The organism is Cellulomonas fimi, from assembly GCF_028527925.1.
Lineage (GTDB): Bacteria > Actinomycetota > Actinomycetes > Actinomycetales > Cellulomonadaceae > Cellulomonas > Cellulomonas fimi_C.
The window spans coordinates 1-115,343 of the sequence record NZ_JAPESW010000002.1 but is presented as its reverse complement, the minus strand read 5'-3'; the positions used below and the strand labels follow the sequence as shown (position 1 = coordinate 115,343).

Annotated in this window: 94 protein-coding genes (1 of these 94 running past the window's edge); 41 read left to right on the top strand and 53 right to left on the bottom strand. The window is 74.9% G+C overall.

Going from position 1 to position 115,343, the window contains the following annotated elements:
- The 3 genes from OMK64_RS01430 to OMK64_RS01420 form a co-directional block, all read left to right on the top strand.
- Positions 1-906 carry the 3' portion of an ABC transporter substrate-binding protein gene (locus OMK64_RS01430; protein WP_272726177.1) on the top strand. It extends 147 nt beyond the left edge of the window, so 906 of the gene's 1,053 nt are visible here — the last part of the coding sequence; its start codon lies off the left edge, out of view; its stop codon occupies positions 904-906.
- 109 nt (positions 907-1,015) lie between these two features.
- Positions 1,016-1,756 carry an ABC transporter permease gene (locus OMK64_RS01425; RefSeq protein WP_272726176.1) on the top strand — a complete coding sequence of 247 codons (741 nt, stop codon included), beginning with the start codon at positions 1,016-1,018 and terminating at the stop codon, positions 1,754-1,756.
- The gene (locus tag OMK64_RS01420; protein ID WP_272726175.1) at positions 1,753-2,349 is read left to right on the top strand and encodes an ABC transporter ATP-binding protein; all 597 of its coding nucleotides are present in this window, start codon (positions 1,753-1,755) and stop codon (positions 2,347-2,349) included. Before OMK64_RS01425 ends, OMK64_RS01420 begins: the two co-directional genes overlap by 4 nt.
- A gap of 10 nt (positions 2,350-2,359) precedes the next feature.
- Here the strand turns inward: OMK64_RS01420 and OMK64_RS01415 are convergent, their stop codons facing one another.
- Both OMK64_RS01415 and OMK64_RS01410 read right to left on the bottom strand, forming a co-directional pair.
- Positions 2,360-2,770: a hypothetical protein gene (locus OMK64_RS01415; protein ID WP_272726174.1), complete on the bottom strand. Its 411-nt coding sequence runs from the start codon at positions 2,768-2,770 to the stop codon at positions 2,360-2,362.
- Positions 2,771-5,536 carry a GDSL-type esterase/lipase family protein gene (locus tag OMK64_RS01410; RefSeq protein ID WP_272726173.1) on the bottom strand — a complete coding sequence of 922 codons (2,766 nt, stop codon included), beginning with the start codon at positions 5,534-5,536 and terminating at the stop codon, positions 2,771-2,773.
- Positions 5,537-5,743: 207 nt separating this feature from the next.
- Between OMK64_RS01410 and OMK64_RS20975 the strand changes: the two genes are divergently transcribed.
- On the top strand, positions 5,744-6,643 hold the full coding sequence (locus OMK64_RS20975) for an HNH endonuclease (RefSeq protein WP_272726172.1): 900 nt from the start codon (positions 5,744-5,746) through the stop codon (positions 6,641-6,643).
- 18 nt (positions 6,644-6,661) lie between these two features.
- On the opposite strand, the gene OMK64_RS01400 is transcribed toward OMK64_RS20975, so the two are convergent.
- The 8 genes from OMK64_RS01400 to OMK64_RS01365 all read right to left on the bottom strand — a co-directional run bounded on the left by OMK64_RS01400 (position 6,662) and on the right by OMK64_RS01365 (position 14,450).
- Positions 6,662-7,066 carry a hypothetical protein gene (locus OMK64_RS01400; protein ID WP_272726171.1) on the bottom strand — a complete coding sequence of 135 codons (405 nt, stop codon included), beginning with the start codon at positions 7,064-7,066 and terminating at the stop codon, positions 6,662-6,664.
- A 146-nt stretch (positions 7,067-7,212) separates the two neighbouring features.
- On the bottom strand, positions 7,213-8,406 hold the full coding sequence (locus OMK64_RS01395) for an acetyl-CoA C-acetyltransferase (protein WP_272726170.1): 1,194 nt from the start codon (positions 8,404-8,406) through the stop codon (positions 7,213-7,215).
- Positions 8,403-9,065, bottom strand: a complete 663-nt coding sequence (locus OMK64_RS01390) for a CoA transferase subunit B (RefSeq protein ID WP_272726169.1) — start codon at positions 9,063-9,065, stop codon at positions 8,403-8,405. Before OMK64_RS01390 ends, OMK64_RS01395 begins: the two co-directional genes overlap by 4 nt.
- Positions 9,062-9,841: a CoA transferase subunit A gene (locus OMK64_RS01385; protein WP_272726168.1), complete on the bottom strand. Its 780-nt coding sequence runs from the start codon at positions 9,839-9,841 to the stop codon at positions 9,062-9,064. The genes OMK64_RS01390 and OMK64_RS01385 overlap by 4 nt, the downstream gene beginning before the upstream one ends.
- 33 nt (positions 9,842-9,874) lie before the next feature.
- On the bottom strand, positions 9,875-11,446 hold the full coding sequence (locus OMK64_RS01380; RefSeq protein ID WP_272726167.1) for a dihydrolipoamide acetyltransferase family protein: 1,572 nt from the start codon (positions 11,444-11,446) through the stop codon (positions 9,875-9,877).
- Positions 11,443-12,537 (bottom strand): alpha-ketoacid dehydrogenase subunit beta, encoded by a 1,095-nt coding sequence (locus OMK64_RS01375; protein WP_272726166.1) that lies wholly within the window; start codon positions 12,535-12,537, stop codon positions 11,443-11,445. Before OMK64_RS01375 ends, OMK64_RS01380 begins: the two co-directional genes overlap by 4 nt.
- Entirely contained in the window at positions 12,534-13,724 is a 1,191-nt protein-coding gene (gene pdhA, locus OMK64_RS01370; protein ID WP_272726165.1) for a pyruvate dehydrogenase (acetyl-transferring) E1 component subunit alpha, read from the bottom strand. Before pdhA ends, OMK64_RS01375 begins: the two co-directional genes overlap by 4 nt.
- Positions 13,725-13,850: 126 nt before the next feature.
- Complete coding sequence (locus tag OMK64_RS01365) at positions 13,851-14,450, bottom strand: SACE_7040 family transcriptional regulator (RefSeq protein WP_272726164.1); 600 nt, start codon at positions 14,448-14,450, stop codon at positions 13,851-13,853.
- Between the two features lie 214 nt (positions 14,451-14,664).
- Here OMK64_RS01365 and OMK64_RS01360 point away from each other — a divergent pair, with 214 nt between their 5' ends.
- The 6 genes from OMK64_RS01360 (at position 14,665) to OMK64_RS01335 (ending at position 21,471) form a co-directional block, all read left to right on the top strand.
- A complete protein-coding gene (locus OMK64_RS01360) occupies positions 14,665-16,272 on the top strand; it encodes a carboxyl transferase domain-containing protein (RefSeq protein WP_272726163.1) in 1,608 nt (535 codons plus the stop codon).
- Between the two features lie 145 nt (positions 16,273-16,417).
- A complete protein-coding gene (locus OMK64_RS01355) occupies positions 16,418-18,739 on the top strand; it encodes an ATP-binding protein (protein ID WP_272726289.1) in 2,322 nt (773 codons plus the stop codon).
- On the top strand, positions 18,736-19,920 hold the full coding sequence (locus tag OMK64_RS01350) for an acyl-CoA dehydrogenase family protein (RefSeq protein WP_272726162.1): 1,185 nt from the start codon (positions 18,736-18,738) through the stop codon (positions 19,918-19,920). The genes OMK64_RS01355 and OMK64_RS01350 overlap by 4 nt, the downstream gene beginning before the upstream one ends.
- On the top strand, positions 19,917-20,390 hold the full coding sequence (locus tag OMK64_RS01345) for a MaoC family dehydratase (RefSeq protein WP_272726161.1): 474 nt from the start codon (positions 19,917-19,919) through the stop codon (positions 20,388-20,390). Before OMK64_RS01350 ends, OMK64_RS01345 begins: the two co-directional genes overlap by 4 nt.
- Entirely contained in the window at positions 20,387-21,223 is an 837-nt protein-coding gene (locus OMK64_RS01340; RefSeq protein ID WP_272726160.1) for an HpcH/HpaI aldolase/citrate lyase family protein, read from the top strand. The genes OMK64_RS01345 and OMK64_RS01340 overlap by 4 nt, the downstream gene beginning before the upstream one ends.
- Before the next feature lie 95 nt (positions 21,224-21,318).
- Entirely contained in the window at positions 21,319-21,471 is a 153-nt protein-coding gene (locus tag OMK64_RS01335; protein ID WP_272726159.1) for a hypothetical protein, read from the top strand.
- A 214-nt stretch (positions 21,472-21,685) separates the two neighbouring features.
- Here OMK64_RS01335 and OMK64_RS01330 read toward each other — a convergent pair whose 3' ends face one another.
- The 4 genes from OMK64_RS01330 to OMK64_RS01315 all read right to left on the bottom strand — a co-directional run bounded on the left by OMK64_RS01330 (position 21,686) and on the right by OMK64_RS01315 (position 26,333).
- Positions 21,686-22,570 carry an endo alpha-1,4 polygalactosaminidase gene (locus OMK64_RS01330; protein WP_374694052.1) on the bottom strand — a complete coding sequence of 295 codons (885 nt, stop codon included), beginning with the start codon at positions 22,568-22,570 and terminating at the stop codon, positions 21,686-21,688.
- 154 nt (positions 22,571-22,724) lie between these two features.
- Entirely contained in the window at positions 22,725-23,855 is a 1,131-nt protein-coding gene (locus OMK64_RS01325) for a bifunctional 2-methylcitrate synthase/citrate synthase (RefSeq protein WP_272726157.1), read from the bottom strand.
- A 52-nt stretch (positions 23,856-23,907) separates the two neighbouring features.
- Positions 23,908-24,801, bottom strand: coding sequence for a methylisocitrate lyase (prpB, locus tag OMK64_RS01320; protein WP_272726156.1), 894 nt, complete (start codon positions 24,799-24,801; stop codon positions 23,908-23,910).
- Positions 24,801-26,333 (bottom strand): MmgE/PrpD family protein, encoded by a 1,533-nt coding sequence (locus OMK64_RS01315; RefSeq protein WP_272726155.1) that lies wholly within the window; start codon positions 26,331-26,333, stop codon positions 24,801-24,803. Before OMK64_RS01315 ends, prpB begins: the two co-directional genes overlap by 1 nt.
- Before the next feature lie 196 nt (positions 26,334-26,529).
- On the opposite strand from OMK64_RS01315, the gene OMK64_RS01310 reads away from it, so the two are divergent.
- From OMK64_RS01310 to gltD, 4 genes are all read left to right on the top strand, one after another.
- Positions 26,530-27,843 carry an SWIM zinc finger family protein gene (locus OMK64_RS01310; RefSeq protein ID WP_272726154.1) on the top strand — a complete coding sequence of 438 codons (1,314 nt, stop codon included), beginning with the start codon at positions 26,530-26,532 and terminating at the stop codon, positions 27,841-27,843.
- Positions 27,840-31,166, top strand: a complete 3,327-nt coding sequence (locus OMK64_RS01305) for a DUF7824 domain-containing protein (RefSeq protein WP_272726153.1) — start codon at positions 27,840-27,842, stop codon at positions 31,164-31,166. The genes OMK64_RS01310 and OMK64_RS01305 overlap by 4 nt, the downstream gene beginning before the upstream one ends.
- A 164-nt stretch (positions 31,167-31,330) precedes the next feature.
- The gene (locus OMK64_RS01300) at positions 31,331-32,650 is read left to right on the top strand and encodes an alkaline phosphatase (protein WP_272726152.1); all 1,320 of its coding nucleotides are present in this window, start codon (positions 31,331-31,333) and stop codon (positions 32,648-32,650) included.
- Positions 32,651-32,791: 141 nt separating this feature from the next.
- On the top strand, positions 32,792-34,264 hold the full coding sequence (gene gltD / locus OMK64_RS01295; protein ID WP_272726151.1) for a glutamate synthase subunit beta: 1,473 nt from the start codon (positions 32,792-32,794) through the stop codon (positions 34,262-34,264).
- A 40-nt stretch (positions 34,265-34,304) separates the two neighbouring features.
- Here the strand turns inward: gltD and OMK64_RS01290 are convergent, their stop codons facing one another.
- The gene (locus tag OMK64_RS01290) at positions 34,305-35,180 is read right to left on the bottom strand and encodes an alpha/beta fold hydrolase (RefSeq protein ID WP_272726150.1); all 876 of its coding nucleotides are present in this window, start codon (positions 35,178-35,180) and stop codon (positions 34,305-34,307) included.
- Between the two features lie 217 nt (positions 35,181-35,397).
- On the opposite strand from OMK64_RS01290, the gene OMK64_RS01285 reads away from it, so the two are divergent.
- On the top strand, positions 35,398-36,756 hold the full coding sequence (locus OMK64_RS01285; protein WP_272726149.1) for an FAD-binding oxidoreductase: 1,359 nt from the start codon (positions 35,398-35,400) through the stop codon (positions 36,754-36,756).
- 12 nt (positions 36,757-36,768) lie between these two features.
- On the opposite strand, the gene OMK64_RS01280 is transcribed toward OMK64_RS01285, so the two are convergent.
- Positions 36,769-37,800 (bottom strand): hypothetical protein, encoded by a 1,032-nt coding sequence (locus tag OMK64_RS01280; RefSeq protein ID WP_272726148.1) that lies wholly within the window; start codon positions 37,798-37,800, stop codon positions 36,769-36,771.
- Positions 37,801-38,026: 226 nt separating this feature from the next.
- Here OMK64_RS01280 and OMK64_RS20810 point away from each other — a divergent pair, with 226 nt between their 5' ends.
- Positions 38,027-39,079: a matrixin family metalloprotease gene (locus OMK64_RS20810; protein WP_272726147.1), complete on the top strand. Its 1,053-nt coding sequence runs from the start codon at positions 38,027-38,029 to the stop codon at positions 39,077-39,079.
- 100 nt (positions 39,080-39,179) lie between these two features.
- Here the strand turns inward: OMK64_RS20810 and OMK64_RS01270 are convergent, their stop codons facing one another.
- A complete protein-coding gene (locus OMK64_RS01270; protein WP_272726146.1) occupies positions 39,180-40,103 on the bottom strand; it encodes a hypothetical protein in 924 nt (307 codons plus the stop codon).
- Positions 40,104-40,116: 13 nt separating this feature from the next.
- The gene (locus OMK64_RS01265) at positions 40,117-40,869 is read right to left on the bottom strand and encodes a DUF6345 domain-containing protein (protein WP_272726145.1); all 753 of its coding nucleotides are present in this window, start codon (positions 40,867-40,869) and stop codon (positions 40,117-40,119) included.
- A 3-nt stretch (positions 40,870-40,872) separates the two neighbouring features.
- Here OMK64_RS01265 and OMK64_RS21175 point away from each other — a divergent pair, with 3 nt between their 5' ends.
- The 3 genes from OMK64_RS21175 (at position 40,873) to OMK64_RS01255 (ending at position 43,494) form a co-directional block, all read left to right on the top strand.
- A complete protein-coding gene (locus OMK64_RS21175; protein ID WP_374694051.1) occupies positions 40,873-41,184 on the top strand; it encodes a putative leader peptide in 312 nt (103 codons plus the stop codon).
- A gap of 184 nt (positions 41,185-41,368) precedes the next feature.
- Entirely contained in the window at positions 41,369-42,805 is a 1,437-nt protein-coding gene (locus tag OMK64_RS01260) for a dicarboxylate/amino acid:cation symporter (protein WP_272726144.1), read from the top strand.
- Positions 42,806-43,005: 200 nt separating this feature from the next.
- The gene (locus tag OMK64_RS01255; protein WP_272726143.1) at positions 43,006-43,494 is read left to right on the top strand and encodes a GNAT family N-acetyltransferase; all 489 of its coding nucleotides are present in this window, start codon (positions 43,006-43,008) and stop codon (positions 43,492-43,494) included.
- A gap of 16 nt (positions 43,495-43,510) precedes the next feature.
- On the opposite strand, the gene recD is transcribed toward OMK64_RS01255, so the two are convergent.
- From recD to recC, 3 genes are all read right to left on the bottom strand, one after another.
- Positions 43,511-45,331 carry an exodeoxyribonuclease V subunit alpha gene (gene recD / locus OMK64_RS01250; RefSeq protein WP_272726142.1) on the bottom strand — a complete coding sequence of 607 codons (1,821 nt, stop codon included), beginning with the start codon at positions 45,329-45,331 and terminating at the stop codon, positions 43,511-43,513.
- 128 nt (positions 45,332-45,459) lie between these two features.
- A complete protein-coding gene (locus tag OMK64_RS01245) occupies positions 45,460-48,936 on the bottom strand; it encodes a UvrD-helicase domain-containing protein (RefSeq protein ID WP_272726141.1) in 3,477 nt (1,158 codons plus the stop codon).
- Positions 48,933-52,325 (bottom strand): exodeoxyribonuclease V subunit gamma, encoded by a 3,393-nt coding sequence (recC, locus tag OMK64_RS01240; protein WP_272726140.1) that lies wholly within the window; start codon positions 52,323-52,325, stop codon positions 48,933-48,935. Before recC ends, OMK64_RS01245 begins: the two co-directional genes overlap by 4 nt.
- Before the next feature lie 249 nt (positions 52,326-52,574).
- Here recC and OMK64_RS01235 point away from each other — a divergent pair, with 249 nt between their 5' ends.
- A complete protein-coding gene (locus OMK64_RS01235; RefSeq protein ID WP_272726139.1) occupies positions 52,575-53,441 on the top strand; it encodes a restriction endonuclease in 867 nt (288 codons plus the stop codon).
- Between the two features lie 22 nt (positions 53,442-53,463).
- Here OMK64_RS01235 and OMK64_RS01230 read toward each other — a convergent pair whose 3' ends face one another.
- From OMK64_RS01230 to OMK64_RS01200, 7 genes are read right to left on the bottom strand one after another with little or no spacing between them, the layout of a single operon-like run.
- Positions 53,464-54,804, bottom strand: a complete 1,341-nt coding sequence (locus tag OMK64_RS01230; RefSeq protein WP_272726138.1) for a patatin-like phospholipase family protein — start codon at positions 54,802-54,804, stop codon at positions 53,464-53,466.
- The gene (locus tag OMK64_RS01225) at positions 54,801-55,241 is read right to left on the bottom strand and encodes a hypothetical protein (RefSeq protein ID WP_272726137.1); all 441 of its coding nucleotides are present in this window, start codon (positions 55,239-55,241) and stop codon (positions 54,801-54,803) included. Before OMK64_RS01225 ends, OMK64_RS01230 begins: the two co-directional genes overlap by 4 nt.
- Positions 55,238-55,714: an anthrone oxygenase family protein gene (locus OMK64_RS01220; RefSeq protein ID WP_272726136.1), complete on the bottom strand. Its 477-nt coding sequence runs from the start codon at positions 55,712-55,714 to the stop codon at positions 55,238-55,240. The genes OMK64_RS01225 and OMK64_RS01220 overlap by 4 nt, the downstream gene beginning before the upstream one ends.
- A complete protein-coding gene (locus OMK64_RS01215) occupies positions 55,711-56,694 on the bottom strand; it encodes an acetoacetate decarboxylase family protein (protein WP_272726135.1) in 984 nt (327 codons plus the stop codon). The genes OMK64_RS01220 and OMK64_RS01215 overlap by 4 nt, the downstream gene beginning before the upstream one ends.
- Entirely contained in the window at positions 56,691-57,752 is a 1,062-nt protein-coding gene (locus OMK64_RS01210) for an alpha/beta fold hydrolase (protein ID WP_272726134.1), read from the bottom strand. Before OMK64_RS01210 ends, OMK64_RS01215 begins: the two co-directional genes overlap by 4 nt.
- Entirely contained in the window at positions 57,749-59,584 is a 1,836-nt protein-coding gene (locus OMK64_RS01205; RefSeq protein ID WP_272726133.1) for a hypothetical protein, read from the bottom strand. Before OMK64_RS01205 ends, OMK64_RS01210 begins: the two co-directional genes overlap by 4 nt.
- Positions 59,581-62,040 carry a GMC oxidoreductase gene (locus tag OMK64_RS01200; protein ID WP_272726132.1) on the bottom strand — a complete coding sequence of 820 codons (2,460 nt, stop codon included), beginning with the start codon at positions 62,038-62,040 and terminating at the stop codon, positions 59,581-59,583. Before OMK64_RS01200 ends, OMK64_RS01205 begins: the two co-directional genes overlap by 4 nt.
- A 98-nt stretch (positions 62,041-62,138) precedes the next feature.
- On the opposite strand from OMK64_RS01200, the gene rlmC reads away from it, so the two are divergent.
- Positions 62,139-63,278 carry a 23S rRNA (uracil(747)-C(5))-methyltransferase RlmC gene (gene rlmC, locus OMK64_RS01195; protein WP_272726131.1) on the top strand — a complete coding sequence of 380 codons (1,140 nt, stop codon included), beginning with the start codon at positions 62,139-62,141 and terminating at the stop codon, positions 63,276-63,278.
- A gap of 18 nt (positions 63,279-63,296) precedes the next feature.
- Here rlmC and OMK64_RS01190 read toward each other — a convergent pair whose 3' ends face one another.
- Positions 63,297-63,950, bottom strand: coding sequence for a DNA alkylation repair protein (locus tag OMK64_RS01190; RefSeq protein WP_272726130.1), 654 nt, complete (start codon positions 63,948-63,950; stop codon positions 63,297-63,299).
- Positions 63,951-64,016: 66 nt separating this feature from the next.
- Here OMK64_RS01190 and OMK64_RS01185 point away from each other — a divergent pair, with 66 nt between their 5' ends.
- Positions 64,017-64,340: a DUF1905 domain-containing protein gene (locus tag OMK64_RS01185; RefSeq protein ID WP_272726129.1), complete on the top strand. Its 324-nt coding sequence runs from the start codon at positions 64,017-64,019 to the stop codon at positions 64,338-64,340.
- Between the two features lie 12 nt (positions 64,341-64,352).
- Here the strand turns inward: OMK64_RS01185 and OMK64_RS01180 are convergent, their stop codons facing one another.
- Together OMK64_RS01180 and OMK64_RS01175 are read right to left on the bottom strand one after the other, a co-directional pair.
- Entirely contained in the window at positions 64,353-64,826 is a 474-nt protein-coding gene (locus OMK64_RS01180; RefSeq protein ID WP_272726128.1) for an Hcp family type VI secretion system effector, read from the bottom strand.
- Between the two features lie 109 nt (positions 64,827-64,935).
- Positions 64,936-67,149: an esterase-like activity of phytase family protein gene (locus OMK64_RS01175; RefSeq protein ID WP_272726127.1), complete on the bottom strand. Its 2,214-nt coding sequence runs from the start codon at positions 67,147-67,149 to the stop codon at positions 64,936-64,938.
- A gap of 99 nt (positions 67,150-67,248) precedes the next feature.
- Between OMK64_RS01175 and OMK64_RS01170 the strand changes: the two genes are divergently transcribed.
- The 3 genes from OMK64_RS01170 (at position 67,249) to OMK64_RS01160 (ending at position 70,499) form a co-directional block, all read left to right on the top strand.
- Entirely contained in the window at positions 67,249-68,328 is a 1,080-nt protein-coding gene (locus OMK64_RS01170; protein ID WP_272726126.1) for a winged helix DNA-binding domain-containing protein, read from the top strand.
- Between the two features lie 98 nt (positions 68,329-68,426).
- The gene (locus OMK64_RS01165) at positions 68,427-68,942 is read left to right on the top strand and encodes a mycothiol transferase (RefSeq protein ID WP_272726125.1); all 516 of its coding nucleotides are present in this window, start codon (positions 68,427-68,429) and stop codon (positions 68,940-68,942) included.
- A 114-nt stretch (positions 68,943-69,056) separates the two neighbouring features.
- Positions 69,057-70,499 (top strand): hypothetical protein, encoded by a 1,443-nt coding sequence (locus tag OMK64_RS01160; RefSeq protein WP_272726124.1) that lies wholly within the window; start codon positions 69,057-69,059, stop codon positions 70,497-70,499.
- 39 nt (positions 70,500-70,538) lie between these two features.
- Here OMK64_RS01160 and OMK64_RS01155 read toward each other — a convergent pair whose 3' ends face one another.
- A complete protein-coding gene (locus OMK64_RS01155) occupies positions 70,539-74,027 on the bottom strand; it encodes a WD40 repeat domain-containing protein (RefSeq protein WP_272726123.1) in 3,489 nt (1,162 codons plus the stop codon).
- Positions 74,012-76,087: a CHAT domain-containing protein gene (locus tag OMK64_RS01150; RefSeq protein WP_272726122.1), complete on the bottom strand. Its 2,076-nt coding sequence runs from the start codon at positions 76,085-76,087 to the stop codon at positions 74,012-74,014. The genes OMK64_RS01155 and OMK64_RS01150 overlap by 16 nt, the downstream gene beginning before the upstream one ends.
- 161 nt (positions 76,088-76,248) lie before the next feature.
- Between OMK64_RS01150 and OMK64_RS01145 the strand changes: the two genes are divergently transcribed.
- Positions 76,249-76,524 (top strand): acylphosphatase, encoded by a 276-nt coding sequence (locus OMK64_RS01145; RefSeq protein ID WP_272726121.1) that lies wholly within the window; start codon positions 76,249-76,251, stop codon positions 76,522-76,524.
- 72 nt (positions 76,525-76,596) lie between these two features.
- Here OMK64_RS01145 and OMK64_RS01140 read toward each other — a convergent pair whose 3' ends face one another.
- The 5 genes from OMK64_RS01140 to OMK64_RS01120 form a co-directional block, all read right to left on the bottom strand.
- The gene (locus OMK64_RS01140; RefSeq protein WP_272726120.1) at positions 76,597-77,319 is read right to left on the bottom strand and encodes a 5'-methylthioadenosine/adenosylhomocysteine nucleosidase; all 723 of its coding nucleotides are present in this window, start codon (positions 77,317-77,319) and stop codon (positions 76,597-76,599) included.
- The gene (locus tag OMK64_RS01135; protein ID WP_272726288.1) at positions 77,316-77,768 is read right to left on the bottom strand and encodes an S-ribosylhomocysteine lyase; all 453 of its coding nucleotides are present in this window, start codon (positions 77,766-77,768) and stop codon (positions 77,316-77,318) included. The genes OMK64_RS01140 and OMK64_RS01135 overlap by 4 nt, the downstream gene beginning before the upstream one ends.
- Positions 77,769-77,895: 127 nt before the next feature.
- Positions 77,896-78,813, bottom strand: a complete 918-nt coding sequence (locus OMK64_RS01130) for an ABC transporter permease (protein WP_272726119.1) — start codon at positions 78,811-78,813, stop codon at positions 77,896-77,898.
- Positions 78,800-79,795: an ABC transporter ATP-binding protein gene (locus OMK64_RS01125; RefSeq protein WP_374694050.1), complete on the bottom strand. Its 996-nt coding sequence runs from the start codon at positions 79,793-79,795 to the stop codon at positions 78,800-78,802. Before OMK64_RS01125 ends, OMK64_RS01130 begins: the two co-directional genes overlap by 14 nt.
- Positions 79,792-80,970 (bottom strand): LolA family protein, encoded by a 1,179-nt coding sequence (locus OMK64_RS01120; RefSeq protein ID WP_272726118.1) that lies wholly within the window; start codon positions 80,968-80,970, stop codon positions 79,792-79,794. The genes OMK64_RS01125 and OMK64_RS01120 overlap by 4 nt, the downstream gene beginning before the upstream one ends.
- Before the next feature lie 179 nt (positions 80,971-81,149).
- On the opposite strand from OMK64_RS01120, the gene OMK64_RS01115 reads away from it, so the two are divergent.
- The gene (locus OMK64_RS01115) at positions 81,150-81,803 is read left to right on the top strand and encodes a response regulator transcription factor (protein WP_272726117.1); all 654 of its coding nucleotides are present in this window, start codon (positions 81,150-81,152) and stop codon (positions 81,801-81,803) included.
- Positions 81,804-81,807: 4 nt separating this feature from the next.
- Positions 81,808-83,157 carry a sensor histidine kinase gene (locus tag OMK64_RS01110; protein ID WP_272726116.1) on the top strand — a complete coding sequence of 450 codons (1,350 nt, stop codon included), beginning with the start codon at positions 81,808-81,810 and terminating at the stop codon, positions 83,155-83,157.
- A gap of 90 nt (positions 83,158-83,247) precedes the next feature.
- On the opposite strand, the gene OMK64_RS01105 is transcribed toward OMK64_RS01110, so the two are convergent.
- The gene (locus OMK64_RS01105) at positions 83,248-85,911 is read right to left on the bottom strand and encodes a sodium-translocating pyrophosphatase (RefSeq protein ID WP_272726115.1); all 2,664 of its coding nucleotides are present in this window, start codon (positions 85,909-85,911) and stop codon (positions 83,248-83,250) included.
- A gap of 158 nt (positions 85,912-86,069) precedes the next feature.
- Positions 86,070-86,918 carry a pentapeptide repeat-containing protein gene (locus OMK64_RS01100; RefSeq protein WP_272726114.1) on the bottom strand — a complete coding sequence of 283 codons (849 nt, stop codon included), beginning with the start codon at positions 86,916-86,918 and terminating at the stop codon, positions 86,070-86,072.
- A gap of 158 nt (positions 86,919-87,076) precedes the next feature.
- Between OMK64_RS01100 and OMK64_RS01095 the strand changes: the two genes are divergently transcribed.
- The 5 genes from OMK64_RS01095 (at position 87,077) to OMK64_RS01075 (ending at position 90,417) form a co-directional block, all read left to right on the top strand.
- On the top strand, positions 87,077-87,502 hold the full coding sequence (locus OMK64_RS01095; protein WP_272726113.1) for a ChaB family protein: 426 nt from the start codon (positions 87,077-87,079) through the stop codon (positions 87,500-87,502).
- 114 nt (positions 87,503-87,616) lie between these two features.
- The gene (locus tag OMK64_RS01090) at positions 87,617-88,870 is read left to right on the top strand and encodes a sensor histidine kinase (protein WP_272726112.1); all 1,254 of its coding nucleotides are present in this window, start codon (positions 87,617-87,619) and stop codon (positions 88,868-88,870) included.
- Complete coding sequence (locus OMK64_RS01085) at positions 88,867-89,535, top strand: response regulator (RefSeq protein WP_272726111.1); 669 nt, start codon at positions 88,867-88,869, stop codon at positions 89,533-89,535. The genes OMK64_RS01090 and OMK64_RS01085 overlap by 4 nt, the downstream gene beginning before the upstream one ends.
- A 28-nt stretch (positions 89,536-89,563) precedes the next feature.
- Positions 89,564-89,983, top strand: coding sequence for a helix-turn-helix domain-containing protein (locus tag OMK64_RS01080; RefSeq protein ID WP_272726110.1), 420 nt, complete (start codon positions 89,564-89,566; stop codon positions 89,981-89,983).
- Between the two features lie 23 nt (positions 89,984-90,006).
- A complete protein-coding gene (locus OMK64_RS01075) occupies positions 90,007-90,417 on the top strand; it encodes a VOC family protein (RefSeq protein WP_272726109.1) in 411 nt (136 codons plus the stop codon).
- Between the two features lie 87 nt (positions 90,418-90,504).
- On the opposite strand, the gene OMK64_RS01070 is transcribed toward OMK64_RS01075, so the two are convergent.
- Positions 90,505-90,732, bottom strand: coding sequence for a hypothetical protein (locus tag OMK64_RS01070; protein WP_272726108.1), 228 nt, complete (start codon positions 90,730-90,732; stop codon positions 90,505-90,507).
- A 76-nt stretch (positions 90,733-90,808) separates the two neighbouring features.
- Positions 90,809-91,768: a DNA-3-methyladenine glycosylase family protein gene (locus tag OMK64_RS01065; protein WP_306469199.1), complete on the bottom strand. Its 960-nt coding sequence runs from the start codon at positions 91,766-91,768 to the stop codon at positions 90,809-90,811.
- Between the two features lie 52 nt (positions 91,769-91,820).
- Here OMK64_RS01065 and OMK64_RS01060 point away from each other — a divergent pair, with 52 nt between their 5' ends.
- The gene (locus tag OMK64_RS01060) at positions 91,821-92,708 is read left to right on the top strand and encodes a DUF72 domain-containing protein (RefSeq protein ID WP_272726107.1); all 888 of its coding nucleotides are present in this window, start codon (positions 91,821-91,823) and stop codon (positions 92,706-92,708) included.
- The gene (locus OMK64_RS01055) at positions 92,705-93,025 is read left to right on the top strand and encodes an STAS domain-containing protein (protein ID WP_272726106.1); all 321 of its coding nucleotides are present in this window, start codon (positions 92,705-92,707) and stop codon (positions 93,023-93,025) included. The genes OMK64_RS01060 and OMK64_RS01055 overlap by 4 nt, the downstream gene beginning before the upstream one ends.
- Here the strand turns inward: OMK64_RS01055 and OMK64_RS01050 are convergent.
- Entirely contained in the window at positions 92,976-93,614 is a 639-nt protein-coding gene (locus tag OMK64_RS01050) for a hypothetical protein (protein WP_272726105.1), read from the bottom strand. The genes OMK64_RS01055 and OMK64_RS01050 overlap by 50 nt on opposite strands.
- A gap of 34 nt (positions 93,615-93,648) precedes the next feature.
- Positions 93,649-94,020, bottom strand: a complete 372-nt coding sequence (gene hslR / locus OMK64_RS01045; protein ID WP_272726104.1) for an Hsp15 family ribosome-associated heat shock protein — start codon at positions 94,018-94,020, stop codon at positions 93,649-93,651.
- A gap of 174 nt (positions 94,021-94,194) precedes the next feature.
- Between hslR and OMK64_RS01040 the strand changes: the two genes are divergently transcribed.
- Positions 94,195-95,337 carry a GDSL-type esterase/lipase family protein gene (locus tag OMK64_RS01040; protein ID WP_272726103.1) on the top strand — a complete coding sequence of 381 codons (1,143 nt, stop codon included), beginning with the start codon at positions 94,195-94,197 and terminating at the stop codon, positions 95,335-95,337.
- 132 nt (positions 95,338-95,469) lie between these two features.
- Here OMK64_RS01040 and OMK64_RS01035 read toward each other — a convergent pair whose 3' ends face one another.
- The 7 genes from OMK64_RS01035 to OMK64_RS01005 form a co-directional block, all read right to left on the bottom strand.
- Positions 95,470-95,781, bottom strand: coding sequence for a DUF2249 domain-containing protein (locus tag OMK64_RS01035; RefSeq protein WP_272726102.1), 312 nt, complete (start codon positions 95,779-95,781; stop codon positions 95,470-95,472).
- A gap of 126 nt (positions 95,782-95,907) precedes the next feature.
- Positions 95,908-96,663 carry a respiratory nitrate reductase subunit gamma gene (narI, locus tag OMK64_RS01030; RefSeq protein WP_272726101.1) on the bottom strand — a complete coding sequence of 252 codons (756 nt, stop codon included), beginning with the start codon at positions 96,661-96,663 and terminating at the stop codon, positions 95,908-95,910.
- Positions 96,660-97,334, bottom strand: a complete 675-nt coding sequence (gene narJ, locus OMK64_RS01025; RefSeq protein WP_272726100.1) for a nitrate reductase molybdenum cofactor assembly chaperone — start codon at positions 97,332-97,334, stop codon at positions 96,660-96,662. The genes narI and narJ overlap by 4 nt, the downstream gene beginning before the upstream one ends.
- Positions 97,331-99,013 carry a nitrate reductase subunit beta gene (narH, locus tag OMK64_RS01020; RefSeq protein WP_272726099.1) on the bottom strand — a complete coding sequence of 561 codons (1,683 nt, stop codon included), beginning with the start codon at positions 99,011-99,013 and terminating at the stop codon, positions 97,331-97,333. The genes narJ and narH overlap by 4 nt, the downstream gene beginning before the upstream one ends.
- Entirely contained in the window at positions 99,013-102,780 is a 3,768-nt protein-coding gene (locus OMK64_RS01015) for a nitrate reductase subunit alpha (protein WP_374694049.1), read from the bottom strand. The genes narH and OMK64_RS01015 overlap by 1 nt, the downstream gene beginning before the upstream one ends.
- Positions 102,781-102,811: 31 nt before the next feature.
- A complete protein-coding gene (locus tag OMK64_RS01010; RefSeq protein WP_272726098.1) occupies positions 102,812-104,122 on the bottom strand; it encodes an MFS transporter in 1,311 nt (436 codons plus the stop codon).
- A 228-nt stretch (positions 104,123-104,350) separates the two neighbouring features.
- On the bottom strand, positions 104,351-105,067 hold the full coding sequence (locus tag OMK64_RS01005) for a helix-turn-helix transcriptional regulator (RefSeq protein WP_272726097.1): 717 nt from the start codon (positions 105,065-105,067) through the stop codon (positions 104,351-104,353).
- Between the two features lie 86 nt (positions 105,068-105,153).
- On the opposite strand from OMK64_RS01005, the gene OMK64_RS01000 reads away from it, so the two are divergent.
- Genes OMK64_RS01000 through OMK64_RS00990 form a run of 3 tightly spaced genes read left to right on the top strand, consistent with a single transcriptional unit; the run spans position 105,154 to position 110,442 of the window.
- Positions 105,154-106,467 carry a DUF8744 domain-containing protein gene (locus OMK64_RS01000; RefSeq protein WP_272726096.1) on the top strand — a complete coding sequence of 438 codons (1,314 nt, stop codon included), beginning with the start codon at positions 105,154-105,156 and terminating at the stop codon, positions 106,465-106,467.
- Positions 106,464-109,151 carry a multicopper oxidase domain-containing protein gene (locus tag OMK64_RS00995; protein WP_272726095.1) on the top strand — a complete coding sequence of 896 codons (2,688 nt, stop codon included), beginning with the start codon at positions 106,464-106,466 and terminating at the stop codon, positions 109,149-109,151. Before OMK64_RS01000 ends, OMK64_RS00995 begins: the two co-directional genes overlap by 4 nt.
- A gap of 31 nt (positions 109,152-109,182) precedes the next feature.
- Positions 109,183-110,442 carry an amidohydrolase gene (locus OMK64_RS00990; protein ID WP_272726094.1) on the top strand — a complete coding sequence of 420 codons (1,260 nt, stop codon included), beginning with the start codon at positions 109,183-109,185 and terminating at the stop codon, positions 110,440-110,442.
- Positions 110,443-110,607: 165 nt separating this feature from the next.
- Here OMK64_RS00990 and pgi read toward each other — a convergent pair whose 3' ends face one another.
- Positions 110,608-112,278, bottom strand: a complete 1,671-nt coding sequence (gene pgi / locus OMK64_RS00985) for a glucose-6-phosphate isomerase (RefSeq protein WP_272726093.1) — start codon at positions 112,276-112,278, stop codon at positions 110,608-110,610.
- 130 nt (positions 112,279-112,408) lie between these two features.
- Between pgi and OMK64_RS00980 the strand changes: the two genes are divergently transcribed.
- A complete protein-coding gene (locus OMK64_RS00980; RefSeq protein ID WP_272726092.1) occupies positions 112,409-112,732 on the top strand; it encodes a hypothetical protein in 324 nt (107 codons plus the stop codon).
- Between the two features lie 12 nt (positions 112,733-112,744).
- Here the strand turns inward: OMK64_RS00980 and OMK64_RS00975 are convergent, their stop codons facing one another.
- Positions 112,745-113,797: an LLM class flavin-dependent oxidoreductase gene (locus tag OMK64_RS00975; RefSeq protein ID WP_272726091.1), complete on the bottom strand. Its 1,053-nt coding sequence runs from the start codon at positions 113,795-113,797 to the stop codon at positions 112,745-112,747.
- A gap of 225 nt (positions 113,798-114,022) precedes the next feature.
- Here OMK64_RS00975 and OMK64_RS00970 point away from each other — a divergent pair, with 225 nt between their 5' ends.
- Positions 114,023-115,210, top strand: a complete 1,188-nt coding sequence (locus OMK64_RS00970) for an ROK family transcriptional regulator (RefSeq protein WP_272726284.1) — start codon at positions 114,023-114,025, stop codon at positions 115,208-115,210.
- Positions 115,211-115,343: the final 133 nt, after the last annotated feature.

Below are 115,343 nucleotides of genomic sequence, written 5' to 3'. Positions count from 1 at the left end.
ACGACCGTCCGCATCGCGTCGCTCCGTGGCCCGACCACGATGGGGCTGGTCGCGCTCATGGACGACGCCGCGCACGGCCGCGCGCGCCACGACTACCAGGTGACCGTGCACGGCACCGCCGACGAGGTGCTGCCGCTGCTCCTCCAGGGCCAGGTCGACGTGGCCCTCCTCCCCGCCAACCTCGCCGCCGTCCTGCGCGCGCGGACCGTCGGGACGCCCGCCGCCGTGCAGGTCGCCGCGATCAACACGCTCGGCGTGCTGCACGTCGTCGAGGTCGGCGACACCGTCACGACGCTCGCCGACCTGCGCGGCCGCACCGTCTACAGCACGGGCAAGGGCGCGACGCCGCAGTGGGTGCTCGAGCACCTGCTCGCCGTCCACGGGCTCGACCCCGCCGCCGACCTCACCGTGCAGTACCTCAGCGAGCCGACCGAGGTCGCCGCACGCCTCGCCGCCGAGCCCGGCGCCGTGGCCGTCCTGCCCGAGCCGTACGTCACCGTCGTCACGTCGCAGGTCCCCGGTGCGCGGGCCGCGCTCGACCTCACCGACGTGTGGGCCGACGTCGAGCCGGCGTCACCGCTCGTGACCGGCGTCGTCGTCGTGCGCGCGCAGTTCGCCCAGGAGCACGCGGCTGCGTTCGACGAGCTCCTCGCCGACTACGCGGACTCCACCGCGTTCACCAACGAGCACCCCGACGAGGCGGGGGAGCTCGTCGCCGCGGCCGGGATCGTGCCCGACGCGGCCGTCGCGACCGCCGCCATCCCCGGGTCGCACGTCACCTACGTCGACGGCCCCGCCATGCGGACCGCGCTCGCCGGGTACTACGGCGTGCTGCGCGACGCGGACCCGGCCGCCGTGGGAGGGGCACTGCCCGATGACGACTTCTACTACGGCGCGGACGACTGACCGCTCCGCTCGACGCACGGCCGGCTCCCACGCCGGCCGGTCCGTCGCCGCGCGCCGCTCGCCGGCCCGTCCCGGCGCTCGCCGGGGGTGGCGTCGTGCGGCCGGGCCGGTGCTCGTCGGCGTGTTCTGGCTCGCCGTCTGGCAGCTCGCGGCCCTCGCGGTCGGGCAGCGGCTGCTGCTGCCCGCACCCGCCGAGGTCGGCGGCCGGTTCGCCGAGCTCGTGGTCGAGCCCTCGTTCTGGTCGACCGTCGCCCGCTCGCTCGTGCGGATCGCCGCGGGGTTCGTCGTCGGGACGCTGCTCGGGACCCTGCTCGCGGTCGCCGCGGGCTGCTGGCGGACCGTCCGGACGCTCGTGTCGCCCGTCGTCGGCGCCGTGCGGGCCGCCCCCGTCGTCAGCTTCATCGTCCTCGTGCTGGTCTGGGTCGACACCGGCCGCCTGGCGGTCGTCGTCAGCGCCCTCATGGTCCTGCCCGTCACCTACGCGGCCGTGCTCGAGGGGATCGGGCAGCGGGACCGCGCGATGCTGGAGGTCGCCGCCGTCTTCCGGGTGCCGCGCATCCGGCGCCTGCGCGCGGTCGACGTCCCCGCCGTCCTGCCGTTCTTCGCCGCCGCGTGCCGCGTCGGCGTCGGCCTCGCGTGGAAGAGCGGCGTCGCCGCCGAGGTCATCGGGCTGCCCGCCGGGACCGTCGGCGCACGCCTCTACGACGCGAAGCTGCTCCTGGTCACGGCCGACGTCGTCGTCTGGACGGCTGTCGTCGTCGCGCTGAGCCTCGCCGCCGAACGCCTCGTCGGCGCGGCCCTGCGGCGGCTGCCGTCCTCGCACCCCGACCACCCGGAGGTGGCACCGTGATCGCCGTCCGCGACCTGCACGTCGAGCTCGGAGGGCGCACCGTGCTCGACGACCTCGACCTCGACCTGCCCGACGACGGCGTCGTCGCCGTCATGGGCCCGAACGGCAGCGGCAAGACGACCCTCGGGCGCGCGCTGCTCGGCCTGGTCCCGCCGACCGCCGGCACGGTCGAGGGGGCCGACGAACGGTGCGCCGCGGTCTTCCAGGAGGACCGGCTCTGCGAGCACCTCGACGCGGTCGCGAACGTGCGCCTCGTGCTGCGGCGGGACGTGCCCGCGTGCCGGGTCGCCGCCGAGCTGCGTGCGCTCGGGCTGCCGGCCGACGCGCTCCACCGGCCCGTGCGCGAGCTCTCGGGCGGGCAGCGCCGACGGGTGGCGATCGCCCGCGCGCTGCTGGCCGAGGCCACGCTCGTCGTCCTGGACGAGCCGTTCACCGGCATCGACGCCGACGGACGCGCGACCGTGCTCGCCTGGGTCGCCGCGGCGTGCCGGGGGCGCAGCGTGCTGCTCATCACGCACGACGTCGCCGACGCCGTGCGGCTCGGCGCGCGCATCGTCGACCTGACGCCCGTGCTCGAGGGAGCCGCGCTGTAGCGGCGGGCGCTCAGCTGGCGTCGAGGGACAGCCGGACGCCGTCGCCCTCCTCGCCGACGTACAGCGACCACGTCACGCCGTCGACGACCTTCGTCCACGTCACCGAGCCGTCCGTCGCGCTCGGGTCCGTCCAGCCGGAGTCCTCGGCACTCGCCGTCAGGGCCGCGACGACGTCCGCCGTCGTCGTGCCGTCCGCGGGCACGAGCGTCTTCGCCGCCTTCGCGACCACCCGCTGACCGAGCGACGACCCGCCGTCGCGCGTCACGACGTCCTCGACCGTCGTGCCCGGGACCGCGAGGGTCCACACGGGCTCCGCCTGGAGCCGCGCGAGGGTCCCGTCGCCCGACGAGCACGCCACGAGCGCCGCGAGCGCGAGGACGGCGACGACCGTCGCGGTGACGCGGCGCCACGTGGCGTGCACTCAGTCCTCCTGACGACGTGTCCGTCGGGCCGCCGGGGCCGCCCCGAGGACGGCCAGGGCACCGACGACCACGGCCAGCATGGCCCAGCGCAGGACCTCGCCCGCGTCGGAACCCGTCGTGGCGAGCGGAGACGACCCGGACGGCACAGCCGCGAGCACCTCCGACGCGAACTCCGGGCGGCCCGACGGGGTCGGCGTCGCGACGGTCCCACCCGTCGGCCGGTCCGTCGGGGACGCGGTCGGCCCCCCCGGGCCCGACACCACCCGGACGCCGAAGCCCACGCCCTCGACGCCCGCGCCCACGCCGGACAGGACGACCGACCCGACCGACGTCCCGACGGCCGCGCCCCCGGACGTGCCGTCGCCCGACGCGGGCACAGGGGCACCGGGCCGGGCCGAGACGGCCCCCGCCGCGGTCAGCGTGTACGTGCCGGGCAGCAGCCCGGTGACCGACCACGAGCCGTCGGCGGCGCCGGTCGCACTCGCCGTGACGGGGGCACCACCGGCGTCGGTGCCCGTGAGCGTCACCGCGACGCCGGCTGCCGGTCCGTCGCCCGTCTCGCGCAGCCCGTCGGCGTCGGCGTCCTCGAACACCGCGCCGGAGACCGTCGACGACGCGACCACGCCCGGGTCGTCGGCCTCGAACACGACGACCTCCGGGTCGGTCTCGAGCGCGAACGCCGAGGGGTCGCACGCGTCACCGACGCCGTCGCCGTCGTGGTCCTCCTGGCCCGGGTCCGCCACGGTCGGGCAGACGTCGACGTCCGCCGGCGTCTCGTCGCCGTCGTCCGTGATCGCGAGCGGCGTCGTCGCGATGCTCGCGCGGCCCGCGGCGTCCGTGACGCGCACCGCGAGGTACGCGTCGACGAGCGTGCTGAACGTGTGGTCGAGCGTCGGGGTCGACGTCGTCACGTCGTACGTGCCGTCGCCGTCGAGGTCCCACTCGAACGAGACGAGGTCGCCCGTCGTCGCGTACGAGCCGCGCGCGTCGAGCCGAAGCGTGTCGCCGACCCGCGCCACGTACGGGCCCTGGACCCACGCGTACGGCTTGTCCATCGCGGTCGAGACGGTGTCGAGGAGCGTCTCGGCCACGTCGAGCGACGTCGTCGTCGACCCGCCCGTCCCGGCGGCGACGGCCTCGACGCTCGGTGCGAACGCACCGGTGCCGACGTCGATCGGGTAGACCTCGACCGGGTCGACCGCGAGCGCGTCCGCGATCACCGTCGCGGACGTGAGGCCGCTCATCGGCTCCGGGTCGTGCGCCGGCGCGTCGCTGATCGGGATCAGGACCTTCTTGACTCCGGGCCGCCACGGCAGGTCGATCGCGGCCTGCATCCCGGACAGGGCCGTCTCCGGCCAGTCGCCGCCGCCGTTCGCCTCCATGCCCGCCAGGGCGGTGCGGATGGCGTCGGGGTCCGACGTGAACGGCAGGTCGACGCGTGCGGCGTAGTCGCCGTCCCACTCGGTGTAGACGGGGTCGTCCCGGAAGGTGACGAGCGCGAACCGGTACGAGCCGGAGCTCGCCGCGAGGTGGTCGACCATGCGCGTCGCGGTGTCCTTCACCGCCTGCAGGACCCAGTCCATCGACCCCGTCGTGTCGATCGCGAACACGAGGTCGATGCTCCCGGCCGTCGACGAGGGGACCCGGCCCGCCACGGACGACGACCGCAGCAGCGTCGACTCCTCGTAGTGGCCCGTCGTCGTCGGGTGGTACCACTCGGCCATCGTCACGGAGTCGAACTCGTGGATCCACCGGTCGTCGTTGCGGTTCGTCGCCGACGGGTCGGGCTCGTGGCCCGCGAAGTGCTGCTTGACCGTGTCGACGTACGACACGAACGGCCTGCCCGCCGCCGTGTTGGCCCGCGCGACGGCGGCCCGCTGCGCGGCGTCGCCCTCGTCGCCCAGCGCGCGCACCTCGTGCCCGATGTCGTAGGTGTCACCGGACACGAACGGCAGGCGGTCGCGCAGGCTGCGCAGGACGAACGAGTCCGTGTCCGACAGGTACGGGTACGACAGCAGCACGACCTTGGCGTCCGGGCGCATCCGGTCCCGCAACCGGCCCAGCAGGTCGGTCAGGTCGTCCTCGAGCTGGTCGATCCCGGCGCGCGCGTCCGTCACCTTCTCGCGGCAGTCGCCCGGGTCGCGGAAGCCGACCGCGAAGCACTGCTTGACGATGTCCGCGAAGCCCAGGTCGTTGCCGCCCATCGTGAAGACCACGACGTCGGTGTCCCGGCCGACCGCCTCGATCTGCGCGCGCAGGTAGCGCTGGCAGTCCACCGCGAACGTGCCCCGCACCGTGTCCCAGATCGCGACCGAGTACTCGAAGTACTCCTCGTCGACGTACTTCGTCGAGCAGACCTTCGCCGCCTTGGCCGCCGCGAGGCCCTCCTCCTGGGTCCGCCCGACCGTCCCGCCCGGCACGTAGGCCAGGTGCGAGTCCATCTTCCGGTCGGACAGGACGTTCTGGGACACCGCGCCCGAGCACGCGCGCGTCACGAACGTGACGTGGTTGCCCTGGTCCGCGAGCCACTCGGTGTACTCCGCGGCCCAGCTGTCGTGCGACCGGTAGCAGTCCGCCGGCCCGTAGTACGCGCCCGCGCCGTTGCCCGCCGAGTAGGAGTCGCCGATCTGCACGACCTTGATCGCCTCACCGGTCGGTGCCGCCTGCGCGGGAGCGAGTCCGACGGCGACGAGGAGCGAGGCCGCGACGGCGGCCAGGGTCGCCGCAGCCGTGGCGCGGTGGAGGAGGTGGCGTCGCGGACGCATGAGGGGCCTTTCGCAGCGGAGTGGAGCAGCCGCGACGCTAACGCCCGATCTGTCCGGTTTCGGCGGAGACGGGCGATCGTCACCCGTCCGCCGGGCGACATCACCCGCGCGCTTCGACGTAGGCACGCAAAAGGCGCCCGAAGGCGGGGCGCTCGTCGACCGAACGGTGACTTGCGCGCAGCCGGCGCAAGCAGGTGAGCTGAGGCCGTGGACACCGCCGTCGAAGCCGCGATCCGTCGCGAGGTCATCCGGTGGGTCCAGGCGAAGGCCGAGTCGAACGGCGGTTTCGTGCATCGAGACGAACTACTTCGTTTCACGCTCGACGGTCAGGCGCTACCCATCATCGATTACTCACGTGGCATCCGTAATCCAGCTCACTTCGGCTCCACGCTCGCCATCGTGTCGTCGGTCGACGGCCCGTACGACGACATCGAGAGCGAGAAGGACGGCCTTCTCCACTACGCCTACCGAAGTGGTGACCCTTTCAGCGGCGACAACGCGAAACTGCGAAACGCGATCACGACGGGGATGCCGCTGATCCTGTTCCGGAAGGAGGTCCCGAACTACTACACCCCTGTTGCGCCCGTCTATGTCGTCGACGAGTACCCCGAGGACCGGGTGTTCGTCATCGCGCTCGACGAGGCGTTCCGGTACATGGGTGATCTCACGCACCTGACAGTCGATCAGCGTGCGTACGGGCTGCGCCTCGCCCGCCAGCGCCTGCACCAGCCTGCATTCCGGACGCGAGTCCTCCTCGCGTACGAGACGCGTTGCGCGATGTGCAGGCTCGCGCACGGCTCACTTCTCGACGCGGCACACATCGTTCCGGACGGTGAGGAGCTCGGGCGACCAACCACGACGAACGGGCTCGCGCTCTGCAAGATCCATCACGCGGCGTACGACCAGAACATGCTCGGCGTGAGCCCCGACTACGTCGTCCACCTCGACGGGAAGCTCCTGGACGAGGTCGACGGGCCGATGCTGCGGCACGGGCTGCAGGCGATGCACGGCGAGCGGATCACGTTGCCGCGGCGTGCGGCGGACGCTCCGTCCCGGGACCTGTTGGCGTGGCGTTGGGAGAGGTTCGCCGTCAACAGGTCGAGCTGAGGCCCTCTGGGCCCGGCGTCAGACGCGAGGGTCCGGGCGGTTCGGGTCGGTGCGGGCGCCGTCGTCCGTGCGGACGTCCGGGTCGATGCGGTCGGCCTTGCCGAGGCGCTCGTCGAGCTCGGCGCGCGCCTCGGAGGCCTCGGTCGCGCGGGCGCGGGCCTCGTTCTGCATGGCGGCGGCGTCGGCGGCGCGCGCGTCGGCCTCGGCCTGGGCGAGGCGGGCCTGGGCGTCGACGCGGGCGGCCTCGGCCTGCCGGCGCTGGACCTCGACCTCGTGCGCCGCGGCCTCCTCGCGGATCTTCTGCGCGCGGGCGCGGTCCGCCTCGATCCTGCGGGCGCCGCGGCGTCGGCTCACGACGACCGCGACGACGACCAGGAGCAGCACGACGACGATCGCGACGATGATCCAGCCGGTGGTGTCCATGGCGGTACCTCCTCGAGCGACGACCCGTCCTGGCATTGGACTGCCGTCCGGGTCGGGTCGCAACCGGGCGACGCCGACGCGCGGTGACCGGCTGGACGGCCGCTGGGGGGTGCCGCCGTCCAGCCGGAGCCCGCGCGCGCCGGCGGTCAGTCGCGGTCGCGGGAGAGCAGGAGCGCCTCGCCCTGCCCGCCACCGCCGCACAGGGCCACCGCGGCGCGGCCGCGACCCCGGCGGGCGAGCTCGAGCGCGGCGTGGCCCGCGAGGCGGGCTCCGGACGCGCCGATGGGGTGACCGAGCGCGATGGCGCCGCCGTGCAGGTTGGTGCGTTCGAGCGGGTAGTCGAGGTCGGCGAGCGACTGGGCGACGACCGAGCCGAACGCCTCGTTGATCTCGATGAGGTCGAGGTGCCCGACGTCCCACCCGGCGCGCTTCACGGCCGCCTCGATCGCGCGCGCCGGCTGCGAGTGCAGCGACGTGTCGGGCCCGGCGACCTGGCCCCACGCGCCGACCGTGCACAGGACGGGCCAGCCGCGGGACTCGGCGACGTCGCGCGCGGCCACGACGACCGCGGCGGCGCCGTCCGTCAGGGGCGACGCGTTGCCGGCGGTGATGGTGCCGCCGGGCGCGAACGCCGGGCGCAGGGCGGCAAGCGACTCGATCGTCGTGGTCGGGCGGATGCCCTCGTCGGCGTCGACCGTGACGGGGTCGCCGCGGCGCTGCGGGACGGGCACGGGCACGATCTCCTCCGCGAAGACCCCGGACGCGACCGCGGCGGCGGCGCGCAGGTGGCTCGCGAGCGCGACCTCGTCCTGCGCGAACCGCGTGATGCCGAGTGCGGCGTTGCCACGCTCGGTCGACGCGCCCATGGACTCGCCGTCGAAGGCGTCGGTCAGCCCGTCCCGGGCGAGCGAGTCGACGGCCGTGATGTCGCCGTAGGTCCAGCCGCGCCGGGAGCCGGGCAGCAGGTGCGGCGCGAGGCTCATCGACTCCTGGCCGCCCGCGACGACGACGTCGGCCTCGTCGCAGCGGATGAGGCGGGCGGCGTCGATGATCGCGGTGAGGCCCGAGAGGCACACCTTGTTGACGGTCGTCGCGGGGACCGTCCACGGCAGGCCGGCGAGGTGGGCGGCCTGGCGGGCGGGGTTCTGGCCGGAGCCGGCGAGGACGACCTGGCCCATGAGGACCGCGTCGACGTCCGTCGGTGCCGCGCCGGCGCGGTCGAGGGCCGCACGGATGGCGGCCGCGCCCAGGGTGGCCGCGGTCAGGGTCGACTGGGCGCCGTTCAGGCGCGTCATCGGTGTGCGGGCGAACGAGACGAGCACCGCGTCGCGACCGGTCATGTCAGCACCATCTCCCGCACGTCGTCGCTGATCAGCAGGGGGACCGCGGAGGTCGCGGCGACGACGTCGGACACGCTGACGCCGGGAGCGCACTCGCGGAGCACGAGGCCGTCCGGGGTCACGTCGAGGACGGCGAGGTCGGTGATGACCCGGTCGACGACGCCCACCCCGGTCAGGGGCAGGGTGCACGACGGCAGGATCTTCGCGGAGCCGTCGCGCGCGACGTGCTCCATGAGGACGACGATCCGGCGGGCGCCGTGCACGAGGTCCATCGCGCCGCCCATGCCCTTGACCATCTTCCCGGGGATCATCCAATTGGCGATGTCGCCCCTGGCCGACACCTGCATCGCGCCGAGGACCGCGACGTCGACCTTGCCGCCGCGGATCATGCCGAACGACGTCGCCGAGTCGAAGAACGAGGCTCCCGGCGAGAGTGTGATGGTCTCCTTGCCCGCGTTGATGAGGTCGGGGTCGACCTCGTCGTCCGTCGGGTAGGGGCCGACGCCGAGCACGCCGTTCTCGGACTGGAGCACGACCTCCACACCGGGCGGCAGGTGGTTCGGGACGAGCGTCGGCAGGCCGATGCCGAGGTTGACGTAGGCGCCGTCGGGCAGCTCGCGCGCGGCGCGTGCCGCCATCTGCTCACGCGACAGGGTCATGACGCACTTCCCGTCCGCAGGGTCCGGCGTTCGATGCGCTTGTCCGCGGCCTCGGCCTGGGTGAGCGGGACGACGCGGTCGACGAAGACGCCCGGCAGGTGGACCGCGTCGGGGTCGAGCTCGCCGACGGGCACCAGGCGCTCGACCTCCGCGATCGCGACGCGACCCGCGGCCGCGCACAGCGGGTTGAAGTTCCGGGCGGACCGGTGGAAGACGAGGTTGCCCGCGTGGTCGCCGACCGCGGCGCGGACCAGCGCGAAGTCCGCGGTGATCGCCTCCTCGCGCACGAACTCGTGCTCCTCGCCGCGGACCGTGAAACGCTCGACGGGCTTCGGCGGCGACGCGACGGCCACGCCGCCGTCGGCGTCGTACCGCCAGGGCAACCCGCCCTCGGCGACCTGCGTGCCCACGCCGGTGCGCGTGTAGAAGGCGGCGATGCCGCTGCCGCCCGCGCGCAGCCGCTCGGCGAGCGTGCCCTGCGGGGTGAGCTCGACCTCGAGCTCACCCGCGAGGTACTGCCGCGCGAACTCCTTGTTCTCGCCGACGTAGGACGCGACGACCCGACGCAGCCGGTGCTGCTGCAGGAGCAGGCCGAGTCCCCAGTCGTCGACGCCGCAGTTGTTGCTCACGACCTCGAGGTCCTGCGTGCCGGCGTCGAGCAGCGCGCGGATCAGCACGCTCGGGATGCCGCACAGACCGAACCCGCCGACGGCCAGCGTCGCGCCGTCGGGGATGTCGGCCACCGCGTCGGCGGCCGAGCGGACGACCTTGTCCATCGTGCCCCTTCCTTCTCCAGGTCCCTGCTGCGGTCAGACCATCGCGAGCACGGAGGCGGGCCGGGCGAGGACGCGGCCCACGTCGGCCAGGAAGCGCGACGCCTGCTCGCCGTCGACCACGCGGTGGTCGAACGAGACCGTGAGCGTCAGCACGTCGCGCAGCGCGACCGCGCCCTCGTGCTCCCACGGCTGCCGGCGGACCGCCCCGACGGCGACGATCGCCGACTGACCCGGCACGAGGATCGGCGTGCCGCCGTCGACGCCGAAGACACCGACGTTCGTGATGGTGAGCGTGCCGCCGGACAGGTCCGCGGGTGTCGTCGTGCCCGCGCGGGCCGACTCGGTGAGCTCGCGCAGCGCGTCGGCGAGCTGCGGCAGGCGCAGCGTGTCGGCGTCGTGCACGACCGGGACGAGCAGACCGCGCGGGGTCGCGGCCGCGATGCCGAGGCCGACGTGCGCGTGCCGGACGATCTCGCCCGCGGGCTCGTCCCAGCGCGCGTTGAGGTCCGGGTGGTCCCGGACGGCGAGCGTCACGGCCTTCGCGACGAGCGCGAGCAGCGTGATGCGATGGCGGTCCATCGCCCGGTCCGCGCGCAGGTCGGCGAGCAGCGCGGTCGTCGGCGTGACGTCGACCGTGAGGAACACCGACGCGTGCGGGGCGGTGAACGCGCTCGTGACCATCGCGGCCGCCGTCTGCCTGCGCACGCCCGTCACGGGGACGCGGACGTCGTCGTGCGACGCGGTCGTGGTCGCGCTCCGGGGCGCGGGTGTCGCCGGGGCCACCGTCGGCCTCGTCGTGGGCCGTGCGGTCGCCGAGGTCGTCGCGGCGGAGGTCGATGCTGTCGACGCCGCGGGTGTCGCGCGCGGAGGCGTGGTGCCGGTCGGCACCAGCGCGTGGAGCACGTCGTCGCGCGTGATCTGCCCCGACGGGCCGGTGCCCTGGACGCGCTCGAGGTGCACGCCGAGGTCGTGCGCGAGCTTGCGGACGGGCGGCGTGGGACGCGGGGGAGCGGCGACGGTGCCACCGGGCTCGTCGGCGCGGTCGGACTCGGCGGGGCGCGCGTGCGTCCGGCCGTGGCCATGGGCGTTCGCCGACGCGTGCGCCGCGAGCCAGGCCGCCGAGCGCGGCCGGCGGTGCGGCCGGGCCGACGCCTCGACGAGCGGGCCGTACCCGACGAGCACGGACGTCCGCTCGGAGACGGCGGGTGCTGCCGGCGCGGCGGGCTGATCGGCGTCGTCCGGTGCCACCTCGGCGGCGGCCTCGGGCACCGTGGCGTCCGGCGCCGGAGCCGGGTGGGGAGCCGCGTCGCCGGGTGACGCCGTCGGCGACCGGCCCGCGGTCGGGGCCGCGTCCGGGACGGTGATCGTCAGGAGCGGGCCGCCGACGGGGACGGTCGTGCCTGGCTCGACGAGCAGCGCCTCGACGACGCCCGCCCACGGCGAGGGCAGCTGCACGAGCGCCTTCGCGGTCTCCACCTCGGCGACGACCTGGTTGAGCGTGACGGTGTCGCCGACCGCGACGAGCCACTCGACCAGGTCGGACTCCGTCAGGCCCTCGCCGAGGTCGGGGAGGGTGACGGTGCGGACCGTCCCGTCGGCGCTCATGACGCGCTCCCGACGGTCGCGGCACCGCGGGCGTGCTCGGCGTCGCCGCCGCCCGCGTCGCCCGGTGGGTCGGCGGTCGTGTGCACGGTGGGCGTGAAGCCGCTCAGCGAGTGCGGCCGGCCCAGGACGCGGTCGACCGCGTCGAGGATCCGGTCGAGGTCGGGCAGGAAGTGCTCCTCGACCTTGGCGGGCGGGTAGGGGACGTCGAACCCGGTGACGCGCGCGACGGGTGCGTCGAGCACGTCCCAGCAGCGCTCGGTCACGGACGCGGCGATCTCCGCGCCGAGCCCGCCGCTGCGCTGCGCCTCGTGCGCGACGACCAGCCGCCGGGTGCGGCGCACGGACGCCTCCAGGGTCTCGAGGTCGAGCGGCGAGAGCGTCCGCAGGTCGACGACCTCGACGGAGACCCCCTCGTCGCGGGCCGCGAGCGCCGCGTCACGCGCCGTGAGGACGAGCGGGCCGTACGCGGCGACGGTGACGACGTCGCCGGGCAGGACGACCCGCGCGCGGTCGAGCGGCAGCGCGTCGTCGAGGGACTCGTCGACGTCGCCCTTGACCCAGTACCGCCGCTTGGGTTCGAGCAGCACGACGGGGTCGTCGCACGCGATCGCCTGCCGGACCATCGCGTACGCGTCCTGCGGGCCGCCGGGGGAGACGACGCGCAGCCCGGGGGTGTGCGCGAAGTACGCCTCGGGCGACTCGGAGTGGTGCTCGACGGCGCCGATGCCGCCGCCGTACGGGATGCGCACGGTGATCGGCATGCGCACCGCGCCGCCGGTCCGGTAGTGCAGGCGCGCGACCTGCGTGACGATCTGGTCGAACGCCGGGTACATGAACCCGTCGAACTGGATCTCGACGACCGGCCGGTACCCGCGGTACGCGAGCCCGACGGCGACGCCCAGGATCCCGGACTCGGCGAGCGGGGTGTCGCGCACGCGGTCGGCGCCGAAGTCGCGCTGGAGGCCGTCGGTCACGCGGAAGACGCCACCGAGGCGCCCGACGTCCTCGCCCAGCACGACGACGCGGTCGTCGTCGGCGAGCGCCCGGCGGAGCCCGGCGTTGAGCGCCCCGGCCAGCGTGACGGTGCTCATCGGACAGCCTCGTCGTCGAACATCGCGAGGTAGGCGGCGTGCTCGTCGCGCTGGCGCCGCAGCGCCGCGGTCGGCTCGACGAGCACGTGGTCGAACAGGCTCAGCGGGGGCGGCGCCTCGAGGCCCAGGCACCCCTCGCGCATGCGGTGCGCGAACTCCTCGGCCTTCTCCTTGACGTCGTGCGTGCGCTCCTCGGAGAGCGCGCCGCGCGCACCCAGCAGGCGCTCGACCCGCAGGATCGGGTCGCGCGCCGCCCACCGGGCATGGGTGGCCGTGTCGACGTAGCGCGTCGGGTCGTCGGACGTGGTGTGGGGGCCCTGGCGGTAGGTGACCGCCTCGACGAACGTCGGGCCCTCGCCACGCCGGGCGCGGTCGAGCGCGGCGCGCGTGACGGCGAGGACGGCGAGCACGTCGTTGCCGTCGACGCGCACGCTCGGGATGCCGTAGCCGGGGGCGCGGTCGGCGAGCGGGCGGCGGGCCACGAGGTCCACGGGCTCGGAGATCGCGAACTGGTTGTTCTGGCAGAAGAAGACGACCGGGGCGGCGGCGCTCGCGGCGAAGACCATCGCCTCGTGCAGGTCGCCCTTGCTGGTCGCGCCGTCGCCGAAGTACGTGACCGCCGCCGCGTCGGAGCCGTCCAACCGGCAGCCCAGCGCGTAGCCCGTCGCGTGCACCGCCTGCGAGGCGACGACGATCTGCGGCGTCGCCATGTGCAGCGCCCACGGGTCCCAGCCGGTCAGCGCCGTGCCGCGCCAGACCCGCACGAGGTCCGTCGGGTCGGCGCCGCGGCAGTACGCGACGCCGTTCTCCCGGTAGGAGCTGAAGACGAAGTCGTCGGGGCGCATCGCGCGGGCGGAGCCGACCTGCGCGGCCTCCTGACCGACGAGCGGTGGCCACAGCCCGAGCTGCCCCTGCCGCTGGAGGGCCGTCGCCTCCACGTCGAACCGCCGCACGACGACCATGTCCTCGTACAGCGCGACGAGCGCGTCGTCGTCGACGTCGACGACCCACGGGTCGTGGACCGGGTCCTCGACCCGGTCGCCCGCGGTCGTCACGAGCCGGACGAGGCCGTCGTCGGCGTCGTCGCCGTCGTTCGCCCGTCCGCGTGCGGCGCCGCTCGAGGACCCCGTCGTCCGCTGCTCCGCACCTTCCCGGGCATGCCCGGCTGACACATCTGAACGCAACATGTTCCGCTCCGTCGTCGGCGGAGCCGTGCTCTTGTGAAGCGGTGGCCCCATTGCCTGATGTCCCGCCAGGCTAGATCCGCAAGGGACCTTTCGCCTATCACCCGCGGTCGGTGCGCGCGCCGCCGGTCAGCCGGACGGGTGGCCGTCGGGGTGGCCGAGGGCGGCGAGCGCCATGCCCTCCAGGAGGGTCCGGGTGCGGGCCGACGACAGGCCGCGCGCGCTGTGCGGGGTGGAGTTGAGCAGGCCGAACGTCGCCTGCGCGCGCAGCCGCAGCTCGGGGCGGTCGACGGTCGGGGACAGGCGCGCGAGCACGTCGACCCACGCCTCGACGTAGCGGCGCTGTACCACCCGGACGGCCTCCTGGTCGGGTGCGGCGAGCGCGGCCAGGTCGCGGTCCTGCACGCGGATGACGTCCGGCTCGGTGAGCGCGAAGTCGGCGTGGAAGCGGACCAGCGCGCGCAGCGCGTCGGCGGGGTCGGGGGTCCGCGCGACGACCTCGCGGCCGCCGTCGAGCAGGCGCTCGCTCGTGCCGGCGAGCAGCGCGAGGAGCACCGCCTGCTTGCTGGGGAAGTGCCGGTAGACGGCCGGCCCGCGGACGCCGACGGCGGCGCCGAGGTCGTCGAGCGAGACGCCGTCGAACCCGTGCCGCGCGAACAGCCGCGCCGCGGCGGCGAGGATCGCGTCCCGCCGCTCGGCCTTGGCGCGTCCCCGCGCGGTCGTCGGCACCCCCTCCACCTCGGCCCCCGGCCTCGTCGAGGCCGCGAGCTCGTCATTCGCTGCCCGGTTCGCCGGTTCGAGCTGACGAGCTCGGCGCGGACTGACGAACTCGGTGGGGGTGGTCGGTCGGGCGGTCTGGCATCTGGCCCTCCCAGTCGTGGACAAGTCGCTGGTCGAACAGTAGCGTCATTTCAGTTAGCGATCGTTAACTCAAGGAGCGTCGATGGAGACCCTCCGGACGGCGGCCGACCCGAGCGCCCCCGACCACGCGGCCAACGCCGCCGCGCAGCGTGCGCTCGTCGCCGACCTGCGCGACCGGCTCGCCACCGCGGCGCTCGGCGGACCGCCGGCCGCCCGGGAGCGGCACGTCGCGCGCGGCAAGCTCCTCACGCGCGAGCGCATCGACGTGCTGCTCGACGAGGGCAGCCCGTTCCTCGAGGTCGCGCCGCTCGCGGCGCACGGGGTCTACGACGACGACGCGCCCGCCGCCGGCGTCGTCGCGGGGATCGGGCTCGTCGCGGGCCGGCACGTCATGGTCGTCGCCAACGACGCCACGGTGAAGGGCGGCACCTACTACCCGCTCACCGTGAAGAAGCACCTGCGCGCGCAGGAGATCGCCCGCGAGAACCGGCTGCCGTGCGTGTACCTCGTCGACTCCGGGGGCGCGTTCCTGCCGATGCAGGACGAGGTGTTCCCCGACCGCGACCACTTCGGGCGGATCTTCTTCCACCAGGCGCGCATGTCCGCCGAGGGGATCCCGCAGGTCGCGTGCGTGCTCGGCTCGTGCACCGCCGGCGGCGCGTACGTCCCGGCGATGTCCGACGAGACCGTCATCGTGCGCGGGCAGGGGACGATCTTCCTCGGCGGGCCGCCGCTGGTCCGGGCCGCGACGGGCGAGGTCGTCACGGCCGAGGAGCTCGGCGGCGGCGAGCTGCACGCCCGCACCTCGGGCGTGACCGACCACCTCGCCGAGGACGACGCGCACGCCCTCGCGATCGTCCGCGACATCGTCGCGACCTTGCCGCGCCCGACGGCGACCGCGTGGGACGTGACCGAGCCGCGCCCGCCGGCCGTCGACCCGGACGACCTCTACGGCGTGGTCCCCACCGACCTGCAGACGCCCTACGACGTGCGCGAGGTGATCGCCCGCCTCGTCGACGGCTCCGAGCTGCACGAGTTCAAGCGCGAGTACGGCCAGACGCTCGTGACCGGGTTCGCGCGGCTGCACGGGCACCCCGTCGGGATCATCGCGAACAACGGTGTGCTGTTCAGCGAGTCCGCGCTCAAGGGCGCGCACTTCGTCGAGCTGTGCGACCAGCGCGGCGTCCCCCTCGTGTTCCTGCAGAACATCTCCGGGTTCATGGTCGGGCGCGACTACGAGGCCGGCGGGATCGCCAAGCACGGCGCGAAGATGGTCACGGCCGTCGCCACGACGCGCGTCCCCAAGCTCACCGTCGTGATCGGCGGGTCGTTCGGCGCAGGGAACTACTCGATGTGCGGGCGCGCGTACTCCCCGCGGTTCCTGTGGATGTGGCCCGGTGCGCGCATCTCCGTCATGGGCGGGGCGCAGGCCGCGTCGGTGCTCGCGACCGTCCGGCGCGACCAGGTGGAGGCCCGCGGCGACACGTGGGACGCCGCCGACGAGGAGGCGTTCCGCGCGACGCTGCGGACGCAGTACGAGACCCAGGGCAACCCCTACTGGTCGACCGCGCGGCTCTGGGACGACGGCGTGATCGACCCCCTCGACACCCGCCGCGTGCTCGGCATGGCGCTCGACGTGTGCGCGACCGTGCCGCTCGACGCACCCCGGCCCGCGCTGTACCGGATGTGACGCCGTGACCGCGACCGACCCCGCCGCGACGACGCCCGTCGAGGCACCGCCCCGGCCCGGTGCTGCGACCACCGACGCCCTGCCCGGCACCGACCCCGACGGACGCCGCACCGCCACGTCGTCCGACGCGTCGGCCGCGCCCGTTATCGGCACGCCGACGGTCCCGCTGTTCTGGTCCGTGCTCGTCGCCAATCGCGGCGAGATCGCGTGCCGCGTCATCGCGACGCTGCGCCGCCTCGGCATCCGGTCGGTCGCCGTGTACTCCGACGCCGATCGCGACGCGCGGCACGTCACGCTCGCGGACGCCGCGGTCCGGCTCGGCCCCGCGGAGCCGCGCGCGAGCTACCTGGACGTCGACGCCGTGGTCCGGGCCGCACGCGTCGCGGGCGCCGACGCCGTGCACCCGGGGTACGGGTTCCTGTCCGAGAACGCCGACCTGGCGCGCGCGTGCGCGGACGCCGGGATCGTGTTCGTCGGGCCCGGCGTGCGGGCGCTCGACGTCATGGGCGACAAGGTCCGCGCCAAGGACCACGTGGTCGCAGCGGGCGTCCCGGTGATCCCGGGCGTCGCGCTCGCGGGGATGACGGACGACGAGGCGCTCGCGGCGGCCGGGCGGCTGGGCTTCCCGGTGCTCGTGAAGCCGTCCGCGGGTGGTGGTGGGAAGGGCATGACCGTCGTCCGGCGCGCGGACGACATGGCCGACGCGCTGGTCGCGGCCCGACGCGTCGCCGCCGCCGCGTTCGGCGACGACACCCTGCTCGTCGAGCGCCTCGTGACGACACCGCGCCACATCGAGGTGCAGGTGCTCGCCGACGCCCACGGGCACGTCGTCCACCTCGGCGAACGCGAGTGCTCGCTCCAGCGGCGCCACCAGAAGGTCGTCGAGGAGGCGCCGTCGCCGCTGCTCGACGCGGCCACGCGCGCCCGGATCGGTGCGGCCGCCTGCGACGTGGTCCGCAGCGTCGACTACGTCGGGGCCGGGACCGTCGAGTTCCTCGTCTCGGACGAGGCGCCCACGGAGTTCTTCTTCATGGAGATGAACACGCGCCTGCAGGTCGAGCACCCCGTCACCGAGCTCGTCACCGGGCTCGACCTCGTCGAGCAGCAGCTGCGCGTCGCCGCGGGCGAGCCGCTCGGGTTCGCGCAGGACGACGTGCGGCTCACCGGGCACGCCGTCGAGGCGCGCGTGTACGCCGAGGACCCGGCGCGCGACTTCCTGCCGACGACCGGCACGGTCCTGGTCCTGCACGAGCCGGCCGGCGAGGGCGTGCGGGTCGACAGCGCGCTGCGTCCCGGGCTGGAGATCGGCACGACGTACGACCCGATGCTCGCGAAGGTCGTCGCGCACGGCGCCGACCGGGCCGAGGCGCTGCGCCGGCTCGACGCGGCCCTCGCGGGGACGGTCGTGCTGGGCGTGCGCACGAACGTCGCCTTCCTGCGCCGTGTGCTCGCCGACCCCGACGTGGCCGCCGGGCGGCTCGACACCGGACTCCTCGGCCGCCTCCTGCCCGGCCCTGGCGACGACGGGCCTGACCGGTTCGCGGACGGCGGCCGACCCGACCTGACGGCCTGCGTCGCCGCGGTCCTGTGGCGCCACGCGGTCGTGCGTCAGGGGGCGGGCGCGCGCGAGCCCGTCGACGCGGCGGGTGCCGGGCGCACGGCCGGCGGCGGAGCCGCGCGCGCGGCCGGTCCCTGGCGGTCGGACGGCTGGCGGCTCGCGGGTGCCCCGGCGCAGGCCTTCGGCGTGCTGACCGACTGCCACGTGGTCGAGGTGACGGTGTCCTCTGCGACAACGCCCCGAGAGGGCGACATCGATGCCTCGCCGGCGAGCGGAGGTGTCTCCTTCGTCGCGGACGTCACCGTGGACCTCGGCTCGGGCGCGGGACCGGTCGTCGACGCAGGCCCCGGCGACGCCTCGGGCGCGGGCGCGCATGCCGGCGCGGGCACGGATGCCGGCGCCGGCACGGACGCGGGCGCGCGTGCGGGCATCGGTGCAGGGTCCGGCGCCGACGCGGCGAGCGGTCGCACGACGCACGCGCGGGTGCGGTTCGTGCAGACGGGTCCCGACGCGGCCGACGTCGAGATCGCGGGTGTGGTGCACCCCGTCCGGGTCGCCGTCGACGGGGACGTCACGTGGGTCGCCGTCGACGGCACCACGCACGACCTGCGCGTCCGCTCGCGCGCCGAGCAGCTCGCCGACGCGCGCACGGCCGGCCCGCGCGGCGACGGTCCGACCGCCCCCGAGGTCCGCGCCCCCATGCCCGGCGTCGTCGTCGCCGTCGACGTCGCGACCGGTGACGAGGTCGTCGCCGGTCAGCCCCTGCTCACGATCGAGGCGATGAAGATGGAGCACCGCCTCGCCGCCCCCCGCGACGGCGTCGTCACCCTCACGGTCCGACCGGCCGACCGGGTGCAGCTCGACCACGTGGTCGCGACCGTCACCCCCCACGAAGGGACCGCACCATGAGCCACGACCTCACGCCCGAGCAGCGCAAGCTCCGCGACGAGGTGCGCGACTTCGCCGACCACGTCGTCGCGCCCGCCGCCTACGAGTACGACACGAAGCGCGAGCTGCCGTACGCGATCCTCGCGCAGATGGGGGAGATGGGGCTGTTCGGCCTGCCCTTCCCGACGGAGTACGGCGGTCAGGGGCGCGACATGTTCGACCTGTGCCTGGCCGTCGAGGAGCTCGCGCGGGTCGACCAGTCGATCGGCGTGACGCTCGAGGCGGGCGTCGGGCTCGGGGCCATGCCCGTCTACCGGTTCGGCACGGAGGCGCAGAAGGAGGAGTGGCTGCCGACGCTCGCATCGGGTCGCGGCCTCGCGGCGTTCGGGCTGACCGAGGCCGACGCCGGCTCGGACGCGGCCGGAACGCGCACGACGGCCCGGCTGGAGGACGGCGAGTGGGTCATCGACGGCAGCAAGCAGTTCATCACCAACTCCGGCTCGAGGATCACGCGGCTGCTCACGATCACCGCCGTGACGGGCGAGCGCACGCGCGACGACGGCACGACGGCGAAGGAGCTGTCGGCGATCCTCGTCCCCGCGGGCACGCCGGGTCTCACGGTGCTGCCCGCCTACGACAAGGTCGGCTGGCACACGTCCGACACCCACCCGCTGCGGTTCGAGAACCTGCGCGTGCCCGAGTCGAACCTGCTCGGGCGGCGCGGCCGCGGGTTCGCGCAGTTCATCGAGGTGCTCGACGAGGGGCGCGTCGCGATCGCGGCGCTCTGCACCGGTGCGGCGCAGGGGTGCCTCGAGGAGGCGATGCGGTACGCCCGGAGCCGCAACGTGTTCGGCCACCCCATCGGCGAGAACCAGCACATCGCGTTCAAGCTCGCCCGCATGGAGGCGCGCGTGCACGCCGCGCGGCTCGCCTGGTACGAGGCCGCGCGGCTGCTCGTCGCAGGCCAGCCGTTCAAGCTCGAGGCGAGCCTCGCGAAGCTGCTCGGCAGCGAGGCGGCGATGGACAACGCGCGCGACGCGACGCAGATCTTCGGCGGGTACGGCGTGCTCAACGAGAACCCCGTCGCGCGGCACTACCGCGACGCGAAGATCCTGGAGATCGGCGAGGGCACGACGGAGGTGCAGCTCATGGTCATCGCGCGCGAGCTCGGGTTCGCGGGGTCGGCTGTGAGCACGCGGTGACCGACGTCGTGCAGCGCGGCCTGTACTACGACGAGCTCGAGCCCGGGACCCGGTACCTGCACCGCCCCGGGCGGACTCTCACCGAGGCGGACAACGTGCTGTTCAGCACGCTCACGATGAACACGCAGGCGCTGCACCTCGACGCCGCCTGGTCCGCCGACCAGCCGTTCGGGCAGCGGCTCGTGAACTCGATGATGACGCTCGCCGTGCTCGTGGGTGCGTCCGTCACGCAGCTCACGCAGGGGACGATCGTCGCGAACCTCGGGTTCACCGAGGTCCGCTTCCCGCACCCGCTGTTCCACGGCGACACGCTCTACTCCGAGACCCTCGTCGTCGCGAAGCGGCCGTCGTCGTCGCGGCCCGGCCAGGGCGTCGTGACGCTCGCGCACACCGGCCGCAACCAGGACGGCGCCGTCGTCGCCGAGGCCACCCGGACCGTCCTGTTCTGGACGACGGACGCGGCACCGTGAACCTCGACCCCGGGCACGGCGGGACGAGCGGCTTCGCCCTCGGACCCGCGATCCTGTTCTGCCCCGCCGACCGCCCCGACCGGTACGCCAAGGCCGCCGAGCGCGCCGACGCCGTGATCCTCGACCTCGAGGACGCCGTCCTGCCGGGCGCCAAGGCCGCGGCCCGCGACGCCCTGCGCGCCACACCGCTCGACCCCGACCGCACGATCGTCCGCGTCAACGCAGCCGGGACCGCCGACCTGGTCGAGGACCTGCACGCGCTCGCCGGCACGCGCTACCGGACCGTCATGCTCGCCAAGACGGCCGACCGGGCCGACGTGCGCGAGCTCGCGGCGTACGACGTCGTCGCGCTCGTCGAGACCGCCCAGGGCGTCGTCGACGCGGGCGCCATCGCGGCCGAGGCGAACGTCGTCGCGCTCATGTGGGGCGCCGAGGACCTCGTCGCGTCGCTCGGCGGCACGTCGAGCCGCCGCCCCGACGGGGCGTACCGCGACGTCGCGCGGCACGCCCGCTCGACCGTCCTGCTCGCCGCGGGCGCGCACGGCAAGGCCGCGATCGACGCGGTGCACGTCGACCTCGACGACCTCGACGGTCTCGCCGCGGAGGCCGCCGACGCCGCCGCGAGCGGCTTCACGGCCACGGCGTGCCTGCACCCGCGCCAGGTCGACGTCGTGCGCGCCGCCTACCGCCCGACCGACGAGCACGTCGCGTGGGCGCGTGCGGTGCTCGCCGCCGCGGAGGGTGAGCGAGGGGCCTTCCGCTGGGAGGGCCGCATGGTCGACGCCCCGGTCCTCCGCCACGCCGAGGACGTCCTGCGCCGCGCTTCCCGCTGACGACCGACCGGGGTGCAGGGTGCCAGGCCCAGGCCTACCGTCGAAGGACCCGTGGAGCAGCGGCGGGGGTCGACCGGGGCACCGGGGAGGAACCCATGAGCACGACCGACGAGCAGGGCGACGCCGGGCGCGACGACGAGACGCAGGAGCTGGCGCAGAGCGGCGGCGTGGGCGTCGGCGCGGGCGAGCCGAACACGTTCGAGCCCGAGGAGGATCCGGACGCCCCGGCGGCTGAGCCGCCCGACTGACCACCGGCGCGTGGCGGTCGACGACGCCCGACACCGGAGACGTCGAGACCGACATGGCTGCCGTCCGGGCTTCGTGAACGGCAGCCATGTCGGTGTCGACCGACGTCCTGGGCGTCAGCGGACGGCGACGCCACCCGGACGAGCGGGGTGCTGATCGAGGGTGCGCCCGTCGCGGCAGCGCCGACCGTCCCCCTCGCTGCGTGACGTCGTGCGGTCAGCAGGTCCTCAGGAGGTAGCCGGCGTCCTCGGGGGTGCTCAGCCCGACGTCGCGCAGCACGGTGGAGACCGGCTGCCGGGGGTCGGCGCACGCGGCCGCGAACGCGTCGACGTCGTACTCGATGTCGAGGACGGCCGGGCCGTACACGTCGGTGTAGGCCGCGCACTCGTCGTACCGACGGCACTCCTCGGCGACCGCGAAGTCGAAGCCGGCCTCGTCGCGGCCGCGCGCGCCGAGCTCGGGCGCGTTCTTCTGGCCCACCGCGAGCCCCGCTGCGTGACCGACGGCCACCAGACGGGCCGCGAGGTCGAGCGCCCCCTCCTGCGTCAGCCGGCCGTCCGACCGGGTCCACGAGTCCAGGTTGTCCAGCTCCACCGCGTCGAAGCCCCGCTGCGCGCACGCGGTGACCTGCGCGCCGACCACCTCCGCGATCGCCGCGCGCTTGGCCGCCGTCGACGTGTCCAGGAGCAGCTCGTCCGGCCAGCCCGGGTCCACGGCGGGCTCACCCGACCCGTCCCGCAGCACGAGGTCGGGGTGCTGCCCGAGCCAGGTGTCGCGCGCGTCGGGCTGGGTCTGGAAGCCGTTGACGTAGCAGCCCGACCACAGCCCTGGCGCGGGGACGTCCGTCACGTCCCGGACGACCCCACCGATCCCGGCGGGAGGCGCGTAGCCGCCGCCGAGCTGGTAGTCGACGACCACGCCCGCGGGCGGTCCCGGACGGGGAGCCGTCGCCGGCGGTGCCGCGTCGCTCGGCACCGGTGCGGCGGAGACCTGCGGGACCGCGGCGGGCGACCGGGTCGTACCCGAGGGGTCGAGCGCGGGGCCGCGGCTCGGGGGCTCACCCGTGCACCCCGACGCCAGCGCCAGCGCGACCGCCACCATGGCGACCGTCGCGCGTCCGCAGCCTCGTCTCACCGTCGGCGCCCGCCCTCTCCTGCACCGGTCGTGCGGGGGACGCCTGCGACGTCCCCCGCTCGCCGGTGCACTCTACGGGCGCGCGCCACCGGGGCGGGCGGCGGGTCGTCGACGACCCGGGCTACGCGGGCCCGGTCGCGTCGCGCGCGGGCACGACGCGGCGGGCCGGGCCGTCGTACCTGCTGAGCGGGCGGATGAGCGAGTTCGACTCGAGCTGCTCCATGACGTGCGCGGTCCACCCGACGACGCGCGCGGCGGCGAACAGCGGCGTGAACGTCGGGGTGTCGAAGCCCATGAGGTGGTAGGCCGGGCCGGTCGGGTAGTCGAGGTTCGGCAGGATGCCGGTGCGTGCCGTCATGGCGTCCTCGAGCGCGATGTAGAGGTCGAGCAGGTCGTGTCGGTCGTAGTGGTCGACGAGCTGCTCGAGCCAGCGCCGCATGGTGGGGACGCGCGAGTCGCCGTGCTTGTAGACGCGGTGCCCGAACCCCATGACCTTCCGCTTGGCGGCCATCTCCTCGTCGAGCCACGACGCGGCCCGGGACGCCGTGCCGATCTCCGCGAACGTCGCCATGACGGCCTCGTTCGCGCCCCCGTGCAGCGGGCCCTTGAGCGCGCCGACGGCGCCCGTGACGGCGGAGTGCAGGTCGGAGAGCGTCGAGGCGATGACGCGCGCGGTGAACGTCGAGGCGTTGAAGGAGTGCTCGGCGTACAGGATGAGCGACACCTCGAACGCCTTGACGACGACGGGGTCGGGCACCTCGCCGAACGTCATCCAGAAGATGTTCTGGGCGAACGGCAGGTCGTCGCGGGCTGCGATCGGCTCCTGGCCACGGCGGCGTCGCTGGTCGATCGCGACGACCGCGGGCAGCTGCGCGAGCAGCTGCACGGACTTGGCGAGGTTCGCCTCGCGCGACGGGTCCTCGGCGCGCGGGTGGTGCGCGCCGAGGACGCTCACCGCGGTGCGGACGACGTCCATCGGGTGGCACGTCGTGGGCAGCGCGAGCACGGCGTCGACGACGGGGTCGGGCAGCGTGCGCTGCGACCGGCCGCGGCCCTGGAACGCGGCGAGCTCGTCGGGGTTCGGGAGCTCGCCGTGCCAGAGCAGGTACGCGACCTCCTCGAAGAGGCAGCGCTCGGCGAGCTGGTCGACGGGGTAGCCGCGGTAGAGCAGGGAGTTGCTGTCGGGGTCGACCGACGAGATCGCGGTCGTGTCGACGACCACGCCGGCGAGCCCCTTGTGGATCTCGGTCATGCACTGCCTCCATCGCCGTTGACGGAAACGCGGACGCCCGGGTGCGTGGGCGTCACAGCCTGAAGTTGAACACGCCCTCGTCGAACCGGTTGTACGCGGGGTAGTCGAGCAGGTCGTACAGCTCGGCGCGGGTCTGCATGCGGTCGAGCAGCCCTTCCTGGGTGCCGGTCGCGAGGATCTCGTCGAGCCCGGCGACCGCGGCGCCCATCGCGAGGCGCAGCAGCGTCACGGGGTAGATGACGATGTTCATGCCGAGGTCGTCGAGCTCCTGCACGGTCAGCAGCCGTCCCTTGCCGAACTCGGTCATGTTGGCGAGCAGCGGGACGTCGAGCGCGTCACGGAACGCGGCGAACTCGTCGGGGCTCGTGAGCGCCTCGGGGAAGACGGCGTCGGCGCCTGCGTCGACGAGCGCGTGCGCGCGGTCGATGGCGGCGTCCAGCCCGGCGACGGCGCGCGCGTCGGTGCGGGCGATCAGGAGGAAGTTCGGGTCGCGGCGGCCGTCGACCGCCGCGCGGATGCGGCGCAGCGCGGTCTCGTCGTCGACGACGTCCTTGCCGTCGAGGTGCCCGCACCGCTTGGGGTTGACCTGGTCCTCGATGTGGCAGCCGGCGAGCCCCGCGTCCTCGAGGCCCTGGACCGTGCGCGCGACGTTCATGGGCTCGCCGAAGCCCGTGTCGGCGTCGACGATCGACGGCAGGTTGCTCTGCCGCGCGATCTGACCGGCGCGCAGCGTGACCTCGCTCGCCGTCGTCAGGCCGATGTCGGGCAGCCCCAGGTCCGCCGAGATCACGGCTCCGGACACGTAGACCCCGTCGAACCCCTTGGACTCGATGAGCCGGGCCGACAGCGGGTTGAACGCGCCCGGCAGGCGCAGCAGCCGCCCCGACCCGAGGGCCTCGCGCAGGGCGACGCGCTTCTCCGCAGCCGTCGTCGTCGCGTACAGCATCAGAAGAGTCCTTCCGGGGAGCGGACGGCGTCGAGGACCGCGGACGGTGCGACGAGCGTCAGGCCCGCGAGCTCGTCGGGACCGAGGGACGGCAGGCGCTGCGCGACGTCGAGGAACCGCTCGACCTCGGCCTCGCCGAGCACGTCCGTCGCGAGCGTGCGGAACTTCTCGACGTACTGCGGTCGTGCGAAGGGGCGGGCACCGAGCGGGTGCGCGTCGGCGACGGCGATCTCCTCGACGACGACCTCGCCGCTCGTCGTCGTGATCTCGAGCCGCCCGCCGAACGCCTTCTCGGCCGGGTCGGTCGAGTGGTACCGCGCAGTCCACGCCGGGTCCTCGGTCGTGGTGATCTTCCGCCACAGCTCGACGGTGTCGGGCCGGGCCGCGCGCGAGGGCGCGTACGAGTCGACGTGGTGCCAGCGCCCGTCCTGGAGCGCGACCGCGACGATGTAGGGGATCGAGTGGTCGAGCGTCTCGCGCGACGCCGTCGGGTCGTACTTCTGCGGGTCGTTCGCGCCCGAGCCGATGACGTGGTGGGTGTGGTGCGACGTGTGGATGACGATCGACGCGACGTTCGCCGGGTCCGCCAGGTCGGGGCGCTCGCGGTGCAGGCGCCGGGCCAGGTCGATGAGCGCCTGCGACTGGTACTCCGCCGAGTGCTCCTTCGTGTACGTGTCGAGGATCGCCGTCTTCGGCTCGCCCGGGCCCGGCAGCGGCACGTCGTACGACGCGTCGGGCCCGTCGAGCATCCACGCGACGACCCCGTCCTCGCCCTCGTAGATCGGGCTCGGCGCGCCCTCGCCGCGCATCGCCCGGTCGACGGCCTCGATCGCGACCTTCCCGGCGAAGGCCGGGGCGTACGCCTTCCACGACGAGATCTCGCCCTTGCGGGACTGCCGCGTGGCGGTCGTCGTGTGCAGCGCCTGCCCGACGGCCTGGAACGTGACCTCCGGCGTGAGCCCGAGCAGCGTGCCGAGTCCTGCGGCGACCGCTGGCCCGAGGTGCGCGACGTGGTCGATCTTGTGCGCGTGCAGGCTGATCGCCCGGACCAGATCGACCTGGATCTCGTACCCGGTGGCGATCGCGCGCACGAGGTCCGCACCCGACCGGCCGACGTGCTGCGCGACCGCGACCAGCGGCGGGATGTTGTCCGCCGGGTGCGAGTAGTCGGCCGCGAGGAACGTGTCGTGGAAGTCCAGCTCGCGCACCGCGACCCCGTTCGCCCACGCGGCCCACTCGGGCGAGACGCGCACGTCGGGCGCGAGGCCCGAGACGGTCGAGCCGTGCCGGGCCGACGACGACGCGTGCGGGTGCGCGACGGCCTGCGCCCGGGCGGCGACGACGGGGGAGCGGGTCAGCGACGCGGCGGTCACGGCCGCGTTGTCGATCACGCGGTTGACGACCATGTCGACGACGTCGTCCGGCACGGGGACCGGGTCGGCGGCGACCTCCGCGATCGCCCACGCGAGCTGGTCGGTGCGCGCCAGACGGTCGGCGCTCGGGTGCACGCGCAGGTGGTGTGTGCGGGGCAACGTGCCTCCGTCCCTCGTCCGACGCGCCGCGACCCGTCGGCCACGACGACGCCGACCGCTGCGGTGCGGTCGGCCACGACGAGGCTATCCGTCGACGCGCCTCGCGGCCCGCCGCCGGTCGGGTGCCGCCCGTCGTCCGGGTGACGCCGCCTCCGGTCGGCCACCGGTGTCGGACGCGCGACCTAGACTCCGCGCCGTGCCCACCCGAGCGTTCGCGACCGCCTCCCACCTGGGCGAGGACGGGCTCACGCTCGGGCTCGCACCCGCGCTCACGCCCGCGGGCGTCGTCGACGACCCGAGCTTCTTCCACGGGTTCGCGGCGCACCCGCAGGTGCTCGCGCGCGGGCTGCTCACGCTCGCCGACGTCACCGCGACCCGCTACTTCCAGTACACGCCGTCGACGCTGCGCGACCCGGTGCTGACGGCGCACGGCGACCGCCTGCGCGCCGAGTGCTTCTCCGCGTGCAACAGCGTCTACGCGCGCCTGGACCTGCTGCCCGACGGGTTCGACTCGGGCGAGGTCGGGCACGGGACGACGAACGTCGACGTCGGGCTCGAGACGCGCACCGCGCTGTCGCGCGTCGGCCGCGACCGACTGCTGCACCTCGACGTCGGTCGCGACGGGCTCACCGTGTCGAGCCCCGAGGCGACCGCCGTCGAACGTCCCGTCGAGATGCCCGGGCGGTGGGTGCGCGCGTTCGGCAACGTGGCCGAGCTGCACCACGGAGTGCCGCACGCGTTCGCCGTCGGCGCGGTGCCCGCGCGGGCGTTCGTCGCGGCCCTCCCCGCGGCGACCAGCGCGGCACGCACGGGCTGGCTCGTCGCCGACCGGGCCGGCGTGCGGGTGTCCGCGCGGCCCGTGCGCGGCGGCGTGCTCGTGTCGGGGCTGCACCGGCTGAGCGCGGTCAAGCGGCTCCTGCCGCACGTCACGGGCATGACCGTGCACGGCCACGCCGAGCCGGGTCCGGTCGTCGTGGCGTTCGACGTGCCCGGTGCGCGCCTCGTGCTCGGGCTGACCGACGAGGCGTGGCGCGGGCACTCGGGCGAGGGGTCGCTGCTCAGCGCGCTCGCGGGGGAGACGGTCGCCGAGGACGCGGACCTCGTGAGCGCGCTGCTCGCGTTCGAGCCGGTGATCGAGGTCCCGCGGCTGGCCCGCGAGGCGGGGCTCGCCGAGCCGCGCGTCCGCGCCGCGCTCGTCGTGCTGGCCGCCGACGGCCGCGTCGGGTGGGACACCCACGACGAGGCCTGGTTCCACCGCGAGCTCCCGCACGACCCCGACCGCGTCGAGAAGGACAACCCGCGGCTCGTCGCGGCGCGGCGCCTGGTCGCGGACGGCGGGGTCGCCGTCTCGGGTGACGGGTGGACCGTGCGCAGCCGCAGGGGCGGTCCCGAGCACCGGGTCACGGCCGGTGACCGGTGCACCTGCCCGTGGTTCCTCACGCACGGCACGGGCCGCGGCCCGTGCGCGCACGTGCTCGCCGTCCAGATCGCCTCGGAGGCCTCCGCATGACGCTCACCGCCCGCCAGGTCGCCGCGATCGAGGTGTTCCGCTCGCTGGGGTGGGCGTCCGCATCCGTCGAGGACGTCGAGTCGCTGCCGCTCGGCACGCCCGAGCAGCAGCGGGTGGCGCGCGACGGGCTCGCGTCGGGGGAGTGGGGCGAGATCGGCCGGCTCGGCACGAACACCTGGGGCTGGATCCCGTGGACGGACGTCGACGAGGGGATGCTGCGGCTGTTCGCGGTCCGCGTCGGCGTCGACGCGCGCCGCGCCGCTCGTCTCCTGGTGTCCGCGCCCGGTGGCGACGAGCTGGTGACGAGGCTGGTGTCCGCGCGCGGTGACGACTACGCGGCGCGGTTCGTCGCGGCGGCCGATCGCGGTGGCCGTGCGTGGGAGCACAGCACGAGCGCGCTCGGCGGGGTCACCGTCCGTCTGGTCGACCGGAACGACCTGCCCGTCCCGCACAGCGTCGAGTACCTCAAGGACTGGGCCGTCCATGCGTCGCTCGCGCTCACCGGCGTCGGCGAGATGGTCGGCCAGGGGAGCGTGCCGTGCGACGCCGCGCTCCTCGAGCGGCGGTTCGCCGAGCACGTGCGCGCGGCGGTGGCCGTCGGGGTGCCGGCGACGGGCCCGTTCGGCGGGGTCCCGGCCGCGGCGGTCGCACGGGGGTGGCTCGACCGCGACGAGGCGGTCGACCTCGTCGTGACCGCGCTCGACGCCGCGCAACGCCCCGGTGACCGCAAGGCGTGGACGCGCGTGCTCGTCGGTCCGCTCGCGCTGACCGATGTCGAGCTCGCCGACCGCGCCGACGTGCTCGTCGGCGTGCTCGCGCGCGGTGACGGGCCGGTGGTCGAGGCGTTCGCGCCCCGACTGATCGCCAGTGTGGACGACGACGCCCTGGCCGACGTCCTCACGGTGACGCTGCCCGTGCGCACGAAGAAGGTGGTGCACGCGCTGCTCACGGCCGCCGCGGCGCGCCCGCGTCCCGCCGACCACGTCGTCGAGGCCGTCGCGCCCCTCGTCCGCCCGCACGTCGCGGGCACGGACCGTCCGCTCGCCCGGGCGGCGCAGGCGCTCGTCGACGCGTGGGGGATGACGGCCGAGCCGGTGGCGCCCGACGACGCCCCGCCGGCCGGGCTCTGGCAGCCGACCCCGGTCGTGTGGGAGGTGCCGAGGCTCGTGCTCGGCGACATCTCGTCGGCGGCGCTCACCGACGCGGCGGCCGCGCTGACGGGGCGACCCGACGGCGTCGTGGACGTCGAGGTCGAGCGGTTCCTCGCGCTCGCCAACGCCGTCGCGGCGACCGACCGCGACGGCGCTCGTTCGGCGCTCGGTGGTGTCCGGCCGTCGTGGGTCGGCGGGCTGCGGTGCGTCCCCGCGTGGGTCCGCGGCGAGGACTCGCCCCTGCTGGACCGCCGCGCCGGGTCCGACGGGTGGGGCGGGGTCGTGTGGGACCCGTGCGACGCGCGCGAGGCCTCCGTCATGCGCCGGCTGGGCGACGTGCCGGTGCTGCTGTCGACGCCGACGTGGGTCGACCTGCGCATCGACCCGTCGGACCTGGTCGACCGACTCACCACCTACGCCGACGCCGGAGCGACGGCCGCCGAGGCCGACCTCTTCCTGGCGCTGACGCGGACCGACGGCACGCTCGTCACGGCCGACCTCCTGGCGGCGCTCGGTGCGCTCGTGGTGCCCGTCGTGCTCCAGGACGGGACGTCCGCGCCGTTCACCGCCGGCCCCGCCGCGCACGCCTACCTGACGGACCCCGTGCGGGAGCCGTCCCTCGCGGTCGAGGGCTCGTGGCGGCACTGGACGCCGCAGCCCCTCGAGCTCCCGCCGTCGCTGCGCGACTTCCCGAGCCGCGTCCGGAACCGGCACGCGTACGACCACGTCGGTCCCGAGGTCTTCCCGACCTGGGGAGACGCCGCGGCGACCGGCCTGTCGTCGTCGGAGGCCGCCGACCTGGGCCTGCGGCTGCGGCAGGCCGCCCGGCGTGCGACACCGTTGACGCCGGGCCTGGCCGTGAACCTCGTCGCCGCGCAGCGCGGCTTCCACCCGGCCGCGGCCGCCGACGGTTCCGCGGCCGTGCTCGAGGCGTGGGAACGCGGGCTGCTGCGGCCCGGGGTCGCCGACGTGGACCTGCTCGACTGGACGGAGACGCCGTCGAACCTCGCGGCTCTCGCGCGTGCGTGCGCCGAGCTCGCCACCGAGGGGCTGCTGAGCGTCGTGTGGCCGCTGCTCGACGGCGTCCTCGCGGCCTCGGTGCGGGCGTCACGGCTGCTCGCGGGCACGTCGGAGGTCGCCGAGGCGATGCGCGCGTTCGCACCCGCCGTGCTCGCGGCCGTCACGGCCGGGGACGCCGACGCCGCCGCGCTCGACCTGCCGGGTGTCCGCGCGCTCGCGGCACGTGCGGGGTCGTCCCGGGCGGTGGTCGCCGCGCGCGCGGTCGTGGACCTGCTCCCGGCGTCGCCGGTCGTCGTCGGGCCGCCGGTCCCCGTCGAGCCGGCCGTGGCACCCGGCCGGGCGTTCGACGAGGTGTGGGCCGCGGACGCGGGAACCCGTCCCGCGGTCGTCGACGGCGCGACGCTCACGGTGACCTGGGTGGCGCGGACCGAGGCCAGCCGGATGCTCGCCGTCGACATCGACCTCCCGGGTGATCCCGCCGGGCCGTACCGCGTCGCGAAGACCTGGTTCTACGACCTCGAGCGCGAGGGGCAGTGCGCGGCGGTGTCGGCTGCCGCGGCGGCGTCGGCGTCAGGGTCGGGCACCCACGACGCGTGGCTGCACTGGGACGAGTCCGTGGGGCGACTCGTCGCGATGCCGCACCGCGACTGGCTGGCGGGGCGCGACCGGCCCGTGGAGCGGGCGGGTGCGCCGGTCCCGCCGCTCACCACGTCGTTGGTCGCCGTGGTGCTCGCGTCGATGTGCCACGACGACCCGCCGCGGTACTACGTCCGGGAGATCGTCCGCGAGGGCGTCGTCGGCTCCGCGGCCGTGACTCTCGCTCTGCGGGCGCTCCTGCCGCACGCCGACTTCAGCCCGGCCCGCGTCGTCCGGCTGCTGGAGGACGACCCGACGACGCTCCCGGTCCTGTGGCCGGTCCTCGTCGAGTCCGTGAGGTACGCGGCGTCGGTCGACGGCACGCCGCCCCGGTGGCTGAACCGCGTGCTCGACGTGGCGCTCGTGCACGCCGCGCACCTACGGGAGGCCGCGCGTCGAGGGCTGCTCCCGCCGGAGGCGGCGGCCTGGCCGGGCCTGGCGGACGTCGCCGCACGCCGCACGGGGACGGCGCCGGGCAAGGCCCGCGACCTGCTCGCGCGCCTGCTGCCCGCCTGACGCGACGCCCGGCGCCGGCTCGTCCTCCGTCGTGCGCAACCCACCGCGCTCGCCATCCCGATCCGCAGCGGATGCGCGACGGATAGATCCGTCCCAGCATGGGCGCTTCCGGGTCCGTCGACGGGCCCGGCTCATCCGAGGACGACGAAGTTCGAGGGGGCACCATGCGCACGCACGCACGACGGTGGATGGCGACAGGCGGGGCGGCCGCGATCGCGGCGGGCCTCACGACCGGGGGGCTCGTGACGAGCGGCCTCACGACGGGCGACCAGGACGTCACGGGCGGTGATCGCGGGGGCTCGTCGCGCACGGCCAAGAACGTCGTGCTGATCGTCGGCGACGGGCTCAGCATCGCGGCGCGCGAGGCGATCCGGCTCAGCACCGTCGGCAAGGACGGCGAGACCGCGATGGACTCGCTGCGCTACGCGGGCTGGACCCACACCGACTCGCTCGACCCCGAGGAGGCCGTCACCGACTCGGCCGCCGCGGCCACCGCGTTCGCGACCGGCGTCCGCAGCTACAACGGCGCGGTCAGCGTCGACGTCGACGGCAACCCCGTCCGCACGCTGCTCGAGCACGCGAAGTCCCTGCGGAAGTCGACCGGCGTCGTCACGACCGCGCAGGTCACCGACGCGACGCCCGCCGCGTTCGGCGCGCACGTGCCCGACCGCGGCGACCAGACCGAGATCGCCGGGCAGCTGATCGAGGAGTCGCGGCCCGACGTGATCCTCGGCGGCGGCGAGGACTGGTGGTACCCCGCGGGCGACGAGGGCGCGTACCCCGACGACCCCGCAGACCCGCGGCCCGAGGTCAGCCGCAGCGACCAGGGCAACCTCGTCGAGCGCGCGCAGGCGTCCGGGTACGCGTACGTGACGACGGCCGACGAGCTCGCCGCGACGCGCGCCCCGCGCATCCTCGGGCTGTTCGCCAACGAGGAGATGTTCGAGCAGGCACCCGAGGGACAGGGCGACGAGTACGCGCCCGTCGTGCCGCTCGTCGACATGACCCGCAAGGCGCTCGACGTGCTCTCGCGCGACCGGCAGGGCTTCTTCCTCATGGTCGAGGAGGAGGGCGTCGACGAGATGTCGCACGCGAACAACGCCGCCCTGACGCTCGAGGCCGGCCAGGCGCTCGACGACACCGTCGCGGTCGTGCACGCGTTCGCGAAGCGGCACCCGGGCACGCTCGTCGTGGTCGTCGGCGACCACGAGACCGGCGGGTTGGCCATCGAGAACGTCGACGCGGACGACGAGAGCGGGGACCCCGCGAGCACGTCGCCCGAGGTGCTGCAGAGCCTCGAGGACGGGCCGTTCCCCGTCGCCGGGACGGACCTGCAGTTCACGATCGACTGGACGACCAGCGGGCACACGGGCGGCGCCACGCCGCTCACGGCGGAGGGTCCGAGCGCCGAGCGGCTCGCACGGTCGCAGCCGAACACCGACGTCTTCGTCGTCCTGCGCGACGCGATGGGCGGCCGGCGCTAGGACGAGCGCGCGGTCGCCGTCGCCGTCCGGCCGGCGCGGTCGCCGTCACCGTCCGGCCGGCGGTCGCGCGGAGCGGCCCGGCGACGGGGTCTAGGACCTTGGACCGCCGGGCGGCCCCCGGCCCGGACCTACGGTCCCCGCATGGCCGATCCCCGGGGCTTCCTCACCACGCGCGTGCGCGAGCTGCCGTCCGACCGGCCGGTGGCGGTGCGCATCCTCGACTGGGACGAGGTGCACCGCCACCCCGTCGGGGACGCGGCCCACCTGGAGTCGCTGCACCGGCAGGCGGGGCGGTGCATGGACTGCGGCGTGCCGTTCTGCCACCACGCGTGCCCGCTCGGCAACGTCATGCCCGAGTGGAACGACCTCACGTGGCGCGGCCAGTGGCAGGACGCGAGCGAGCGTCTGCACCTGACGAACAACTTCCCCGAGATCACGGGCCGGCTCTGCCCGGCGCCGTGCGAGTCGGCGTGCGTGCTCGGCATCCACGAGCCGCCCGTCACGATCCGCCACGTCGAGCTGTCGATCGCGGAGGAGGCGTTCGACCGCGGCCTCGTGGTGCCGCAGGTGCCGGGTCGGATGACCGAGTGCACGGTCGCCGTCGTGGGCTCCGGTCCCGCCGGTCTCGCGGCCGCGCAGCAGCTCACGCGCGCCGGCCACCACGTCACCGTCCTGGAGCGCGCGGCCGCGCCCGGAGGCCTGCTGCGGTTCGGCATCCCCGAGTACAAGCTGCCCGCGGCCGTCGTCGAGCGTCGGCTCGACGTGATGCGCGCCGAGGGCACCGTGTTCCGGTGCGGCGTCGACGTGGGCCGCGACGTCACGGGCGACGAGCTGCGCCGCCGGTTCGACGCGGTCCTGGTCGCGACCGGGTCGACCGTCCCGCGTGACCTGCCGGTCCCCGGTCGCGACCTGGCCGGCGTCATGCCCGCGATGGACTTCCTCGTGCCCGCCAACCACGCGGCCGTGGGCTCGCCGCTCGCCGGGGCGCCTGTCGCGACCGGTCTCGACGTGGTCGTCGTCGGCGGCGGCGACACCGGCGCGGACTGCGTCGGCACCGCCCTGCGCCAGGGCGCGCGCTCGGTCGTGCAGCTCGAGATCCTGGCCCAGCCGCCCGACGAGCGTCCCGCCGACAAGCCCTGGCCCACCCACCCGCGGGTGTTCACGGTCTCGACGTCGCACGAGGAGGGCGGCGAGCGCCGGTTCGCGGTGTCCACGCTGGGCCTCGACGGCGACGGCGACGGCCGGGTCGCCGGCGTGCGCGTCGTCGACGTCGAGCAGGTCGACGGCCGGTTCGTGCCCGTCGCCGGCAGCGAGCAGGTGCTGCCCGCGCAGCTCGTCGTCCTCGCGCTCGGGTTCGCGGGGCCGGAGACCGGCGCCCTCGCGGAACAGCTCGGTCTGACCACCGACGCGCGCGGCGCGTTCGTGCGCGCCGACGACTTCTCCACCGCGACGCCCGGCGTCTTCGTCGCGGGCGACTGCGGGCGCGGCCAGTCGCTCGTCGTGTGGGCGATCGCGGAGGGCCGAGCCGCGGCGGCGGCCGTCGACGCGCACCTCACGGGACGCACGACGCTGCCCGCCCCCGTCCGGGCGAGCAGCGTCGCGATGCGGGTCTGACGCGCGACGTGTGCGTCGGGACGGTCGCCGGTCGGTCGCCTCAGGCCGTCGCGAGCACCTCGCGCAGCCGCACCGCGAACGCCTCGGGCTGCCCGGCCCACCCGTGCTCGCCGCCGAGGAACCCGCCGTGGTGGCTCGGGAACAGCGTGAGGTCCTGACCGAGCAGGTCCGCGAGCGCCTCGGTCGCACGGAAGGTCAGCAGGCCGCGGCTCTCCTCACCCGCGGCGACGACGACCCGTGCCGGGCTCGCGGTGATCGCCGCGACGTCCGGGCGGAACGCCGTGACGGGGTCGGAGACGCCGGAGAGCAGCGGGTCGTCGCGCGACCCGTCGTCCTCGGTCGGCAGCCCGAACTGCGCCGGGTCCACGGGGTCCTGCGCGAAGCGGTCGGGGAACGGGCCCTGCCACGACGAGACGAGCATGAACGTCGCCATGCCCGCGCCCCAGCCGCGCTCGGCGTACACCTCGGCGACCCGCCGGCCGGCCGCGCGCGCGTTGTCGGCGTCGGGGAGGAGCTCGACGAGCGGCGGCTCGTGGGCCACGAACGTGCGGACGTCGTGCGGGTGCGCGGCGACGAGCGCGAGGCCCGTGATCGCGCCGCCGCTCGACCCGAACAGGTCGACCGGACCGGCGCCGAGCGCCTCCACCAGCGCGTGCACGTCCTCCGCCTGGACGGCGGGGTCGTTGACCGCGGAGCCGTCGTGGCGGGCGCTGCGGCCGAGCCCGCGCGGGTCGTACGTGACGACGGTCCGCTCGGCCATGAGCCGGGCGAGCGTCGTGAAGCCGCTCGCGTCCATGGGCTGCCCGATCAGCAGCAGCGGCGGCTCGCCGTCCGCGGTGGGCAGCGGGCCGTGCAGGTCGTAGGTGAGGGTCGCGCCCGGGACGTCGAGCGTGCGGGTGTCGGTCGTGGTCGTCATGGTGCGCTCCTGTCGCGGCGTCGTCGTCGCCCGTCCCCGGCTGCGGACGGCTCGAGGTGGAGACCGCGCGCACGTCCGGAACTCATCGGGGCCATCGTGGACCCGCCCGCCAGCCCGCGCGCGGTCCGGACGCGGCCTGGTCGCGTGTCGGTGGTCCGTGGGAGCGTCGCAGGGTGTCGCCGCGGACCGTCCGCCGGCCACGTCGTCTGGAGGTCGCATGTCGAGCACCCTCGCTGACGCACTGTCGGCGCACGTCCAGGGTCCGGTGCTCGTCCCCGGTGCGCCGGGGTACGACGAGGAGGTCGCCGCCTTCAACCTCGCGGTGCCCATCCGTCCCGACGTCGTGGTGGGCGCGGCGGGCGTGGCCGACGTCGTCGCCGCGGTGCGGCTCGCGCGTGAGCACGGCGTGCCGCTGCGGGTGCAGGCCACCGGGCACGGCGCCGAGCGGCCGCTCACCTCGGGCGTGCTCGTCACGACGCGCCGGCTCGACGAGGTCGCCGTCGACCCGGCGTCGCGCACCGCGACGGTGGGCGCGGGGGTGCGGTGGGCCGCCGTCGTGGAGCGGACCGCGGAGCACGGGCTGGTCCCGGTCGTGGGCTCGTCGTCGAACGTCGGGGTCGTCGGCTTCCTGCTCGGCGGCGGGCTCGGCCCGCTCGCACGCAGCCACGGATTCGGCTCCGACCGGCTGGTCGGGGCGACGGTCGTCACGGGGACGGGCGAGGTGGTCGAGGCCGGCGACGGCGAGCACGCCGACCTGCTGTGGGCGCTGCGCGGCGGGAAGGCGGCGCCCGGTGTCGTCGTGGCCGTGCGCCTCGCGCTCGTCGAGGTCCCCGACCTGTACGCGGGGGCGCTCGTGTTCGACACCGAGCACGTCGAGGCCGTGCTGCGCGGCTGGCTCGCCTGGACGGCCACCGCCGACGACCTGACGACGACCAGCGCCGCGGTGGTCCGGATGCCGCCGATCGACGTGGTGCCCGAACCGCTGCGCGGACGCACGGTCCTCTCGCTGCGCTTCGCGCGCCCCGGGCCGGCCGACGACGGCGAGCGTGCCGCGGCCCCGCTGCGGGCGCTGGCCCCCGCGCTGCTCGACGGCCTCGCCCCGCTCGCGGCCCGCGACTCCGACCGCATCCATGGCGACCCGACCACGCCGGCGCCCGTCTGGACGGGTGGCGCCGGTCTCGCGCACGTCCGCGACGGGTTCGCCGACGCGTGGCTCGACGCGGTCGGCCCCCACGCGGACCAGCCGTTCGTCGCGGTCGAGCTGCGCCACGTCGCCGCCCCCGTGCCGGCGACGCGCACGGCGGGCGAGGACGCGGTCGCCGGCCGGGACGCCGCGTTCACGCTCGGGCTCGTGACGGTGGGCCCCGAGGCGGCCGGCGTCGGCCCGGGCGCGGCCGAGCGCGTGCTGTCCGCCGTCAGGCCGTGGCTCGCCGACGAGGCGAACCCCAACATGAGCGGCGGGCTCCCGGGCCGGTGGCGGCCCGACGTCGCGGCACGCCTGGACGCGGTCCGACGCCGGTACGACCCGGACGACGTGCTCGGGTCGCGCGTGCCCGAACCTGTCGACGCCGGCTGACGGGCCGCGCCGTCAGGGTGCGACGTGCCGTCGCGCCCCGTGCTGCCGCGGCTGCGCGGGGCGCTGCGGCGGTGCGAGCGGCGGCGGCACGGGCGTGCCGGGCTCGTCGGGGAGGTGCAGCGGCTCGATCGCGACCGGGTCCCACGTGCGGATCGTCTCCGTGACCCAGAAGACGACGAACAGCACGATCTCCCACCACTCGACGACGAGGACCGCCTCGTCGACCTCCGCGCGCTCGAGTGCCGGCCACAGCACCAGCCCGGCGACCATGAGCGCGGCCACCGTGAGGTAGATGGTGCGGTAGCGCCGGTCCGCGACGGCGTCGGTCGCGGGCCAGCCGTGGCTGAGGACCGCGAGCGCGAGGCCCACGATCAGCACGATCGCCGCCGCGCCGTGCAGCCACGCGAAGGTGGTGCCCGGCTGCACGAGGCGGACGACCAGCAGGCCGACGACCGCGGCCCCGAGGACCGTCATCAGCCAGAACACCCAGCCGCCGTCGCGCGCCGTCCGCGCGGCGTGCACGGTCGCCCGGGTCGTCCGCCACTCGACGAGGACCACCGCCGCCGACACGACCAGGAGGGACGTCAGCACGATCCGTGCGGGCAGCGCGGCCTGCGTGCGTGCCGCGCCGTCGAGCCGCTCGAGCTCGGCCGTGAGGCTGTTGGGCACGAACGCGACGATCAGCGCGAGGAACCCCGCCCAGTTGAGCGTGTAGTCCTCGACCGCCGGGAACCCCCGGTAGGCGACCAGGCAGACGGCGATGCCGGCGAGCATCGCGACGAACACGTCGCGCAGGTCGCCGTCGTAGTAGTCGCTGATCGACCGCTCGATGCGTCCACCGGTCACCCACACGAGGAACGACGCGACGAGCAGCAGGACGGGCAGCGCGACCAGGAGGATGCGCAGCAGGCGGTACGTCGCCCGGGCGACGGGGTCGGTGGTCGCGGTGCCGACGTGGGTGGGGCCCCCCACCCGCGTCCGCGGCGGGGTGACCGCCGCGGTGCCCGCGGCGTCCGTCGTTCCGGTTCCTGCGGGTTCGGGCATGACGCGAGCGTCCTGCGGACGCCGACCGCGGGCAACCGCAGGAGGTAGCGGTGGGTGACGAGCGCGGGCGCGGGCCGCCGGGGCCCGGGGCGCCGGTCCTGCGGCGGACGGGTGGCGTCGTGCTCCGGCGTCTCACGTGCAGCTCCGCGCGGTCGATGCGCAGGATGTGACCGCCGAGGGGTCCCGACCGCTCCCGCGCGACGTGCCGACGTCGCCGAGCGGTCGCGTGCCCCAGTGGGTCCTCGACGAGCGTGCGGCCCGCGCGCGGCAGGCCGGCTCGCGGGCCACGACGCTCGACGGTGCGGCGCCCGTGCTGCCCTCCCAGCCGGCCGCCCCGGCCGTCGAGTCGATCGCCCTCGCCGGGACCGCGCCCGACGGGGTGAGCGCACCGGCTCCCGGACGGGCGGTGCGACCCGAGGCGCGACGGACGCGTCGACGGGCAGGCAGCCCGGTCCCCAGCACGCTCGCGCTCGGGGTCGTCCTCGGGCTCGCGGTGACGACGTTCGGACCCGGCCTGGTCCACGACGCGCAGCGCGTGCTCGCGCCCGTGGTGCACGGCTCCCCGTGGCTCGACGCCGTCGTCGGCGGTCTGGTGCGTGCGCCGGTCGTCCCGCCTACGGGTCTCGAGGAGTCGGGCGAGCCGATCGGTCGGCCGCCGTCGCTCGCGCAGGTCGGCCGCTCGTACGCGTACCTCCAGACGCAGGCCGACGGGCGGACACCCGTCGCGTGGAGCCCGTGCCGTCCCGTCCACTACGTCGTCCGGCCCGACGGCGAGCCGCCCGGCGGTCGCGCGGTGATCGAGGAGGCGGTCGAACGCCTGAGCCGCGCGACCGGGCTCGTGTTCGTCGCGGACGGCGACACGGACGAGCAGCCGTCGGAGGATCGCGCGCCCTACCAGCCGGACCGCTACGGCGACCGGTGGGCGCCCGTCCTCGTCGCCTGGTCGGACGAGTCCGAGGACGCGCGGCTCGTGGGCGGTGTCGCGGGTGTCGCGGGGCCGGTCGCGCTCGAGGTCGCGGGCCGGCCGAGCGTCGCCGTGTCGGGCAGCGTGTCGCTCGACTCCACGCAGCTCGGCGCGATGCTCGAGGAGCCGGACGGGCACGCGATGGTGCGCGCGGTCGCGATGCACGAGCTCGCGCACGTCGTCGGGCTCGGGCACGTCGACGACCCGACCCAGCTCATGGCGCCCAGCACGGACCCGTCGGTCACGGACTTCCAGGCGGGTGACCTCACGGGCCTCGCGCTGCTGGGCAGCGGTCCCTGCGCGCCCTGGCTCTGACGCCTGCGGCAGGCCGTCGCGCGGCCGGGCGCGGTGCCGCGCCGCACGCACGAGCGCCGCGGGCCCTCCCCCCGGGAGCCCGCGGCGCTCGCCCTGTGCGTCAGGCGGAGCGTCGCTCCGCCGCGGTGCGCACCCCCACGGGAAGTCGCAGGTACTGCTTCTCGCTGCCGGCCACCGCGACGACGTGGGCCGAGCGCTCGGCCTCCTCGCCGCCGTCGACCGTCACCGCAGCCACGTACATGGGCGCGAGCACGCTCTGCGCCCGCCGCCGCCCGAGGCTCAGGTAGCCGAACGCGAACAGCTGCGGCTCGAGCCGGACGTCCTCCTCGCGGCCCTCCAGCAGACGGGACAGGCGCGCGGCGACCTCGGACGCGGCGTCCTCGGGACGACGCGAGACGGCCTTGTCGAGCGTCGCGCCGCTGCCGTCGCCGGAGAGCCGGCGCAGCGTGAGCGTGAGCGACGACAGCCGGCCGGAGCCGGTCACCTCCACGCTCCCCGACGCCCGCCCGAGGACGGGCAGGTCACGGACGGCGTGCCGGTACGCGCCGACGGCGCGCGTCAGCACGGGCTCGCTGACCTTCCCCTCGCGGTCGGCACCGGCCGCCTTGAGCTTCCAGAGCCGCTCGAACGTGAGCGTGTCCTCGCGGTCGACGAGCGATGCGAGCCCGAGACGGGCGACCTGGTCGTCCACCAGACCGCGGAGCTTCTCGTCCGGGAGCACCTCGTCGAACAGGTCGTCGAGCGGGTCGACCCCCGCGTGCAGCGTCAGCGCGCCGGAGGCGTGGAACGTCACGGCGCGCCCGCCGTCCTCGCCCCGGTACACGGAGCGGTCGGCCAGCCGCAGGCCGCCCTGCGACGCGTCGAGCGGGATCCCCGCCGCCTCGGCCAGGTCGGCGAACAGCTTCTCGTTGCGCCTCACGAACGCCTCCGGGCCGGGCGACGCCAGCTCGACGACCTCCGTCACGTCCGGCACCTCGCCCACGAGCCCCGTCAGGCGCTCGGTCAGGTCCTTCGTCGTGGTCATGTCCTTCTCCCTCTCAGCCCTCGGCCCAGCGCCACAGCAGGCAGCCCTGCTGGGACGGTGACAGGTCGGGGGACACCGAGCCGTGGCCCCACAGGTGGTCGCGGTTGTGCGGGCTCAGCGACCAGATGACGTTGCCGCCGTTCCACGTCTGCGACGTCGCCGGTCCCACGACGACGGGGTGGTTGTCGACCCACCAGTCGGAGACGCCGTCGATCCACGCCGACGACACGGTGTCGCCGTCGGTGAGGTTGTTCGCGACGTCCTCGCCGCACTCGTCGGTGGTGATGCCGTCCCACATCTCCTCCCACGCCCCGCAGTACAGGTGCAGGCGGTTGAAGATGTTCCACAGCCCCGTGAGGGTGCCGAGCGGCGCGGTGTCACAGGAGTAGGCCATGACCCACTCCGCGTTCCAGTCCTCGCCGAGCTCCCACGTGCCCGAGAACGTGCGCCACTGGTCGCGCGGCACGTCGTACAGCAGCCGGGCCTGGCCGTCCGCCGTGTGGTTGCCGTGCGTCTCGATCCAGAACAGGTCGACGTCGTCGACCCACGTGCGGTCGTCACCGCCGCCGCTCGTGTCCTGGATGTCGTTCTCCCACACGTCCTGCTCGGACCAGTACCAGGCCCGCGTGTGGCCCGCGCTGCGGAGCTCGTCGTCGAACCCGTTGCTGCGGTTGAAGGTGTAGGTGAGGTCCGCGGCGGTGGAGACGCCGTTCGCCCGTGCGTTGCCGAAGTGCCGGATGGCCTCCACCCCGAACGTCGCTGCCATGAGATGCCCCCTGTCGTCGAGCGTGCGTTCGGGTGGCAGGAGCGGTCGCAGCGCGGGGCGATACGGGTGCCGCCGGGTGATCCGGTCGGTAGGCGCTTGCCTGTGACGTCCGCCTCATCGGCAGCTCCCTGGCGGGTACAGGGAACAGTCGTGGCCGGCGGTCGGTTGCGCACTGTGGCCGCAGACGAGCGGTCGTCGCCCCCTCACCTGGAGCTGCCGCGCGTGAGCCTGCACCTGACCGAGCGCCGTGCCGTCGACCTGCGTCGGGTCGCCAGCGCGCTCTGTCGGCGGCCGCACCGCACCGCGGGTCGCTGACCCGCCCCTCGGACCTCGCACGGTCCCTGAAACGGGTTCGGCGCCGCACGCGCGGTCCTGACCCCGGCCGGCCACGTCCCGCCGGTCCCCGCCACGTCGCCCGCCGACCTGGCTCCGTCCCCCCGACGCGTCCCTCACGGACCTCCCTCGCGGCGCGCCTGCGCCCCGGAAAGGCCTCATCCCCGTGTCTGACACCACCACGCAGCGCAAGCGCCGGCTGCGGTTCCCCTCCTTCACCGTCCAGGTCCTGCTCGGCCTCGGGTTCGGCGTGCTCCTCGGCTGGATCGCGCTGCAGATGGGCGAGACGCCCTCCGGCGAGCCCAACTGGCTGACCACGACGCTCGACACGATCGGGTCGTCGTTCGTCACGCTCCTCAAGGCGATCGTCCCGCCGCTCGTGTTCCTCGCGATCGTCACCTCGATCGCGAACCTCGAGCGCGTCACCAACGCCGCGCGCCTCGCCTGGCAGACGCTCCTGTGGTTCGCGATCACCGCCGCGATCTCCGTGGGCGTCGGCATCGGCCTCGGCCTGCTGCTGCAGCCCGGCGCGCGCTCGACCCTCAGCCCCGAGGACGGGTTCGAGGCCGGCGCGAGCGGCTCCTGGCTCGACTTCCTCAAGGGCCTCATCCCCGGCAACTGGCTCGGGATCGGCGCCGGCACGCAGGTCACGACCGGTGCCGACGGCGCCGTCGAGGCCAGCACCTCGGTGTCGTTCAACGTCCTGCAGATCGTCGTCGTCGCGCTCGTCGTCGGCATCGCCGCGCTGCGCACCGGCAAGGCCGCGCAGCCGTTCCTCGCGTTCAACCGGTCCGCGCTCGCCGTCGTGCAGAAGGTGCTGTGGTGGGTCATCCGCCTCGCGCCGCTCGGCACGCTCGGCCTCATCGGCAAGGCCGTCGCGACCTACGGGTGGGACCTGCTCGCACCGCTCGGCACCTACGCGGCCGCGATCTACGTCGGGCTCGCCGTCGTCCTGCTGGTCGTCTACCCGGTGATCCTGCGGACCAACGGCCTCGGCATCGGCGCCTTCTTCCGCGGTGCGTGGCCGGCGATCCAGCTCGCGTTCGTGTCGCGGTCGTCCGTCGGCACGCTGCCCGTGACGCAGCGCGTCGTCGAGCGCAACCTCGGCGTGCCGCGCTCCTACGCCTCGTTCGCGGTGCCGCTCGCCGCCACGACCAAGATGGACGGCTGCGCCTCGATCTACCCGGCGATCTCCGCGATCTTCGTCGCGCAGATCTTCGGCGTGGACCTGTCGGTGACGGACTACGTCCTCATCGCGTTCGTGTCCGTCGTCGGGTCCGCCGCGACCGCCGGCCTCACCGGTGCCGTCGTCATGCTGACCCTCACGCTGTCGACGCTCGGCCTGCCGCTCGCCGGTGTCGGCCTGCTCCTCGCGATCGACCCGATCCTCGACATGGGCCGCACCGCGGTCAACGTCGCGGGTCAGGCGCTCGTGCCGACCGTCGTCGCCAAGCGCGAGGGCATCCTCGACGTCGAGCGGTACACGTCCGCGTCGACGGCGAACCTGCTCGCCGACGACGTCGACGAGGCCACCGAGGCCGACGACGCGGTCCGCGACGCGACCGTCGTGCCGACCCCGCGGGAGCCCGTCACGGCGTCCTGACGTCGGTCCACCACGCGCCCGGCCGCCCCTCCGTCAGCGAGGGGCGACCGGGCGTCGTCGTGCACACGGCCACCGGGGCGGGCGCGCAGCTGTGCGGCGCGTGCAACACGCGCGACACACGGCCGCGCGACGATGTGGCCGCACCGACGACCCGCGCCACCGCGGAGCGACCCGCCCGTCGGTGGACCGTCGCGAGGAGCGTGCCTGTGCCCACCACCGTCCTGAGAATCGACGCCGACGACCCGCTGCGGCCCGACGTGCTCGCGCTGCTCGAGGAGCACCTCGCCGACATGTACGCGACGTCGCCCGCCGAGTCCGTCCACGCGCTCGACCCCGCCGCCCTGACCGACCCGGCGATCACCTTCTGGACGGCGCGCGACGGAGGCGGGGCTCTGCTCGGCACCGTCGCGCTCAAGGCCCTCGGTGGCGGATCGGCGGAGCTCAAGTCCATGCGGACCGCGCCCGCGGCTCGCGGGCAGGGCGTCGGCGCTGCGCTGCTGGACCACGCGCTCGCGCAGGCGACGCTCCGTGGCTACCGCAGCGTCCTGCTCGAGACGGGCACCCAGGACTACTTCGCGGCGGCCCGTCGCCTCTACGCCCGCGCGGACTTCGTCGAGTGCCCGCCCTTCGCCGACTACGTGCTCGACCCGCACAGCGTCTTCCTGCGCCGGGACCTCGGCCTCGCGTAGGGGCACCGGGGACCGGCTAGAGCGCGTGCCGCAGGCCGCTCGCGCGCCGGACCGGGCGCTCGACCGCGGCACGCACCGCGGCCTCCGACCCGATGACGTGCACCGAGTCCCGAGCGCGCGTCACGGCCGTGTACAGCAGCTCGCGCGTGAGCAGGGGTGACGTCGCGGGCGGCAGGAGCACCGTGACGCGCGTGAACTGGCTGCCCTGCCCGCGGTGCACGGTCATCGCGTGCACCGTCTGCACGGCAGGCAGCCGGTGCGGTCTCACGAGGTGCGGCCGCTCGGCGTCGCCGAACGCCACCACGACCGCGTCGTCGGCTCCGTCGACGCCGGGCTCGCGGACGACCACGCCGGTGTCGCCGTTCGACAGGCCGCTCGTCGCGTCGTTCTCCGTCACGAGCAGCGGCCGCCCCGGCGTCCACGGGCCGTCGTCGGGGCGCCCGCCGGTCACACCGTCGACCCAGGCCTCCGCCTGCGCCGCCCAGTGCGCGACGCCCGCCGGCCCCTCGCGGTGCGCGAGCAGCAGGCGGTGCTGACCGAGCGCGCGCAACGCCCCGGTGGCGTCCCCGTCACGTGCGGCCGCGACGAGCGCCCGACCTGCGTCCTCGAGGTCGCGTCGCAGCCCGGCGAGCTCGTGCGGGGACGCGACGTCGCCCGCCGTCTCCGTGAGGTGCACGTGCACGCCGCCGGCGCGCAGCAGCGCGAGCGTGCGGTCCGCGTCACCTTCCCGGATCGCGGCAGCGAGGCCGCCGAGCTCGTGCCCGAACCGGTGCGTGCGGGTGAGCCGCACGACCGCCCGGCCGTGCAGCGCCTCCACGAGGTCGCCGAGGACCGCGCCCGCCTCGACGCTCGCGAGCTGGTCGGGGTCGCCGACGAGCACCAGCCGGGCCTCGGGTCGCAGGGCCTCGACGAGCCGCGCCATGAGGGGCAGCGACACCATCGACGACTCGTCGACCACCACGACGTCGTAGGGGAGGCGTCGCGTCCGGTCGTGCCGGAACCGGGTCGAGGAGCCGGGCCGCCGGCCGAGCAGGCGGTGCAGCGTCGACGCGCCGAGCGTGCCCACGCGATCCCGGTCGGCGTCGGCCAGGCCTGCCACCTCGGCGTTCACCGACTCCTGCAGGCGCGAGGCCGCCTTGCCCGTGGGTGCCGCGAGCGCGACCCGCAGGTCCGGACCGGCCACGGCCTGGAGCGCGGCGACGAGGCGGGCGACCGTCGTCGTCTTCCCCGTCCCCGGGCCGCCGGTGAGGACCGTGAGCAGCGAGCCGGACGCGACGCGGACGGCCTCACGCTGCTGCGCGTCGGCGTCGTCGGGGAACAGTCGCCGCACCACGTCCTCGAGGTGCGACCGGTCGACCGGCAGCGTCGTGCGGACGCGGGCCTCGACCGCGCGGCGGACGGTGAGCTCGTCGCGCCAGTACCGGTCCAGGTACACGCGGTCGTCGACGAGGCGGACCGGCCGGTCGTCCGGGCCCGTCGCGCCGTCCGCGACGAGCGGGCTGCGTCGGACCGCCGCACGCCATCCGTCGGGACCGTCGAGCGTCGGCCACGGGAGGTCTGCCGCGCCGTCCGGGTCGCGGTCGCCCAGGTCCGTCGCGACCGCCGCGGGCGCCGAGGCCAGGTCGACGCACACCGAGCCGGACCGCACCGACGCGACCGCCAGCGCGACCGCGAGGTGCACCCGCTCGTCTTCCTCACCGCCGATCGCACCGAGCCGACGAGCGACGTGCACGTCCGCCGACACGAGGGCGCCCGCCGCGACGAACCGCGCGAGCAGACCGTCGACGCGCCACGGCACGCGGGGGTCCGGGTCGCCGTCCCACACCGGGGCGCTCACGGCAGCACGCGTCTCCGACCCGCTCGCGCTCACCGCAGCACTCGCGCCCGACCCGCTCGCGCTCACGGCAGCACTCGTCCCCGACCCGCCTGCACCCCTCACAGCGCTCGTCTCCGGCTCGCTCGCGCTCACGACGCCACCTCCCCGGGGCCGTGGGCCAGGAGGTCGGAGAGGGCGACGACGAGCGGCGGCGGAGGGCGCCACGACATGACTCCGGTCGGGACGCCGTCGACGACCGGGGTGCTCGCCCCGACCATGCCGCGGACGAACAGGTACAGGCCACCGCCGAGGTGCCGGTCGGGGGAGTAGCCGGGCAGGCGCCACCGCAGGTAGCGGTGCAGTGCGACCGAGTACAGCAGCAGCTGCAGCGGGTAGTGCGAGTCGGTCATCGCGCGGACCAGCGCGTCCGGCCGGTAGTGCCAGGTGGTCAACGGCTCGTCGTGCGGCGCGAGGCGGTTCGTCTTGTAGTCGACGACCAGGTACCGGTGCCCGTCCCCGTCCGGCACGCGCAGGACGGCGTCGATGCTGCCCGTGAGGTAGCCGCGCAGCCGCGTCCCGGCGAGGTCGCCGTCGAGCCGGTCGGCGTACCCGGAGAACGGGTCGTCGGACGGCAGGTGCCGGCGCAGGAGGTCCGCGACGTCATGGAGCGAGCCGGCGGCGCGCACGTCCCCTCGACCGTCACGCCCGTCCGCTCGGGCCTCGCGCCCGTGGGCCGTGGCGTGACTCGCCGCCTCACGGCCGGACTGCGCGCCGGCGGCTGCGCGGGGCTCGGCGATCTCGTCGCCGCCGGCGAGGGGGAGCTCGAACTCGAGCTCGGCGAGCCGGTCCGCCGGGGCCACGTCGGCCAGGGTGCGGCCGCCGGCGAGCGGCCCGAGCGGTGTGTGCAGCGCCGGGAGGAGCGCGTCGGCGAGCACCTCCGGGGCGACACCGAGCGGGGTGGCGAGCCCGGTCGCGCGGCAGGCCTGGACGACCTCCGCGCGCAGGTCGGCCGCGTGCGTGTCGACGTGCTCGAGGACGGCGTGCGTCAGGGTGCCGAACGCCGTCCCGCCGGGAAGGTCCGCCATGGTCGACGGCACGCCGCGCAGCGCAGCGTCGACGTCGATCGTGCCGGCGGCGCCGAGCGTCCCGGCGGCGTCGCGGGCGGCGGCGGTCGGGTCGCCGTCGGGCTCGTCCTGGATCCCGGGGTTCTCGGGCTCGTCGCCGACACCCGCGTGGTGAGCGTGCGCGGTCAGCCCGGAGTAGGACGTGCGCCGCCAGCCGAGGTCGACCTCGCGACCCAGCACCGCGACGCCGAGGTCGGCGGCGGGCGGAAGGGAGGGACGCCATCGCACCGTGTCCGGGGCGCGGTCGACGACCTCGTGCACGAGCGTCCCGCCCGAGGAGTCCGCGAGCGCCGCGAACCGTGCGCTCGCAGCGGCGTCGTTCGGCACGGTGACCCGTGCGGCGGGCGTGCCGTGGTCGTCGCGCGGCGCGAGCAGCAGACGGCTGAGCGCCGATGTCGAGGAGTTGGCGCTCGGCGCCCACCACAGGACCACCTGCGAGTGGGCGCGCGTGAGCGCGACGTACGCGAGCCGCAGGTCCTCGCCGCACTCGTCGGCCTCGTGCCGCGCGAGGGCGTCGGCGTAGCCGGGGCTGCCCGGGCCGCCGACGTGGAGCACGCGCTCGTCGTCCTGGTGGAACCGCAGGATCTCCGGCGAGCGTGGCGACCACCGGTTCCACGCGAACGGCACGAGCACGACGGGGAACTGCAGGCCCTTGCTCGCGTGCACGGTGATGACCTGCACGGCCGCGGAGTCGGTCTCGAGCCGGCGGCTGCGCTCCTCGGCGTAGTCGACGGCGGCCTCGTCGATGCGTGCCCGCAGCCACTCGGTGAGGGCCGACGCGCCGAGCCCGCCGTCGAGCGCGGCCTCGTGCAGGGCCTCGGCGACGTGCCGCAGGTCCGTCAGCCGCCGCTCGCCGTCGGGTCCGCGCAGCAGCCGCTCGCGCAGCCCCGCCGCGGCGGTGGCCTCCAGGAGGGCGGCGACACCGTGCTCGTCGAGCACGTGCGCCCACCCGCGCACGAGGTCGGCGAGCGCGTCGAGGTCGTCGTCGCTCGCGAGCGCGAGTCGCGTGGCGTCCCAGCCGACGAACGGCGTGAGCGCCGCGGCCGCGACGGTGCGGCTGTCCGCCAGCCGGGTCAGCGCGGTCAGGAGGGTGAGCCAGTCGGTCGCCGATGCGCTGCCGAAGACGCTGGCCAGCCCGGAGATGACCGCGGGGACGCCCGCACCGACGATCGCGCCGTGGACCGCGAGCGCCTCGGCGTTGGTGCGCACGAGCACCGCGACGTCGGCGGGCCGGACGGGTCGCGTCGTCCCTCCCGGGGCGTCGGTGAGCCGCGTCTGCTCGAGCGTGCGCACGACCTGGGCGGCGACGTCGCGGTAGACGAGCTCGCGCACCTTGCCGACCGCCGGCTGCTTGCCGGGAGTGGCGCCCACCGCGTCGCGCGTGACCTGCCGCAGCACGACGGGCGGTCCGCCGTCGAGCCGGCGTCCGGTGCGGGCGGCCGTCACGGGGTGCACGACGATGCGCGGGTCGCCGAGCGCGGCACCGCGCAGGATCGGTGCGAGTCCGTCGATGACCGGCCCGTCGGTCCGCCAGTTGCGCCCCAGCGTCTGGGCGTCGCCGGTCTGCGCCGCACGCAGGTAGGTCGCGACGTCGGCCCCGCGGAAGGCGTAGATCGCCTGCTTCGGGTCACCGATGAGGACCAGCGTGCGGCTGCCGTGGAACGCGAGCCGCAGGATGTCCCACTGCACCGGGTCGGTGTCCTGGAACTCGTCGACCATGACCACGCGGTAGCGGCCCCGCACCCGCTCGACGGCGGCCGGGCCGGTCACCGGGTGCGCGAGCGCGTCGCGCAGCAGCACGAGCAGGTCGTCGTAGTCGACGACGCGGCGGGCGCGCTTGCGGCGACCGAGCTCGTCGCGGACGGCACGTGCGAGGCCGTACCGGTGCTGGGCGGCGGAGCCGGCGGCGGCGTCGTCCGGCTGGAGCGTCGCCGCGTGGTCGCTGACCGCGGCCCGGGCCACGGTCCGCGCCGTCGCGACGTCGAGCACGGCGCTCTCGGCGCCCGCGTACTTGCGCAGGTAGAGGTCGTCGACGACCTCCGCCTCGAGGTCGGCGACGTCGGGCAGCAGCGTCGCGTCGTGGTCGACGTCGCCGACGGTGCCGAGCACCGCCAGCATCTGCTGGCAGAAGCCGTGCGTGGTCGTGATGGTCGCGGCGTCGACCTCCGACAGGGCGCGCGCGAGCCGGGACCTCCGCAGCGCGAGCTCGGCGGAGCCGGTCGTCGCGAGGTGCCGCACGACCTCGTCGCCCGACGCGGCCGCCGCGGGGTCGCGCAGCGCGCGCTCGACCTCGACGAGCCGCCCGCGCACGCGGTCGCGGAGCTCGGCGGTCGCGGCACGGCCGAACGTGACGAGCATGAGCTCCGGCAGCCGGGCGACGCCCTCCGCCACGTACCGCGCGGCGAGCGACGCGATCGTCGTCGTCTTGCCGGTCCCCGCGCTCGCCTCGAGCACGACCGTCCCGGTCGGCAGCGGGCCGCAGACGTCGAACAGGCGGCTCATGCGACCACCATCGAGATCGTCTCGTGCGTGAGCATCGGGTCCCAGAGCGTCCGTGACAGCGCGCCGAACCGGGTCGGGTCGTCGGGCCACCGCGTGGCGTCGGCCGTCGACGGCACGCCTGCGATGGCGTCGAGCGTGAAACCCTCGCCCCAGACGAGCGCGTGAGACGTCTCGGCGACCTCGAAGCCGCCGCGTCCGTTGCGGCTGTCGTCCAGCGTGCCGAGCTCCTTGCGCGCGGCGGCGAGCGCGTCCTCGGCCGTCTGGTCGGACCACCGGGCGTGCCCGTACGCGGCGCTGGTCGCGAGCGGCAGCGGCAGGGGTTCGCGCAGCGCGGCGTCGGCCAGGTCGGCGAGGTCGGCGAGGATCGACGCCGCCTCCGCGCGACCGGGCGACCGGAGCTCCGACACCCGCGCCCCGCCACCGGGCCCGCGCCCGACGGTCACCGCCGTCAGGGTGGCCGCGTCGGACCTGTCGTCCGCTGCCGCCGCGAGGAGCAGCACCCAGGCGCGCAGCCGGTGCTTCGGGGCGAGCCGGGAGTAGACGGCGGTCACCAGCGCGTCGTCGTGGAACGGGCCGACGGTCCCCGCGAGCGAGCGACCGCCGGGCAGGGAGAGGCGCACGTCCCGCGTGCGGGCCTCGCCGACGCGCCAGGTGCCGACGGCGTCGAGCAGCGGCCGCACGGACTCTGCGACGCCGGCGAGCGTCGTCCCGCCCAGCGTCCCGGGCGGCACGTGCCCGCGACGTCGTTCGGCCGCGACCGCGTCGTCGAGCGTCGCCCCGTCGAGGGTGGCCTCGAGCAGCCGACGCCCGACGTCCCAGCGCTCGAGCGGGTCGAGCTCGAGCGGCAGCCGGTCGTCGAGCTGCTCGGCCTCCCGCGGGGGCACCGCGCGCAGCCGGCGGCGCACGAACGCGCGGACGGGGTGGGTGAGGATCTCGGCCAGGTCGCCGACGTCGTCGACGGGCTCGGCGGGCGGCAGCGGCTCGGGCACGAACGCGCCGCGAGCGACACGCTCGCCGCGGCCGGCACGTGCGGCGGCGAGATCGAGCGCGTCGAAGCTGAAGGGCGCCGGACGACCGAGCGCGCCCGCGACGAAGTTGCGCTCGTCCACCGTCTGCAGCGGGTGGTGCACGACGAGGTGCGCACGCGCGTCCCGGCCGTCGCCGAGGTCGACGGCGGCGTCGAGGGCGTCGAGCAGCTCGCCGACGGGCACGGCGGGTGGCCGCGGTGCCCCCGTGCGCTCGTCGGCCCCCGAGTGCAGCACGACGAGGTGCTCGGTCGCGCTCGTGACCGCGTCGAGGAACAGGCGCCGGTCCTCGGTGCGCCTGTCGCGCTCGCCGACGAGCGGGTCGCGCGCGAGCAGGTCGTCGCCGTCGCGGCCGCTGCCGCGGGGGAACACGCCGTCGTCGATGCCGAGCAGCACGACGACGCGGTGGGGGACCGCACGCATCGGCTCGAGCGAGCACACGGTCAGCGCGCCGGTGCGGAAGCCGGCACGCGTGGGCCGGCCGCGCAGGTGCGGCTCGAGCAGCGCGACCAGGTCCGGGAGCCGCAGGTCGCGCACGTCGCGGTCGGCCGTGAGCCGGACCTCGCCGAGCACGCGAGCGGCCTCCACCTGCTGCCAGCGGTCCTGCGGTGCCACGTCCGTGAGCAGCCGCAGCGCACGCTCGACCGTGTCGATCCAGGCGCCGGCGGCCCGCGTGCCGTCGAGCTCGTGCAGCACGCCGGTGAGCCGGTCGAGCAGCTCCGCGACACGGCCGACCAGGTCGACGTCGGTGCTGTCGACGTCGTCCACGGGCAGCACCGCGCCGACGTAGCGCTGGTCCTCCTCGGCCATCGCGACGCCGAGGAGCAGGCGGTCGAGCGCGCCCGCCCACGTGCCCTGCGCCACCGTGCCGAGTCGGTAGCGCTCGCGCCGCGTCACGTCCTCGCCCCAGCGCACGCCCGCCTGCAGCGCCCAGGACCGCAGCCGGTCGAGCGCGACGTCGTCGAGCGCGAACCTGCGCCGCACGGGTTCGAGGCCCGCGAGGTCGACCACGGCGGAGGCCGTCACGCGCGAGCCCGCGAGCTCCAGCAGGGTCGCGACGAACGTGAGCAGCGGGTTGGCGCGCGCGGGGGCACGGTCGGCGACGCGGACGCGCAGACCGCGGCCCGGGTGCTCCCCGCCGGAGACCGCCGGTCCGGTGTCGCCGAACGTGGCCGACACGAGCGGGGCGAACGCCTCGACGTCCGGGCACATCACGACGACGTCCCGCGGCTCGAGCGTCGGGTCGTCGGCGAGCAGCCCGAGCACGGCCTCGCGGAGCACCTCGACCTGCCGGTGACGGCCGTGGCACGCGTGCACCTGCACGGTCCGGTCGTCGGGGTCGACCTGCTCGCGCGGTCCCGCAGCCGCGTCGGCGCGGATCCTGGCCTGGAGCGCGCCCAGCACGGTCGCGGGCGGTGCGGGGGCGCCGTGCAACGACACGACGGGCGCGAGCGGCGCCAGCCGGACCTGGAGCTCGACCGCGTCGCCCGCCATCGACGCGAGCAGCGGGTGCGACGCGACGACGGGCAGCGCGCGCCGGTGCGGGTCGGTCGGCGCGACGTCCGCGACCTCGCGCCACAGCGTGAGCGACGGGTGCGGCAGCCACAGGTGCACGTCCCGGTGCCGTGCGAGCGCGGACAGGACCCGCACGTGCGCGTCGGGCAGACGCGTGGCTCCGAGCACCGAGAGCCGTCGGGGGAGGTCGACGATCTCCGGGTCGGCGGTCAGCGCCGCGAGCGCGTCGTCGAGACGCTGCGCGGGCGACGGCGCACCGACGCGCTCCCGCACGAGCCGCCAGAGGTGCGCCTGCCACGCGAGGTCGGCCGGCAGGGGTGCTCCGGTGCCGTCCTCGTCCCGGCCCTGCGCCCAGGCGCGCACGACGTCGGGCCGCTGCGCGTCGTACGAGGCGAGCAGCCCGGCGAGCCGCTGCGCGAGCCGCAGGCGCCGGCCCTGGCGGACGTCGTCGTGCGGGTCCCCGAGGTGGCCGACGGGCGTCACGAGCCGGGGGTCGTCGCGGGCGTCGTCGAGGACGCCGAGCACGTGCCACGCGACACGCTCGGGCGCCCAGGGGTCGTCGTCGGGCGACACCCCGAGCACGCGCGCGAGCACGTCGGACACCGCACGGGCGGGGGAGGAGAAGCGGACGTTCGCGCAGATGCCGTCACCGTCCGGTCCCGCGCCGAGCTGGTGCGACAGGCGCTGCGCGACCCACCGCTCCACGCCGCGCGTCGGGACCAGCACGACGTCGGGCGCGAACGGGTCGGGCGGCGCCTGCGCGAGCACCGACGCGAGCGCGTCGACGAGCACGTCGCTGCGCTCCGCGACGTGCACGCGCAGCGCGCCGGCCGTCCTGGTCCCCTCCACGGCCGTCACGCTAGCGGCCGCGCCCGACACCCGCCGACGCTCCGCCTGACCTGGGGAGACGCCTGCCCGCCGCCGGGCTGTGGGCGGCTCGGCAACCGCAGCCCGTCCCCGCGGACGACTCGGCCGACCGGACCTCGGGCCCTCCGCCGACCGGACCGCGGCCCGCACCCGTCGACCCGTGCGCGACCTCCGCCGGCCCCGCCGGCGGGATGCCGGACTTGTCGGGACCGTTCGCTAGCCTCCTGCCTCGTGAGCGAGTGGGTGCCCGGCCGGCACGTCCTGACCCCGCGCGAGGCGGAGGAGATGGCCGCGCACCACATGCGCCAGCTCGGCCACCCCGATGCGAGCGCCAACCCCGGACGCGGCGCCGACGGCGGCCTCGACGTCACCGCCCGCCACGCGCTCGCCCAGGTCAAGTTCCGCGGCGGTCGTGCGGGACGCCCGGACCTGCAACGGCTCTACGGCGCCCGCGCCGACCGCACCGACCTCGAGCTGTGGTTCTTCACCGGTCCCGGGTACTCGGACGAGGCGGTCGAGTACGCCGACCGGCACGCGATGGTGCTGTTCACGTTCGACCTGGCGGGCGCCCTCACGCCCGCGAACCACGCGGCCTCCGAGGTGCTCGACCGCGCGACCGCGCTGCTCGCGTCCGGCGGGTCGCTCGACCGGCCGCGGCCCGCACCGCGCCCGCACCCCTCCCGCGACGACGCCGACGCACGGCCGCAGCCCGACGACCCGAGCGACCGCTGGTGGGACGGCCCGCAGCACCCGGCGCCCGAGCCCGAGTACGCGGGGTGGCACTGGGTCTCCCCGGGGCGCGCGGTCCGCCGCAACGCCCTGCTCGTCGTCGGGCTGCTCGCCGGCGCGGCGGCCTGGCTGGTCGGGTCGTACCGCGACCGGCTGCACGCGCTCGCGGCCGACGTCGCGGACCTCACGGGTCGGACGGTCGACGTGGGCGAGCTCTTCGTCGGGTGCAGCGCGGTGGCCCTCGGCGCGGTCGTCCTCTACGTCGTGCAGGTCGCGGTGATGTTCCGCCTGGGGAAGCACCCGCTCAAGGTCCCGGTGCGCGCTCGCAGGCGCGGCCGCACCCGCCGCCGGCAGGCCGCGCTCCGCTGACGCGCCCCGGCGCGACGTCGGGTCAGCGACGCAGCGCCCCCGCGCCGCGGGCGAGCAGCCGTCGGACCGCGTCGGCGCGGTGGAAGACCCCCGCCACACCGACGGGTTCCACCGACGTGACCAGCCGCCGCACGCCGCCGGTGCCGAGCTCGAGGGCCGCCGACAGCACGACGGACCCCGACGCCGAGCGCACCGTGAGCGCGACGCGCGACAGGTCGGACCACGCGTCGAACCCGGGGTCGTCGACCAGCGACCGCACGGCCTCGACCTCGAGCACCTCGCCGCCGACCCGCACCGCACCCCGGTAGACGAACGCGTCGCCCGTCTCCTCGACGCGCCCGTCGGCCAGGAACGCCCGCTCGCCCCACGGCGCGTACGTGAGCGCCCCGGCGACCGACGCCCCGGTCACCGGCCCGTCGAGCGGCATGACGACGGTGAGGTCCAGGACGACGTCGGCGCCGTCGACGGACCCGCGCAGGTGCTCGACGTACCGGGCGGACGGCGGCGGCTCGGTCATCCGGGTGCACGACGCGTCCTTCGGCACCCCCGCACCGGACCGCGACGCAAGGTACCGCCGCGCGTCCCGGTAGCCCATCTGCACGAGCGAGTCGGACGAGATGCGGCCGAGGTAGAACTCGGGGTCGAGCGGCAGCGGGTGCTCGGGCTTGACGACGTGCAGCACGAACGACCGGCCGGTCGCGTCGGCGAGCGCGAGGTCGGCGGCCAGCGCCCCGGCGGCGCTCATCTCGATCATGTGGACGTACTGCTCGAGCGGCCCGTCGCCCCAGCGGCCGGTGTTGCCGATGCACCAGACCAGCCACACCTCCTCGGCGCCGCGGCGCAGGGCCTCGGTGACGTTGGCGTCGCGGACCCAGACGGCGTCGGTCCAGACGTGCCCGTCGCGGTGCAGAGGCGTGAGGAACAGCGGCAGGGACATGCCGGCGGCGAGGAGGTCGGCGTCCACGTCCGCGGCGTCGACGGCCACGTTCTGCTTCGTGGCGAAGTCGACGACGTTGAACGAGCCCTGCAACGACGAGGTGCGCACCGCCGCGTCCGAGATCCCGAGCGCCGGGAACACGCGCTGCACGAGCCCGTCGGCGTCCCCGACCGCCGGCAGGTTCCACGGGCCGGTGAGGTACTCGTGCAGGGGGAGCGCGGAGCCGAAGTCGCGCACGTCGACCTCACGCCAGCGGCGGCACATCTCGACGCCGTCGACGCCCGAGCACAGCATCGCGGCGGTGAGGATGCCCCCGGACGTGCCGTCGACGTGGTCGAACGTGATCCCGTCCTCCTGGAGCGCGCGCACGACGCCCGCCTGCCACGCGACGCGCATGCCGCCCCCCGCCGCGACGAGCGACCTCATCGCGCACCGCGCAGCGTCCGCAGGTGGACGACGAGCAGCACGGCCGTGAGCAGGTCGAACGCGGCGACGCCGAGCGCGAGCGGGTCGAACACCCCGCGCGCCACGCCGATCGCGACGGCCACCGACGCGGCGGCCTTCTGCACCGCGGCCCACAGCACGACGTCGGGGTCGTGCCGCGGCCGCGACAGGGTGGTGAGCAGGAGCCCGCCGACGACGACCATGAACATCCCGACGGTCGCGAACAGCTGCTGCGCGGTGGTGTCCTCGGCCGCGCCCAGCAGGGACAGCACGAACGACGGGACGAGCATCTGCACGGCGCCGCTGGCGACCGTGACCCAGCCGATCACGACGAGCAGGAGGACGAGCGGCGTCCGCGCCGCCCCCGCGGCAGCGCGCCGCGAGGTGCCCGGCGGGCGCGGGCCCGCATCGGCCGTCATGTCAGCGCCCCGAGCAGGTCGCCGCGCGCGACGACGTACCAGGTGATCGCGACCCACGTGACCGTCGAGCCGTAGAACCGGATGTCGTTGAGGGTCATCCAGCGGTGCAGCAGGTGCCGCAGCTCGGCGTCGTCGGCGAACTCGCCGCCGCGGATCCGCTTGTTGATCGGGATGATGATGCCCTGCCCGACGAACGTGAGGACGAAGATCCCGACGAGGCAGGCGACGCCGAACCACACCCACCGGGTGCCCCACTCGGTGACGATCATGACGATCGCCGCGACGAACATGAGCGGCACGACGCCCGTGAAGAACACGGTGGCGCGCTTGGTCGGGATGCCGAAGTGCGTGCCGACGTTGTCGCGCGACAGGCCGCGCCAGGTGGGGAACAGGAACCACTTGAGCACCCACATGGTGCCGACGTACATCGTCGCGCCGAACAGGAACCACAGCGCCGAGAGGAAGGTGATCACGTCGCCACCTCCGCGGCGACGCGCCCCTGCACCTCGGGCCGCGACCGGTCGGGCGGCGGGGGCCACGTCTCGCCGCGCCCGAGGCCGTGCACGGACTCGAGCGGCTCGCCGAACCGCCCGTCCGCGAGCGCGGCGTCGACCGAGCCGAGGGAGTCGGACGTGAGGAACCACGCCTCGTAGTGGTCGTCGAGCACCCCGTGGGCGGTCGGCAGCCACGCGGTGAACAGCGGCTTCGACCCGATCTGGAGCGCACGCAGCGGCTGGACGCCCGGTGCGTCGCCCAGCACGATGCGGGCCCGCGCCCCGGGACCGACCGCGACGTCGCCCGTCGCCTCGAAGTAGATCGTCGACTTCATGAGCTGCCCGCGGAACGCGCAGTAGTTCGCGGCGGCGAGCTTGAGCGGCAGCCCGACGGGGGCGGGCCGCTCGATCTCGACGAGCGCGCCGAACTGCCCGTCGAGCGTGTCGTACTGCGCGGAGACCGTGGTGTCGGTGACGACGAAGTCGAGGGACGCCTGGTGCTTGGGCATGCCCCAGATGCCCTTGCCGCCCTTGACGGACACCTCGGTGGAGACGGGCAGGTCGACGACGTACTGGCCGAGCTGCAGCGTCCGCATGAGGGCGAGGGGCAGGAGCGGCGGAGCCGGCCGGGGGCCGTGCGTGACGGCGATCGCGAGCGAGTACTCGATGTACTGCCCGATGTCCGTCGACCGGTAGTTGACGACGGTCGCGACGAGCACGCCACGGCCGAAGCCCAGCGACACGGGGTGCAGCTCGGTCCCGGGCAGGACGGCCCGCGCGGCGGACAGCGAGATCGGGAACGCGGCCATGAGGACGGGCGAGTCCTCGGACGACACCGGCATGGCGTACGGGATGGTGTCGACGCGCGCGGCCTGGCCGGTGAGGCGGCGCTGGCGGCGCGGGACGGGGGACGGGACGCGGGACAGCACCGTCCGCGCGGCCGAGGTCAGCAGGCTCATCGGTGCAGCTCCTCCAGGATGATCGGGTAGGTGTCCCGCCACGCGCGCCGGCCGAAGAACACGTCGAGGTGCCCGTAGCCCGGCAGGACGTGCAGCGTGTCGCCCTTGTCCGGCCGGTGCCGCGCGAAGAACGCGTGCGTCCGGACCTGCGACTCGGGCAGGTAGCACCGGTTGTCGGCGCCCGCGAGGAACGCGAAGCGCGCGTCGGTGCGCGGTGGCCCGGCGACCAGGTCGTCGGGCAGCTCGGGGTGGTCGCGCGCGGGGACGAGGTGCCCGGCGGCGACGGACTCGCCCATCTGCCGGAAGAACGACATGGGCACGTCGGCGAACTCGCCGCTGATCCAGTCGTGCGTCGCGCGGTCGAGGTTCTCGTGCGACCAGAGCGCGGGGAAGCCCGAGCCGTACGTGAACGACACCATCCGGCAGACGATGTTGTCGCACTCGGGGTGCGTGACGCGGACGACGCCGCGCAGCACCTTCGAGAAGTTGCCGTCGGAGCGGTACCCCCACGCGGGGTTGAGGTGCGGGGTGAACCGCTCGATCGGGTCGACGAGGTAGCGGATCTTCTGCCGCGACCAGAACGGCAGCACGGGGTGCAGGGACACCGCGTTCGAGACGACGGTGTCCACTGCGGGGACCAGCCCCGCGACGGCCGCCATCGTGAACGACGTCGACCCCTGGCAGTGCACGATCGCCTTCATCGTCGTCGCGCCGGTCGCGGCGAGGACGTGGTCGACCGCGGCGGGGTGGTCGAAGACCGCGGCGTCGTCGAGCGTCCACGGCATCGGGTCGAGGTCGATCGACGCGCGCCAGTTGAGCATCCACACGTCCCACCCGTCCTCGAGGAGGACGTCGACGAGGGTGCGCGGCAGCGGCGGCCGGAACAGCTCGGCGCGGACGCCGGAGCCGTGCGCGAGCATGACGGGGCCGCGCCACGGCTCGCGCGGCCCGCGGACGTGGACGAACGTCAGCCGGGTGCCGTCGCGCGCGGTGAACGGGACGAGCTCGGTGCGGTGGTCGGCCCGCGTGACGGTGACGGGTGCTTCCTCGACGCTCATGACGCGAACCCCTCCTGCGCGACGACGATCGGGTCCTCCAGCAGCCGGACGGCGGGCGGGCCGTCCGCGGGGACGGGGCGCGGTGCGCCGTCCCGGGTGTCGACGTCCCAGCGGCGGCAGACCGCGTCGACGACGAGCGGGTAGATCTCGAGCCGCCCGTCGGTGCGCAGGCACAGCCGCAGGAAGCCCTTGTGGTCGGTGACGGCCTGCCCGGACATCTGCCAGCCGGCGACGACGCCCGTGCGGCGGGACATGAGCAGCAGCGCGAACGCCTCCGTGCCGAGCACCGCGCCGAGCACGACGACGAATGGGACGACGAGCGTCGCGGTGAGCGCGGGCGACCACGCGGGCCACGGGACGGCGACGGCGGCGACGAGCACGACCAGCGCGGCGACGAGCTGCAGGCCGACGCCCGTCGTCGCGGGGACGAGCCGCGCCAGCCGGCCGCCGGGCACGAGCGCGGCGACGACGACGTGCAGGAGCAGCAGCCCGAGCACCCACGCGGCCGCCCCGAGCGCGGCCTCCGCGACGTCGGCGAACGGGCCGCGCAGCAGCGTCGGCGACCCGCCGCGCAGCACGCCGAGCAGCCCGGCCAGGCACCCGACGACGAGCAGCTGCACCACGCCCGCGGTGGCGAGCAGCCCGACGTTGCGGCGGCCCGCCCAGAACGGGCTGAGCGGGTTGGCGATGCGGCGGCGGAGGCGACGCGACTCGTCCTGCGCGGGGTACGTCGGCCCGACGCGGTCGAACGGGGTGCCGGGGGAGTCCTTGGTCCGCATGCGCGACGCGGGCGGCGGCAGGACGACGTGGTCGACGAGGTGGTCGGTCTCGCCGAGGTAGGCGCCCCCGAGGCCGCACGTCACGGCCTGGACGGCGCGCGGGTCGGCGGCCCCGCCGGTCGCAGCCTCGTCGGGCGTCCGCGACGCGTACCGCGAGTAGAGGTGCTGGTCGCCGCTGAGCCACAGCCGCACGCGCGCGCCCGTGTCCTCGCGCTCACGCCGGCCGGGCACCTGCCGGTACCGCACGACCTCGCGCTCGAAGAAGTGCAGCTGGTTGAACGCGTCGGGGTCGTGCCCGGCCTTCGCCCACGCGGGCTCGGCGGCGCAGACCACGACCGCGTCGCCGGGCCGCAGGTGCGCGGTGACGTGGGTGCGGAAGTAGTCGAGCTGCGGCTCGTCGATGTACTCGTCGAGCTGCGAGTCGAGCCCGAGCAGCCACCAGCCGGGCGCCAGGCGCACCGCGAAGTACGACCGCCGCTGCACGGTCCGCCACGCCCCGACGCTCGCACCGCGCGTGAACACGCGCAGCCACGCCGTGAGGCCGTCGTACCAGTCGTGGTTGCCGGGGATGGCCAGCAGCGTCGGCTCGGTCGTCGCGTCGAGCACCGTGCCGGGTCGGGGGGCCGGGAGCGCGGCACCGTACGGACCCGTGGTGCGGTGCTCGTACCCGCGTGCGGACGCGGCCGGGTAGACCTCGTCGCCGCCCATCACGAGCACGTGACCGCGCGGCAGCGCGAGCGGTCCGTCCGGCCCGGCGACCTTGAGCTCGGGCTGCGCGAGCAGCGTCGCGACGGTGTACGTCGCGTCGAACCCGTCGCCCAGGTCGGCGACGAAGTCGAGCCACAGGTCGCCCTCGGGGCGGTGCGCGGGCTCGACGAGGCCGCCGGGCAGCGCGGCCTGCACCTCGCGACGGTCGCCGTACGTCGTGAACACGGACGCGAGCACGACCTTGAGCGCCGTCCGGGCGAGCTCGGGCGGGTCGAGCCAGCGCACCTGCGGCTGCGCGACGAAGCCGAGGTCGCTGCTGCGCGGGACGAGGTCGCGACGCCTCATCGGCCGGCCCTCGCGGCAGCGGCCCGCACCGGAGCGGCGCGGCGAGCGGCGAGCCTGTCCGCGACGTACACGTCCCACAGCTCGCCGAGGAACAGCCGGCCGAACTGCGCGAGCGCGGCCGCGCCGGCGTCGCCCTCGGTCCGGAACGTCGTGAGCTGCTTGGCGAGGTCGAACGGCTTGATGACGAGCACGCCCGCGCCGATGGTCCCGTCGGGCAGCTCGTCGTCGCGCATCCCGTCGAGCACCGCGAGCGCCTGCGCGTGCGTGGTCGCCTCGGGCGGTGCGACGTGCCCGGACAGGACGCGGACGAACAGCGTCGTGGTGTCGGCCCACACGTCGAGCCCGCGGTCGTCCTCGACCTCCTTGGCGCCGACGAGCGTGAGCGGTGACCCGGCGGCGTCGCGCAGCCACAGCCGGTAGAGCATGCGGCGCCCGGGCGTGCCGCCGGGGTGCACGAACAGGTTGAACCAGCCGCGCTCGACCTCGAGCCGCCCGCCCAGGACGTTGGACTCGACGAACCCCGTGGCGTCGGCCCGGTGCAGCGGGTCGGCGACGAACGCCTCGATGTCGGGGGCGGTGATCGTCAGGACGAACTGCAGGCGGTCGCCGAGGCTGCGCGCGATCTCGGCGCCGTGCCGCGGGTCGGTCTGGTCGAGCGTGAACGGCCCGACCATCCGCTCGGTGAACGCGACCGACGTGGCGCCGGGCGCGCGGGCGGCGAGCGCGCGCGTCGGTGCCGCGATGTGCGTGCGCCGGGGTCGCGACCAGTCCTGCTCGAGCATGCGGGTCGCCGCGCGGTCGGCCATCGCCGCGATGGTGAGGGACGGGTTCGCTCCGACCGGCCCGGGCATCGCGGCGCCGTCGACGACGTGCAGCCCCGCGTGCCCGCGGACCTCGCCGTACTCGTCGCACACGCCCTCGCCGACGTGCCGGCCGATGGGCGCGCCGCCGAGCGGGTGCACGGTGATGACGCGCTTGGCCCACCACAGCGGGTTGTCCTGGAAGCGGGCGCCGAGCTGCTCGCCGACGCGCTCCATGGTCGCGCGGACGTCGTCGAAGTAGGCCCGCGACGTCGACGTGGTCCAGTTCACCGCCAGCCGCCCGTCGTGCAGCGACATGCGACCGTCGGGGATGTCACGTCCCATGCCGAGCAGCGGCAGCGACCCGGCGGAGAGCCGCCCGTCGCCCAGGAGCGCGGACAGGTCGGCCGACACGTTGGACCGCCCCTGCGCGAGCACCCGGTTGCGCACGACCTGCCACGCGAACGCGGCCGCGCGCCGCGCGGTCGAGCGCAGCTGCGCGGTCTCGACGAGCCAGCCGAGGAACCCGGGGAAGCCCGCGTCCTCGACGTAGTAGCCGCGTCCGGTCCACCCGTCGCCGTCGAGCGCGTCGGGGCGGCGGATCGCGGTCGTGATGACAGGGCCGTTGCCGCCGTCGACCGGCAGGGGCTCGCCGTCGCGCGTGCAGTCCAGCAGCAGCGTCAGCAGGTCGCCGTTGCCCGAGAAGCGCGTGCCGAGCGCGGGGCCGAGGCCCGGCAGCGACGCGCGGCTGCGCAGCAGCAGGAAGGTGGTGCCGAACGTGCCGGCGCCGAGGATCACGCGCCGGGCGACGATCGAGCGCTCCGGCAGTGCGCGGGTCCGGGTGTCCATGTCGCCGCGCGCGCCCTCGGGGTGCACGACGTAGCGGACGAGGTAGCCACCGCCGTCGAGCGGCCGCACCGCGCGCACCTCGTGCAGCGTCCGGACGTCCGCCCCGTGGTGCGCCGCGGACGAGAGGTAGGTGTGGTCGAGCGTGTTCTTGGCGCCGACGTTGCAGCCGATGTCGCACTCCCCGCAGAGCGTGCACGTGCGCCGGTGCGACCCGGGGTGGACCGTGCCGTATCCCGCGGCGGGCAGGTCCAGGCCGGGCGCGGCGTCCTCGTCGGGACGCGCGAACGTGACCGCGAGCGGCGGTCGGATCGTCGGCATCCCGAGCGCGACCGCGGCCTGCTCGACGGCCCGTGTCTTCGGGGTGTCGTCGTACGGGTAGGGCGTCGCGCCGAGCATCTTCTCGACGACGTCGTAGTGCGGGTCGAGGTCGGCGCGGCTGATCGGCCAGTGCTCGTAGCCGCCGCCCGGGAGCGGCGAGTCGTGCACGAACCAGTGCTCGTCCTTGCGCAGCAGCACGTTCGCGTAGATGAGCGACCCACCACCGAGCCCGCTCGACACGAGCCCTTCCAGCCCGCGGAACGACCACGCGTCGAACAGCCCGTAGAGCTTCTCGCTCGGGTCCCAGAACGCCCGGCCCATCTGCGCGGGCGTCCGGGCGAAGTCCCCGGGCCCGTAGCGCCGCCCGCGCTCCATGACGACGACCTGCTTGCCCGTCTCCGCGAGCCGCTGCGCTGCGACCGCGGCGCCGAAGCCCGAGCCGACGACCACTGCGTCGACGACCTCGAGGCCGCCGTTCCGGATGTCCATGACGTCTCCCCGCCCGCGCGCGAACACCGACTGCGCCCCCTGCACGGACAAGAGGTGTGACCTGGGCCACAGATACACGGCCCGTAGGCTGGTGGACCGTGCAGTGCCCCTACTACGACGCGGAGCGGTGCCTCTCCTGCACGTGGATGGGGCGGCCCTACGCCGACCAGCTCGCCGCCAAGCAGGACCTGTGCGCCGACCTGCTCGCCGACCACCACGACCTCGCCTGGCTGGAACCCGTGGCCAGCCGTGAGGAGGGGTTCCGCAACAAGGCGAAGATGGTCGTCGGCGGGACCGTCGACGCCCCCACGCTCGGCATCCTCGACGCGGCCGGCGTCGGCGTGGACCTCCAGGGTTGCGGCCTCTACCCGGCGTCGCTGTCGGCGACCTTCCCGGTGCTGACCGCATTCGTGACGCTCGCCCGCCTCGAGCCCTACGACGTCCCCGCGCGACGCGGCGAGCTCAAGCACCTCCTGCTCACCGAGTCGCCCGACGGCGACCTCATGCTGCGGTTCGTGCTGCGCTCGCAGGAGGCCGTCGCCCGCATCCGCAAGCACCTGCCCTGGCTGCGCGTGCAGCTCCCGCGCCTCGTCGTCGCGTCGGTGAACCTGCTGCCCGAGCACAAGGCCGTGCTCGAGGGGGAGCGCGAGATCCTCCTGACCGAGGACGAGACGCTCCGCATGCGCGTCAACGGACTCGACCTGCACCTGCGCCCGCAGAGCTTCTTCCAGACGAACACCGACGTCGCCGCCGCGCTCTACCGGCAGGCGGCCGCGTGGGTCGACGAGGCCGCGCCCTCGTCCGTGTGGGACCTGTACTGCGGCGTCGGCGGGTTCGCGCTGCACGTCGCCGACGGCTCGCGCGACGTGGTCGGCGTCGAGACCTCTGCCGAGGCCGTCGCGAGCGCGACGCTCACCGCACGCGACGCGGGCCTACCGCGCACGACGTTCCGCGCCGACGACGCGACCGCCTTCGCCGTCGGCGCGTCACCCGCCGACGTGCCCGACCTCGTCGTCGTCAACCCGCCGCGGCGCGGCATCGGCCCCGAGCTGGCCGGCTGGCTCGAACGGTCCGGCGTGGAGACCGTCGTCTACTCGTCGTGCAACGCCCGCTCGCTCGCGCGCGACCTGGCCGCCATGCCGTCCCTGCGCCCCGTCCGCGGCCGCGTCCTCGACATGTTCCCCCAGACGACCCACTACGAGGTCGTCACCCTCCTGACCCGCGACGCCGTGGCGTAGGCGTTCGACCGCGGGGCGTCAGGCGGTCAGCGCGACCCGGCGGGCCGCGGCGCTCATCGACGGACCGTGCGCCGCGAGGAAGGCGTCCCGGCGGGCGGCGTCGATGCGACCGACCTCGCGCAGGGCCGTGCCGACGGGGCTCTGCACGAGCGGGTCCCGGTCGGCCGCGAGGAGCGCGCAGATCGCGAGCGCGTCGTCGACGTCGCCGAGGCGGACGATCGCGAACGTGGCCACGACCGCCGTGCGCCGGTGCAGCGGGTCGGGAGACGCGGCGAGCGTGAACAGAGGTGCGCGCGAGCGGTGACGCAGGTGCAGGCCGACCACGCGGGGCGCCGACCGGTCGATCAGATCCCACGCGACCATCCGGTCGAGGTGGTCCATCCACACGTCGTAGAGCGCCTGCCGCCCGTCGTCGTCGAGCCGCGGCGCACGGGCACGGAAGTCGAGCACGGACACCCCGACCATCCGCGACTCGTACTCGTCGCGCTCCAGCAGCGCCGCGACCTCCGAGAGCGGCAGTGCCCGGTGCTCCTTCGCGACCGCGAACACGGTGCCCATCCGAACCCCGACCACGCTCAGCGGGACGCCGACCATGCGACGGGTCGTCTTCGCGTGCTCCCGCTGGTCCGCGTGGCGGCGCAGCTCGTCGACGACGTCCGTGGCGGTGCGCACCCGCCCACCCTCCCGGCGGCGAGCGCACGGCGTCAACGTGTCGGTGCGGCCTGCGACGATGCCGTCATGACCGACCGGCCGACGTACGAGTTCGACGCGCCCCTGTGGCGGTGGGACGCCCGCAAGACGGACTCGTGGGTGTTCGTGAGCCTGCCGACCGACGTCGCGGACGACGTGCTCGAGGTGTCGTCGGGCGTGACGCGCGGGTTCGGGTCGGTGCGGGTCGAGGTCACGCTCGGCGGGTCCGTCTGGCGCACGTCCGTGTTCCCCGACGACAAGGCGAAGACCTATGTCCTGCCGCTCAAGAAGGCGGTCCGTCGGGCGGAGTCGTGCGACGTCGGCGACACCGTGCGGCTGCGGGTCGCGCTGGTGGACGTCGGGAGCGACTGACCGCCAGCGGCGTCAGCGGGACGGCCGCGTGAAGTCGACCTCGCCCGTCACGGCCGACCCGGGGGAGCCGTCCGGCTGCTGCGGCACGACGTCGAACCGCAGCGACTCGAACCGCAGCGTGATCGTGTCGACCGGCAGGAAGTCCTCGGCGGTCACGGCGTAGCCCGAGACGACGACGTCCTGCAGGCGCCATCGCAGGAACGGCCGTCCACCGTTCTCCCCGGCCTGCACCACCTCGAGCTCCGCGACGTCGAAGCGCTCGTTGCGCGCGCACGCGACCATGAGCCGCGGCGAGGCGACGCTGACGTCGGCGGTGACGACCAGCGGGCTCGCGGTGACGCGACCGGACACGGCGGCGTGCCCTCCGGCGCCGGCCCCGGAGGTCTCGGACCAGGTGAACGACCGCACCTCGATCCAGCCCTCGTGATGCCGGTCGGTGGAGCCGCCCTGGACCGACCCGATCCGCAGGTACGCGCGCGTGCTCATGGCACCCCTCCCGACGACGCCGTCACCGCCGAGTCTGCACCCGGCGAGGTGGGCGCGACGAGGCCCCGGGGCGTGCCACCCCGGGGCCTCGTGCGTGGTCGCGGTCGCGTCAGTCGACGGCGGCGGCGCCCACGTCGGGGTGGTCGGTGAAGAAGCCGTCCATGCCGGCGCGCAGGAAGGTGCGGATCTCGCCCTCCAGGTCGCCGTGCGCGTTCGGGTCGGTGCCGACGCGGAACTGCGTGGGCAGGAACTGGTTCTCGGCGCGGAACGTCCAGCCGTGGACCGTGAGACCGGCGCGGTGGGCGTCGCGGATCACGGGCGAGGGCGTGAGCAGCGCCCCCGACGCGTCGCGCGGGATCAGGACGTCCTTGCAGGCGCCGATGCCGTCGGCGTAGCGGGAGATCCCCTTGAGGCCCTCACGGGTGACGAGGTCGGCGTAGGTGCGGGTGTCGCCGGCGGCGACGAGGTCCCACGGGGCGCCGGAGCAGTTGATCAGCTGCGCGAGCGGGAGCCGCGTCCGTCCCGACAGCTCGCGGAGGTTCGCCGTCTCGAAGGACTGGATGATGACGGGGGCGCGTCGGCCGTCGAACCCGTTGGCGGCCAGCGTGGCGAGCAGCGGCTCCTCGAGCGAGAGGCCGAGGCCGTCGAAGTACGTCGGGTGCTTGGTCTCCGGGTAGACGCCGACGGGCTCACCGGAGCAGGTCCGCGAGCTGCGCGCGAGGTCGAGGACCTCGTCGAACGTCGGGACCTGGTACCTCCCGTCGAACGCGGTGTTGCCCGGGCGGACCGCGGGGATGCGCTCCTTGGCGCGCAGCGTGCGGAGCTCGGCGAGCGTGAAGTCCTCGGTGAACCAGCCGGTGAGGCTGATCCCGTCGATCGTCTTGGTGGTCCGGCGCGACGCGAACTCGGTCCGGGTCGCGACGTCCGTCGTGCCGCCGATCTCGTTCTCGTGCCGCGCGACGAGCACGCCGTCCTTGGTGCTCACCAGGTCGGGCTCGATGTAGTCGGCGCACTGCAGGATCGCGGTCTCGTACGACGCGAGCGTGTGCTCGGGGCGGTAGCCCGACGCGCCGCGGTGGCCGACGACGAGCGTGTCGTCGGGGCGGGCCAGGCGCGCGCCGCGCAGGTCGACGACCACCATCTCGGTCGCGTCGGGGGTGCCCGGGACGCGGGCGGCGTTGCCGGGGTAGTTGTTGTCGTTCGCGAGCAGCAGCCGGTCGCGTCCGAGGGGGACGATCGTCTCGAACGACTGGACCGGGAAGGCGAACGTCTCGCCGGTGCCGTAGCCGCCGCCGGTGCTGACGCCGCGCGGGTCGGCGATCTTCAGGGCGTCGAGCACGAGCGTCTTGCGCACGAAGCCGTCGCGGTCGGCCTTCGACAGGTCGACCTCGTAGACCCGCTTGATGACGGACGCGGCGCCGTCGAAGTCGTCGCGCTCGATCAGCCACAGCCGGTCCTTGCCGACCCACTGCGCGTCGCCGATGACGTTCGACTCGGCGTCGGTCTGGTACTGCCACGTGCGGCCGGTGTACTGCTGCGTGCGCGTGTCGAACTCGTAGACCCAGCGGCGGCGCTTGTCGGCGTCGTCGGTGAACGCGCCCTCCACGACCGGGTACAGGCGACGGCCGTCGGACGACGCGGCGAGCGCCTCGAACCCGCGGCTGCTCGCGACGCGCGGCGTCTCACCGGGCGCGAGGTACGGGTTGGCGGGCGACTTGCCGTCGGGGAACGGCACGGGCGCGGACAGCAGGACGCCGTCGGCGCTGAAGTGCAGCAGGAACGGCCCGAACTCCTCGCCGACCCACAGCGTGCCGTCCTTCGCGCGCTGCACGGACTCGACGTCGAAGTCCGCGCCGGTGAGCAGGCGGTCGGGGCGGGTCAGCGGGAAGTCGATGCGGTGGTCGGGATCCTGGAAGGAGATGTGCCGGCCGACCTGGATCTGGCCGGACCGCCAGTCGGGCGTCACCAGGTACATCCGGAGCAGGAAGTCGGCGGAGTTCGACTTGCTGCCGAACCCGTTGTCCGGCAGCCCCCAGAACGTGCCGTCGCCGTTGTCGAGGGCACCCGAGAAGCCGGGGATCACCTGACCGGCGAACGGGCCGGTGCGGCCGTTCGCGGGCGTGACGGCCGCACCCGACGGCGGGCCGTCGGCGAGGAAGTCCGCGGAGAGAGTGGCGCGGGAGACGAGGGCGGGACCGCGGTCCGCCGACGGGCCGTGGCCCGGGGACCCGCCTGCGGCGGCGGGGAGCGAGGCGGCGACCGTTCCGCCCAGCGCGGCGGAGACGGCGACGAGAGCGAGCGCGACAGCGCGACGGGTTCGCATGACGCCAGTCGACCGCGTCCGGTTGGCCCCCGCATGTCCGGTCGGCCGACGTCGTGTGACCGCGCGGGGAACACCCAGGTCGCGCCTAGGATCCGCAGCATGGACGCCGTCGAGGTCGCCCACCGCCGCCTCCACCGCCAGCACCTGTCCGGACCGCCGCTGCCCGACCCCGTGGCGGTGGTCCGCCACCTCGGTGCGTCGCAGGCGCAGGAGGTGCCGATGTCGCGGTGGTCGCTCGGCATGCGCAGCGGCGCCGACGACGCGACCGTCCTCGCGGCGCTCGACGACGGGCGCATCGTCCGCACGCACGCGCTGCGCGCCACCTGGCACTACCTCGCCGCCGAGGACCTGCGGTGGGTGCAGGCGCTGACCGGCCCGCGCGTGCAGCAGGTCAACCGGTCCGTCGAGCGGCAGGTCGGGATCGACGAGGAGGCGGTCGCGCGCACGCACCGGGCTGTCACCGCGGCGCTGCGCGGCGGTGCGCACCTGACCCGGGCGGAGCTCGGCGACGCCCTCGCGCGCGCCGGCGTCGAGGCGTCCGGTCTGCGGCTGGCCTACCTGCTCATGCGCCTCGAGCTCGACGCCGTGATCGCGAGCGGCGCGGTGCGCGGCGCGCAGCAGACGTACGCGCTGGTCGACGGGCGCGTCGCCGAGGGCCCCGACCTGCGCGGCGACGACGCGCTCGCGGAGCTCACCCGGCGGTTCTTCACCGGGCACGGGCCGGCGGCGGAGAAGGACCTGGCGTGGTGGGCGACGCTCACCCTCACGCAGGTCCGGCGCGGGATCGCGCTGTGCGTGGGCGAGCTCGTCGAGGACGAGGTCGGCGGGGTGCGGCTGTGGTCCGCGCCCGGGCCCGCGCCCGTCCCGGACCCGTCGCCGACCGCGCACGTGCTGCAGGGGTACGACGAGTACGGCGTCGCGTACACGGCGAGCCGGTTCGTGACGAACGTCGCCGGGCTCAGCATCGCGCCGCCCGGCTCGAACATGGTCATCGCGCCGCTGCTGGTCGACGGGCAGGTCGTCGGCTGGTGGCGACGTGTCGTCGCGCGGGACGGGGTGGTCGCGCAGCCGCGCCTGGCGCGTCCGCTGACCGATGCCGAACGCGTCGCCGTCGAGTCGGCGTTCGCCTCGTACGCGCACTTCGCCGACCTGCCGGTGCGCGTCGACTGGGACGCCTGAACCCGGGAGCGGCGCACGCCTGCGCGGGCGGTCCACCACCGCCGTGGCTACCGTCGAACGGGTCGGTCGCCGCCCGTGCGACCCACGGAGGAGGACGCATGGACGTCGCCGACCTGCTCGTCGAGGCCCTGGGCCGCGTCGGACCCGTGCTGCACGGGGCCGTCGACGGGCTGCCGCCCGAGGCGCTCACGTACCGGCCCGACCCGGGTGCGAACTCGATCGCGTGGCTCGTGTGGCACGCCGCGCGTGGACAGGACGCGCAGATCGCGTACGTCGCGGGCGTCGAGCAGGTGTGGACGGCGCGCGGCTGGGCGGAGCGGTTCGGCCTGCCGTTCACCGCCCGGGCGACCGGCTACGGGCAGTCGCCCGACGACGTGGCCGCGGTCGACGTGCCCGCCGACCTGCTGCTCGGCTACTACGAGGAGGTCGCCGCGCAGACCGTCGCCTACCTCGAGCGGCTGCAGCCGGGCGACCTCGACCAGGTCGTCGACGAGTCGTGGGACCCGCCCGTGACGCTCGGCGTCCGGCTCGTCAGCATCGTCGACGACGACGTCCAGCACGCCGGCCAGGCCGCGTACGTGCGCGGCCTGTGGGAGCGCCGCACCGACGCCTGACGGCGGGTGAGATCCGCGCGCGCACCTTCCCGCGCCACCCGTCGTCGCCCTAGCGTGACGAGCAGGTCCGACGACGAGGCACCCGCAGCGGGGAGGCGTGCCGTGGACGCACCGGTGAGCCGCGACGACCTCCTCGTCGTCGACGGGCTCGACGTCGCGACCGGCACGTACCTGACCCCGCCGACCCGGCTCGGCGACCTCGCGGCCGCGCTGCGGGAGGCGCCCGTGCCCGGCGGTGGCGACCAGCGGCGGCTGCAGCGGCGGAGCCAGGCCGACGAGCGGCACCTCGGCGTCACCGTCGGCTTCGACGCGGAGGACCTGGCGTCGGTCGGCTGGGCGGTCGTCACCGCTGCCGGCGTCGACGCTGCGGTGCTCGCGGCGCTCGAGCCGCTGCTGGCCCGGCGCCGGCAGCAGGCGGGCGACCGGTTCCGGCACCTCGTCGTCGAGGACGGGGAGGACGCCGACACGTTCCTCGTGCGGTACGGCGCGACGCCCACGGTCGTCGACCCGCGCGTCGTGCCGTACTACCTGCTGCTGGTCGGCGGGCCGCAGGCGCTGCCCTTCGACCTGCAGTACCAGCTCGGCGTCGCGTACGCGGTCGGCCGCCTGGACCTGCCCGACGCCTCCGCGTACGCCGCGTACGCGGCGTCCGTGCTGGCCGCGGAGGACCGCGACGCGGCGGCCGCCCCCGCGTCGCGCGGCGGACGCTCCGCCCGCCTGTTCGGCCCCCGCAACCCCGACGACACCGCGACCGACCTCAGCAGCCGGCTGCTGCTCGCGCCGCTGCTCGACGAGGTCGGCCGCTCGGCGTCCGCGTGGTCGGTCGCCGCGGACGCGGGCGAGCCCGCGACGAAGGAGCGGCTGCGCACGCTGCTGCACGCGCCCGACGGTCCCGACGTGCTGTTCACCGCGAGCCACGGCCTCGGCGGACCGCAGGCGACCGCGCTGGGCCTGGGCGGCGCGCTCGTGTGCCAGGACTGGCCCGGGCCCGTGCAGCAGCGCGGACCGCTCTCGCCCGCCCAGTACCTCGCCGCGACGGACGTCGACGCCGCCGCACCCGTCCGGCCCCGCGTCGTCCTCGCGTTCGCGTGCTACGGCGCGGGCACGCCCCGGTACAGCGACTACCCGGCCGGGCCGGGCGCGACGCTCGTCGAGATCGCCGCACAGGACGCGACGGCCCCGCTGCCCGCCCGCCTGCTCGGCCACCCCGCGGGCGGCGCGCTCGCGTTCGTCGGGCACGTCGACCGCACGTGGTCGTGCGCGTTCCTGTGGCACGGCACGACCGCGCAGACGGGAGCGTTCCGCGGCGCGCTGCTCGGCCTGCTCGACGGGATGCGCGTGGGCCACGCGCTCGAGGAGCTGACCTCGCGGTACGCGTCGCTCGCGACCCTGCTCACGGCGCGGCTCGACGCGTCCGAGCGGCTCGGCAAGCCGTTCCCCGACGCCGACCTCGTCGCGCTGTGGACCGCGGTGCACGACGCGCGCGGGCTCGTCGTCCTCGGCGACCCGGCCGTGCGCGCGGCACCCCCCGGGTCCGGCGGGCTCGTCCCGCTCTGAGCGACCTGCGGCGGCAGGCCCGGCCGACAGGCGGCCCGCTCAGTCCAGCCGCACGAGCCTCGACTCGACCCGGTCGAGCAGGCCGCGGTCGTCCAGCGGCACCTCGACGACCTGCCCGCCCCACAGCGTCACGACCACGTCGCCGCCGCGCCCGGGCAGCGTCGCCACGTCGAGCCACGTGTTCGCGGGGATCTCCCGGACCACCCGACCGCGCCGGGCGTCCACGACGTCGATGCCGCGCTCGCCGGTCGCGACGACGAGCCCGTCGTGCGTGAAGGCGAGGGTCTGCGGTCGCAGGTGCGGCAGCGGGGTGCTCCACATCAGGCGGCCGGTCGCGCGGTCGAAGAGCGCGAGCACACCGCTCTGCGTGCTGACCGCGACCTGACGCGCGCCCGAGCCGACCGCGACGTCGGACGGCACGTCGCCGTCGGCCATCGGCATGCGCAGCCGCACGGGCGCGCCCCCGCCCGTCGGGAGGATCGCGCCGACGTCCACGACCGACGTCGCCGCGGCGGGCTCGGCCGTGCTCGTGAACGCGACCACGGCCGCCGACCCGTCCGGCAGGAGCTCGACGTGCCCGGCGTCCGCCGACGGCTGGAGGGCGCCGACCAGCGTCCCGTCCGCGACGTCGACGAGCCGCACCTCTCCGGCGACGACGAGCGCGAGCAGGTCGCCCGCGACGCTCGCGTCCTCGGCGTACGGCTCGTCGGGCGGCGACGTGACCTCGCGCAGCATCGCGCCCGTCGACGTGTCCCACACGCGCACGACGTCGGGCGTGAGGGTCACGACGCGCCCCGCGGTCTCGTCGGCGTCGATCGCCCACGGCGTGTCGGACGTCGTGACGGGTGTCGCCTCCGCGAGCCCGTCCGCGTCGCTGCGGACCACGGTGCCGTCGGCCCGCACCGAGTAGGCCACGCCGTCCGACACGTCGACGGCGCGCGCGTCGCCCGCGTCCTGCAGCTGCCACAACGACGTGCGCCCGTCGGAGGCCAGCACGAGCGCCTGCCGCGGCGTCGTCTCGTCGGGCAGCGCGCCGCTGACGCCCGTGCCGGGCAGCACCGCCGACCCGTCCTCGGCGCCCGTCGCGACGTCGTACCGCTGCACCGCACCCCACGACGCGGTCGCGAGCACGCTCGTCAGGTCGCGGGCGAACACGAACCCCGACATCGCCGGGTCCGTCACCGTGCTCACCTTGGCGGCCGACGCGACGTCCCAGACGACCGCACCGGAGTCGCCCGACGTGCCGAGCGTCGCCGCGTCGGGCCCGAACCGGAGCTGCTGCACGGCCTCCCCGACCTCGAGGGTCTGGCTGACGTGGCCGGCCGCGACGTCCCAGACGTGCACGGTGCCGGAGTCGTCACCGGTCGCGAGCGTCCGGCCGTCGGCGCTGAACGCGGCCGTGAGCGGCCACGCCGTCTCGGCGTCGGCGTCGCCGGCTGCGGCCGGGCCGGCGTCGAACAGGCGGTGGCGGTCGGCCCGACGGCCGCCGTCGACCGTCCACACCGTGGCCTGCGTGTCGGGTCCCAGGGTGGCGACCGTCCGGCCGTCGGGAGCCACGACGACCGTGTGCGCGCCGGCCTGTCCCGCCCAACGCGTCGTCGAGCCGTCGTCGCGGTCCCACGCGACGACCGTGCCGTCCGCGAGGTTCGCGACGACGACGGACCCGTCGGCGCTCACGTCGGCCGACACCGGCACCTCGCCGTCGAGGATGGTGGCGACGCGCTCGAACGTGGTCCGCCCGGCGTCGTCGAGCAGGCGCCCCCAGACGGTCACCGCGGAGTCCACGGTGACGACCGTGGAGCCGTCGAGCGACTCGGCGAGGACGTCCACCGGTCCGTCGGTGTCGAGCACCGCGACGACGGGGGTCGACGTCGCGGCCAGGTGCAGGAGGTCGCGCGAGTTCGTCCGCAGCGGCTGGTCGTCCTCGAGGTCGTCGCGTCCGACGTCGATCGCGGCCCGCGCCGACCGCTCGGTGTCCTGGTCGAGGTCGGCGAGCGCGGTGAACAGCGTGCGCTCACGGGTCTCGTCGACGGTCGCGCTGCTCAGGAGGCGCTGCGTCTGGCCGTACAGCCCGACGGCGGCGACCAGCAGCACCGCGAGCGCGAGGACGAGCACACGCATCCAGAGCCGGCGACGCCGGTCACGCCTCCGGTCGGCCTCGAGCGCCTGCGACGCCTCGAGGAACTCGCGCTCGTGCGGCTGCAGCGGGCGGCGGCGGGTCGCGACGTCGGCGGCCGCGGACGCGAGGTGCGAGCCGGTCAGCAGGAGGCGGCGCTGGCGCCCGTTCTCGTCCCACAGCGCGGCGGCCTGCTCGAAGCCCGTGAGGTGCTGCGCGCGCCAGCGGGCGTTGCTGCGCCGGACGGGCTCGATGAACCGGTCGTGCGACAGCTCGTACCAGGTGGCCTGGCGTCGGGTCTCGGGGCGGATGAGGTGCTCGAGCTCGCGCAGGATCGGCGCGTCGGCCTCGGCGGTGCCGAGCGGCCCCTCCAGGACCTGCCCGCGCAGACCCTGCGGCGTGATGAGCCGCCGCTCGAACCAGTCCCGGATGACGTCCTCGCGCACGTCGGTGACGCGGGCCGCCTCGGCGACGCGCAGGTCGTAGTAGTCGGCGAGCGCCTGCTCGACGGACCCGCCGGCGACGCCGTCGGCCGTCGTGATCTCGGTGCTGCCGGGGTCGCGGCGCGCCCAGATGGTGGTGCACGCGAGCTGGAGCTGGACGGGCTCGACGTACGCGCCGAGGACGTCGACCGTGCCGTCGAGGCGCTGCGCACGCACCTGGCGCAGGTCGTCGACGAGCGCGTGCGCCGCCTCGGCGCGGAACTCGACGCCCGCGTCCTGCGCGGGCCGCACGACGGCGTCGAACGCCTCGTCGGCGGTGAGCAGGTCGAGCCGGTAGCGCGTGCGCAGCCGGGTCGGGACCGCGCGCAGGTACGGCTCGAGCGCGGCGAGGTGGTCCTCGCGGATCGCGAACAGGGCCCACAGCCGGTGCGCGCGCAGTGCCTCGCCGACCTGCGCGAAGAACTCGCGCTTGGCGTCCTCGTCGGTCGGGTCGAGGCTGAGGACCTCCTCGAACTGGTCGAAGACGAGCACCTCGTTGCCGGGGACGCCGTCCTGGTCGGGCCGCTGCTCGAGGTACTCGGCGAGCGTCATGTCGCGCAGCCGGTCGAGCGGCACCTGCTGCTTCTCCGGCACGTCGGACTCGAGCGACATGAGGGTGCTCATGAGGTACCGGTTGCGCGGCGGCGGTTGCATGGTCGCGACGTGCGGCGTGTTGACGCGCACGACGGGCAGCACCTCGAGGCCCTCGCGGTTCAGCTCGGGGATCAGGGCGGCGTTGATGAGCGACGACTTGCCCGCGCCGGAGGGGGAGTAGAGCAGCACGATGCGCTCGGCGACGACGAGGTTGAAGAGCGTGTCGAGCGCGACGGCGCGTCCGTAGAGGTGCTGCCCCGCCCGGAAGGACTGCGGCCCGACGTACGGGTTGCCGGTCTGCACGTCGGGCAGGACGCCCGTCACCGCGACCCCCACTGGTCGTGCAGCTCCTTGACGAACCGCTCGGTGCTGCCCCAGTAGAGGCTGACGCGCGCGCCGTCACGGAAGTAGCCCTCGAGGTACGCGCGGGCACGGGCCGGGTCGCTCGTCGAGCCCTCCTCGGGGTCGACCTGCACCGCGACGTGCGTGTGGTCGTTGGCGGACTTGCCCTCGTAGTTCATGACGCTGCGGTACAGGACGCGGAAGTCCCACTCGTCGAGGCGGAAGCCGACGAACATGAGCGCGGTGCGGGTGAGCGCACCGCGCACGTGCCGGGGGACCAGCTCGCGGTTCTGCGTGACGCCGATGAGGTAGTCGAAGTAGTCGTCCTCGGTCAGCACGAGCGACTCGGGCACCTCCATGAGCCCGAGCAGGTGGTAGACGAGCGGCCGCTGCACGCTGGGCCGGTACCCGGGCTCGCGCTCGTACACCGACTCGGGCCACTCGATGTCGTCGTTCCAGCGGCACAGCTCGACCTCGGGATGCTTGCCCGCGGCCTCGAGCGCGTTGGCGAGCAGCCGCGTGGGCTGCGTCGTGATGTAGACGGGTGCGGTGAGGTCGGCGAGCACCGAGTACGGCTCGATCGCGCCGCGGTCGCGCAGGGCGTGCCAGCCCGCCGCGAGCACGTCCTCGATGGGCGGGCGGCCCGTGCGCAGCGGCTCGGGGATCTCGTCGCCGAACCGCTCGAGGACCGTGCGGCGCACGTGCTGCTCGAGCTCGGACCGCGGGAACGACCGGCTCTGGTTGATCGCGAGGTACTGCGCGACCTGCGGGAGGCTCTCGCGGTTGTGCGGAGCCATCGGGAACCGGTAGCGGTTCGCCCACGCCCGCGCGACCTCCTGCCGCGACCCGAGCAGGAGGTCGCTGATCCCGGGCCCGATGATCGGGGTGCACTTCTCGTCCTCGATGTCGCGCACGACCGACGGCCACTTCTCGAACAGGCCCTGCGAGCCGCCCGAGTCGTACCACATGCGTCCGCTGCGCAGCCGCATGAACAGCGTCGGGACCCACCAGTCGTACCGGTCGCGCACCGCCGCCCGCCCCACGGCGCACGCGCGGTCGACCAGCCCGTCGCTGTCGAGGCTGCGGAAGAACGCCGACGCGAACGTGCCCGCCGTCGCCATCGTCACGTCGCCCTGCATCGCGACGACCGCGGGCACGCCCGCCGCCGCGAGCCGCGGGCCCAGGGCGGCCAGGACGCCGGCGTCGTCGGAGCGCGCGTCCTCGCCCTCGCCCGCGCTGCGGCACGACGCGAGGAAGACCAGGCCCGGCGTGCGGGACAGCTCGCCGAGCTGCTGCACGAGGTCGCTGCCGAGCATCGGTGCGCCGGCGCCGTCGTCGTCGACGAGCAGCAGCACGGGCTCGTGGTGCTGGAGGTAGCCGTGGCAGACCAGGTAGACGACGTCGTACCCGCGCCGGAGCTCCGCGACGAGGTTCGCGGCGGTCGGCGCGGCCTGCCCGGGCAGGACCGTGACGGCCAGGTCGCCGAGCGCTGCCCGCGCGCGCTCGAGCTCGGCGTCGACGTCGACCGGGGCGAGCGCGCCCCGGCCCTGCGGGGCGTACTCTCCGACGTCCGTGGGCGACGCGACGACGACGAGCGCGCGCAGGTCGCCGCGCGACCGCGGCCGCACCGGACGCCAGTCGCGGCTGCCGAGGAAGCGCGAGAACAGCACGTTCTCGTCGGTGAGGAGCGTCCGGTCGTCGTCGGGGTCGCGCAGCGTCTCCCACCGCACGCCGTGCAGCGCCGCGGCCTCGGGCGCCGGGTCGACCACGAGCCGCACCCGCAGGCGCACCCCGTTGCTCGACGCCGTCTGCACCGCCTGCCGGAACGCGGCGCCGAACCCGCCGCCGAACAGCCCCTTGCCGAGCGCGCGACCGTACTCGGTCGGGTCGAGGTCGCGCAGCGCGTCGGGGTCGATGTGCGCGACGAAGCCCGCGCTGTCCCCGTCGAGTCGCGCGTCCGCGTCGCTGCGCGGCAGCGTGAGCGCCGGCCAGATGCCGTAGGTGACGTCGTCCTTGCGGTACAGCTGGATCTCGAGATCGGCGTACTCGTCCATCACGGGCCCCCGCGCGGCCAGGTGGTCGGGCCCGGCGACCCCGCCCCCATGAGGGGCGCCGGCGTTCACCCTCGAAGGTGCTCCGCGCGCGGGCGCAGATACCGGGCACCGGTGCCACGATCGACGCGTGGTCCCGGCCGTGACGCGGGAGGGGGAGCCGGATGGCGCGTGTGGCGCGGCACCTCGTCGTGCACGGGTTCGTGCAGGGCGTGGGCTACCGGTGGAGCGCGGCGCGAGAGGCCGCGCGGCTCGGCGTCGCCGGGTGGGTGCGGAACCGGTCCGACGGGGCCGTCGAGGCGGTCGTCGAGGGCGACGCGGACGCGGTCGACGCGTTCGTCGGCTGGGCGCGTCAGGGGCCGCGCGGGGCGTCCGTCTCGTCGGTCGACGTGACGGACGAGGCGCCCGGGGACCGGGTGTCGTTCGAGATCGAGCCCTGACCGTCCCGCGCGAGCACGGGCGGACGCGTTCCGGGGCCGGGCATCACGACGGCACCCGGTCCCGGTCGGGCGTCAGGGCACCAGGTGCGGCGTGGGCTCCTCGGCCATCGCGCGGAGCAGCTCGATCACGACGGCGGCCGAGCGGTCCGCGGCGTCGTCGACGTGCGTGAGGAAGTCGTCGTTCGCGACCGGCCCGCACAGGTCGGAGATGCCGCGCACCGACAGGAACGGCACGCCGTACAGGTGGCTCGTGTGCGCGAGCGCCGCGGACTCCATGTCGGTCGCGAGCGCGCCCGGGAAGGCCGACCGGATCGCGTCGACGCGCGAGGCGTCGATGAACGCGTCGCCCGACAGCACGGTGCCGGACAGCACGCGCAGGTCGACGGTCGCGGCGGTGGCGGCGTCGTGCAGCGCGTGCTCGGCGGCGTAGACCTCGGGCATGCCGGGGACCTGGCCGAGCTCGTAGCCGAACGCGCGCGCGTCGGCGCCGGAGTAGACGTACTGCGACCCCACGACGACGTCCCCGACGCGCACCTCGACGCCGACCCCGCCGGCGCTGCCCGCGCTCACGAGGGCGCGGGGATGCGTCGCGTTGATCGCGACGGCGGCCGCGGTCGCGGCGTTGACGAGTCCGATGCCGCTGACCACGAGCAGGACCTGCCGCCCAGCGAGCGTGAGCATCCGGTGCTGCGCGTGGCCCACGCGCGTGACCGGCCCGACGAAGTCGGCGCGCGCGACGAACGGCGCCGCCTCGTCGGCCATGGCCGTCACGACGACGGCGTCGACGGCGATCACGCGGTCACCGTGCTCCAGCCGGCGCGCTCCGCGAGGAACGTGCGCGCGGCCTCCTGCGCACCTTCGAGCGTGTGGTTCGCGCCCCAGCCGCACTGCACCTCGTTGGCAGCGGGCACCTCGGTCGCCTCCACCACGTCCTCGAGCGTCGACTGCACGAGCCCGAGCACGTCGTCGTAGTCCCACTCGCCCTGGAGGATCAGGTAGAAGCCGGTCTGGCAGCCCATCGGCGAGAAGTCGATGACGCGGTCGGAGTGGTTGCGCGAGTGCTCGGCGAACAGGTGCTCGAGCGAGTGCACGGCCGGCATCTCGAGGTGCCCCTTGTTGGGCTGCGTGAAGCGCACGTCGTACTTCTGGATCACGTCACCCGCGGGCAGGACCTTCTGGTCGGCGAGGCGCACGTAGGGCGCGGCGACGGTGCGGTGGTCGAGGTTGAACGACTCGACGTTCATACGAGGCTGGTTCACGGCACGCTTCCTGTCGGACGATCCGGGGACACCATTGTCAACCGTCCGGGCACCGTGCTGCTTCCGGCGGTCGCGGGCGTCCCGCGTCGTGGACGCCCGCGACCGCACCGGGTCAGGACGACACGTCGGCCGTCGTGAAGCGCGCCCACGCGAGCGACGCGAACACCGCGACCCACGCGGCCTGCACCCCGAGACCGCCGAGCACCACGCCCCAGTCGGGGGAGATGCGCAGCAGCTCGGCGAAGTCGAGCCAGTGGTGCGTGAGCAGGCCCGGCCGGATCGCGTCGAGCGCGGGGAGGGTGTCGAGCACCCCGGACACGATCGCGACGACGACCGTCGCCGCCATCGCCCCGACCGGGACCTCCGTGAGCGTCGAGAAGAACAGCCCGACCGCGACGAGCCCGGTCATGGACAGCCCGACGAACGCGACGATGCCTGCGACGCGCAGCGCACCCGCCGCGAGCGGCACGGTGTCGCCCGAGAGGAGCACGACGTCCCGCAGCCCGAACAGCAGCGCGCCCGCGACGAGCCCGACGACCGCGATCGCCAGCACCGCGGCCGCGACGAACGCGAGCGCGCCGATCGCCTTGACGACCAGCAGGCGGCTGCGCCCGACGGGCGTGACGAGCAGGTAGCGCAGCGTGCCGGTCGACGCCTCGCCGGCGATCGCGTCGCCCGACGCGATGCCGACCGTGAGCGGCAGGAGGAACGGCAGGCAGACGAAGACCGACGCGACGACGAGGAACAGCCCGTTCTCCGTGACGCGGCCGATGAAGCCCGGCCCCTCGCCGGCCATCGCGGTGTCGCGCGTGAAGAAGACGACGAGCCCGAGCAGCAGCGGGACCGCGCCGAGGCCGGTGAGCAGCACCAGGTTGCGGCGTCGGCCCAGCACGAGCCGCAGCTCGCTGCGCAGCAGGCGGCCGAACGCGCCGCGCACGGGACGCAGCGGCGGCGCGGCGGTCGCGACGGCCGCCGACGTGGTGGTGACGCCGGACGGTGCGGCGGTCGGTGCGGCGTCAGCGTGCGACATCGAAACCCTCCCCGGTCAGCTCGACGAAGATCTCCTCCAGGCTGGGGTGCCGCACCTCGAACCCGACGAGGTCGACGCCCGCGGCGACGAGCGCCGCCGACACGCGTTCGGGGGCGGTGTCGCCGAGCAGCGCGTCCACCTGCAGCCCGTCGACCGCGACCTCGTCGAGCCCGAGCGTGTCGAGCACACGCGCCGCAGTACCCGCGAGCCCGGTCGTCGTCGTGACCCGCAGCCGCGACGCCCCGCGCGCCACGAGCACGGACCGGTCGCCCTGCAGGACCATGCGCCCCGCGCGCATGATCCCGACGTGCGTGCACACCTGCTCGATCTCGGCGAGCAGGTGCGACGACACCAGCACGGTCGTCCCGGCGTCCGCGAGCTCGCGGACCAGGTGCCGCACCTCGCGCGTGCCCTGCGGGTCCAGGCCGTTCGTCGGCTCGTCGAGCACCAGCAGGTCGCGCGGGCGCAGGAGAGCGGCGGCCAGCCCGAGCCGCTGCTTCATGCCGAGCGAGTACTGGCGGTACCGCTTGTCGGCCGCGGCGCCGAGACCGACGCGGTCGAGCGCCTCCGCGGCGCGGCGGTCGGCGGTGCGCGGGTCGGCCGTCGCGTCCGCGGCCTCGAGCCGGGCCAGGTTGTCCCGGCCCGACAGGTACGGGTGGAACGCGGGACCCTCGACGAGCGCGCCCACGCGCGGCAGCACCGACGCCGACGCCTCGGGGACGGGCGCGTCGAGCAGCCACGCCGCGCCGGCCGTCGGGCGGACGAGGCCCAGCAGCATGCGGATCGTCGTCGTCTTGCCCGACCCGTTGGGCCCGAGGAACCCGTACACCGCCCCGCGCGGCACCCGCAGCGCGAGATCGTCGACCGCGACCTGCCCGCCGCGGAACCGCTTCGTCAGCCCCTCCGTGCGCACGGCCAGGGGCCCGGTGTCGTCACCGGACCCCTGACCGACCCGCGCGGGGTCGAGCACGGTCGTGCTCACGCCAGACCTTGCAGCGTCTCGGGCGACACCGCGCCGACCAGCACCCGGCCGTCGTCGGTGAGCAGGACGCTGAACAGGTCGGAGGTCACCACGCGCCCGCCCGGGACGGGCTTCGCGATCGAGTCGAGCAGCGCCGACGGGTCGATCTCGCCCATGTCCGCCTTGTCCGACGGGTCGCCGCCGAAGTCCTCGAGCAGCGCCTGCGCGCTGTCCGACCCGATCGTCGGCTCGTGCTCCTCGAGCTCGGCGAGCGCCTTCGGGTCGCCGGCCAGCGCGCCGGTCACGTCGACACCGCTGAGCTCGACGACCGTGTCCCAGCCCTCGCCGTGCACGGTGACGCCCTGCGGCAGCGCACCGTCGGTGTGCTCCTGCTCCGCGGCCGCGATCTCGGCCTCGGTCGGCAGCGGCACGACGACCTCGCGAACCTGCGCACCCGCGGGCGGCGAGAACGTGAGGACGGAGTCGGACGGGGTCGCGAAGGACACGTCGGTGAAGCCGACCTCGAGCGCGGGCTCGGTGTCGTCGGATGCGCTCCACACCTGCACGCGTAGGGGCGTCCACTCGGTCGCGTCGACCGCGACCACGACGCGCCCGACGAGCGTCGTCGTGCTCTTCGGCGTGACGACGAGCTGGTACGCGTCGCGCCCGGCCACCGTCGTCTGGCCGTCGACGGACACCGTCGAGAGCTCCTGGGCGTGGGCGAGGGCCTGCTCGGCGGCGTCCTGCGGAGTCGGCAGGTCGCCCTTCACGGCGGGACCCTCGGTCGCGAGCTTCTCGAGCGTCGCGGCGTCGGCCGGGTCGACCGTGTAGTGCACGACCTCGTCGTCGTCGCTCGAGTACGTCCACGCCTCGTCTCCGTCGTGCACGACCGAGTACTCGGACGCAGCTCCGAGCAGCGCGACACGCGACCGCTGCTCGCCGTCGGACCACAGGCGCAGCGTCGACGAGCCGGACATGAGGTTCACGGGGTCGGCGCTCGCGCCGCCCGGGCCGAACGGGATCGACGGCAGGCCGAGGCGTGCGGTGTAGACGACCGTGCCGGACAGGGCGGGGGCGTCCTTCTCGACGACCTTCGCGACGAGCTCCTCGGGCGTGACGGGCGGCAGTCCGTCGTCGCCCGCGCTCGCGAACAGCGGCGGGCCCATGACGGCGGCACCGACGGCGACGGCAGCCACGGCGGGCACCGCCCACCGGGCTCGGGGGGACAGGGACCGGCGTGCCGGGGCCGCCGGTTGCGGGGTGGGCTGTGTCTCGGTCATGAGACCACTGTGCGCCACGCCCCCTGTGGGCATCCTGAGACGCACTCCGTTCGCCGGGTGCCCCCCCGGCGTGCGGCGGGTGGCATGCTGCCGACGTGCGGGTACTCGTGGTGGACGACGAGCGCGGGCTGACGAGCGCGCTGCACCGCGGCCTGTCGGCGGAGGGCTTCGCGGTGGACGTCGCGCACGACGGCGAGACCGGCCTTCAGATGGCCCTCGACCACGAGTACGACGCGATCGTGCTCGACATCATGCTGCCGCGCCGCAACGGCTACGACGTCGTGACGGCGCTGCGCGCGCAGGACGTCTTCACGCCCGTGCTGCTGCTGTCGGCGAAGGACGGCGAGTACGACGTGGCCGACGGGCTCGACGTGGGCGCCGACGACTACCTGACGAAGCCGTTCGCGTTCGTCGTCCTCGTCGCCCGGCTCCGCGCGCTGCTGCGCCGCCCGCCGCAGGTGCGGCCCGCGGTGCTGACCGTCGGGGACCTGGTGCTGGACCCGTCGGCCCGGACCGTGACGCGCGGCGGTGAGGAGGTCGTCCTCACGGTGCGCGAGCTCGCGCTGCTCGAGTACCTCATGCGGCACGCCGACCGCGTCGTCGGCAAGGTCGAGCTCCGCGACCACGTGTGGGAGGGGACCGGCGAGGACGTCAACGTCGTCGAGGTCTACGTCGGCTACCTGCGCCGCAAGCTCGGCCGCGACACGGTCGCGACGGTCCGCGGTGCCGGGTACCGCGTGGCCGGCTGACGCCGTGGCGCGCCGACGGGTCTGGCGCGGGTCGCTGCGGCTGCGGCTGACCGCGCTCACCGCCGGGCTGCTCATGGTGACGCTCGCCGTCGGGGCGGTCGTGCTCACGTCCGTGCTGTCCGCGGGCCGGGTCTCCGCGCTCGACGAGACCGTGCGCGACCGCGTCGACACCGTGGCCGAGCTCGCCGACGCCGACCGCGTCCCCGACCCGCTGCCCGTCGCCGAGCGCGGGGAGATCGCGCAGCTCCTCGACGCCGACGGGCGCGTGCTCGCGTCGTCGGCGAACGCGTCCAGGACGCTGCCCGTCCTGCCCGCCGACACCCTGGCGGCGCTGCGCCCGCACGGTGGCGAGGTGATCGTCTCCACCACGACCGACAGCGGCTACGACCCCGACGCACGCGTCGCGCTGCGCAACGCGACCTACCGCGGCGAGCCGGTCGTGGCCGTCGCGACCGTGCCGCTCGACGAGGTCCGCGGGCTGGTCGGTGCCCTGCGCCTCGCGCTCGTCGTCGTCGTGCCCGTCCTCACCGCGCTGCTCGCCGCGACGATCTGGGCCGTCATCGGCCGCGCGCTGCGCCCCGTCGACGAGCTGCGCCGCGCCGCCGCCGACGTCGCCCGCACCGGCGGCTCCGGCTCGCTCCCGGTGCCGCCCGTCGACGACGAGCTCGCCGCGCTGGCCCGCACGCTCAACGACATGCTCGACCGCCTGGAGACCAGCGCCGCCCGGCAGCGGTCCTTCGTCGCCGACGCCGCGCACGAGCTCCGGTCCCCGCTCGCGTCGCTGCGCGCGACCCTCGACGTCGCGCGCGCCCACCCCGACGCGTACCCGCAGACCGAGGTCGTCGCGGACGCCGAGCGCGAGGCCGCGCGCATGCAGTCGCTCGTCGACGACCTGCTGCTCCTCGCCCGCGTCGGGTCCGCACCGCTGCGTACCGAGGACGTCGACCTGGCCGCGCTCGTGGCCGACGTGGTCGACGGCGAGACCGGCGCGTCGTCGACGGTCGCCGTCGAGGTGCACGGTGCCGGGCACGCGCGCTGCGACGCCGTCGCGACCGGCCGGGTCGTGCGCAACCTCGTCGGCAACGCGTTGCGGCACGCCGCGTCGCGCGTCGTCGTGACCGTCGCCGACGGGTCGGTCGTCGTCGAGGACGACGGCACGGGCGTCCCGGCCGGCGACCGCGAGCGCGTCTTCGAGCGGTTCGTCCGCCTCGACGACGCCCGCGAGCGCGAGGCGGGCGGCAGCGGCCTGGGACTCGCCATCGCCCGCGAGATGGCCCGCGAGCAGGGCGGGGACGTCGTGCTGGCCGACGCGACCCTCGGCGGCCTGCGCGCCGAGGTGCGGCTGCCGGGCTGACGCAACGGTGCCCAGGGCTCGGCGGCGCGCGACGGGACGGGCCCGGACCGGACGGGGGTCGGCTTCCGCGTCCGGTCCGGGGGCGTGGGGTCAGACGCGGGTCGGGACCGCGTCGTCGGCGGGCGACGGCTGCTGCGGGAGCAGGGCGGCGGTCTCGTCGTCCGGGCCGACCTCCTCGCGGGCGACCGGCTCGGCGTCACGCGGCGCCTCGGGCTCGGCCGGCGCTACGTGCGACTCGATGCGCATCCCGTAGAAGGACCGGTGCACGAAGTACGTCGAGGCGAGGAAGAACACCCCCGCGAGCACGAGCACGAGCGCGTGACGCCCCTGCCCGGACAGCTGCACGGCGAGGTCGACGGCCAGGAGCCCGAAGAGCGTCGTGAACTTGATGACCGGGTTGAGCGCGACGGACGACGTGTCCTTGAACGGGTCGCCGACCGTGTCGCCGACGACGGTCGCATCGTGCAGCGGGGTGCCGTTGGCGTGCAGCTCGGTCTCGACGATCTTCTTCGCGTTGTCCCAGGCGCCGCCCGCGTTGGCCATGAAGATCGCCTGGTAGAGGCCGAACAGCGCGATCGACACGAGGTAGCCGACGAACAGGTACGGCTCGACGAACGCGAACGCGAGGGTCGCGAAGAACACCCCGAGGAACATGGTGAGCATGCCGCGCTGCGCGTACTGGGTGCAGATCTCGACGACCCGGCGCGAGTCGGCCTCGCTGGCTGCGGCCGTGCCGTTGAGGCGGATGTGCGTGCGGATGAACTCGACGGCCCGGTAGGCGCCGGTCGTGACGGCCTGGGTCGAGGCACCGGTGAACCAGTAGATGACCGAGCCGCCCGCGACGAGGCCGAGCAGGAAGGGCGGGTGCAGCAGCGACAGGTTCTCGAGACCGGTCGTCAAGCCCTCGGTGAGGCCCATGATGATCGAGAAGATCATGGTGGTGGCGCCGACGACGGCGGTGCCGATGAGCACGGGCTTGGCGGTCGCCTTGAACGTGTTGCCCGCGCCGTCGTTCTCCTCCAGCAGCTGCTTGGCGTGCTCCCACGCGGGCGCGCCGCCGAGGTCCTCGACCAGTGCGTCCTCGTCGGCCTGCTCGATCCCCGACAGCTCGTAGACGCTCTGCGCGTTGTCGGTCACGGGACCGTAGGAGTCGACCGCGATCGTCACGGGTCCCATCCCGAGGAACCCGAACGCGACGAGCCCGAACGCGAACACCGCGGGCGCGTGCATGACGTCGGCGAGCCCGAGCTCGCTCACCAGGTAGGCGGCGCCCATGAGCACGACGATCGCCATGCCGAGCCAGTAGGCGGAGAAGTTGCCCGCGACCAGACCGGACAGGATGTTGAGCGACGGCCCGCCCTCGCGCGACGATGCGACGACTTCGCGCGTGTGCCGGCTGCCGGTGCTGGTGAACACCTTGACGAGCTCGGGGATGAGCGCACCCGCCAGGGTCCCGCAGGAGATGATCGTCGCGAGCTTCCACCACAGGCCGGGCGTGCCGTCGGCGAGCACGAGCCACGTCGTCGCGAAGGTCGCGGCGATGCAGACGGCCGACGTCAGCCACACCAGCGACGTGAGCGGCTTCTCGAAGTCCATGCGCTCGGCGCTCGCGTAGCGGCGCGACGCCCACAGGTCGTTGACGGTGTACGAGACGCCCGACGCGGCGATCATCACCGCGCGCACGACGAAGATCCAGACGAGGAGCGCAGCCTGGACGCCGGGGTCGGGGACGCCGAGCAGCACGAACGTCACGAGCGCGACGCCCGTGACGCCGTAGGTCTCGAACCCGTCCGCGCTCGGGCCGACGGAGTCGCCCGCGTTGTCGCCCGTGCAGTCGGCGATGACGCCGGGGTTGCGGGCGTCGTCCTCCTTGATCTTGAACGCGATCTTCATGAGGTCGGAGCCGATGTCGGCGATCTTGGTGAAGATGCCGCCGGCGATCCGCAGCGCCGCGGCGCCGAGCGACTCGCCGACCGCGAACCCGATGAAGCACGCGCCGGCGAGGTCGCCGGGCAGGAACAGCAGGATGACCAGCATGATCGCGAGCTCGAGGCTGATGAGCACCATGCCGATCGCCATGCCGGACCGCAGCGGGATCCGGTGCAGCGGCAACGCACGTCCGCGGAGCGCGGCGAACGCCGTCCGGGAGTTCGCGTAGGTGTTGACGCGGATGCCGAACCACGCGACCGAGTACGACCCCGCCATGCCGACGAGGCTGAACGCGATGACGACGGCGACGCGTCCCCAGTCGAACCCGACGAGCACGCGGTAGTAGACGACGATCACCGCGGCGATGAAGCCCCACAGCACGAGCAGGAACCGGCCCTGCTGCACGAGGTAGGCCTTGCAGGTCGTGTAGATGAGCTCGGACACCGCGCGCATCGACCCGTGCACGGGCAGCCGCTTGAGCTGTGCGACGACGGTCACCCCGAACGCGAGCCCGAGCGCGCACACGACGAGCCCGACGCCGAGCCAGACCCGCCCGGGCAGGCCCGCGATCGTGACGGACGACAGGTCCGGGAGCGTGAGACCGGCCTCGCCGCCGTGCGGCGCTCCGTCGGAGGTGCCGGTGGACGTGGTGCTGGCGCAGCCGGACAGGAGGGCGACGACGGCGGCGAGGGCGAGCCAGCCGGCGGTGGTCGTGGCGGTGCGGGTGCGACCGGCGGTGCGAGCCGGGGGAGGGGTGTGTCGTGCGGCGGGACGGGCGACGGGACAGGTGGTGGTCGCGCTCGCGCGCGACGGCGTTGTGGACACGGTCTTCCTCGGCTCGTGCGGAAACCCTTTGCTCGTTCTTCGAACGTAGAGCGGCGGGTCTTGGCGCACGTGTGACCTCAGTCCCGGGCGCTCGCCCGTGCGGGGGAGCCGCCCCCGGTTCGCCCGGCGTGTCGGACGTGACACGCCGTCGCTGCAGGTCAGCGCGTGGGCGCGGCCGTCCAGTGCGTGGGACGGCGCACGCGTCCGGGCAGTCGCGTCGTCGCGTCGCCGCGCGCCGCGGCCGCCTGCGGACCGGTGACGAAGAGGGCGTCGGACAGGTCGGCGCCGCGCAGGTCCGCACCACGCAGGTCCGCGCCGACGAGGTCCGCGAGACGCAGGTCCGCACCCCGCAGGTCGGCTCCCATGAGCCACGCGCCGCGCAGGTCCACGGTGCGCAGGTCCGCGCCGCCCATCCGTGCACCGACCAGGTCGGCCCGTCTCCGGTCGCGTCGCCGTCCGGGCAGCGACCGGCGCGCCGCACCGCGCACCGCCGCGCTGACACGGCCCAGCACGTCGACGACGGACGCGTGCAGGTCGTCGACGTCGCTCCGCGCGGGTGCGTCCGGTGCCGCGTCGGCCACCGCGGTGACGCGGGCGAGCGCAGCCCGGGCCTCGTCCCGCAGCGCGGCGTCGACGGGGCGGTCCACCGCGTCGACGAGGTACCACGCGAGCTCGTGCAGCCGCCGCTGCACCCCGAAGGCCGCGAACATCGGCCCCGCGACGTCCGGGCCGTCGCGCCAGTCCCGCCCCTCGAACGCCGCCGTCACGTGCTGCCCGGCGCCGAAGCAGTCGAACACCGTGCACCCGGCGAACCCGCGCTCGCGCAGCTGCGCGTGGACGCCGCACCGCAGGTCGTCGCGCAGGTTGCGGCACGCCACGCCGCCGGGCTTGTCGAACGCGAAGTCCGCGGAACGCTGGAAGGGCAGGCCCACGCAGCAGAGCGCCGCACAGCGTGCGCAGTCGGCACGCAGGTCGAGGACCGTCCTGCCGTCGGGCGCCGCCGCCATGCCGTCACCTCCCGCCGTCCGACCGCGCGAGCCTACCCGCGGGCGTGCGGCGAGGACCCGGGCATGCATGCGGGCGGCACGACGCTCCGCCGCGGTGCGGCCGGACCGCCGCGGCCGCACGATGGAGGTCGGACCGACGACGCCGAAGGAGCCGCACCGTGCCCAAGACGAAGCGCAACGGCGACCCGATCCCCGACGAGCTGCCCAGCACGCTGCAGCGCTCGGGGGGCAAGGCCCAGCGGACGTTCGCGCACGCCCACGACGCCGCGCTCGAGCAGTACGGCGGCGACGAGGAGCGCGCGTACCGCGTCGCGTTCGCCGCGCTCAAGCACACGCACGAGAAGGTCGGCGACAGCTGGCGGCCCAAGGAGGAGTACGGGCCGTCCGACCCGCGGGCCGAGGAGGGCGGGCTCGACAGCGACGCACCGACGGCCGGCGGCGTCGACGCGAACGCGTCCAAGGCGCACCTCTACGACGTCGCGACCGAGCTCGAGGTGCGCGGACGCTCGCGCATGACCAAGGCCGAGCTCGTCGACGCCATCCAGCGCGAGAACGACCGCCGCTCGCGCGCCGCGCTGGGCTGACGGTGACGCGCTCGCCCCCGACGCCGTGCACCCGGACGGCCTCCGCACAAGGGTGGAGACGGACCAGTCCGACGGCTGACCTGCGCAAGGGCCGTGGCCTCTACGCTGGCTGCCATGTCCTCCGTCGTCGCCGCGCCGCCGACGCCCGACGTCTGGCTGCACCCGCGCTGGCGCGGGTGGTCGCGCGCGTGGCGGTACCTGCTGGCCGCGGGGCTGGGTGTCGCGCTGTGGATGGCGCAGGTCATCACGCTCGCGATGCCCGACGCGGTCGGCGAGACCGCGGCACGCCCGCCCGACGAGGTCGTCGGCGGCGCGATCCTGCTCGACCTCGCCCTGGGCGTCGTCACGCTCGCGCTCCTGCCGCTGCGCCGGCGCCACCCGCTCGCCGTCGCGGTGGCCGCGACCGCGGCGACCGCCGTCTCGGTGGTCGCCGTCGGGCCCGCGACGTTCGCGATCGTGTCCCTCGCGACGTGGCGGCGCGGCCGCTGGCTCGTCGTCGTCGGGCTCACGTGGCTCGCCGCGACCCTCTACTCGACGTTCGTCCACGTGCCGCGGGTGTGGTCGACGGACACCTCGCCCGTCACGCACCTCACCGACATCCTCATCGGCGTCCTCGTCCTCGCCGTGACCGTGGGCACCGGGCACGGCATCGCGACGCGGCGCGAGCTCGTCGCGTCGCTGCACGCCCGCGCGCAGGCCGCCGAGCGCGAGCGGGCGCTCGCCGCGGAGGTCGCGCGCGAGGCGGAGCGCACGCGGATCGCGCGCGAGATGCACGACGTCCTCGCGCACCGGATCTCGCTCGTCGCGCTGCACGCCGGTGCGCTCGCGTACCGGGACGACCTGTCGCGCGAGCAGGTCGTCGAGACGGCCGGCACGATCGCCGGGGCCGCGCACGCGGCGCTCGCCGAGCTGCGCGACGTGCTCGGCGTCCTGCGCGACCCGTCGCAGCCCGACGCCGTTGAGCGGCCGCAGCCGACGCTGCAGGAGATCCCCGCCCTCGTCGCGGAGGCCCGTGAGGCGGGCGCCGAGGTCGTCCTCGACACGGACGGCCTCGCACCCGAGGCCGCGCGCGACCTCGCCGCGTCGGTGTCCCGCACGGCCTTCCGCGTCGTGCAGGAGGCGCTCACGAACGCGCGCAAGCACGCGCCGCGTCAGCCGGTCGAGGTCGTGCTGGCGGGCGTGCCGGGCGGCGAGCTCGCCGTCGAGGTCCGCAACCGTGCGCTCCTCACCACGGGTGAGGGGCACCGGCCCGGGGTCGGGCTCGTCGGGCTCACCGAGCGCGCGACGCTCGCCGGTGGCGAGCTCGAGCACGGCTACCAGCCCGACGGCACCTTCGTGGTGCGCGCACGTCTGCCGTGGGCGGCATGACGGCCGCGGTCCGGGTCGTCGTGGTCGACGACGACCCGCTCGTGCGCACCGGTCTCGGGCTCATCCTCGGCGGCGCGCCCGACCTCGAGCTCGTGGGCGAGGCGGCCGACGGCCAGCAGGGCGTCGACGTGGTCGTCCGCACCGCGCCCGACGTCGTCCTGATGGACGTCCGGATGCCGCGCATGGACGGGCTGGCCGCGCACCGGCGGCTGCGCGACCTCGGCTCCCGCGCGCGCGTCATCGTCCTCACGACGTTCGACGCCGACGACCTCGTGCTCACCGCGCTGCGCCAGGGGGCGGCGGGGTTCCTGCTCAAGGACACCCCGCCGCCCGACCTGGTCGCGGCCGTCCGCCGCGTCGCGCAGGGCGAGCCCATGCTGTCGCCGAGCGTGACGTCGCAGCTCATCGCCGCCGTCACGGCGGCACCCGCAGGCGACCCGCCGCGCGAGCGGGCCCGCGCGCTCCTGGCGACGCTGACCGACCGCGAGCGCGAGGTCGCCGAGGCCGTCGGCGCCGGCATGTCGAACGCCGAGATCGCGCGGGCCCTGCACCTGGGCGTCGCGACCGTGAAGACGCACGTCGGGAACGTCCTCACCAAGCTCGACGCGACGAACCGGGTGCAGATCGCCCGCTGGGTGCACGAGGCGGGGGACGAGCGGGCCTGAGCGCGGGCGGCACGTGCCAGGTGGTTCCATGACGAGCGTGAGCAAGGCCGTCGAGGACACGAACCGCCGCATGCTGCGCGCCCGCGACGCGATGGACCGCGCGTACGCCGAGCCGCTCGACGTGCCGTCGCTCGCGCGGGTCGCGCACGTCTCGGAGGCGCACTTCATCCGCACGTTCCGCGCGACGTTCGGCGAGACCCCGCACCGCTACCTGCAGCGTCGTCGCGTCGAGCGGGCGATGCTGCTGCTGCGCGAGACCGACCGCAGCGTCACGGAGATCTGCCTGGCCGTCGGCTTCACGAGCCTCGGGACGTTCAGCCGCACGTTCCGCGACGTCGTCGGCGAGTCGCCGACCCAGCACCGGGCGCGCGGGCCGCTCGCCATCGCGCCGACGTGCTTCACCAAGGCCTGGGTCAGGCCGAGCAGTTTCGGAGAAGCGTCGACCTGACGGCGCTCAGTAGCGTCGGCGGCATGCTGAACTCCATCTCCATCTCCCAGATCTACGTGCTCGACCAGGACGAGGCGCTCGACTTCTACGTCGGCAAGCTGGGGTTCGAGGTCGGCACCGACCAGGACCTCGGCTTCATGCGCTGGCTCACGGTCCGCGTGCCGGGCGACGCCGGCCGGGAGGTGCTGCTCGAGCGTCCCGGCCCGCCGTCGCTCGACCCGGGCACCGCCGAGCAGGTCCGCGAGCTCGTCGCGAAGGGCGCGACGGGCGGCCACCTCTTCCTCACGACCGACGACGCGCACACGACGTACGCGACGCTCAAGGAGCGGGGCGTCGAGCTCACCGAGGAGCCGACCGAGCGGCCGTACGGCATCGACTTCGGCCTGCGCGACCCGTTCGGGAACCACGTCCGGATCGCGCAGACGCACCGCTGACGTGCTCGCCGGGCACGGTGCGCACGTCGCCGCGCCCGGCTCGCAGGTCGGTCCGCCGAGCCCGGCGCGGTCGCAGGGCGGGTGCGGTCAGTCGCCCTCGAGGGCGGGCAGGATCGTCGTCGGGATCATGAACGCGACGGTGATCGACAGGATCCCGCCGACGAACGTCCAGTGGCTCCAGTCGGGCCCCTGGAACGAGAGCGCGAACAGCACGATGCCCGCGGCGAACAGCAGGAACGCGAAGAACGCGCCGACGACGCGCCCCGCGGACTCGGTCCGCTCCTCGTCGCGCGGCGCGATGACCGGATAGCTCATGGGACCCACCTTTCGTCGGGGTCGATCCTGCCCCGTGGCGCGCGGCGTGGCCAACCGCGAGCGACGTGCGGTGACGTCAGCGCAGGGGCAGCGCGCGCGGTGAACGCGGCCCGAACTTCGGGGCGCGACCCGCGAGCGTCGTCTCGATCAGCCGGATCACGCGCTGGCGGTGCCCGCGCCACGGGTCGAGGAGCTCGAGCATGCCCGCGTCGTCCGTGCGCCGGCCCGTGAGCGCCCACCCGACGAGGTGCGCCAGGTGGAAGTCGCCGACCGACACCGCGTCGGCGTCGCCGAGCGCGCGGGACGTCGTCTCGGCGACGGTCCACGGCCCGATGCCCCGGACCGTGAGGAGCCGTCGCCGCGCCTCGGTGAGCGGGAGGTCGACCGCCTCGTCGAGCCGCCGTCCGACCTCGGCCGCACGTCGCACCGCCGACGAGCGCTGGTCGTCGACGCCGGCCTGCCGCCACTCCCACACGGGCATGTCGCGCCACACGACCCACGGCGGTGGCACGCGCATCGACGCTGGCACCGGTCCGGGCGCTGCCGTGCCGTGCCGCGTCACGAGCCGGCGCCACGCCGCGCGGGCGTCCGCCCCGACGACGCGCTGCTCGAGGATCCCGGCCACGAGCGCCGCCACCATGTCGCCGCTCGCCCCGATGCGCAGGCCCGGCACCCTCCGGTGGGCGTCCCGCACGACGGGGTGCAGCGACGCGTCGAAGCCCGACGGGTCGTCGTGCGCACCGAGGATCCGCGGGACCCCCGCGACCGCGCGCTCCGCTCCCGGGCCCCACGCGGCCACGTGCACACCGTCGCGGTGCACCGCCAGCCGCCGGGTCGCCGGTCCGTCGGGCGTCGCGAGCGCGTGCCACAGCGAGCCGTCGGGCGCCGCCCACCAGCACGGGTCAGCCGCGCCGCGGCGGTGGGGCGCGAGCGTCCGCCGGACGTCGAGGCGGTCCGCCGGACGGTAGACGTCGACGAGCACCGGGGCCGTCGCGTGGCCCTCGGGGCCAGGCGCGGGGGAGCCGTCGACCGTCACCCGACCAGTGTGCGCCCTTCCGGATGCCGGTCCGGCGCGCGCCGTGCAGGCTGTGCCGGTGGCCATCCGGGTCGGGATCAGCGGCTGGCGCTACGCCCCGTGGCGTGGCGTCTTCTACCCGCGCGGCCTGCCCCAGCGGCTCGAGCTCGAGTACGCGTCGCAGCGGCTGACGAGCATCGAGATCAACGGCTCCTTCTACTCGCTGCAACGGCCCGAGAGCTACCTCAGGTGGGCCGAGCAGACGCCGGACGACTTCGTGTTCTCCGTCAAGGGGCCGCGGTTCGTCACGCACATGCGCAAGCTCGCCGACGTCGAGACGCCCGTGGCCAACTTCCTCGCGAGCGGCGTCCTCGCGCTCGGCGCCAAGCTCGGCCCGGTCCTCTGGCAGCTCCCGCCGAACCTCGGCTTCCACCCCGACCGGCTCGCCGCGTTCTTCGACCTGCTGCCCCGCACGACGGCCGCCGCGGCGGAGATGTCGACCCGGCACGACGAGCGGCTCGACGACCGGGCGTGGACCACGACCGACGCCGACCGGCGCCTGCGGCACGTGCTCGAGGTCCGGCACCCGACGTTCGAGATACCCGAGCTCGTCGACCTGCTGCGCGCGCACGACGTCGGCCTGGTCGTCGCCGACACCGCCGGTCGGTGGCCCGTCATCGAGGACGTCACGTCCGACGTCGTCTACGTCCGCCTGCACGGCGACACCGAGCTCTACACCAGCGGCTACGAGGACGACGCCCTCGACCGGTGGGCCGCGAAGGTCAGGACCTGGGCAGACGGGGGCGATCCGGCCGACGCGCGACGGCTCCGCGGCGCGGCACCCGCGTCGGACGGCCGCGACGTGTTCGTCTACTTCGACAACGACGTGAAGGTCCGCGCGCCCGTCGACGCGATGGCCCTGTCGGCCCGGCTCGGGCTGCGGACGGAGGTGAGCGCATGAGCGGCGGCATCGCGGTGGCGACCGAGGGGACGACGCTGCGCATCACCCTGGCGGGCGCGGTCGACCTCGCCGTGCGCGAGTCCGCGGCACCCGTGTGGGCGGCGCTCGCCACGGGCGACCAGGACGTGGTCGTCGACTGCGCGGACGTGACGTTCGTCGACTCGACCGGCCTGTCGCTCCTGGTCCGCCTGGTCCGCGACGCGACCGAGTCCGGCCGTCGCGTGCGGGTGCTCGCCGCCCCACGAGCGGTCACGGAGATCCTGGCCGTCACCGGCGTCGACGCCTGGATGCGCGCCCAGGGGGTCGAGGGCGTCTAGGCGGCGGGCCCGCCCCGGACGCCCAGCGGCCGACCTGCTCGTCGCGGATGCGCACCGTGAGGTCGGACGTGATGTCGTAGGCGAGCGCGTCGAGGGTGTCGAGCGCTGACTGGACCTCGGCCACCGTCGCGCCCGGAGGTGCGGGCCCGCCGCGCTCGTGCGCGAGGAGGGCGGTCTCGAGCAGGGCGCCGACCGACCGGTACGCCGGGTACACGGTCTCGCCGAGCCGGCTCCGCAGCGACGGGCCGAAGTAGGTCTCGACGACGGCGAGCCCGCTGTTCAGCTGGTCGTTCCACTCGACGAGGACGTCGTCGTACGCCTGGAGCCGCGCGGTGAGCGCCTCCCGCGCACGGTCGCTGCCGTCGTCGTCCCGGATCGCCCACAGCAGCCGCTGCATCCGGTAGCGACGGCGGTCGAGGAGCCCCGACACGGAGCGGCACACGTCGCCCGCGTGCTGCACGGCCTGCTCGCGCAGGCGCGCCTCGTTCTGCCGCTCCCACGAGCGGTCCTGCAGCCGACGGGCGATGAGACCGCCCGCGACGGTCGTGAGCGCGAAGCCGAGGACGACCGGCAGCAGCTGCTCCCACATGCTGCCCACGGTAGGGCTCGACGACGACCCGCGATCAGTGGCCGCGGAGGCGTTCGATGAGGCGGCGGTCGCGCTTCGTCGGGCGGCCCGCGCCGCGGTCGCGCTGCCCGGCGACGGCCACGTGCTCCTTGGGCGGGACCGCGGGAGAGCGGTCGAGGTAGCAGGCGACGGCGACATCGGCGCCGACGCGCTTGACGACGAGGCGCTGCACGATCACGACGCGCTCGCGGGCGCCGCCGCGGACGTGCACCTCGTCGCCGGGGACGACCTGCGTCGCGGGCTTGGCGCGCTCGCCGTTGACCCGCACGTGGCCGGCGCGGCACGCGGCGCCCGCGGCGGAGCGGGTCGGGAAGAGTCGCACCGACCACGTCCACGCGTCGACGCGGGCTCGGGTCACCTCGGGCATACCCCGACTCTCTCACGCCCGACGCGCCGGGGATCGTCACGACGAAACGCTTCGTCGAAGCGCTCCAACTGGCCGCGACCCGGTCCTCGCCAGCACGCTGCGTCGAGGCGGGCCGCACGTGCCCCGCCGGACGCGCGGGACGTGCCCGCGCCGCCGCCCCCGGGAGGACCACGGATGACGACGACGCTCTCGCGGCGGGTGGCGGGCGCCCTGACCGCCGTGCTGCTGCTCCTCGCCGGCGCGCTCGCGCTGGCCGGCCCGACGCAGGCCGCGGACCCGGTGCGCATCATGCCGTTGGGCGACTCGATCACCGGCAACCCCGGCTGCTGGCGCGCGCTGCTCTGGCAGAAGCTCCAGCAGAACGGGTTCACGAACATCGACATGGTCGGCACGCAGGGCCCGCAGGGCTGCGGGATCGCGCACGACGGTGACAACGAGGGCCACGGCGGCTACCTCGTCACGACCGTCGCCGCGCAGAACCAGCTCGTGCCGTGGCTCGCCGCGACCCGGCCCGACGTCGTCCTCCTGCACTTCGGCACGAACGACGTGTGGAGCGCCCGCACGACGCAGCAGATCCTCGACGCGTACACGACGCTCGTGCAGCAGATGCGCGCGAGCAACCCGCGGATGACGGTCCTCGTCGCGCAGATCATCCCCGTCGCACCGCCGACCTGCGCCGACTGCCCCGGCCGGACCGCCGCGCTCGACGCCGCGATCCCCGCGTGGGCCGCGGGCCTGTCGACCGCGCAGTCGCCGATCGTCGTCGTCGACCAGGCCACCGGCTGGGTGCCCGCGACCGACACGTACGACGGCGTGCATCCGAACGACGCGGGCATCGTGAAGATGGCGGACCGGTGGTACCCGGCGCTCGCGGCGGTCCTGGGGGGTTCGGCGCCGACGGCCACGCCGACCCCGACGATCACGCCGACCCCGACGGTCACGCCGACGCCGACCGTGACACCGACGCCGACGGTCACGCCGACACCGACACCGACGCCGACACCCACGCCGACGTCGGGCGGCGCAGGCTGCAGCGCGCGCTACACGCTCGCGAGCACCTGGCCGGGCGGGTTCGTGACGAGCGTGCGGGTCATCGCGACCCAGCCGATCGCGGGGTGGAAGGTCGCCGTCGCACTCCCGAACGGCACGGTCGCGAACGCGTGGAGCACGCAGAGCAGCGTGAGCGGCAGGACCTGGACGTTCACGAACGCGGCGTGGAACGGGACGCTCGCGACGGGCCAGTCCACCGAGCTCGGCTTCCAGGGCACGGGTTCGGGCGAGCCGTCGTCGGTCACCTGCACGGCCACCGCCCGCTGACGACGACCGACGCCGTCGAGCACAACGTCAGGAGCACTCCGGCGACGCAGGACGCCCCTGATGTTGTGCTCGACGGACGGGGACGGACCGCGGTCACGCGGGGGCCGTCGTCGGGAGCGCGGGCCGTCCGCGTCAGGCGGTGCGCGTGATCTTCACGTGCCAGGCGTCCGGGCCGTCGACGAGCACCTCCGACTCGATGGGCGCGCGCTCGGCGAGCTGCGCGAGCAGGGGGCGCGGCAGGTGCGGCGCGACGAGGATCAGCGACTTCCCGGGGGCGATCGCCTCGAACGCACCGAACACGGTCGCGTGCCGGATGACGTGCGGGATCGTGCGGACGTCGAGCACCGGGTCCGCCTCGTCGTGACCGCCGCAGCCGCAGGTGTGCCCGGCGGGCTCCGCGGTCACAGGAGCGGTGGTGAGGATCTCGACGTTCTCGGCTGCCATGGGGGTCTCCCTCTCGGTGCGGGTGGTGCGGGTCGTACGGGGTGGTGCAGGTCGGTGCCGGGTGGTGTGCCGGTCGGCGTCGACGAGCCGTCGTCGGACGCAGTGCAAGCGGCCGCCGTCAGCGTGTCATCGGTGCTCGGCCGGAGCCCCGGGACGTTCGGCCCGTTCCCAGCCGGGGCGGGGGACGCGCGTCCCCCGCTGGGCGTCGCGGGTCCGGTAGACGACGTACGGGCGGACCAGGTAGCCGACGGGCGCGGACAGCACGTGCACGAGCCGCGTGAACGGCCAGATCGCGAAGAGGGCCATGGCGGACAGCACGTGCGCCTGGAACATGCCGGGCACGTCGGCCATCAACGACGCGTCGGGGCGCAGCGACACGAGCCCGCGGATCCAGGGCGCGATCGAGCCGCGGTAGTCGTAGCCGCCGCCGAGGACCTGGAACAGCACGGTCGCGGCGGTGCCGCAGAGCAGCGTCACGGTGAGGACGACGTACATGACCTTGTCGGACGTCGTGGTGGCCCGCCGGACGGCCGCGACGACGCGTCGCCGGTGGACGAGGATCGCGAGCCCGACGATCGTGAGCACCGCCGCGATGCTCCCGGCCCACGTCGCGACCAGGTGGTACGCGTGCTCGTGGATGCCGACCGCCTCGAGCCAGGCTCGCGGGATCAGCAGCCCGACGACGTGCCCGCCGATGACCATGAGGATCCCGACGTGGAACATCGGCGACCCGATCCGCAGCAGGCGGCTCTCGTGCACCTGCGACGAGCGCGTCGTCCAGCCGAACTGGTCGTGCCGGTACCGCCACACGTGCCCGACGACGAACACGGTCGCGGCGACGTACGGGACCACGACCCAGAGCAGCACGGCGGTGGACGTCATGCGGGCACCTCCGTCGGGCGCACGGTCGGGAAGGGGAGCAGGGGCGCGGACAGCCCGACGGTCTCGCCGGGCGGCCCGGACGCGACGAGGTCGGCGAACCGCTCGGCGGTCGCGGCGTCGACCGCCGGCAGCGTCCGGCAGACCGCGTCGAGCACGTGCGCGTAGGGGCTGCGCGCGTCGTGCAGCGCGGACCGCAGGAGCTCGAGGCCCTCGCGGTGCGTACCGAGCAGCGCGTCGACGACGGGTCCGGGTGCGCGCGCGGACAGCTCGAGGACCGCGGGGAGGAAGTCGGGCAGCTCGTCGTCGCTCGCCTCGAACCCGCACGCGCGGTAGGCCTCGCGGAACGTCACGAGCGCCATGCCGCGTCGTCGCGTGTCGCCCGCCGAGTAGTACGACAGGTAGAGCGCGCAGCGTCGCCGCAGGTCGAACGTCGCGACGTAGTGCCCCTGCTGCGCGGCGAGGTCCATCGCGCCGACGGCGTCGAGGTGCGCGCGGAACGCGTCGGCGACACCGTGCGGCAGCCCGGCCACGGTCGACCGGAGGAGGTCGTGGTGCGCGCGCACGTGCTCGGTCGGGTAGTCGAGCAGCATCGCGGCGGCGAGGTGCGCGATCGCCCGCTCGCCCGTCGTGACGCGGACGGGGTCGAGGAACGGCAGCGTGCGGCGGCTCATGCGTGCGCCCCCGTCGGGCCGGCGCCGTAGCCGGGCTGTCCCTTCGCGGGTGGGAAGAGTCCCGCGTCGCGCTCGTCGCCGCCCCAGTTCAGCAGGTTGACGCGCGTCGGCCGGTCGGACGCGGACGCCGGCGCCGGGTGGAACGACTCGACCCCCACCGCCGGCCGCGCGAGCGCGGCGGGTCGCTCACCCCGCGCCCGCGGCCCGCCCATCCCCGGACCGCCCGCGCCGTCGAGCGAGCACCCGAGCCCGCCCTCCGCGATCTCGTCCAGCGCGCGGGCGGACTCCGCGTGCGCGGGCGGGACGACGTAGCGGTCCTCGTACTTCGCGATCGCGAGCAGCCGGTACATCGCCTCGACCTCGTCGCCCGTCATGCCGACGGTCGCCGCGATGCGCGGGTCCTGCTCGACGCCGAGGTTGACGTTGCGCATGTGCGCGCGCATCGCCGCGAGGCGCCGCAGGACGGTGGTCACCGGACGGGTGTCGCCCGCGGTGAACAGCCCGGCCAGGTACTCGACGGGGATGCGCAGCCGGTCGATCGCGGCGAACAGCGTGCGCGCGTCCTCGCCGTCGTTGCCCGACCCGGACACCACGTCGACGACCGGCGACAGCGGCGGGACGTACCAGACCATCGGCAGCGTCCGGTACTCGGGGTGCAGCGGCAGCGCGACCTCGAACCGCGAGATGAGCGCCCACACGGGCGAGCGCTGCGCGGCGAGCACCCAGTCGTGCGGCACCCCGTCGCGCTCGGCCGCGGCCATGACCTCGGGGTCGGACGGGTCGAGCAGCACGGAGCGCTGCGCGGCGAGGAGCTCGTGCGGGTCCTCGACCGACGCGGCCTCCAGCACGCGGTCGGCGTCGTACAGCACGAGGCCCAGGTACCGCAGCCGGCCGACGCACGTCTCCGAGCACACCGTCGGCAGCCCGACCTCGAGGCGCGGGTAGCACAGCGTGCACTTCTCGGCCTTGCCCGTGACGTGGTTGAAGTAGACCTTCTTGTAGGGGCAGCCCGACACGCACATGCGCCAGCCGCGGCACGCGTCCTGGTCGACGAGCACGATGCCGTCCTCGGCGCGCTTGTACATCGCGCCCGACGGGCACGACGCGACGCACGACGGGTTGAGGCAGTGCTCGCAGATGCGCGGCAGGTAGAACATGAACGCCTGCTCGAGCTCGGCCTTCACGCGGTCGCTCATCTGCGCCAGGACGGGGTCCTTCTCCATCGTCGCCGCGGACCCGCCCAGGTCGTCGTCCCAGTTCGCCGACCAGGTGATCTTCGTGTCCTCGCCCGTGAGGAGGGACTTCGGCCGGGCGACGGGCGTGTGCTCGCCCTGGGGTGCCGACAGCAGCACGTCGTAGTCGTACGTCCACGGCTCGTAGTAGTCGCTCACCTCGGGGAGCCGGGGGTTCGCGAAGAGGTGGGACAGCTTGGTGAACCGGCCGCCCGAGCGCAGACGTATCCGGCCGCGCTTGTTCAGCGACCAGCCGCCGCCCCAGCGGTCCTGGTCCTCGTACGTCCGCGGGTAGCCCTGGCCGGGCCGCGTCTCGACGTTGTTGAACCAGACGTACTCGACGCCCGCGCGGTTCGTCCACGCCTGCTTGCAGGTCACCGAGCACGTGTGGCACCCGATGCACTTGTCGAGGTTCATGACCATCGCCATCTGGGCCATCACGCGCATCAGTACGTCACCTCCTGGGACCGGCGGCGGATCGTCGTGACCTCGTCGCGCTGGTTGCCCGTCGGGCCGAGATAGTTGAAGGCGAACGACAGCTGCGCGTAGCCGCCGACGAGGTGGCTCGGCTTGAGCAGGACACGCGTCAGCGAGTTGTGGATGCCGCCGCGCAGGCCCGACGTCTCGGACCGCGGCACGTCCACCGTCCGGTCCTTCGCGTGGTACATGAACACCGTCCCGGCGGGCATGCGGTGCGACACGACGGCGCGTGCGACGACGACGCCGTTGCGGTTGTACGCCTCGACCCACTCGTTGTCGGTGACGCCGATGGTCGCGGCGTCCTGCGGGGACATCCAGATGGTCGGGCCGCCGCGGGACAGCGTGAGCATGTGGAGGTTGTCCTGGTACTCGGAGTGGATCGACCACTTCGAGTGCGGGGTCAGGTAGCGGACCGCGACCTCGGCGTGCCCGTCGGACCCGGGCGCCCCGGACGCGGCCGTCGAGCCCGGGCGCGCGTCGCCGAACAGCCGGTGCAGGTCGAGCGGCGGCCGGTACACCGGCAGGTTCTCGCCGAGCTCGCTCATCCAGTCGTGGTCGAGGAAGAAGTGCTGGCGCCCGGTGAGGGTGTGCCACGGCTTGAGGTGCTCGACGTTGATCGTGAACGCCGAGTACCGGCGCCCGCCGTGCTCCGACCCCGACCACTCGGGCGACGTCACGACCGGGACGGGCCGCGCCTGCACGTCGGGGAACGTGATCCGCTTCCCCTCGTGGTCCCGGGCGAGCGACGCGAGCTCGGTGCCCGTGCGCTTCTCGACGCGCTCGAACCCCTGCACCGCGAGCCGCCCGTTCGTCGTGCCGGACAGCGCGAGGATCGTCTCGCACACGTGGCGCGCGTCGTCGAGGCGCGGCTGACCGGCGGCGACGCCCTCGCGGACGGTCCCGTTGACCCGGCCGAGCTCGGCGACCTCGACGTCGGGGGAGAACGCGACGCCCTTCGTCACCATGCCGACCCGCGCGGTGAGAGGGCCGAGCGCCGCCCACCGGTCGGCGAGCGTCGCGTAGTCGCGCTCGACGACGACCAGTCTCGGCATCGAGACACCGGGGACCCGCCCCATCGCCTCCGGGACCGCGCCGTGCGGCGCCGCGAGCTCGTCGGGGGTGTCGTGCAGCAGCGGCACGGCCACGAGGTCCTCGCGCGTGCCGAGGTGGTCGGCGGCGAGCGTCTGGAACGCGCGGGCCAGGGTGAGGAACACGTCGAAGTCGGTCCGGGTCTGCCACGGCGGCGCGATCGCCGGGTTGAACGAGTGCACGTACGGGTGCATGTCGGTCGTCGACAGGTCGTGCTTCTCGTACCAGGTCGCGGCGGGCAGCACGACGTCGCTGAACAGCGTCGTCGACGTCATGCGGAAGTCGCTCGTGACGAGCAGGTCGAGCTTGCCGCGGGGCGCCTCGTCCCGCCACGTCATCGACTCCGGGCGCCGGCCGGGCTCCGACTCGGGCGCACGCACCGCCGAGTCGGTGCCGAGCAGGTGCCGCAGGAAGTACTCGTTGCCCTTGCCGGACGACCCCAGGAGGTTCGCGCGCCACACCGTGAGCACGCGCGGGAAGTTCGCCGGGTCGTCCGGGTCCTCGCACGCGTACCGCAGGCGACCGGCCTCGAGCTCGTCGACGACGTGCTGCGCGGGGTCGACGCCCTTCGTCCGCGCTTCCGCCACCAGGTCCAGCGGGTTGCGGTCGAACGTCGGGTACGACGGCATCCAGCCGCGCTGCGCGCTCTCGACCAGGCAGTCCGCCGTCGTCCGGCCCGCGAACCGGCCCTCCGCGAGCGGCGACGCGAGCGCGTCGGCGGGCAGGCCGTCGTAGCGCCACTGGTCCGTCGCGAGGTACCAGAAGGCGGTGCCGATCATCTGCCGTGGCGGCCGCACCCAGTCCAGCCCGAACGCGTACTGCGCCCATCCCGTCACGGGCCTGCACTTCTCCTGCCCGACGTAGTGCGCCCAGCCGCCGCCGTTGACGCCCTGGCAGCCGGTCATCGACATGAGCGCGAGGAAGGTGCGGTAGATCGTGTCCGAGTGGAACCAGTGGTTGGTGCCCGCGCCCATGAGGATCATCGAGCGGCCGCCCGAGTCCTCGGCGTTCTGCGCGAGCTCGCGGCCGATCCGCGCCGCCGTCGCCGCCGGGACGGACGTGATCTCCTCCTGCCACGCGGGCGTGCCGGGTGTGGAGGCGTCGTCGTAGCCCGTCGGCCACTCGCCGGGGAGCCCGTCACGGCCGACGCCGTACTGCGCGAGCAGCAGGTCGAACACCGTGGTGACCACGCGGTCGCCGACCCGTGTGACCGGCACGCCCCGACGCACGACGCCCGCCCCGCCCTGGTGCTCGGCGCCCGCCTCCGGGGGCAGGTCGAAGCGCGGGAGGTCGACCGCGACCGCGTCGCCCGCGGCGGCGTCCACGTCCCGGATCGAGAGCACCGGCTCCACGTCGCCGAGGTCGAGGTTCCAGCGCCCCTCCTGCGCGGGGTCGAACCGACGGCCCAGCGACCCGTTCGGCACGTGCGGCGTCCCGTCCGCGTCGAGGACGACCGTCATGAAGGCGGCGTCGCGCGCGCCGGCGTCGTCGCCCGCGGCCGCGCCGAGCGCGTCGGCCGTGAGGAACTTGTCGGGCACCCAGGCGTCACCACGCTGCTTCAGGGTGATGAGGTGCGGCGCGTCCGTGAACCTCCGCAGGTAGTCGACGAACCGCGCGGTGCGCTTCTCGACGAGGAACTCCCGCAGCACGACGTGCCCCATCGCGAACGCGAGCGCGCCGTCGGTGCCGGGGTGCGGCGCGAGCCACTCGTCGGCGAGCTTGGTGTTGGCCGCGTAGTCGGGGGAGACGGCGACGACCTTCTGCCCGCGGTAGCGCGCCTCGGCGAGGAAGTGCGCGTCGGGCGTGCGGGTCACCGGGACGTTGGAGCCCCACATGACCAGGTACGACGCGTTCCACCAGTCCGCGGACTCGGGGACGTCGGTCTGGTCGCCGAACACCTGCGGCGACGCGACGGGGAGGTCGGCGTACCAGTCGTAGAACGACAGCATGGTCCCGCCGAGCATCGAGACGAACCGCGCGCCCGACCCGTGCGACACCATCGACATCGCGGGGATCGGCGAGAACCCGGCCACGCGGTCCGGCCCGTACTCCTTGATCGTGTGCACGTGCGCGGCCGCGACGATCTCCGCCGCCTCGTCCCACGTCGCGCGGACCAGCCCGCCCTTGCCGCGCGCCGCCTTGTACGCGCGCGCCGTCTCCGGGTCCGACGTGACCTCCGCCCACGCCGCGACCGGGTCGCCCGTCCGGGCCTTCGCCTCGCGGTACGCCCGCAGCAGCACGCCACGCACGTAGGGGTAGCGGACGCGCGTCGGCGAGTACGTGTACCAGGAGAACGACGCACCCCGCGGGCAGCCCCGCGGTTCGTACTCGGGGGAGTCCGGGCCGACCGTCGGGTAGTCGGTCTGCTGCGTCTCCCACGTGATGATGCCGTCCTTGACGTACACCTGCCACGAGCACGAGCCCGTGCAGTTCACGCCGTGCGTCGACCGCACCACCTTGTCGTGCGACCAGCGGTCCCGGTAGAACGCGTCGCCCTTCCGGCCGCCCTCCAGGAACAGGCTGCGCAGGTCCCGCGACACCGTGCCGGGGCGCAGGCGCGAGACCACGGTGAGCAGCGCGTCGACCGCGCGGTTGTCGGTGCGGGCCGCGGACGGTCCGGGACCGGGGTGCCGGGGAGCGGGCACGGAGACCTCCGGGGGGAGACGGCGGACCGGGTCAGCTGGGGCGGGGTGCGCCGGGACGCGCGTACTGCACCCAGGTCAGGACGGTGCAGGCGGCGAAGTAGACGGCGCAGCCGACGAAGAACGCGGTGGGCGACCACGCCGACAGGGCCATGCCGACGAGGAACGGTCCGAACGCCGCGCACGCGGACGTGAACCCGATGACCCCGCCCGCACGGCGTCGGTCGAAGATCATCGGCATCTGCTTGAAGGTGCCCGCGTTGCCGATGCCCGCGAACGTGAAGATCAGCAGCATCCCCGCGAGGAACCAGCCGAACGTGCTCGTGTCCGTCGGGCGCAGGAAGAACAGCGTGAGCACCGTGCTGAGCGTCATGCCGATTCCCGACACGAGCGTCCACACGGCACCGCCGAACCGGTCGCACAGCGGGCCCCACGCGGCGCGCGTGATCGAGCCGAGCAGCGGGCCGAGGAACGCGAACTTCAGCGGGTCGGGCGCGTTCTCGAAGCCGCCGAAGAGGTTGAGCGTGAGCAGCCCGAGCTGCGCGGCGAACCCGGAGAACGCGCCGAACGTCATCACGTAGATGGCCGTCATGAACCACGTGTGCCTGTCGCGGAAGATGTCGAGCTGCTCACGCATGTTCGCCGTGACGGGCACGCGCTTGAGGTACAGCGCCGCGAGCCCGATGCCGAGCAGCACCCACGGCACGAGGACGAGGCCCGCGTTGTGCAGCCACATCGGGCCGCCGTCCGCCTGCTCCTGCGGTGTCAGCGCGGCCGTGCCGAGCAGGCCGAACCCGATCACCCACGGCACGAGGAACTGGATGAGGCTGACGCCGAAGTTGCCGAGCCCCGCCTGCAGGCCGAGCGCCGTGCCGGCCATCCGCTTGGGGAAGAAGTAGCTCGTCGACGGCATGAACCCGGCGAACGCGCCGCCGCCCAGGCCCGCCGCGACGGCGAGCAGCAGCAGCACCGCGTACGGCGTGGACGGGTCGCGGACCGCCATCGTCCAGCCCGCCATCGGCAGCAGCATGAGCGTCGCCGTGCCGCCGACCAGCGTGCGCGTCCCCAGCATCGGCGGCAGGAACGTGTACGCCATCCGGAACAGGCCACCGGCGAGCCCCGGGATCGCGACGAGCCAGTACAGCTGCTCCTTCGACAGGTCGTACCCGATGACGTTGAGCCGGGGCGCGATCGCGCTCACCAGGTACCAGACGCAGAACGCGAGCGTCAGGTTGTACGTCGTGATCCAGAGCGTCCGCCACGCGAGGCGCTTGTCCCACGTGGACTCGTCCTCGGGGTTCCAGTTCGCCAGGTCCGGCGCGAGCGTCGTCGTCGGTGCCGACATCGGGTCCTCCTCGTGGTGCGCCGGGATGGGGCGCCGGGGACCGGTGCCGGTCCCCTCGGCGTGAGCATCCCGACCTGTCCACCCCGCGCTCCACCGCGAGTGCCGTGAAAAACCCGTCCGCCCTCCGACGGGCAGTCCGTCCGTCCCCGCACAGGCGTCGACCCCGTCGTGGAGCCCGGCGACGGGGCATTCCCGGGCTCCATGACGGGGTCGTCGGTGCGGGTCGGATCAGGTCGTGCGGGCCGCGCGGAGGGTGAGGACGCAGTGGTGCGGTTCCACGAACGGGTGGAGCTCCGCGGCCTCGACCGGGCCGCCGACCGCGTCGAGCACGCCCTGCGCGAGGCCCAGGTGCACGCTGCACACGACGTCCGGGCGCTCGCGGGCCAGGTCGAGGAACGGGCACCGCCACAGGTGGAACTGCAGCGGCTCGTCCTCGAGGTCGGGGTCGAACCCGAGCCGGTCGAGATGCGCGGACAGGGCGTCGAGCTGCCGCTGCTCCGGCGGCGCGTCCGGCGACGACCGCGGCGTCGGTGTGTGCAGCGCGGTCACCGCACGCGCCGCGAGCTCGCGGCCCGCGGCCCGGGCGGTCTCGGGGACGGACTCGACGGGCTTGCCGTAGCCCTGCAGCAGCACCCGGCTCAGCGCGGCACCCGCGATCGCGTCCTCCAGCCGGCGCGCGGCGACGGGGTCGGTCCGCACGTCCTGCGACGTCACGGCCCGGTAGACGATCCGCGGGCGGCCGCGCGTCGTGCGGACCTCGGGCTCGCGGTGCACGAACCCGTCGAGCACCAGGCGCTGCAGGTGCTCGCGCGCGGTGTTCTCGTGCAGGCCGGTGCGGTCGGCGAGCTCGCCGACCGTCTGCGGGCCGCCGCTCTGCAGCAGGTGCAGCAGGTCGACGCGGCTGCCCGAGCCCAGCGTGCGGGCCGCTGCGGTGCGTCGGGACATGCGCCGATCATCGAGGCGGAGCGACGTGCGCGGCTCGGGACCTCGGTCCCATCCGCAGGCCAGGGGCGTAAATCTACGGTCGAGCCGTGAATACCCCTGGCCTGCGCGGACGGACCGTCCTCCTGGTGCCCGTCGCGGTCGCGCTGCTCGCGGGCCTCGACGCCGCGCTCGTCCTGCTGGGCCTCCCGGCACCCGTCACGACGCAGCGGCTGCCCGACGTGCACGGCGCGCTCATGGTGCTCGGCTTCGTCGGTGCGCTCGTCGCACTCGAGCGCGCGGTCGCCGTCGGGCGGCTGCTCGGCTACGCCGCGCCCGCGCTGCTCGGGCTCGGCGGGCTCCTGCTCCTGTCGCCGCTGCCGCTCGCGGCCGGACGCGCCGCGCAGCTCGGCGGGGCCGTCGCGCTCGTCGGCCTGTACGGCGCGGTGTGGCGACGCCAGCCCGCCGCCGCCGTTGCCGTGCAGGGGCTCGGGGCGCTGCTCGCGGTCGGGTCGACGGTGCTGTGGCTCGGCGACGTGCCCGTCCCGCGGCTCGTGCCGTGGTGGGTCGGGTTCCTCGTGCTGACCGTCGCCGGCGAGCGCCTCGAGCTGATGCGCGTCGCCGCGCCGCCGCCCGTCGCGGAGCGGGGCGTCGTCGGCGCCGCGCTCGCGTTCCCGGTCGCCGCCGCGCTCGCGCTGCTGTGGCCGACGGTCGGGTATGCGGCCCTGGGCATCGTCCTGCTGGTGCTCATGGGCTTCCTGGTCCGCTACGACGTCGCGCGCCGCACCGCACGGGCGTCGGGCCTGCCGCGGTTCATGGCCGTCGCGATGCTCGCGGGATACGGCTGGCTCGGCGTCGCGGGGACGCTGTGGCTGGTCGGCGGCCCGCAGCTCGCCGGGCCCGGGTACGACGCCGTGCTGCACGCGGTGTTCCTCGGGTTCGTGCTCTCGATGGTCATGGCGCACGCGCCCGTGATCCTGCCCGCGGTGCTGCGCCGGCCGCTGCCGTACCGCCCCCTGATGTACGGGCCTCTCGTCGCGCTGCACCTGACGCTCGCGCTCCGGGTCGCCGTCGGGGACGCGCGTGACCTGCCCGCGGTCGTGCAGGTCGGTGGCGTCGGCAACATCGTCGCCGTCCTCGCGTTCCCCGTCGTCGCGGTGCTGTCCGCCCGCGTGGCCGGTCGTGGCGCACCGCCCCGACCGCGCACCCACGGCCACCCCGACCGCCCCGTCGCCGTCCCCGCTGACCCGGCGACGGGGCTCCCGACCACCGCCACCGCGACGGCGTCCGCGTCGCCCTCCGCCTCCGCGGGCGCGTCGACGTCGGCGCCCCGAGGCCGCGCCGGAGGGCCGGGAGGGCCGGGAGTGCCGGGTGCGCCGGGTGTCGCCGCCGCGCCCGCGCGCACCGCGGAGGTGACCGCGTGAACCGCGCGTCGTGGCACCTGCGTGCCAACGCGCTCGTCGGCGCGTGGCTCGTCGCGGCTGTCGCCGCGACCGTCGTGCACCGCAGCGTCCCCGCGGCGCCGTGGCTCATGGTGCATCTGCTGCTGCTCGGCGCGGTGAGCACCGCGATCCTCGTGTGGAGCCAGCACTTCGCCGACACACTGCTGCGCCGGCCCGCACCCGGCGGTCGCCGGGGCCACACCGCGCGGCTGGCCGCACACACGCTCGGGTCGGTGCTCGTCGTCGCCGGGTTGCTCGGGAGCGTCTGGCCGCTAGTCGTCGCGGGCGGGGCGCTCGTCGCGGGCGGCGCGGTGGCGCACGTCGTCGTCCTCGCGCGGCAGGGACGCGGTGCGCTTCCGTCGCGGTTCGGGCCGATGGTCCGGTACTACGTCGCGGCGAGCGCGCTCCTCCCCGTCGGCGTGACGCTCGGCGTCCTCATGGCGCGCGGCGACCTGTCCGGCGAGGCGCACGGGCGCGCGTACGTCGCGCACGTCGCGCTGAACCTGCTCGGGTGGGTCGGCCTCACGGTGCTCGGGACGCTCGTCGTGCTGTGGCCGACGGTCCTGCACGCCCGGATCGACGAGCGCGCGGAGAAGGCCGCGCCGCGCGCGCTGCCCGTCGTGCTCGCCGGACTGGTGGTGGTCGGCGCGGGGTCGGCGACGGGGTGGCGCCCGCTCGTGGGTGTCGGCTGCCTGGTCGTCGTCGCGGGCTGCGGTGTCATCGCCAGGTCCATGGTCGACCAGATCCGCACCGCGGCGCCCCGCACGTACGCCGCCTGGACCGTCGGTGCCGCGGTCCTCTGGCTCGTCGGCTGCACGGTCGCGTACGGCGTGATCGTCGCGACCGCGCCGTCGTGGGCCGCCGCGGTCGACGGCGTGAAGGTGCTCGTGGCCCCCTTCGCCGTCGGCTTCGCGGCACAGGTGCTCGTCGGGTCGCTGTCGTACCTGCTGTCCGTCGTCCTCGGCGGCGGACCGTCGACGGCCCGCGCGACCGCCGCGGAGCTCGACCGGGGCGCGCTCGTCCGGCTGGTCCTCGTCAACGGCGGGCTGCTCCTCTACGTCGTGCCCGCGCCCGCCGCCGTCCGGGTCGTGTGCTCGTTCGTCGTGCTCGGCGCGCTCGTGACGTTCCTCGTGCTCGCGGTCCGCGCCGCGCTGGTGGCCCGTCGCCCCGCGCCGTCCGGGCCGGTCGCGCGGCCCGCGGGTGTCCCGACCGTGGGAGCCGAGCCCCGGCGGCACCGGTCCGGCGCCGCGGCCGTCGGCGTCGGGGCGCTCGCGCTGGTCGTCGCGGTCGGCGTGGCGCTCGACCCGCCCGCGGCCGGCATCGGACTGGTGTCCGCAGCGGGCGCCGAGGGGGTCGTGGCCACCGGCCGGACGACCACCGTGCAGGTCGAGGCGCGAGACATGCGATTCTCGCCCGACCGGATCGAGGTGCCCGCGGGCGACCGGCTCGTGGTCGAGCTCGTCAACGCCGACGACGACGTGCACGACCTCACCCTCGCGACCGGCGCGACGACGGGCCGGATCGCGCCGGGGGACTCGGCGACGCTGGACGTCGGCGTCGTCGGGCGGTCGGTCGACGCGTGGTGCGCGGTCGCCGGGCACCGGTACATGGGCATGACGCTCGACATCGTCGCGGTCGGCGGGACGGTGCCCGCGGAGGAGGCGGACGCGGCGGAGCGGCCGGACGACGGGACCGACGGGGACCCGACGGTGTCCGCGCACACCGACCACACGAGCCACGGCACGCCCGGTGCCGCCGCGACCGGCCCCTCCGCGGCCGAGGACCTCGACCTCATGGCGACCCCGGCCGACGACGTCGTCGCGCGCGACGCCACCGCCCCGCCGTCGGAGCCCGCGGGCCGCACGCACCGCCGCACGATCACGGTCCGCGAGGTCGAGCGCGAGGTCGCACCGGGCGTCACGCAGACGCTGTGGACGTTCGACGGCACAGCACCGGGACCGGTGCTGCGCGGTCAGGTCGGGGACCGGTTCGAGATCACGCTCGTCAACGACGGTTCGATCGGCCACTCGATCGACTTCCACGCAGGTGAGCTGGTCCCCGACGACACGATGCGCACGATCCCGCCGGGGGAGTCGCTGACGTTCTCGTTCACGGCGACGCGCAGCGGCATCTGGATGTACCACTGCTCGACGATGCCGATGAGCCTGCACATCGCCAACGGCATGTTCGGTGCCGTGGTCATCGACCCGCCGGGGCTGCCGCCGGTCGACCGCGAGTACGTCGTCGTGCAGTCGGAGCTCTACCTCGGGCCGCAGGGCGGAGTCGCGGACCCCGCGCGCCTCGCGACGCGGATTCCTGACCTCGTCGTCCTCAACGGCTACGCGCACCAGTACCGCGACCGCCCGCTGCGCGTGACCGCGGGCGACCGGGTCCGGTTCTGGGTCCTCGACGCCGGCCCGAACCTGTCGTCGGCGTTCCACGTCGTCGGCGCGCAGTTCGACACGCTGTACCGCGAGGGCGACTGGGTCCTCCGCGACGGCGGCTCGACGGGCACCGGCGGCGCGCAGGTGCTGTCGCTCGCACCTGCCGAGGGCGGCTTCGTCGAGCTGACGATCCCGCAGGCCGGCACCTACCCGTTCGTGTCCCACGCGATGAGCGACGCCGAGGCCGGCGCGTCCGGCCGGCTCGTCGTCACCGCCCCCTGACGCCCCGCGCCGGCGACGTACGGTGGACGGCATGACCACCAGCACCACGTCGTCGTCGCCTGCCCGCCGTCCGGACCGCACCGTCGCCATCAGGGGCGGCTACGTCGTACCGGTGGCGGGACCGCCGGTCGAGGGCGGCACGGTACTCGTCGTCGACGGCCGGATCGCCGCGGTCGGCACGGACGTCGAGGTGCCCGACGGCACACGTGTGATCGACGCGACCGGGCGCTGGGTCCTGCCGGGCTTCATCGACGGGCACGCGCACGTCGGTCTGCACGAGGAGGGCGAGGGCGCCGCCGGGAACGACACGAACGAGATGGTCACGCCCAACACCGCGGGCGTCCGGGCGGTCGACGCCGTGAACATCGAGGACGAGGGATTCCGCGACGCGCTCGTCGGCGGCATCACGTCGGTCGTCGTGAAGCCCGGCTCGGGCAACCCGATCGGCGGCCAGTCGGTCGCGATGAAGACGTGGGGTGGCCGCACGGTCGACGAGCAGGTGATCTCGGCGTCGGTGAGCGTGAAGTCGGCGCTCGGCGAGAACCCGAAGCGCGTGTACGGGGAGCGCAAGCAGCTCCCGTCGACGCGCCTCGGCACGGCGCTCGTAATCCGCGAGGCGTTCACCAAGGCCCGCCACTACGCGGCCGCGCGGGCCGTGGCGGCGACCAAGGGCGAGCCGTTCGCCGCCGACCTCGCCCTGGAGACCCTGGCGCGCGTGCTCGACGGCGAGCTCGTGTGGGACCAGCACACGCACCGGCACGACGACATCGCCACCGCGCTGCGTCTCGCGGACGAGTTCGGCTACCGGCTGGTCGTGAACCACGGCACGGAGGCGCACAAGATCGCCGACGTGCTCGCCGAGCGCGACGTGCCGGTGATCTTCGGCCCCATGTTCACGAGCCGGTCCAAGGTCGAGCTCCGCGACCGCGCGATCGAGAACCTCGCGGCCATCGCGGCCGCGGGCGTGCGCGTCGCGATCACGACCGACCACCCCGTCGTGCCGATCAACTTCCTCGTGCACCAGGCGACGCTCGCCGTGAAGGAGGGCCTGCCGCGGCAGACCGCGCTCGAGGCGCTCACGACGAACCCCGCGTCGTTCTTCGGGCTCGACGGCCGCGTCGGCGCGCTCGAGCCCGGCCGCGACGGCGACGTCGTCGTCTGGTCGGGCGACCCGCTCGACGTGCACGCCCGCGCGGAGCACGTCCTCATCGACGGCCGCACGGTCTACACGTGGGACGAGGCCGCGCACCGGGGTCGCGTCGTCGAGCGCGCGGAGCGCTTCGCCGTCTGACGCGCCTCGCGTGCTCCCGCGAGCTCGTCACGCCGCGCCGAGCTCGTGAGCTGGAGCTGACGACCTCGACGCGAGCGCACGCACTCGCGGGCGGGGGTCGACAGGAACGCGCGGAAGGGGCGCCGCCCGGCGGTGCGGACGACGCCCCTCGACGAGCAGCGGGCGTCAGCGGCGCAGCTCGAGGTACTTCGAGATGAGTGCCTTCGTCGACGGGTCCTGCGCGTCGAGCGCGGACGTGTCGCCCTCGACCGCCGGCGCGATCTCGAGCGCGAGCTTCTTGCCGAGCTCGACGCCCCACTGGTCGAACGAGTCGATGCCCCACACGACGCCCTGCACGAACGTGATGTGCTCGTAGAGCGCGATGAGCTGACCCAGCACCGACGGCGTGAGCGACGGCGCGAGGATCGACGTCGTCGGGCGGTTCCCGGAGAACACGCGCGCGGGCACGATGTCCTCCGCCGTGCCCTCGGCGCGCACCTCGTCCGCGGTCTTGCCGAACGCGAGCGCCTTCGTCTGCGCGAAGAAGTTCGCGAGGAACAGCCCGTGCACGTCGGTGTCGCCGTCCTTCAGCGGGTGCGCGGGGTTCGCGACCGCGATGAAGTCCGACGGGATCAGGCGCGTGCCCTGGTGGATGAGCTGGTAGAACGCGTGCTGGCCGTTGGTGCCGGGCTCGCCCCAGAACACCTCGCCGGTCTGCGTCGTCACCGGCGTGCCGTCCCAGCGGACCGACTTGCCGTTGGACTCCATCGTCAGCTGCTGCAGGTACGCCGGGAAGCGGTGCAGGTACTGCGCGTAGGGGAGGACGGCGTGCGTGTGCGCGCCGAGGAAGTTGACGTACCAGATGTTCAGCAGCCCCATGAGGACGGGCACGTTCTGTCCGAACGGCGTCGTCGCGACGTGGGTGTCGACCGCGTGGAAGCCCGCGAGGAAGTCGCGGAACGCGTCGGGCCCGATCGCGATCGCGAGCGACGTGCCGATGACCGAGTCGACCGAGTAGCGTCCCCCGACCCAGTCCCAGAACCCGAACGCGTTGGCGGGGTCGATGCCGAACGCCGCGACCTTGTCGAGCGCCGTCGACACCGCGACGAAGTGCTGCGCGACGGCCGCGTTGCGGGCCTCGTCCGTGTCCTCGGTGCCGAGCTCGCGCCACAGCCAGTCGCGTGCGAGGCGCGCGTTGGTCAGCGTCTCCAGGGTGCCGAACGTCTTCGACGCGACGATGAACAGCGTCGTGCGCGGGTCGAGGCCCTTGACCTTCTCGGCCAGGTCGGTCGGGTCGATGTTCGACACGAACCGCACCTCGAAGCCGTCCTGCACGTACGGCTTGAGCGCCTCGTACGCCATGACGGGGCCCAGGTCCGAGCCGCCGATCCCGATGTTGACGACCGTCTGCACCCGCTCGCCGGTCACGCCCGTCCACTCGCCGGACCGGACCCGGTCGGCGAACGCGAACATCTTCGTCAGCTCGGCCTGCACGTCCGCGTCGACGTCCTGCCCGTCGACGACGAGCCTCGGCGTGGCACCCACGGGGCGGCGGAGCGCCGTGTGCAGCACCGCGCGGTCCTCGGTCACGTTGATGTGGTCGCCGCGCAGCTGCGCCTGCAGCCGGTCGGCCAGGCCGACCTCGTCGGCGAGGCGCACCAGGAGCGCGAGCGTCTCGTCCGTGACGAGGTTCTTCGACAGGTCGACGTGCAGGTCGGCGAGCGGGAACGACAGGCGCTCCGCGCGGGCCGGGTCCGCGGCGAACCAGCCGCGCAGGTCGGCGTGCAGCTCGGCCTCGTGGGCGGACAGGTCCTGCCACGCGCTCGTGCTGGTGGCGTCGATGGGGTGCGAGGACACGGGTCTCCCTCTCGGAGCGGGTGATGGGTGCGCGACCGCGCTGGCCGTCCCAACCTAGTGCGCCCCGCCGACCGGTCGCACGGGACGTCCGTCGGTCCGCCCGCACGTCGGACGCGGGTACCGTGACCCGGTGCACCGGATCCCCACCGCCCTGATCGCCGCGCTCACGCTCGTCGTCGGGTTCGCCGTCGCGCAGGCCACCGACGTGCGCGCGCTCGGGGGAGCGGTGCTGCTGGCCGGCGGCGCGTGGTGCGCGGTGCGCGCGTGGCGACCGGCGGGACCGGTCCGGACGGTCGCGGTCCTCGTCGTCGCCGCCGCGTGCTTCGTCGTGTCCCACCTGCTCGCGCCGCACCTCGGTGCCTGGCCGTCCGTCCTGCTCGTGGCGGTCGTCCTGGCCGCGGTGACGTGGACGCTCGTCGACCGCCCGACGGCGGCCCTGCGCGCGCAGGCCTGACGCGCCGGGCGATCAGCCCAGCGCGTCCCGCACGAGCGGCGCCACCTGCGTGCCGAGCAGCTCGATCGCGTGCATCGACTCGGTGTGCGGCACGCCGGACAGGTCCATCTGGAACGCCTGCCGGTCGTGGTGCAGGACGCCGTGCAGCGCGACGATCCGCTCGGCGACCTCCTCGGGGTGCCCGACGAAGTACGCGCCGCCGCGCGCAGCCTGCGACTCGAACGCGATCCGGTTGGGCTGGGCGAACCCGCGCTCGGACGCGATGCGGCGCAGGGAGTCGTGCCAGTACGGGTAGAAGAAGTCGCGCGCGGTGCGTGGGTCGTCGGCGACGAAGCCCATGCCGGCGACGGACACGAACGGCTGCTCGGGGCGGCCGGGCCGGGTCGAGGCGGCGTACGACTCGCGGTAGAGGTCGACGAGCGGCGCGAACGACGCGGGCTGCCCGCCGATGATCGCGTAGGAGACGGGCAGGCCCAGCGCGCCCGCGCGTGCCGACGAGCGGGGGTTGCCGCCGGTGGCGATCGCGATGCGCAGGTGGGGGCCGAGGCCCGGCTTGTCGAGCGGACGGGGCAGGACGAGGGCGTCGTCGAGCGGCGCGCGGAACCGGCCCGACCAGGTCGTGCGCTCGGCCTCGTCGAGGCGCAGCAGCAGGCCGATCTTCTCGTCGAAGAGCGCGTCGTAGTCGTCGAGGGACGCACCGAAGAGGGGATAGGACTCGATGAAGGAGCCGCGTCCGGCGAGCAGCTCGACGCGCCCGCCCGAGTACAGGTCCATGGTCGAGAACTGCTGGTGCACGCGGACGGGGTCCTCGGTGGACAGCACGGTGACGGCGGAGCCGACGGTGAGGCGCGACGTCTGCGCGAGCGCCGCGGCGATCACGGTCGCGGGGGAGGAGATCGCGTAGTCGGGGCGGTGGTGCTCGCCGATGCCGACGTAGTCGAGGCCGACCTCCTCGGCGAGGCGGATGCGCTCGAGGATCTCGCGCAGCCGCTGGTCGGGGGAGACGGTCGCTCCCGTGGTCGGGTCCGGGTGAATGTCACCGAAGGTGTACAGGCCGAGCTCCATGCGTCGTCCAACGTGGCAGGCGTCCGACCTGTTCCACCGACCCGCTAGCACGGCGCGGGTCTTCTCGCACGTCGGAGGGCCTGGGCGCGCTCCCACCTGCGGAGATGTCGACGGCGTGACGCGGTCTCGGCTCGTGATTCGGCTGTGTGAACGGTCGGTCACGATGTGGTCACGGTCACAGATGGACACTTGACCGAGATTAGTAAGGACGCTCTACTAACAAACGTGACGACGACCACCACGCCCGGCTCGGCGGCCGGCAGCGGGACCGCCCGGCCCGTCGGACGCGCGCTGCGTCCCACGGCCAAGGCGCTGCCCGAGCACGGTCGCGCGCACAACCGGTCGATGGTCCTCGCGCACCTCTTCCACGTCGGCCCGTCCTCGCGCGCCGACCTCGCACGCAGCACCGGGCTCACCCGCGTCACCGTCTCGGGCCTCGTCGCGGAGCTCATCGCCGAGGGCCTCGTCGAGGAGCTCGGCGTCCGCGCCGAGGGCAAGGTCGGCAAGCCGGCCACTCTCGTCGGGATGCGCACCGAGGCCTACCAGGTCGTCGCCGTCGACCTCACCGACGACACCCGCCTGCACGGCGCGGTCATGAACCTCGACGGCACGGTGGTCGCGCGCCGCTCGGTCCCGCTCGACGGCCGGACGGGGGAGAGCGCGGTCGAGCTGCTCGACGCGCTGTGCCGCGACCTGCTCGACGCCGCGCAGCGGACCGTCATCGGCGTCGGCATCGCGTCGCCCGGCGTCATCGACCCCGCGGGCGTCGTCGTCCAGGCCCCCAACCGGGGCTGGTACGGCGTGCCGCTCGCCGCGCGACTCACCGCCTCGCTCGGCGTCCCCGTGCACGTCGCGAACGACGCCAACACCCGCGCGCTCGCCGAGTTCACCTACGGCGACGCGAGCGGGAAGGGCACGATCGTCGTGACCGTCGGGCAGGGCGTCGGCGCGGGCATCGTGGTCGACGGCGCCCTCGTCCTCGGCCGGCACCACGCCGCGGGCGAGATCGGCCACGTCACGGTCCTCGACGGCGACACGCCCGAGCGGCCCGCGCCGTGCGCGTGCGGACGCGAGGGCTGCCTCGAGACCGTGCTCTCCGTCCCCGCGCTGCGCCGCCGCACCGCGGGACGCGACCCCCAGGACTCCGACGCCGAGCTGGCGTCGGTCGGACGGCTGCTGGGCATCGCCCTCGCACCCGTCGTCAGCGCGCTCGACCTCGCAGAGGTCCTGCTCTCCGGCCCCTCGGAGCTGCTGGACGGCCCTCTCCGCGAGTCGGCGCTCGCCACCCTCCGCACCCGCACCATGCCCGTCATCGGCGACGGCCTGGCGCTGCGGATGGGCTCACTCGACGAGGACGGGACTCTCGCCGGCGCGACGGTCCTCGTCCTGTCAGGTCAGCTCGGGGTCACGTGACGACCCCGAGCCGACCCGTTGCAGTCGGAATCACCACCCCGGCGACGCCGTTCGGCGCTCGCCTCGCTCACGGGAGGAACCCCAACGTGAAGATGCTACGTTTCGCGGCCGTCGGCGTGGCAGCCGCGCTCAC

Bases quoted from the DNA above. Each gene is read 5' to 3' on its own strand.
- OMK64_RS01035 (WP_272726102.1), bottom strand. From the start codon at position 95,781: ATGGCAGCCGAGAACGTCGAGATCCTCACCACCGCTCCTGTGACCGCG.
- OMK64_RS01130 (WP_272726119.1), bottom strand. From the start codon at position 78,813: ATGTCGCACGCTGACGCCGCACCGACCGCCGCACCGTCCGGCGTCACC.
- OMK64_RS01305 (WP_272726153.1), top strand. From the start codon at position 27,840: ATGACGCTCACCGCCCGCCAGGTCGCCGCGATCGAGGTGTTCCGCTCG.
- OMK64_RS01210 (WP_272726134.1), bottom strand. From the start codon at position 57,752: ATGAGCGTCGAGGAAGCACCCGTCACCGTCACGCGGGCCGACCACCGC.
- prpB (WP_272726156.1), bottom strand. From the start codon at position 24,801: ATGCTGTACGCGACGACGACGGCTGCGGAGAAGCGCGTCGCCCTGCGC.
- OMK64_RS01300 (WP_272726152.1), top strand. From the start codon at position 31,331: ATGCGCACGCACGCACGACGGTGGATGGCGACAGGCGGGGCGGCCGCG.
- OMK64_RS01005 (WP_272726097.1), bottom strand. From the start codon at position 105,067: ATGTCCCGACGCACCGCAGCGGCCCGCACGCTGGGCTCGGGCAGCCGC.
- narH (WP_272726099.1), bottom strand. From the start codon at position 99,013: ATGCGCGTGATGGCCCAGATGGCGATGGTCATGAACCTCGACAAGTGC.
- OMK64_RS01380 (WP_272726167.1), bottom strand. From the start codon at position 11,446: ATGAGCGCCGACGGGACGGTCCGCACCGTCACCCTCCCCGACCTCGGC.
- OMK64_RS01085 (WP_272726111.1), top strand. From the start codon at position 88,867: ATGACGGCCGCGGTCCGGGTCGTCGTGGTCGACGACGACCCGCTCGTG.
- OMK64_RS01175 (WP_272726127.1), bottom strand. From the start codon at position 67,149: ATGCGAACCCGTCGCGCTGTCGCGCTCGCTCTCGTCGCCGTCTCCGCC.
- OMK64_RS01135 (WP_272726288.1), bottom strand. From the start codon at position 77,768: ATGAACGTCGAGTCGTTCAACCTCGACCACCGCACCGTCGCCGCGCCC.
- narI (WP_272726101.1), bottom strand. From the start codon at position 96,663: ATGACGTCCACCGCCGTGCTGCTCTGGGTCGTGGTCCCGTACGTCGCC.
- OMK64_RS01080 (WP_272726110.1), top strand. From the start codon at position 89,564: ATGACGAGCGTGAGCAAGGCCGTCGAGGACACGAACCGCCGCATGCTG.
- OMK64_RS01385 (WP_272726168.1), bottom strand. From the start codon at position 9,841: ATGGACAAGGTCGTCCGCTCGGCCGCCGACGCGGTGGCCGACATCCCC.
- OMK64_RS01400 (WP_272726171.1), bottom strand. From the start codon at position 7,066: ATGGACACCACCGGCTGGATCATCGTCGCGATCGTCGTCGTGCTGCTC.
- OMK64_RS01285 (WP_272726149.1), top strand. From the start codon at position 35,398: ATGTCGAGCACCCTCGCTGACGCACTGTCGGCGCACGTCCAGGGTCCG.
- OMK64_RS01205 (WP_272726133.1), bottom strand. From the start codon at position 59,584: ATGAGGCGTCGCGACCTCGTCCCGCGCAGCAGCGACCTCGGCTTCGTC.
- OMK64_RS01390 (WP_272726169.1), bottom strand. From the start codon at position 9,065: ATGACCCTGTCGCGTGAGCAGATGGCGGCACGCGCCGCGCGCGAGCTG.
- OMK64_RS01335 (WP_272726159.1), top strand. From the start codon at position 21,319: ATGAGCACGACCGACGAGCAGGGCGACGCCGGGCGCGACGACGAGACG.
- OMK64_RS01215 (WP_272726135.1), bottom strand. From the start codon at position 56,694: ATGAGCCTGCTGACCTCGGCCGCGCGGACGGTGCTGTCCCGCGTCCCG.
- OMK64_RS01290 (WP_272726150.1), bottom strand. From the start codon at position 35,180: ATGACGACCACGACCGACACCCGCACGCTCGACGTCCCGGGCGCGACC.
- OMK64_RS01375 (WP_272726166.1), bottom strand. From the start codon at position 12,537: ATGAGCACCGTCACGCTGGCCGGGGCGCTCAACGCCGGGCTCCGCCGG.
- OMK64_RS01325 (WP_272726157.1), bottom strand. From the start codon at position 23,855: ATGACCGAGATCCACAAGGGGCTCGCCGGCGTGGTCGTCGACACGACC.
- OMK64_RS01395 (WP_272726170.1), bottom strand. From the start codon at position 8,406: ATGACCGGTCGCGACGCGGTGCTCGTCTCGTTCGCCCGCACACCGATG.
- OMK64_RS01330 (WP_374694052.1), bottom strand. From the start codon at position 22,570: ATGGTGGCGGTCGCGCTGGCGCTGGCGTCGGGGTGCACGGGTGAGCCC.
- OMK64_RS01225 (WP_272726137.1), bottom strand. From the start codon at position 55,241: ATGACGGCCGATGCGGGCCCGCGCCCGCCGGGCACCTCGCGGCGCGCT.
- OMK64_RS01040 (WP_272726103.1), top strand. From the start codon at position 94,195: ATGACGACGACGCTCTCGCGGCGGGTGGCGGGCGCCCTGACCGCCGTG.
- OMK64_RS00990 (WP_272726094.1), top strand. From the start codon at position 109,183: ATGACCACCAGCACCACGTCGTCGTCGCCTGCCCGCCGTCCGGACCGC.
- OMK64_RS01090 (WP_272726112.1), top strand. From the start codon at position 87,617: ATGTCCTCCGTCGTCGCCGCGCCGCCGACGCCCGACGTCTGGCTGCAC.
- OMK64_RS01265 (WP_272726145.1), bottom strand. From the start codon at position 40,869: ATGGCAGCGACGTTCGGGGTGGAGGCCATCCGGCACTTCGGCAACGCA.
- narJ (WP_272726100.1), bottom strand. From the start codon at position 97,334: ATGAGCCGCCGCACGCTGCCGTTCCTCGACCCCGTCCGCGTCACGACG.
- OMK64_RS01055 (WP_272726106.1), top strand. From the start codon at position 92,705: ATGAGCGGCGGCATCGCGGTGGCGACCGAGGGGACGACGCTGCGCATC.
- OMK64_RS01010 (WP_272726098.1), bottom strand. From the start codon at position 104,122: ATGTCGGCACCGACGACGACGCTCGCGCCGGACCTGGCGAACTGGAAC.
- OMK64_RS01360 (WP_272726163.1), top strand. From the start codon at position 14,665: ATGGAGACCCTCCGGACGGCGGCCGACCCGAGCGCCCCCGACCACGCG.
- OMK64_RS01165 (WP_272726125.1), top strand. From the start codon at position 68,427: ATGGACGTCGCCGACCTGCTCGTCGAGGCCCTGGGCCGCGTCGGACCC.
- OMK64_RS01200 (WP_272726132.1), bottom strand. From the start codon at position 62,040: ATGGACATCCGGAACGGCGGCCTCGAGGTCGTCGACGCAGTGGTCGTC.
- OMK64_RS21175 (WP_374694051.1), top strand. From the start codon at position 40,873: ATGCCCCCTGTCGTCGAGCGTGCGTTCGGGTGGCAGGAGCGGTCGCAG.
- OMK64_RS01270 (WP_272726146.1), bottom strand. From the start codon at position 40,103: ATGACCACGACGAAGGACCTGACCGAGCGCCTGACGGGGCTCGTGGGC.
- OMK64_RS01245 (WP_272726141.1), bottom strand. From the start codon at position 48,936: ATGAGCCGCCTGTTCGACGTCTGCGGCCCGCTGCCGACCGGGACGGTC.
- OMK64_RS01070 (WP_272726108.1), bottom strand. From the start codon at position 90,732: ATGAGCTATCCGGTCATCGCGCCGCGCGACGAGGAGCGGACCGAGTCC.
- OMK64_RS01410 (WP_272726173.1), bottom strand. From the start codon at position 5,536: ATGCGTCCGCGACGCCACCTCCTCCACCGCGCCACGGCTGCGGCGACC.
- hslR (WP_272726104.1), bottom strand. From the start codon at position 94,020: ATGCCCGAGGTGACCCGAGCCCGCGTCGACGCGTGGACGTGGTCGGTG.
- gltD (WP_272726151.1), top strand. From the start codon at position 32,792: ATGGCCGATCCCCGGGGCTTCCTCACCACGCGCGTGCGCGAGCTGCCG.
- pdhA (WP_272726165.1), bottom strand. From the start codon at position 13,724: ATGTTGCGTTCAGATGTGTCAGCCGGGCATGCCCGGGAAGGTGCGGAG.
- OMK64_RS01050 (WP_272726105.1), bottom strand. From the start codon at position 93,614: ATGTGGGAGCAGCTGCTGCCGGTCGTCCTCGGCTTCGCGCTCACGACC.
- OMK64_RS01145 (WP_272726121.1), top strand. From the start codon at position 76,249: ATGGCGCGTGTGGCGCGGCACCTCGTCGTGCACGGGTTCGTGCAGGGC.
- OMK64_RS01170 (WP_272726126.1), top strand. From the start codon at position 67,249: ATGGACGCCGTCGAGGTCGCCCACCGCCGCCTCCACCGCCAGCACCTG.
- OMK64_RS01180 (WP_272726128.1), bottom strand. From the start codon at position 64,826: ATGAGCACGCGCGCGTACCTGCGGATCGGGTCGGTCCAGGGCGGCTCC.
- OMK64_RS01230 (WP_272726138.1), bottom strand. From the start codon at position 54,804: ATGAGGTCGCTCGTCGCGGCGGGGGGCGGCATGCGCGTCGCGTGGCAG.
- OMK64_RS01100 (WP_272726114.1), bottom strand. From the start codon at position 86,918: ATGGCGGCGGCGCCCGACGGCAGGACGGTCCTCGACCTGCGTGCCGAC.
- OMK64_RS01075 (WP_272726109.1), top strand. From the start codon at position 90,007: ATGCTGAACTCCATCTCCATCTCCCAGATCTACGTGCTCGACCAGGAC.
- OMK64_RS01150 (WP_272726122.1), bottom strand. From the start codon at position 76,087: ATGGACGAGTACGCCGATCTCGAGATCCAGCTGTACCGCAAGGACGAC.
- OMK64_RS01280 (WP_272726148.1), bottom strand. From the start codon at position 37,800: ATGCCCGAACCCGCAGGAACCGGAACGACGGACGCCGCGGGCACCGCG.
- OMK64_RS01185 (WP_272726129.1), top strand. From the start codon at position 64,017: ATGACCGACCGGCCGACGTACGAGTTCGACGCGCCCCTGTGGCGGTGG.
- OMK64_RS00975 (WP_272726091.1), bottom strand. From the start codon at position 113,797: ATGGAGCTCGGCCTGTACACCTTCGGTGACATTCACCCGGACCCGACC.
- OMK64_RS01350 (WP_272726162.1), top strand. From the start codon at position 18,736: ATGAGCCACGACCTCACGCCCGAGCAGCGCAAGCTCCGCGACGAGGTG.